The 90691-nt window shown below is 60.8% G+C and carries 84 protein-coding genes, 1 tRNA gene and 9 pseudogenes; 48 read left to right on the top strand and 46 right to left on the bottom strand.

What is annotated here, in order from left to right; translation table 11 throughout:
* Positions 1-17: 17 nt before the first annotated feature.
* The 6 genes and pseudogenes from M2360_RS24700 to M2360_RS24725 all read left to right on the top strand — a co-directional run.
* Positions 18-94 (top strand) — tRNA-Met (locus tag M2360_RS24700).
* A gap of 171 nt (positions 95-265) precedes the next feature.
* Positions 266-1149 (top strand): annotated as a pseudogene (locus M2360_RS24705) (IS3 family transposase); the annotation flags it as partial.
* Positions 1150-1229: 80 nt separating this feature from the next.
* Positions 1230-1685 carry a transposase gene (locus M2360_RS24710; RefSeq protein ID WP_280778055.1) on the top strand — a complete coding sequence of 152 codons (456 nt, stop codon included), beginning with the start codon at positions 1230-1232 and terminating at the stop codon, positions 1683-1685.
* Between the two features lie 42 nt (positions 1686-1727).
* Positions 1728-2171 carry a transposase gene (locus M2360_RS24715; protein WP_280778134.1) on the top strand — a complete coding sequence of 148 codons (444 nt, stop codon included), beginning with the start codon at positions 1728-1730 and terminating at the stop codon, positions 2169-2171.
* Positions 2172-2195: 24 nt separating this feature from the next.
* Positions 2196-2462, top strand: a pseudogene (locus M2360_RS24720) (IS3 family transposase); the annotation flags it as partial.
* Positions 2463-2490: 28 nt separating this feature from the next.
* Positions 2491-2962 (top strand): annotated as a pseudogene (locus M2360_RS24725) (DDE-type integrase/transposase/recombinase); the annotation flags it as partial.
* 212 nt (positions 2963-3174) lie between these two features.
* On the opposite strand, the gene M2360_RS24730 reads toward M2360_RS24725, so the two are convergent.
* Entirely contained in the window at positions 3175-4074 is a 900-nt protein-coding gene (locus tag M2360_RS24730; protein WP_280778056.1) for a LysR family transcriptional regulator, read from the bottom strand.
* 281 nt (positions 4075-4355) lie between these two features.
* Between M2360_RS24730 and M2360_RS24735 the strand changes: the two genes are divergently transcribed.
* From M2360_RS24735 to M2360_RS24800, 14 genes and pseudogenes are all read left to right on the top strand, one after another.
* Positions 4356-5132, top strand: coding sequence for a 5-oxoprolinase subunit PxpA (locus M2360_RS24735; RefSeq protein WP_280778057.1), 777 nt, complete (start codon positions 4356-4358; stop codon positions 5130-5132).
* A gap of 12 nt (positions 5133-5144) precedes the next feature.
* Entirely contained in the window at positions 5145-5387 is a 243-nt protein-coding gene (locus M2360_RS24740) for an acetyl-CoA carboxylase (RefSeq protein WP_280778058.1), read from the top strand.
* Positions 5384-6766, top strand: coding sequence for an acetyl-CoA carboxylase biotin carboxylase subunit (locus M2360_RS24745; protein ID WP_280778059.1), 1383 nt, complete (start codon positions 5384-5386; stop codon positions 6764-6766). The genes M2360_RS24740 and M2360_RS24745 overlap by 4 nt, the downstream gene beginning before the upstream one ends.
* Positions 6766-7641: a carboxyltransferase domain-containing protein gene (locus M2360_RS24750; protein ID WP_280778060.1), complete on the top strand. Its 876-nt coding sequence runs from the start codon at positions 6766-6768 to the stop codon at positions 7639-7641. Before M2360_RS24745 ends, M2360_RS24750 begins: the two co-directional genes overlap by 1 nt.
* Positions 7631-8599: a biotin-dependent carboxyltransferase family protein gene (locus M2360_RS24755; RefSeq protein ID WP_280778061.1), complete on the top strand. Its 969-nt coding sequence runs from the start codon at positions 7631-7633 to the stop codon at positions 8597-8599. The genes M2360_RS24750 and M2360_RS24755 overlap by 11 nt, the downstream gene beginning before the upstream one ends.
* 28 nt (positions 8600-8627) lie before the next feature.
* Positions 8628-9701, top strand: coding sequence for a TMAO reductase system periplasmic protein TorT (torT, locus tag M2360_RS24760; RefSeq protein ID WP_280778062.1), 1074 nt, complete (start codon positions 8628-8630; stop codon positions 9699-9701).
* A gap of 74 nt (positions 9702-9775) precedes the next feature.
* Complete coding sequence (locus M2360_RS24765; protein WP_280778063.1) at positions 9776-11290, top strand: sugar ABC transporter ATP-binding protein; 1515 nt, start codon at positions 9776-9778, stop codon at positions 11288-11290.
* Positions 11287-12321, top strand: coding sequence for an ABC transporter permease (locus M2360_RS24770; RefSeq protein WP_280778064.1), 1035 nt, complete (start codon positions 11287-11289; stop codon positions 12319-12321). The genes M2360_RS24765 and M2360_RS24770 overlap by 4 nt, the downstream gene beginning before the upstream one ends.
* A 94-nt stretch (positions 12322-12415) precedes the next feature.
* Positions 12416-12802, top strand: a complete 387-nt coding sequence (locus tag M2360_RS24775) for a transposase (RefSeq protein WP_280778065.1) — start codon at positions 12416-12418, stop codon at positions 12800-12802.
* Between the two features lie 2 nt (positions 12803-12804).
* Complete coding sequence (locus M2360_RS24780) at positions 12805-13227, top strand: transposase (protein ID WP_280778066.1); 423 nt, start codon at positions 12805-12807, stop codon at positions 13225-13227.
* Positions 13228-13550: 323 nt separating this feature from the next.
* Positions 13551-14096: pseudogene (locus tag M2360_RS24785) on the top strand (energy-coupling factor ABC transporter permease); the annotation flags it as partial.
* A 2-nt stretch (positions 14097-14098) separates the two neighbouring features.
* Positions 14099-14389, top strand: a complete 291-nt coding sequence (locus M2360_RS24790) for an energy-coupling factor ABC transporter substrate-binding protein (protein ID WP_348529576.1) — start codon at positions 14099-14101, stop codon at positions 14387-14389.
* 3 nt (positions 14390-14392) lie between these two features.
* Positions 14393-15139, top strand: coding sequence for a CbiQ family ECF transporter T component (locus tag M2360_RS24795; RefSeq protein WP_280778067.1), 747 nt, complete (start codon positions 14393-14395; stop codon positions 15137-15139).
* Complete coding sequence (locus M2360_RS24800; RefSeq protein ID WP_280778068.1) at positions 15136-15975, top strand: ATP-binding cassette domain-containing protein; 840 nt, start codon at positions 15136-15138, stop codon at positions 15973-15975. The genes M2360_RS24795 and M2360_RS24800 overlap by 4 nt, the downstream gene beginning before the upstream one ends.
* 138 nt (positions 15976-16113) lie before the next feature.
* Here M2360_RS24800 and M2360_RS24805 read toward each other — a convergent pair whose 3' ends face one another.
* The 24 genes and pseudogenes from M2360_RS24805 to M2360_RS24920 form a co-directional block, all read right to left on the bottom strand.
* Complete coding sequence (locus tag M2360_RS24805; protein WP_280778069.1) at positions 16114-16740, bottom strand: ATP-binding cassette domain-containing protein; 627 nt, start codon at positions 16738-16740, stop codon at positions 16114-16116.
* Positions 16737-17642 carry an ABC transporter ATP-binding protein gene (locus M2360_RS24810; RefSeq protein ID WP_280778070.1) on the bottom strand — a complete coding sequence of 302 codons (906 nt, stop codon included), beginning with the start codon at positions 17640-17642 and terminating at the stop codon, positions 16737-16739. The genes M2360_RS24805 and M2360_RS24810 overlap by 4 nt, the downstream gene beginning before the upstream one ends.
* Positions 17639-18427, bottom strand: a complete 789-nt coding sequence (locus M2360_RS24815) for an ABC transporter permease (protein WP_280778071.1) — start codon at positions 18425-18427, stop codon at positions 17639-17641. The genes M2360_RS24810 and M2360_RS24815 overlap by 4 nt, the downstream gene beginning before the upstream one ends.
* A complete protein-coding gene (locus tag M2360_RS24820) occupies positions 18424-19362 on the bottom strand; it encodes an ABC transporter permease (protein WP_280778072.1) in 939 nt (312 codons plus the stop codon). The genes M2360_RS24815 and M2360_RS24820 overlap by 4 nt, the downstream gene beginning before the upstream one ends.
* Before the next feature lie 2 nt (positions 19363-19364).
* Positions 19365-20906, bottom strand: a complete 1542-nt coding sequence (locus M2360_RS24825; RefSeq protein ID WP_280778073.1) for an ABC transporter substrate-binding protein — start codon at positions 20904-20906, stop codon at positions 19365-19367.
* Positions 20903-21478, bottom strand: a complete 576-nt coding sequence (locus M2360_RS24830; protein ID WP_280778074.1) for a DUF1636 family protein — start codon at positions 21476-21478, stop codon at positions 20903-20905. Before M2360_RS24830 ends, M2360_RS24825 begins: the two co-directional genes overlap by 4 nt.
* Positions 21479-21559: 81 nt before the next feature.
* Positions 21560-21934 (bottom strand): hypothetical protein, encoded by a 375-nt coding sequence (locus tag M2360_RS24835; RefSeq protein ID WP_280778075.1) that lies wholly within the window; start codon positions 21932-21934, stop codon positions 21560-21562.
* A 318-nt stretch (positions 21935-22252) separates the two neighbouring features.
* Positions 22253-22807 (bottom strand): annotated as a pseudogene (locus tag M2360_RS24840) (AMP-binding protein); the annotation flags it as partial.
* Between the two features lie 85 nt (positions 22808-22892).
* On the bottom strand, positions 22893-23705 hold the full coding sequence (locus M2360_RS24845; RefSeq protein WP_280778076.1) for an FAD binding domain-containing protein: 813 nt from the start codon (positions 23703-23705) through the stop codon (positions 22893-22895).
* A 9-nt stretch (positions 23706-23714) separates the two neighbouring features.
* Positions 23715-24206 carry a 2Fe-2S iron-sulfur cluster-binding protein gene (locus M2360_RS24850; RefSeq protein ID WP_280778077.1) on the bottom strand — a complete coding sequence of 164 codons (492 nt, stop codon included), beginning with the start codon at positions 24204-24206 and terminating at the stop codon, positions 23715-23717.
* 23 nt (positions 24207-24229) lie between these two features.
* Positions 24230-24670 (bottom strand): carbon monoxide dehydrogenase subunit G, encoded by a 441-nt coding sequence (locus tag M2360_RS24855; RefSeq protein WP_280778078.1) that lies wholly within the window; start codon positions 24668-24670, stop codon positions 24230-24232.
* A gap of 13 nt (positions 24671-24683) precedes the next feature.
* Positions 24684-27014, bottom strand: coding sequence for a xanthine dehydrogenase family protein molybdopterin-binding subunit (locus M2360_RS24860; protein ID WP_280778079.1), 2331 nt, complete (start codon positions 27012-27014; stop codon positions 24684-24686).
* 26 nt (positions 27015-27040) lie between these two features.
* Entirely contained in the window at positions 27041-27817 is a 777-nt protein-coding gene (locus M2360_RS24865) for an alpha/beta fold hydrolase (RefSeq protein ID WP_280778080.1), read from the bottom strand.
* Between the two features lies 1 nt (position 27818).
* Positions 27819-28943, bottom strand: coding sequence for an FAD-dependent monooxygenase (locus M2360_RS24870; RefSeq protein ID WP_280778081.1), 1125 nt, complete (start codon positions 28941-28943; stop codon positions 27819-27821).
* Positions 28944-29789, bottom strand: coding sequence for a 2,3-dihydroxyphenylpropionate 1,2-dioxygenase (locus tag M2360_RS24875; protein WP_280778082.1), 846 nt, complete (start codon positions 29787-29789; stop codon positions 28944-28946).
* The gene (locus tag M2360_RS24880; protein ID WP_280778083.1) at positions 29777-30088 is read right to left on the bottom strand and encodes a subunit of meta cleavage enzyme; all 312 of its coding nucleotides are present in this window, start codon (positions 30086-30088) and stop codon (positions 29777-29779) included. Before M2360_RS24880 ends, M2360_RS24875 begins: the two co-directional genes overlap by 13 nt.
* A 16-nt stretch (positions 30089-30104) precedes the next feature.
* Positions 30105-31241 (bottom strand): alpha/beta fold hydrolase, encoded by a 1137-nt coding sequence (locus M2360_RS24885; protein ID WP_280778084.1) that lies wholly within the window; start codon positions 31239-31241, stop codon positions 30105-30107.
* Positions 31242-31258: 17 nt separating this feature from the next.
* The gene (locus M2360_RS24890) at positions 31259-32125 is read right to left on the bottom strand and encodes a 3-keto-5-aminohexanoate cleavage protein (RefSeq protein ID WP_280778085.1); all 867 of its coding nucleotides are present in this window, start codon (positions 32123-32125) and stop codon (positions 31259-31261) included.
* Positions 32122-32880: an SDR family oxidoreductase gene (locus M2360_RS24895; protein WP_280778086.1), complete on the bottom strand. Its 759-nt coding sequence runs from the start codon at positions 32878-32880 to the stop codon at positions 32122-32124. The genes M2360_RS24890 and M2360_RS24895 overlap by 4 nt, the downstream gene beginning before the upstream one ends.
* A 9-nt stretch (positions 32881-32889) precedes the next feature.
* Positions 32890-33882 (bottom strand): branched-chain amino acid ABC transporter permease, encoded by a 993-nt coding sequence (locus M2360_RS24900; protein WP_280778087.1) that lies wholly within the window; start codon positions 33880-33882, stop codon positions 32890-32892.
* Positions 33879-34745 (bottom strand): branched-chain amino acid ABC transporter permease, encoded by an 867-nt coding sequence (locus tag M2360_RS24905; protein WP_280778088.1) that lies wholly within the window; start codon positions 34743-34745, stop codon positions 33879-33881. The genes M2360_RS24900 and M2360_RS24905 overlap by 4 nt, the downstream gene beginning before the upstream one ends.
* On the bottom strand, positions 34742-35455 hold the full coding sequence (locus tag M2360_RS24910; protein WP_280778089.1) for an ABC transporter ATP-binding protein: 714 nt from the start codon (positions 35453-35455) through the stop codon (positions 34742-34744). The genes M2360_RS24905 and M2360_RS24910 overlap by 4 nt, the downstream gene beginning before the upstream one ends.
* Positions 35442-36188 (bottom strand): ATP-binding cassette domain-containing protein, encoded by a 747-nt coding sequence (locus M2360_RS24915; RefSeq protein WP_280778090.1) that lies wholly within the window; start codon positions 36186-36188, stop codon positions 35442-35444. The genes M2360_RS24910 and M2360_RS24915 overlap by 14 nt, the downstream gene beginning before the upstream one ends.
* 4 nt (positions 36189-36192) lie before the next feature.
* Positions 36193-37452 (bottom strand): ABC transporter substrate-binding protein, encoded by a 1260-nt coding sequence (locus M2360_RS24920; protein WP_280778091.1) that lies wholly within the window; start codon positions 37450-37452, stop codon positions 36193-36195.
* A gap of 373 nt (positions 37453-37825) precedes the next feature.
* On the opposite strand from M2360_RS24920, the pseudogene M2360_RS24925 reads away from it, so the two are divergent.
* Together M2360_RS24925 and M2360_RS24930 are read left to right on the top strand one after the other, a co-directional pair.
* Positions 37826-38005, top strand: a pseudogene (locus M2360_RS24925) (IS5/IS1182 family transposase); the annotation flags it as partial.
* A 321-nt stretch (positions 38006-38326) separates the two neighbouring features.
* Positions 38327-38977: a TetR/AcrR family transcriptional regulator gene (locus M2360_RS24930; RefSeq protein ID WP_280778092.1), complete on the top strand. Its 651-nt coding sequence runs from the start codon at positions 38327-38329 to the stop codon at positions 38975-38977.
* Between the two features lie 184 nt (positions 38978-39161).
* Here M2360_RS24930 and M2360_RS24935 read toward each other — a convergent pair.
* The 6 genes and pseudogenes from M2360_RS24935 to M2360_RS24960 all read right to left on the bottom strand — a co-directional run.
* Positions 39162-39344, bottom strand: a pseudogene (locus tag M2360_RS24935) (transposase); the annotation flags it as partial.
* Positions 39345-39498: 154 nt separating this feature from the next.
* On the bottom strand, positions 39499-40311 hold the full coding sequence (locus tag M2360_RS24940) for an ABC transporter permease (RefSeq protein WP_280778093.1): 813 nt from the start codon (positions 40309-40311) through the stop codon (positions 39499-39501).
* Between the two features lie 7 nt (positions 40312-40318).
* Positions 40319-41203 carry an ABC transporter permease gene (locus M2360_RS24945; protein ID WP_280778094.1) on the bottom strand — a complete coding sequence of 295 codons (885 nt, stop codon included), beginning with the start codon at positions 41201-41203 and terminating at the stop codon, positions 40319-40321.
* On the bottom strand, positions 41200-42294 hold the full coding sequence (locus M2360_RS24950) for an ABC transporter ATP-binding protein (protein WP_280778095.1): 1095 nt from the start codon (positions 42292-42294) through the stop codon (positions 41200-41202). Before M2360_RS24950 ends, M2360_RS24945 begins: the two co-directional genes overlap by 4 nt.
* Before the next feature lie 95 nt (positions 42295-42389).
* Positions 42390-43520: an extracellular solute-binding protein gene (locus tag M2360_RS24955; RefSeq protein WP_280778096.1), complete on the bottom strand. Its 1131-nt coding sequence runs from the start codon at positions 43518-43520 to the stop codon at positions 42390-42392.
* Between the two features lie 77 nt (positions 43521-43597).
* Positions 43598-44608 (bottom strand): agmatinase, encoded by a 1011-nt coding sequence (locus M2360_RS24960; RefSeq protein ID WP_280778097.1) that lies wholly within the window; start codon positions 44606-44608, stop codon positions 43598-43600.
* A gap of 407 nt (positions 44609-45015) precedes the next feature.
* Between M2360_RS24960 and M2360_RS24965 the strand changes: the two genes are divergently transcribed.
* Positions 45016-45756, top strand: a complete 741-nt coding sequence (locus M2360_RS24965; RefSeq protein WP_280778098.1) for a TSUP family transporter — start codon at positions 45016-45018, stop codon at positions 45754-45756.
* 20 nt (positions 45757-45776) lie between these two features.
* Positions 45777-46532: an SDR family NAD(P)-dependent oxidoreductase gene (locus tag M2360_RS24970; RefSeq protein WP_280778099.1), complete on the top strand. Its 756-nt coding sequence runs from the start codon at positions 45777-45779 to the stop codon at positions 46530-46532.
* 95 nt (positions 46533-46627) lie between these two features.
* On the opposite strand, the gene M2360_RS24975 is transcribed toward M2360_RS24970, so the two are convergent.
* Positions 46628-48010 carry an aminotransferase class III-fold pyridoxal phosphate-dependent enzyme gene (locus M2360_RS24975; protein WP_280778100.1) on the bottom strand — a complete coding sequence of 461 codons (1383 nt, stop codon included), beginning with the start codon at positions 48008-48010 and terminating at the stop codon, positions 46628-46630.
* A 109-nt stretch (positions 48011-48119) separates the two neighbouring features.
* Positions 48120-49682: a PLP-dependent aminotransferase family protein gene (locus M2360_RS24980; RefSeq protein ID WP_280778101.1), complete on the bottom strand. Its 1563-nt coding sequence runs from the start codon at positions 49680-49682 to the stop codon at positions 48120-48122.
* 133 nt (positions 49683-49815) lie between these two features.
* On the opposite strand from M2360_RS24980, the pseudogene M2360_RS24985 reads away from it, so the two are divergent.
* From M2360_RS24985 to M2360_RS25065, 17 genes and pseudogenes are all read left to right on the top strand, one after another.
* Positions 49816-49995 (top strand): annotated as a pseudogene (locus M2360_RS24985) (IS5/IS1182 family transposase); the annotation flags it as partial.
* A 440-nt stretch (positions 49996-50435) separates the two neighbouring features.
* On the top strand, positions 50436-51131 hold the full coding sequence (locus M2360_RS24990; RefSeq protein ID WP_280778102.1) for a helix-turn-helix transcriptional regulator: 696 nt from the start codon (positions 50436-50438) through the stop codon (positions 51129-51131).
* A 93-nt stretch (positions 51132-51224) separates the two neighbouring features.
* Positions 51225-52049, top strand: a complete 825-nt coding sequence (locus M2360_RS24995) for a molybdenum cofactor biosynthesis F family protein (RefSeq protein WP_280778103.1) — start codon at positions 51225-51227, stop codon at positions 52047-52049.
* Between the two features lie 286 nt (positions 52050-52335).
* Positions 52336-53784, top strand: a complete 1449-nt coding sequence (locus M2360_RS25000) for an APC family permease (protein WP_280778104.1) — start codon at positions 52336-52338, stop codon at positions 53782-53784.
* A 317-nt stretch (positions 53785-54101) separates the two neighbouring features.
* Complete coding sequence (locus tag M2360_RS25005; RefSeq protein ID WP_280778105.1) at positions 54102-54608, top strand: RNA polymerase sigma factor; 507 nt, start codon at positions 54102-54104, stop codon at positions 54606-54608.
* Between the two features lie 84 nt (positions 54609-54692).
* Positions 54693-55727 carry a FecR family protein gene (locus M2360_RS25010; protein ID WP_280778106.1) on the top strand — a complete coding sequence of 345 codons (1035 nt, stop codon included), beginning with the start codon at positions 54693-54695 and terminating at the stop codon, positions 55725-55727.
* A gap of 150 nt (positions 55728-55877) precedes the next feature.
* Entirely contained in the window at positions 55878-58382 is a 2505-nt protein-coding gene (locus M2360_RS25015; RefSeq protein WP_280778107.1) for a TonB-dependent siderophore receptor, read from the top strand.
* A gap of 2 nt (positions 58383-58384) precedes the next feature.
* On the top strand, positions 58385-59362 hold the full coding sequence (locus tag M2360_RS25020; protein ID WP_280778108.1) for an ABC transporter substrate-binding protein: 978 nt from the start codon (positions 58385-58387) through the stop codon (positions 59360-59362).
* Between the two features lie 2 nt (positions 59363-59364).
* Positions 59365-60207, top strand: coding sequence for a siderophore-interacting protein (locus tag M2360_RS25025; RefSeq protein ID WP_280778109.1), 843 nt, complete (start codon positions 59365-59367; stop codon positions 60205-60207).
* Positions 60204-61271 (top strand): iron chelate uptake ABC transporter family permease subunit, encoded by a 1068-nt coding sequence (locus M2360_RS25030; protein ID WP_280778110.1) that lies wholly within the window; start codon positions 60204-60206, stop codon positions 61269-61271. Before M2360_RS25025 ends, M2360_RS25030 begins: the two co-directional genes overlap by 4 nt.
* Entirely contained in the window at positions 61268-62344 is a 1077-nt protein-coding gene (locus M2360_RS25035; RefSeq protein ID WP_280778111.1) for an iron chelate uptake ABC transporter family permease subunit, read from the top strand. The genes M2360_RS25030 and M2360_RS25035 overlap by 4 nt, the downstream gene beginning before the upstream one ends.
* Positions 62341-63282: an ABC transporter ATP-binding protein gene (locus M2360_RS25040; protein ID WP_280778112.1), complete on the top strand. Its 942-nt coding sequence runs from the start codon at positions 62341-62343 to the stop codon at positions 63280-63282. The genes M2360_RS25035 and M2360_RS25040 overlap by 4 nt, the downstream gene beginning before the upstream one ends.
* Positions 63275-65056 carry an ABC transporter ATP-binding protein gene (locus M2360_RS25045; RefSeq protein WP_280778113.1) on the top strand — a complete coding sequence of 594 codons (1782 nt, stop codon included), beginning with the start codon at positions 63275-63277 and terminating at the stop codon, positions 65054-65056. Before M2360_RS25040 ends, M2360_RS25045 begins: the two co-directional genes overlap by 8 nt.
* A gap of 16 nt (positions 65057-65072) precedes the next feature.
* Positions 65073-65672 (top strand): Rrf2 family transcriptional regulator, encoded by a 600-nt coding sequence (locus tag M2360_RS25050; RefSeq protein WP_280778114.1) that lies wholly within the window; start codon positions 65073-65075, stop codon positions 65670-65672.
* Entirely contained in the window at positions 65593-66876 is a 1284-nt protein-coding gene (gene exbB, locus M2360_RS25055; protein ID WP_348529577.1) for a tonB-system energizer ExbB, read from the top strand. The genes M2360_RS25050 and exbB overlap by 80 nt, the downstream gene beginning before the upstream one ends.
* Before the next feature lie 6 nt (positions 66877-66882).
* Positions 66883-67392, top strand: coding sequence for a TonB system transport protein ExbD (gene exbD / locus M2360_RS25060; protein ID WP_280778115.1), 510 nt, complete (start codon positions 66883-66885; stop codon positions 67390-67392).
* Positions 67393-67538: 146 nt separating this feature from the next.
* Positions 67539-68345 (top strand): energy transducer TonB, encoded by an 807-nt coding sequence (locus M2360_RS25065; protein ID WP_280778116.1) that lies wholly within the window; start codon positions 67539-67541, stop codon positions 68343-68345.
* Between the two features lie 623 nt (positions 68346-68968).
* Here the strand turns inward: M2360_RS25065 and M2360_RS25070 are convergent.
* Entirely contained in the window at positions 68969-70294 is a 1326-nt protein-coding gene (locus M2360_RS25070) for an FAD-binding oxidoreductase (RefSeq protein WP_280778117.1), read from the bottom strand.
* Positions 70295-70521: 227 nt separating this feature from the next.
* On the opposite strand from M2360_RS25070, the gene M2360_RS25075 reads away from it, so the two are divergent.
* Positions 70522-70998, top strand: coding sequence for an Lrp/AsnC family transcriptional regulator (locus M2360_RS25075; RefSeq protein ID WP_280778138.1), 477 nt, complete (start codon positions 70522-70524; stop codon positions 70996-70998).
* Positions 70999-71153: 155 nt separating this feature from the next.
* Here M2360_RS25075 and M2360_RS25080 read toward each other — a convergent pair whose 3' ends face one another.
* The 6 genes from M2360_RS25080 to M2360_RS25105 form a co-directional block, all read right to left on the bottom strand.
* Entirely contained in the window at positions 71154-72809 is a 1656-nt protein-coding gene (locus M2360_RS25080) for an ABC transporter ATP-binding protein (RefSeq protein WP_280778118.1), read from the bottom strand.
* 1 nt (position 72810) lies between these two features.
* Positions 72811-73665 (bottom strand): ABC transporter permease, encoded by an 855-nt coding sequence (locus tag M2360_RS25085; RefSeq protein ID WP_280778119.1) that lies wholly within the window; start codon positions 73663-73665, stop codon positions 72811-72813.
* Complete coding sequence (locus M2360_RS25090; RefSeq protein ID WP_280778120.1) at positions 73665-74615, bottom strand: ABC transporter permease; 951 nt, start codon at positions 74613-74615, stop codon at positions 73665-73667. The genes M2360_RS25085 and M2360_RS25090 overlap by 1 nt, the downstream gene beginning before the upstream one ends.
* A 184-nt stretch (positions 74616-74799) precedes the next feature.
* Entirely contained in the window at positions 74800-76401 is a 1602-nt protein-coding gene (locus M2360_RS25095) for an ABC transporter substrate-binding protein (protein WP_280778121.1), read from the bottom strand.
* Between the two features lie 224 nt (positions 76402-76625).
* The gene (locus M2360_RS25100; RefSeq protein WP_280778122.1) at positions 76626-77999 is read right to left on the bottom strand and encodes an aspartate aminotransferase family protein; all 1374 of its coding nucleotides are present in this window, start codon (positions 77997-77999) and stop codon (positions 76626-76628) included.
* Positions 78000-78036: 37 nt separating this feature from the next.
* Positions 78037-78876 carry a GNAT family N-acetyltransferase gene (locus tag M2360_RS25105; protein ID WP_280778123.1) on the bottom strand — a complete coding sequence of 280 codons (840 nt, stop codon included), beginning with the start codon at positions 78874-78876 and terminating at the stop codon, positions 78037-78039.
* Positions 78877-79184: 308 nt separating this feature from the next.
* On the opposite strand from M2360_RS25105, the gene M2360_RS25110 reads away from it, so the two are divergent.
* From M2360_RS25110 to M2360_RS25125, 4 genes are read left to right on the top strand one after another with little or no spacing between them, the layout of a single operon-like run.
* A complete protein-coding gene (locus M2360_RS25110; RefSeq protein ID WP_280778124.1) occupies positions 79185-79850 on the top strand; it encodes a haloacid dehalogenase type II in 666 nt (221 codons plus the stop codon).
* Positions 79851-79893: 43 nt separating this feature from the next.
* On the top strand, positions 79894-81168 hold the full coding sequence (locus M2360_RS25115; protein ID WP_280778125.1) for an FAD-binding oxidoreductase: 1275 nt from the start codon (positions 79894-79896) through the stop codon (positions 81166-81168).
* 51 nt (positions 81169-81219) lie between these two features.
* Complete coding sequence (locus tag M2360_RS25120; RefSeq protein ID WP_280778126.1) at positions 81220-81426, top strand: hypothetical protein; 207 nt, start codon at positions 81220-81222, stop codon at positions 81424-81426.
* Positions 81427-81429: 3 nt separating this feature from the next.
* A complete protein-coding gene (locus M2360_RS25125; RefSeq protein ID WP_280778127.1) occupies positions 81430-82044 on the top strand; it encodes a hypothetical protein in 615 nt (204 codons plus the stop codon).
* A gap of 18 nt (positions 82045-82062) precedes the next feature.
* Here the strand turns inward: M2360_RS25125 and M2360_RS25130 are convergent, their stop codons facing one another.
* The 6 genes from M2360_RS25130 to argE all read right to left on the bottom strand — a co-directional run bounded on the left by M2360_RS25130 (position 82063) and on the right by argE (position 88660).
* Positions 82063-83520, bottom strand: coding sequence for an NAD-dependent succinate-semialdehyde dehydrogenase (locus tag M2360_RS25130; RefSeq protein WP_280778128.1), 1458 nt, complete (start codon positions 83518-83520; stop codon positions 82063-82065).
* A 10-nt stretch (positions 83521-83530) separates the two neighbouring features.
* On the bottom strand, positions 83531-84580 hold the full coding sequence (locus tag M2360_RS25135; RefSeq protein ID WP_280778129.1) for a tartrate dehydrogenase: 1050 nt from the start codon (positions 84578-84580) through the stop codon (positions 83531-83533).
* 10 nt (positions 84581-84590) lie between these two features.
* Complete coding sequence (locus M2360_RS25140) at positions 84591-86054, bottom strand: aldehyde dehydrogenase family protein (RefSeq protein WP_280778130.1); 1464 nt, start codon at positions 86052-86054, stop codon at positions 84591-84593.
* A 166-nt stretch (positions 86055-86220) separates the two neighbouring features.
* Entirely contained in the window at positions 86221-86574 is a 354-nt protein-coding gene (locus M2360_RS25145; protein WP_280778131.1) for a cupin domain-containing protein, read from the bottom strand.
* A gap of 26 nt (positions 86575-86600) precedes the next feature.
* A complete protein-coding gene (locus tag M2360_RS25150) occupies positions 86601-87524 on the bottom strand; it encodes a glyoxylate/hydroxypyruvate reductase A (RefSeq protein WP_280778132.1) in 924 nt (307 codons plus the stop codon).
* Positions 87525-87535: 11 nt separating this feature from the next.
* Positions 87536-88660 (bottom strand): acetylornithine deacetylase, encoded by a 1125-nt coding sequence (argE, locus tag M2360_RS25155; RefSeq protein ID WP_280778133.1) that lies wholly within the window; start codon positions 88658-88660, stop codon positions 87536-87538.
* Between the two features lie 223 nt (positions 88661-88883).
* Here argE and M2360_RS25160 point away from each other — a divergent pair, with 223 nt between their 5' ends.
* Positions 88884-89786, top strand: coding sequence for a GNAT family N-acetyltransferase (locus M2360_RS25160; RefSeq protein ID WP_348529578.1), 903 nt, complete (start codon positions 88884-88886; stop codon positions 89784-89786).
* A 295-nt stretch (positions 89787-90081) separates the two neighbouring features.
* Positions 90082-90584, top strand: a pseudogene (locus M2360_RS25165) (IS5/IS1182 family transposase); the annotation flags it as partial.
* Positions 90585-90691 lie beyond the last annotated feature (107 nt).

Consider the following 90691-nt stretch of genomic DNA (forward strand, 5'->3'; position numbering starts at 1 on the left):
CGGCAAAAATCTGGTAACGCGGGGTGGAGCAGCCCGGTAGCTCGTCAGGCTCATAACCTGAAGGCCGCAGGTTCAAATCCTGCCCCCGCAACCAAGAGCAATTCATAAACGCCCAGTGATAAAATCGCTGGGCGTTTTTGCGTTCCGGAAAATGCCGGCCCCAGCAGTGTAACGGAAATGGCAGCCGCCGTTTGGGCGCATCTGGCCTGCTGCCGGTTTCGTGGACATCGAGTTAAGGTGTTCCTCCTGAAACCGGAGAGCCTGCATGCAAAGACGAATATTCAGCCGCGAGTATAAGCTTGAAGCGGTGAAGCTGGTCAGGGAACGTGGAGTCACTGTTGCCCAGGCGGCCCGTGACCTTGATGTCCACGAGAATGTGTTACGCAAATGGGTTCGGGAATACGGCGACGATCCCAGCCAGTCCTTTCCTGGAAAAGGCCAGATGAAGCCGGAGCAGCTTGAGATCGAGCGGCTCCGTCGTGAAGTCGCCAAGCTGAAGGCGGAGCGCGATATCCTAAAAAAGGCTGCAGCCTACTTTGCCAGGGACGCGATATGAAGTTCGCGTTCATTGCAAAGCACCCTTCGATCTGGCCGGTGGCATGGCTCTGCGAAGCGCTGGGAGTTTCTCGTTCAGGTTTCCATGCCTGGCTCAATCGTTCTCGGAGCGAACACGCCCGCTATGATGAGGTTCTGCTGGACAAGATCACGCAGAGCTTCAAATCCAGCGACCGCACCTATGGTGCTCGCCGCGTATGGCACGACGTGTTGGAAGAAGGGTTATCCTGTGGCCTCCATCGTATTGAGCGGCTGATGCGTTTGAATGCGCTCAGGGCCAGGCCAAGACGGCGTGGCTTGCCAAAGGATGCCGGTGACCGCGCCGTCATCATGCCGAACGTGCTGGACCGTCAGTTCATGGCAGAGCGGCCGAACCAGAAATGGGTGGCCGACTTCACCTATATTTGGACCGCAGAAGGCTGGCTGTATGACGCTGCCGTCATTGACCTGTTCTCGCGCCGTGTCGTCGGCTGGTCGATGAATGCCAACATGACGGCCCAGCGCGTCACAGATGCGCTGATCATGGCGCTCTGGCGTCGAGGAAAATCAGATGCTCTCCTGCATCATTCCGATCAGGGCAGCCAATATACTACAGCACATCGCGCCCAGACTGATTCAAGATAGCGCAATGTCGCAAATCATGATTCTCTGTTTGCACAACGGAGATACAGATCATGGCCCGCCCTCATCCCATTGAGTTGCGTCAGCGCGTTGTTTGCTTTGTCGAACTTGGTCACAGTCATCGTGAAGCGGCGCGGATTTTTCAGGTTTCGGTGCGGTTCGTCAACGACATGGTTCTTCTTAAGGCCAGGACAGGCGATCTCTTGGCCTCACCGCAAGGTGGCTGGCGCGGCAGCAAGCTGGCTGACCATGAAAGCTTTGTGCTGGCGCGGATCGACGAGAACGGTGATCTGACCCTTGATGATCTCCGCAAGGAGCTTGCAGAGCGTGGGTTGATCATTCACCGCTCATCAATCGGGAGATTGCTGGCCCGCCATAAACGCAGCTGTAAAAAAAACGGTAGTCGCCAGCGAGCAGTTGCGGGCGGATGTCAGCCACCGCCGCGACTTCTGGATCGCCAAACGTCTTCCGGCGATTGGTCGCGAACTGCATCGCGTTGTCTTCATTGACGAAACTTCGACCAACACCTGCATGACGAAGACTATGGGTTGGTGCCAGTGGGAGAGCGCTATTGCGGCTATGCGCCGCTGGGCCATCACCTCACCCAGACATTTATCGCCGGCCTGCGCAGCTTTGCCATGGTCGCGCCGTGGCTGGTCGATGCGCCGATGAACAAAACCCGGTTCGAATTCTATCTCGAGCATGAACTGGCGCCCACCCTGAAGAAGGCTGACGTTGTCATTCTCGACAACCTGCCGGTTCACAAGAGCCCTCGCGCCGAAGAAATCATCCGCGACCGGGGTGCCTGGATGCTGTTTCTGCCGCCCTATTCTCCCGATCTCAACCCGATCGAAATGGCCTTTTGCCAAGCTCAAGGCCCATCTCAGAAAGGCCGCAGCACGATCTATCGATGCTATCTGCGACAGCCTCACGGATATTTGCAATATGTTCGATCCCATCGAATGCAGAAACTACTTTCGGGCCGCAGGATATGAATTCATTTGAAGGCGACACGCTGTAGCGAACAGTTCCAGCGCCTCATGGGAGACCACAACATCACCTGCTCGATGAGCCGCTCTGGAAATGTCTGGGACAATGCGGCGATGGAGAGCTTCTTCTCATCACTGAAAACGGAGAGAACAGCACGAAAGGTTTATCGCACGAGGAATGACGCAAAATCGGATGTCTTCGATTACATAGAGCGCTTCTACAATCCGAAGCGCCGCCACTCGACACTGGGCTATCTCAGCCCCAATGACTTTGAAACCAAGGTGGGATTAGCTTAACCTCGCGTCCGATAAACCGGCAGCAGATCAGGGCTTCGTTTATGTGGCCTTCGTCATCGATGCCTTCGCCCGCCGCATCGTCGGCTGGCGGGCGAGCCGGACGGTGCATGCGGGTTTTGTCCTAGACGCTCTGGACCAGGCACTTCATGACCGGCGGCCCGTCCATCGCGGCGGGCTCATTCACCATTCCGGCAGGGGCGTCCAATATCTCGATCAAGTATTCCGAGCGGCTGGCGGCGGCAGGCATAGAGCCGTCGGTCGGCAGCGTTGGCAATTCCTATGACAACGCTCTCGCCGAAACGATCAACGGCCTTTACAAGGCAGAGGTCATCCATCGACGAGGACCATGGCGCAACTTCGAAGCTGTAGAGTTCGCCCCACTCGAATGGGTGGACTGGTTCAACAACCGCCGACTTCTGGAGCCCATCGGAAACATTCCGCCCGCCGAGGCCGAACAACGCTACTACGCCATGCTGGACGTGCCAGCCATGGCGGCATAACTTAAACCAAACGGTCTCCGGCAAACCCGGGGCGGTTCAGACCGCTACATCGATGGCTTCTACAATCCCGTCCGGCGGCACTCGGCGCTTGACTACCTAAGCCCCGCACAGTTTGAGAGACTGGCCGCTTGATCTGAAAATGCCTCTCCACTTTTCCGATGCAAGTCCATCCGAGCTCGGGTTGGTATGGAACACACCTGTCACTCCTGCAGTCATTCAGGTACGTTGAACGAGCGACGGAAATAGGCTCGCACAGCTTCCATGGCGGGGCTGAATTCGGCGCTCCGCTTCCAAGCCAAGCCGACATCCATAGAGGGGATCGGATCGGTAAGTGAGATCGTTTCGATCCGTCTGCCTTCAAGGGACCACGGACGGTGCACCATATCCGAGAGGATTGCGACACCCTGTCCATTCGCCACGAGCGAGCGTACGGCCTCTACCGATGACGTACGAAGCGTGATTTTTGGGAGATAGGGCGTCTGGCTCCAGTATTTCATCGAGCTGTGCGAGGCCTCATCCACGGTCAGCATGATATAGTCTTCCTCAGCGACGTCCTTGAGGCCGATCTTGCTTTCGCTCAGCAATCGGTGGCGCGCCGGCACCCAGAGGCGTCGCTGTGAACTCAGGAGTTTTTCGGCAACGAGTTCCGGGTTGAGGATGTTGGAGGTCAGCATCACCGCAATATCGTAGCGATTGGCCAGCAGTCCTTCCTCGACCGATTCCCGGTTCATCTCGAAGAGCTGGATCGAAAGGCCGGGGAACTGGCGTTTCATCCGCTCGATATGAAAGGGCAGGAAATAGCCGATGACGGTATAGGTCGCCGCGATGCTGAGCGTGCCGGTGACCTCTTCCGAAACGAGGCTGAGCTGTGTCGCCTCCTCGACCTTCTGCAGGATCTCATAGGCTTGGGACAGAAACCGCCGACCGGCGCCGGTCAGGTCCATGCCATGCGGCGTGCGCTCAAAAAGAGCAGCGCCAATCGTCTCTTCCAGATCCTTGATCGCGGTTGTCACCGCCGATTGGGAAATTGCCAGGTTGATGGCGGCCTGGGACACCTGGCCTGCTTCTGCCGTTGCGACGAAGTAGCGAATTTGGCGAAGGCTGAGCGACATCACTGTTCCAATCTGTTTCGTGGATATCCGATATTGGAAAATCAGATGAATATTCCAAAAAATTGAATTTCATCACCGCGCAACCAAGAAGAACTATCGCCAAATGCTTAATTTCAGGGGGGATTCGGCTTTAGAGATCGATCGCGTTGTCTTCTGAATTTCCGATATTGTCCTTCTGAAAATAGAATTTTTCAAATGAATTGATTCTTCCTACCATTTTATGACCAAAACAAAAGCGCCTCCAGAAGATGCGCAATAAATAGGCAACACAGGAACGAAACGTGGCACTCGAAGTCGTGGACATCAATTGCGATATGGGCGAAGCCTTTGGTCGCTGGCGCGTCGGGGATACGGACGACGATGTGCTGATGGGTTTGATCAGCTCCGCCAATATTGCGACCGGTTTTCATGCCGGCGACCCCAATCTGATGGACCATACGGTGCGCACTGCGGTTCAGCATGGCGTCGGGATCGGCGCCCATCCCGGCTATGACGATCTGCAGGGTTTCGGTCGTCGCAAGATCAATGGCACGGCCCGCGAACTGGTCAACGACATGGTCTATCAGGTCGGCGCCCTGCGCGAATTTGCACGACGCCACGGTGCCAGCCTCCAGCATGTGAAGCCACATGGTGCGCTCTACATGGAGATGGCGATCAATCCCGAACTGGCGCAGATCTTCGTCCAGTATATGCGCACAGTCGCACCCAATGCCTATGTGCTGTGCATGGCAGGGTCTGCAACAGAAAGGGCAGCGATCGAGGCCGGCCAGCCCGTCGTGCGCGAATTCTATGCCGACCGGGATTATGACGAGAACGGATCGATTGTCTTTACCCGCGATGTCGGTCGCCCGGATGCTGCCGTGATCGCCCGCAAGGTGGTGCGCGCCTGCACACATGGCACCGTAACGACCGTGACTGGCAAGGACATCGACATCCCCTTTGAAAGCGTCTGTTTCCATTCCGACACGCTCGGCGCACTCGATATCGTCCGCCAGATGCGTGAGGCGCTGGTCGCGGAAGGCATTCGCATCGCGCCCCTGTCCGAAATCATCAAGTAACCGGAGACAAAGATGAGCAAGCTTGAGATCAGATCGCCACTTCCCGGCACCTTCTACCGTAAGCCGTCTCCGGATGCCGCTGAGTTCAAGGCCGATGGCGAAGCCGTCGCCGTTGGCGATGTGATCGGCCTCATCGAGGTGATGAAGACGTTTCACGAGATCCGCGCCGATATCGCCGGTGCAGCCGTCGTCTTCATCGCCGAAGACAACGAACCGATCATGGCGGGCCAGGTGATTGCCGAGGTCGAGGCATGACCATCCGCTCGATCCTTGTCGCCAACAGGGGTGAAATCGCCGTCAGGATCATCCGGGCCGCCAAGGCCCTCGGCATCCGCAGCGTGCAGGTCTACTCCGCCGCCGACCGGGACATGCTGGCGGTGAAGATGGCCGATGCCTCGGTCGAGATCGGGCCGCCGTCTGCCGCCAAGTCCTATCTCAACATAGCAGCCGTGATGAAGGCGGCTATAGAGACAGGCGTCGATGCGGTTCATCCGGGCTATGGCTTCCTCTCGGAAAACGCAGCTTTCGCGCAAGCGGTGGTGGATGCGGGCCTCATTTTCATCGGGCCGAGTGCGGACGCCATCCGGCTGCTCGGTGATAAGGTCGAGGCCCGCAAGGTCGCCAAGAAGGCCGGTGTGCCCACAGTGCCGGGATCGGAGGGTCGCATCGACGATCTCGATGCCGCCCGCGCTGTTGTCGTCGGGATCGGTTTCCCGGTGATGATCAAGGCGGCAGCCGGTGGTGGTGGTCGCGGTATCCGCATTGCCGAGACCATGGAGGATTTCGAACGCCATTTCCCCCAGGCCTCCGCAGAGGCGCTCGCAGCCTTTGGTGACGGCGGACTTTATGTCGAAAAGGTCATTACGCGCGCCAGGCATGTCGAGGTTCAGGTACTCGGTGACGGCACCGATGCGGTTCACTGCTTCGAACGCGAGTGCTCGCTGCAGCGTCGCCGGCAGAAGGTCTGGGAAGAGGCGCCCGCCTTCCGCCTGCCGGATGCCGTGCGCGCAAAACTCTGCGCCAGTGCGGTCGCGCTTGCCCGCGAGGTCCAATATCGGGGCGCCGGCACTGTCGAATATCTCTATGACGAGGCGAGCGGCGAATTCTATTTCATCGAGGTCAATACCCGTATCCAGGTCGAGCATCCGGTAACCGAAATGGTGACGGGCATCGATCTCGTGCAGGAAATGATCCGCATTGCAGGCGGCGCTCGGCTTTCTGTCCGTCAGGACGAGATCAAGGTCCAGGGACATGCCATCGAATGCCGCATCAATGCCGAGGATCCGGCGCGCGGCTTCCTGCCGGCGCCCGGCACGATCGAGGCGCTGACGGTTCCGGAAGGCGAGGGCATCCGCTTCGACACCATGCTCTATGCCGGCTATCAGGTGCCGCCCTTCTATGACTCGCTGCTCGGCAAGCTGATTGTCTGGGGCGAGACCCGCGAAAGCTGCATCGCCCGCCTGAGCGAGGCGCTTCAGACCCTGGAGATCAAGGGGCTCGCCACGACCATCCCGTTGCACCAGGCGCTGGCCGCTGACCCCGCCGTCGCCTCTGGCGATGTCCACACCCGGTTCCTCGAACCCTGGCTGGACACCGCGTTCCAGACGGCTGTTCCACCAAAGGAGGTTGCGTGATGCCCATGCGATATACATTCGGCGGCGACGAACACCTGTTCGTCGAATGCTCGGACGAAATGTCCCTCGATGCCTTCTTCAATTCGATGTCGATGACCAGCGGCATCCGGCAGGCCGGCATCAAGGGCATTACCGAAATCTGCCCGGCCAATGCCTCCTTCCAGATCAAGTTTGATCCCGACGTCATTCATCCCAACGACATTTTGAAGGAAGTGCAGGCGATCGAGCTTGCGGCGGCGAAGGCTGAGCCTGTGATCTCCACCCGCATCGTCGAAATCCCGGTCTTCTACAACGATCCCTGGACCCATGAGACATTGATGCGTTTTCGCGAGCGCCACCAGGACCCGGCTGGAACCGATCTCGACTATGCAGCCAGGATCAACAATTACGGCTCGGTCGATGATTTCATCAAGGCCCATGCCGGTTCGCCCTGGTTCGTCTCGATGGTCGGATTCGTGTCCGGCCTGCCTTTCATGTACCAGATGGTCGAGCGCCAGCGGCAGATCGAAGTGCCGAAATACCTGCGCCCGCGCACCGATACGCCGCGCCTGACCATCGGCCATGGCGGCTGCTTCGGCTGCATTTATTCGGTGCGTGGTGCTGGCGGCTACCAGATGTTCGGCATCACGCCGATGCCGATCTACGACCCGACCCAGACGACGTCCTATCTGAAGGACTTCATGGTCTTCTTCCGCCCCGGCGACATCGTCAAGTTCAAGCCGGTGGATCGCGATGGATACGACCAGGCGGTGGAAGACGTCGACAAGGGCCGTTTCTCCCCGCCGATCCGCGAGGTGAAGTTCGACCTTACCGAATTCGGCAAGGACATCGACGGCTACAACGCAAAGCTGGAGGGCATTCTCCATGGCTATTAAGGTTCTCCATCCGGGTCTTGCCACCTCCATCCAGGACCTCGGTCGCCCGGGTTATTTCCACCTCGGCATCCCGCTCGGCGGCGCCATGGATCGGCTGGCGCTGAAGGCTGCCAATCTGCTTGTCGGCAATGACGAGGGGGCTGCCGGCCTCGAAGCCGTCTTCATCGGACCGAAGCTCGAGTTTGAAACGGATGCCATGGTCGCCGTCACCGGCGCCGAAATGCCGATCAAGGTCGATGGCGAGGAAAAGCCCGGCTGGACGGCCTTCAAGGTCAAGGCAGGCCAGGTGCTGACCTTCGATTACCTGAAGACCGGCGCTCGCATCTATATCGCTATATCAGGCGGTATCGACGTGCCGCTCGCACTCGGTTCCCGCTCGACCTATGCCATCGGCGCGCTCGGCGGCCTGAACGGTCGACCGCTCGCGGCAGGCGATGATCTGCCCGTGGGGCAAGCGCGGAACGCTGTCGAAGGAAAGTCCATTCCGGAAGTCCTGCGTCGCAGGCCCGGAATGCCGGCCGAACTGCGCGTCCTGCCGGGTCTCTACTGGCATCGCATCACCGAGGAAGCGGGCCGGAACTTCTTCGAGGACACCTGGAAGGTGGCGCCAGAGGCCGATCGGATGGGCTACCGCTTCCGGGGTGGTCGCAAGCTCGATTTCGTCGATCGCACGCCGCCCTTCGGCGCAGGCTCCGATCCCTCGAACATCGTCGACAGCTGCTATCCCTATGGCTCGATCCAGGTGCCGGGCGGAACCGAGCCCATCATTCTGCACCGCGATGCCGTCTCCGGCGGCGGCTATTTCATGCTCGGCACGGTGATTTCCGCTGACATGGATCTGATCGGCCAATTGCAGCCGCATACACCCACTCGCTTCGTCAAGGTCGACATGGAAACCGCCCTGACGGCGCGCAAGGACCGCACCGCGCTGATCGACCAGATCCGCGCACTCTTCTGATCATCAATAACCAATAAGGGGAACGATCATGACGCATAAAATCGTATTGACACTGGCAAGCTCGCTGCTTGCGCTGTCCATCGCCAGCCCGACGCTTGCCGATAGCTGGTATCCCTATCCCGCCCAGGCCATGGAGCCGCCCTTTGCCGCCGATGCCAAGCCCGTCGACGTCGAATACACGCCGCTGGAAAAGGCTGAGAAGCCCTGGAACATTTGCGTTTCCTTCCCGCATATGAAGGATGCCTACTGGCTCGGCGTCGATTATGGTGTCGTTGAACAGGCCAAGGACCTCGGCGTCAAGATGAACCTCGTCGAGGCCGGCGGCTATACCGAACTCAACAAGCAGATCAGCCAGATCGAAGACTGCGTCGCCGGTGGCGCTGAGGCCGTGGTGATCGGCGCCATCTCGTTTGACGGATTGAACAACCTCGTCGGCGAGATCAAGGAGAAGAACATCCCTGTCATCGACGTGATCAACGGCATGTCCTCGCCGGATCTCACGGCAAAGTCGCTCGTTTCCTTCTACACCATGGGTTACGAGACCGGCGCCTATCTCGCCAAGAAGCACCCGGCGGGTTCGGAAGAGGTGAAGGTCGGCTGGTTTCCGGGGCCGGCCGGCGCCGGCTGGGTCGAGGCTGCCAATACCGGCTTCCTTGAAGCCATCAAGGGCTCCGCGGTCAAGGCACTGGAGCCGAAATATGGTGATACCGGCAAGGAAGTGCAGCTGAAGCTCGTCGAAGACATGCTGCAGGCCGAGCCGGATGTACGCTATGTCGCCGGCACTGCTGTCACGGCGGAAGCGGCCCAGGGCCTCATCCGCGAACGTGGCCTGCAGGGCAAGGTCGATCTGCTCGCCTTCTACATGACGCCCGGCGTCTATGAAGGCATCAAGCGCGGCTTCATCCTCGCAGCCCCTGCCGATTCCATGGTCATTCAGGGCCGGATCGCCATCGACCAGGCGGTTCGTGCGCTCGAAGGCAAGGAACTGGTCAAGCATGTCGGTCCGAAGATCTTCGTCGTCGATCCAGACAACATTGCAACCGTGCCGCAGACCAACATCCTGCCGCCGGATGGCTTTGCACCGGTCTTCTCGGTCAACTGATACCTCCCCCGAGGCAACCCCCGGCGCGCGAATGCGCCGTGGGCATTTCTTTGAGTGTTCAGGAACCAGTGCGGATGACCGTGACCGAAACTCTTGTGCAAATGTCGGGCATCGCCAAGGTCTATCCGGGCGTGCGTGCGCTCGACGGCGTCGACTTCGATCTGAAATCCGGTGAGGTGCATGTCCTGTTCGGGGAAAACGGCGCCGGCAAGTCAACGCTGATCTCGATCCTCGCCGGGGTCACACCCCAAAGCGAAGGCCGGCTGGTCATCGATGGCAAGGAACGGCATTTCCAGTCTGTCACAGATGCGCGCCGGGCCGGCATCGGCGCCGTGTTCCAGGAATTTTCGCTGGTCCCGACGATGAGCGTGTCCGAGAACATCTTTCTCGGCCAGGAGCCCCGCCGCTTTGGCCTCGTTGATCGCAGCCGGATGAACCGCGAGGCGAAGGCGCTCTTTGTCCGGCTGGGCTTTGACATCGACATTCGCCGGTCGGTCATCTCCCTGTCGCGCGCCGAGCAGCAGATGGTCGAGATCGCCAAGGCACTGCACCAGGACGCAAGGATCCTGATCCTCGACGAACCGACCGCCTCCCTGACGGAGCGCGAGACGGAAAAACTCTTCGAATTCATCGGCAATGCCAAGGCGGCAGGCGTCGGTATTGTCTACATTTCGCACCGGATCCAGGAATTCAAGGCGATCGCCGACCGCATCACCGTGCTTCGGGACGGACGCTTGATCGGCACCATCGCCGGGCACGAACTGACGGAAACCCGGCTGGTCGAGATGATGACCGGGCGCCGTATGGAGGAGATCTATCCGCAGATCATCCGCAATCCTGACCTGCAGCCGATCATGACGGTGAGGGGCCTCAGAGCCTGGGGCGTCGCGGGCGTCGATATCGATGTCCGCCGTGGCGAAGTGCTGGGCGTTGCCGGGCTCGTCGGATCGGGCAAATCGCGCAGCTTCCGCGCGCTGATGGGCCTCCTGCCCGTTGAGGCAGGTTCGGTCACCCTGAATGGAGTGAATTGCACCGGCGCCGCCACCCGCCACATGATGCAGTATGGCGTCTTCTTCCTGCCCTCAGACCGCAAGGAGGAGGGACTGGTCCTCGGCGCCAGTGCCCGCGCCAATATCGCGCTCTCGGTCATCGACCACACGGACAGCCGCTCCGGGCTTGGTTTCCTGTCGACACGCGCCATGAACAGGCAGACCAGCGAAATCGGCGCCAAGGTTGACCTGACCGAGGCCTTTCTCGAGCGCGGAACCGCAAAGCTGTCCGGCGGCAATCAGCAGAAGATCCTGTTCGGCAAGAGCTTCGGCCAGGACTTCGACATCTACATCTTCGATGAACCGACGGTTGGCGTCGATGTTGGCACGCGCGCGGCGCTCTACCGGATCATCAAGTCCATCGCCGAGGCCGGAAAGGCGGTTGTTGTCATCTCCTCCGATCTGCCGGAGGTCATGCATCTCGCTCATCGCCTCATTGTTTTCAGCCATGGCCGCATCGCCGCTGAATTCGAAGGCGAGGGCATACAGGAACAGGCGGTCCTTGCGGCCTTCTTTGATCAGGAAAGACAACGGGCATGACCAGCGTAGACACTTCACCCGCAGCACAGGCATCTCAGGGCAGGGCATTCGGCGCCGTCATCAAGATGCTCTTTATCAAGCTCGGCGTGCTGCCGTTTTTCCTGCTGGCCGCGCTCATTGTTTTCACCCTGACCTCCAAACAGTTTCTCACGCTCGACAACATCACCAATGTTGCGCGCCAGTCGGTTTATCTGGTGCTGGTCTCGCTCGGGCAGATGCTGGTTCTGGTGACCGGTGGCTTTGATCTCGCCGTTGGTACCGCGATTGCGCTCACATCAGTGGTATCAGCCCTTGCCATGGTCTATTTCGCAGCGCAGTTCCCCGACATGGCCTGGCTGGTCATACTGCTCGGCATGTCCGCGGGATTTCTAGCCGCACTGGCGCTCGGTGCCCTCAACGGTCTCGGTATTGCCCAGTTCGGCGTCTCGCCCTTCATCATGACGCTGGGCGTGCAATCGGTCGGGGCGGGCTTTGCACTCTTCCTGACCGGCGGCGTCCCGATTGGCAACCTGCCCTATGAATTCGGCAATATCTTCGGCTTTGGACGCCTGTTCGGCGTACCGGTTCCGGTGCTGATCGCGATTGTTGCCATTGTCGCCATGTGGATCCTGATGAACAGGACGCGCACCGGTGCTCGCATCTATGCCGTCGGCGGCAACATCAAGGCGGCCAATCTGTCGGGCATCGACACCAAGAAGACCCTGTTCATCGCCTATCTCATCTGTGCCTTCCTGGCCTCGGTCGCCGGCATCCTGCTGACTGCACGCGTGGAAAGCGGCGAAACCAATCTCGGCGGCTCGATTGCGCTTGAATCGATTGCCGCCTGCGTCATCGCCGGCGTGTCGCTGCGCGGCGGGATCGGTCGCGTTGAAAGCGTCGTACTCGGCGCCTTCTTCATCGCGCTGGTCCAAAACGGCATGAACCTGATGCAGATCGGCTCCTACATGCAGATGGTCCTGCTTGGCTCGCTTCTCATTCTGGCCGTGGTTATTGACCAGTTCCGCTATCGTTTGCTGGTGGGTGGGCGTTGACGGGCTTTGTCGCAATGATCCCGACCTGCGACCGTGTTGCACGGATGGAGTTGGGAAGGTATTGCCGAACTTTACCAAGCTGTGAACCGGTCCGATGCCCTACAAATTTCACGATAGCCGTCGTGGCAAATTCCGGAAGGGGCGATACCGGGTTACGAACTGGCCGGCGTATAACGAGAGCCTTCGCCGTCGAGGCGATCTGACGATCTCAGTTTCGGAGGATGTGGCTCTGGAATGGACGGCGGGACCGCGCAAGACGCGTGGTGGGCGGCGCAAGTATTCAGATCTTGCGATCGAACTCTGTCTGACCTTGCGCGTTGCGTTCCGCTTGGCGCTGCGCCAGACCCAAGGCTTTATGCGGTCACTTGCGAAGCTGATGGAGTTAGCCCTGCCAGTGCCGGATTTCTCGACCCTTTCACGGCGTGGTAAGCGCCTGAAGGTGGCACAAAAGAGCCGTGGTCCGACAAGCCGATCACTCTAATTGTGGACAGCACAGGACTGAAGGTTCACAGCGAGGTTGGCTGGAACGGTCACAAGCATGGCGCCAAAGGCGCTCGTAAGAGTTGGCGAAAGCTGCACCTTGCCCTCGATCCTGACTGCGGAGACATTCTCGCATCCGAACTAACGACCGAGCACGTTGGCGACAAGACCACGCTGCCAAGTCTCCTCGATCGTGTCGACGCACAAGTCGGTCGGTTTCTGGCAGACGGCGCCTATGATGGCTCTGGCGTTTCGGATTGCCTGGCTGGCGCTTTCGGAAACGAGGTCGATGTCGTCGTCCCGCCTCCCAAGAACGCTGTTCCCGGCGGCAATTGTCAACGGAACCAGCATATCGAGCATATCGCCAAACATGGCCGGATGGCTTGGCAGGCTGCGGCCGGCTACAATCAGAGATCACGGATCTAAGCTCAGATAGGGCGCTTTAAAGCGGTCATCGGCGACCGGCTGCACGCCAGGAGCATCGAAAATCAGATCACCGAAACGAACATCGACGCCAGCGCGCAGAACCGCATGTCCGCCTTGGGACGGGCAAACTACGAGCGTGTCAGCTGATCATTTGCTGAATGGCCAAATGCTGATTACGACACGATCGTTTAGGGTGTATTATGCATATCATGGAAGGCTATCTGCCGGCTGCGCATGCGGCTGGCTGGGGCGTGGTTTCTGAACCATTCGTTTTTTGTGGAGCCCGGCGCATCGTGACGCTGGTTCGGTAGAAGCCGGAGGTCAAGCTGCTGATCGCGGCGTCTGGCGCTTACGTGTTTGTTCTATCCGCACTGAAAATCCCCTCTGTGACAGGAAGCTGCTCGCATCCGACCGGAACGGGCCTTGCGGCGTCATTGTTTGGTCCAACGGTGACGACGGTGCTTGGCGCGATCGTTCTTTTGTTTCAGGCGCTGCTTCTCGCGCATGGCGGATTGACGACGCTTGGCGCGAATATTTTTTCGATGGCCATCGTCGGCCCGTTCGTCGCCTACGGGTTGTTTAAAGGCATTACGAGCGCAGGCCTCAGCGGCGCGGTTGCGATCTTTGTAGCTGCAACGCTTGGCGATCTGGCGACCTATGTCACAACGTCCCTGCAACTGGCATTGGCCTTTCCGGACCCTATCTCGGGGGTAACCGGCGCTGCCGCCAAATTTCTTGGAATCTTTGCTGCGACACAGGCGCCGCTTGCCATCAGCGAGGGTCTTTTGACCGTGATCGTGTTTAATCTCTTGCAACGCTATAGCCGCGGCGAGCTGAACGCTCTCAACATTTTTTCTGCGAAGGCCTGATCATGCTGAAACGTAATCTCTTAATGCTGTTCGCTGTTATCGCTCTGGCCATCTTGCCGCTCGTCATCCACCACGGCGGAGACGCGGAATTCGCCGGCGCCGATGGCGAAGCTGAAGCGGTGATCACGGAAATCCGGCCCGACTACAAACCTTGGGCGTCACCGCTTTGGGAGCCGCCGAGTGGTGAGATCGAAAGCCTGTTGTTTGCTCTGCAGGCGGCAATCGGCGCCGGACTTGTCGGCTTTTACTTCGGTCGCAGAACCTCGCCTGCCAAACGTCCGGAAGTTCATTGACCGATGCGCGCTATTGATCGCTGTGCGCAGACCAACCGGTGGCGGCGCCACGCCGCCGGTGAAAAACTCTTGTGGGCCCTTGGCGTTTTGGCCGTTTCGCTCACCACGGCGGGATGGGTGGGGCAAATCGCGATCCTCTCGTCCATGCTGGCGCTGTTGAGCATTGGCGCCAGGATCCCATGGCGCGATATCGCCAAAGCCGCGCGCATTCCTTTTCTGTTCATCGCAACGGGCACAGCTGCCCAACTTGTTTCTGTCGCGCTGGTGGATCATGCGCCAACGTTTTCACTGGTTTCGGGACAAGAGATGGAGAAGGCATGCTTCGTAGCCCTTAGAAGCAGCGCCTGCATTTGCGCCTTGCTGTTTCTGGCGTTGACGACGCCGCTTTCGAGCATTCTGCAATTGTTGCAACGCATGGGTCTCAACGCGGAAATATCCGATATCGCGATGGTGATGTTTCGGATAATCTGGCTGCTGTTGGATTGTCTGGAGGCGGGTCAGCAGTCGCTTTGCTCGCGGTTGGGCTATACCAGCAACTCACGCATGCTGCGGTCCAATGGCCTTCTGCTTGCATCCCTTCTACCGCGTGTTTTTGCGCGGGCGCGGCGAATGGAAACGGGCCTGGCCGCACGCGGATATACCGGTCGACTGTCCTTCATCTCTGTGGAAAGGCCTGCGTCTGGCGTCCGGTTGCTGATAATCGGCAGCGGGCTGGCTGGAGCCCTTGTCTTCACCTGGTGGCTTGGATGATGCTGGAAGCCCGGGACGTAGAGTACAGATACGAAGACGAAAGCCAGGCGCTCCAACGCGCGTCGTTGGCAATCCGCGCTCGGGAGAAGCTAGCAATTCTGGGGCCGAACGGGGCCAGGAAATCGACTTTGTTGTCGTTGCTCAACGGATCTTTCAAGCCATTTGCGGGTGAGGTGTTGCTGCATGGCGCGCCGGTGACCTATAGCCGCAAAGGCCTGACCGTCTTGAGATCTGCGGTCGGGCTCGTGTTGCAGGACCCAGATGACCAGCTGTTTGCGGCAACCGTTTTTGAAGACGTCTCCTTCGGGCCTCTCAATCTCGGCCTGTCCACCGCTGATGCGCGAATGCGGGTAACGCATGCGCTCGAGGTGATGGGGATCGAAGAGCTATCGCATCGCCCGACGCATCTGCTGAGCTTTGGCCAGCGCAAGCGAGTTGCGATCGCTGGCGTTCTTGCCATGTCTCCGTCCGTTCTCCTTCTTGATGAGCCGACCGCGGGCCTCGATCCGCAGGGCGTCGAGGAACTTGCCGCAACGCTGCATACCTTGGCTGGGCAGGGCGTTGCCGTGGTGGTCGCTACGCATGATATCGATATGGCCTATGCGTGGGCTGAAAGAGTGGCGGTGTTTGGCGGTGGTAAAATACCAATGGATGGGACCCCGGACGAGGTGTTCAGCCACGAAGGGTTCAGTGCGTGTGGCGGGTTGCGCATGCCGACGATCCACCAGGTGTCGAAAGGTCTGATGGAGCTTGGCCTGATGTCTGCCCAGGATGGTTTGCCGCGGAGCGTCGCTGATTTGCTGAGATGTGTTCGTACTGTCCGTGATCGCGGATAGTGCGCCGGATCTGACGGAGCCATGCTTTTGCCACGACAGTTGAGACTTGCAAAGCCGCGCCAATTTCCGCAACATTTGTGAATGCCCATCTTGCCCCGAAGGGGACGGTAAAGGCTCATTAGGAAAGCCAGCCAGCGGCTAGAACTCGCCCATCGTGACAATCCGGTCGCAAAAGGACTGCAACAGGCTCAGATTGTGCGATACGACCAGCACGGCGGTTCCCATGCGGCTGGCCTGATGCAGCATCCGCACGATAGCGGCGGCATTGGTCGGATCGAGCGCCGATGTTGGTTCATCGGCAATGAGGACCTTGGGGCAGGGCGCAAGGGCGCGGGCGAGCGCCACGCGCTGGGCCTGGCCAACCGAGAGCGTTGACACTCTTGTATGCCTGGCAAGATGGCCCAGGCGCACCGCCGCCAGCGCCTGATCTGTCGCCACCTCGACATTGCTGTGACCGGCCGCGCGCAGTGGCTCGGCAATGCAGGCGCCGATGGTCCAGAGTGGATCGAGCGCGCCGACCGGGTCCTGCCAGACCATGCCGATCAGGCCCGGCGGCGGCGTATCGCGTCCGGGTGTCCAGTCCGCGATCCGCGCCTGTCCGCTTATGGGGCGCAGTTCGCCGGTCAGGCAGCGCAGCAGGGTTGATTTGCCCGAACCGGAAGGTCCGACCAGGCCGACGCATTCGCCGGCGGCAATTGTCAGGCTGGCGTCCGTGATGATTGTCCGGCTCCGATAGCCGGCCGTCAGATTTGCAACAGAGATCATGACCTCACCGGATTGCGGCAAGCGACACCGTCAGCAAGCTGCGGGATCTGCTGGCAGGACGCGGTCACACGGGCGCATCGGGGCGCAAAAGCGCAGCCCAGATCCGGATGTCGCGGGGATGGCGGATCGCCATCCAGCCCTTCGGGCAGTTGACCCGGTTTGGGCAAGGCGGCGAGCAAAGCTCGAGAATAGGGATGGCGTGGCTGGCGGAAGAAATCCTCGGCCGAGGCGTTTTCGACGATGCGCCCGGCGTAAAGCACAATGACCCGGTCAAACAGGCCGTCGACCAGATCCAGATCATGGGTCACGGCAATCAGCGCATCGGCGCGGTCCGCCAGCAAGCGCAGCATCTGCCGGGCGAGGGGCTGGTCGACGGCGCTGGTCGGCTCATCGGCCAGAACCAGCGACGGGCGTAGCGCGGTCGCCGCCACGATCAGCACGCGCTGTAGCATGCCGCCGCTCCAATACGCCGGGCGTCGCCCCAGCAGCTCGATTGCTGAGCCAATGCCGACATCCTCCAGCATTGTCGCCAGCGTCGTCATGCTGATCGTTTTACCATGCGCCGTCCAGGCCTCGGCGAGCTGCGTTCCGACAGACGCCAGCGGATTGAGGGCCGCCAACGGGTTCTGCGGCACGAAGCCGATCTTTTGGCCACGAATTGCCCGCCAGTCCCTGGGGCTGGCGTCGCTCAACTCCTTGCCCAGAAGCTGCAGGCGGCCCTGCACCCGTGCGCCATCTTTCAGCAGGCCGAGAATGCTGCGCACCAGCGTGGTCTTGCCGCAGCCGCTTTCGCCGACAATGGCAATCCGTTCGCCAGCCTTAACGTGGAGATCGAGGCCGCGCAGCACCCAGGCATCGCTTGGAAACCGCACCTGAAGATCCTTGATGCCAAGAATGCTCATGCGCGGCGCTCCTGCAGCTTGGCGTCGCTGGACAGAAGCAAGGCGACACTGACGACAAGGCCGATCGCCACGCAAGGGCCCGCCAGCAGCCAGGGCGCTACTGTGAAAAACATCTGCGCATCCCGCAGCATCATGCCCCATTCGGCAGCCGGAGCCTGGGCGCCGAGCCCGAGATAGGAGAAACCTGCAAGCGCCCCCAGCGTATAGCCGAGATCCAGCGCCGCCGCCGTGGCCAGCCTCTGGGCCAGATGCGGCAGGACATGGCCGAGAATGATCGAAAGCCTGGACACGCCGGCCAGCCGTGCGGCCAGAATGTCGGCGCCGGTCAGCCGCTCGACGGCGATGCCGCGCACCAGCCGCGCATACCAGGGCCAGCCAACGGCGGTAAAGGCCAGTATCAGATTGACAATTCCGGCTCCCAGCGCGCCGACAATCGCCAAGGCAATGATCATGGAGGGCAGCGCAAGGGTCGTGTCCACAAGCTGGGTCAGGCCATAGGCGAGCCAGGAACGGCCCGCAGCCAGGACGCCGACGGGAATGCCGATTGCAAGGCTCCCAGCCACAATTGCAAGCGCCGACAGAACCGAGACCCGCCCGCCATCCATCAGCCGCGCCAGCATATCGCGGCCATATTGATCGGCGCCGAGCGGATGGCGCAAACTCGGGGGCTGGACAATCGCCATCAGATTCTGGTCGGTGGGACTGATGGTCCACAGAAATGGCCCCAGCCAGATGAAGGCCATCATGGCGCCAAACAGAACAAGACCGCTGCTTCGCCGTGTCATGATTGCGCTCCTCCCTGGTCGGCGCGCGGCGATAGCAGCCAGAACATCAGGTCCGCAGCCGCCGTTGTGGCGATGTAGAAGGTGACGGCCAGCATGGCGAAAGCCTGCACCACCGGCAGATCGCGCCGCTTGATGGCGTCCACAATGAAGGCGCCGAGGCCCGGCCAGGAAAACACGTTCTCGATCATGATCGTTCCGGTCAGTGCGCCGGCAAGGCCGATGCCGAGAAATGGCAGAAAGCCGACCAGCGCATTGGGAATGGCGTGCCGCCACAACAGCCGCGTCTCGCCAATGCCGCGCGCCCGCGCCGCCAAGGCCCAGTCGGACGCCAACGCCGCGCCGACCAGACTGCTGAACGGCCGCCCCCAATAGCTGGCAAGACCAAGCCCGCCTACGGCTGCAGGCGGCAGAACCGTGCGCGGGGTTCCGTCGCCAATCACCGAGGCCCAGCCAAGGCCATTGGCGAAAATCCGGATGGCAATCAGCCCGAGCACAAAGCCCGGCAGGGCCGTGCCGATCAAGGCCTGCGCAGATAGCAGCCGGTCAGCCACGCCTCTTGGCTTGAGCGCCGCAAGCCCGCCCAGCACAAATGTCAGCAGGCAGCCTGACAGAAACAGGAAGACGCCGAGCAGCGCCGTTGCGCCGATCCGCTGGCCCATAAGGTCCATGACCGATGCGCCCGTCAGCCAGGAACGACCAAAATCTCCGTGCAGCGCATTGGCCAGCCAGTGCAGGTAGCGCAGCGGTAAGGGTTGATCCAGCCCCAGTTGCTCGCGGATGAGCGCCAGGGTTTCAGGCGACGCACGCGTCGAGGCCCGGCTGGCCAGAAAGGCAGCAGGATCGCCCGGCAGCACAGCGAGGATCAGATAAATGACCATGCTGGCCACACCGAGTGTGGCCAGCATGCCGGCAAGACGGGCAAGGACGACCCGCATCTTCAGGCCTTCGGCGCGGTTTTCTCGTTGACCAGCAGATAGAAGGGTGTGAGTTCCACATCCTTGAACCGGTCAGACAGGATGAATCGCGACTTGTCGTCAATGGTCGGCAGCCAGTAATATTGTTCGGCATTGATCTGAAGCGCCTTCAGCATCGCAGCCTTGATCTGCGCCTCGTCGCTGATGCTCATGACCGGATCAAGCGCGTCCTTGATGTCGGTGAATGCCTGGCCTGCATAGTCGGTCGAGGCAAACACCGCGTAAAGCGTGCCGAGCGGATTGGCGTTCAATCCCAGGCTTTCGGTGTAGACCGTATAGAGACCACCGTCGACCGAATGAACTGCCGGAATTTCGGTATAGCTCTCAAACCGCCGCACCGTCGCGGCAAAGCCGATCTTGCTCAGCATGTCGGCCGAGGCGGTGGAAATGCCTTCGCCAATCGCCGTGTAGCAATAGAAGCGGGCCTCCAGCGGCTTGCCATCCTTCGAGCGAAGACCATCGGCGCCCTTCACCCAGCCGGCCTCATCCAGCAGCTTTTCTGCCTCAGTCACATCATGCTTGATGAAATCGAGCGCCAGCGGATGGTTCGACGGGAACCAGCCTTTCATCGCCGTGCCGATATTCATGCCGACGCCGGCAGCCAGCGCATCATTGTCGACGGCCAGCGAGACTGCCTTGCGCACCCGGACATCGTCAAACGGCGCGATGTCATTGTTGGGCAGAAGGCCGATGAAACCGACGCCTTCGGTGACCTCGTAATGCACATTCGGCAAGGCTTTCGCGGCCAGGACCAGCGACAAGGCCGGATAGGCCAGGACATCGGCTTCGCCTGCGGCAATGGCCTGAAGTCCTGCCTGTTCGTCTGGAACCTGGCGGATCTCAACCGATTCCAATTTGGGCATGCCGCCCCAGTAGAGGTCATTGCGGGCATAGGTGATCTTGCCCGCTTCGATCGATTTCCATTTGAACGGCCCGGTGAAAATACCCTTGTCGACCAGGCTGGCATAGTCGCCTTTGGCAGCAGCCACCATTGCCGCATCGAAAATCGGGAAGGCATAGTGAGCGCAGCCAAACGGCAGCATCGGATAGGGCTTGGCCAGCACCAGATCGACCGAGAGATCGCCCGACACATCAATCGATACGGGCGCTCCCAGCAGCGTTGCGCCCGGATTGCCCTGGTTGGCCTTGTCGGACTTGTAATAGTCGATGCAGGCCTTCAGGGCTTTTGCGTCGAGCGCATTGCCATTCTGGAACTTGATGCCCGGCTTCAGGGTGATGCGCCAGCGGGTCGGCTCCATTTCGCTCACGCTTTCGGCAAGCCAGGGCTTTGGGCCGTTCCAGGTCGGCCGCAGCAGGAACTCGGAATTGCCGTAGAGATTTTCGGTCTGGACATCATAGCTGCCGGGGGCCGGGGCCGCCTTCAGCACGTAATCGGCGACAAACACAATGGAATTGCCGCCATTGCTGGCAAAGGCAAGACGCGGTGCGAAGGCTGTAAGGGCGGCGGCGCCGAGAAAATTGCGGCGCGAGAGTGGAAGCGTCATTCGGATTTTCCTGATTTTGGCAGCGACAGCGAAACGGCCGAAATGGCCTGGTTAGGACGCTGGTCGATGGCGGTGTTGAGACAATTGCGGTGATGATCCGGCGGTGGAACGCGGCCGATGATCTTGTTTTTGAGGCTGGGCGGCCGCTCGGCCTTGACGATTTCGCCAAAAGGCCGGGCAAGCCAGGCGCCGATATAGTCGCACAGCGGACGTGGATCGGTGCGGTCATCAAGGCCGCCAAACACCACGCCCCAGCGCCCCTCCGAGGCAATTGAAACCCGCCCGCGCCGCTGGCATGACCCCAGGCATTCAAAATCCAGCAGCGTGCAATCGGCAGCAAAGCTGCGCGTTTCGATTTCAGACCGTATGGCCTCCAGCAAATCCCTGCCGCCCCCCTGCTTCAGCCGCCGACGTTCAATGTCGGGGTCGGCGCAGGTGGTGCAGACATGCACTTCAAAGCGGGGGCCAGTCATGGGGTTTCCCCCTGCCGGATGGCGTAACGATCGCCTGAATCCGGCGAAGAGAAAGCCAGATTGAGGCAGCAGAAAGAGTGGCTGGAAAACATCGGTCAACAACGGGTGCGCAGCGGCAACGGCCGGTGAGGCAGTCACGGGTGCAGGGTCACGGAATCGCGCTTGCGGGCGACGGCGTTGCTAGATCGTGATGCTGATTGGCGGGCCGCGCGGACCAAAATTGGGAGAACAAGCATGGTAATGCCGCGACGCTATCGTCTGGATGCGCAGGATGGCGTCTGCAACCATCCTCCGTTCGCCAATCGCGTCCTGCTGATGGGGCATATCGAAGGAGGCGCTGATCCGGCAGGCGCTGCAATCGGGAACATGCCCGTGCTGTTGCGATTTGCCATCGCTGTTGTTCCCGGTCAAGCAGAACGCGGGAACCTTGCCATCCGGCAGCACATATTGCGCGATTTCCACCGCACTCAGTTCCGGAGTAACCGCGTCGATTGGTTTGTGGGCAAAGGACAACAATAGGAGCGCCAACACGCACAAAGCGCGTATCGCCACCATCGCATTTCCCGTCCGCAAGTTCATGCCGAAGCCCCCATGAACCATGGGTTAGCACCTCTGCCTTTCTGCGGCAATGTGGCTGATTGGTTGTATATTCGCTTGCAATACGGACCCTTGGGGGCGAGTCCAATCGCAACCCCTTCTGATAATAAGAGTGGGCTCGGTCTGCCTGAACAGTTCCGGGTGCTGCTTTAAGTGGATATTTGCCTCGATTATGCCGGCGCCATCATTGACGTCAGCGCGTTTAAGTAAGGATGGGCTTGTTGCAAACTTTCGGCAGAGTCAGAATGGCCCCTATTTCGCCGGCTTTATGCTTTGTTGAAGCTTTCCGCCATACCAATAGGCATCGCAGGTTAAGAAGAGCCTCGGTTCGATCTGGCCGAAGCGGTCGACGACTTCCTGGACTCCGAAGTCGGGCGAACACGATGCCCAAACGGCTCCGATCGAACTGGCCGCAAGCATGCACGCGACTGTTTCCGGCATATTCGGCAACATGGCCGCGACCCGGTCGCTGGGAGCGATCCCCATGGCGAGGAACGCCTGCTGCAATCTTGAGACCTCTTCCCTCAACCGATCCCAGCTCCATCGGTAGGCGACCTTGTCCTCTCCTTGGAAGATGATCGCGTCTTCGGGCCCGATGCAGGACAAGAGGTTGCGGGCAAAGTTCAGCCGCGCGTCTGGGAAAAAGCGCGCACGGAGGATGTCCGACCCGTCGACAGGGGGCCTGTCTCCCGGAGCTCCCTTGACCTGGCAAAAATCCCATACGCCGCGCCAGAAATCGGAAGGTTCGTCTACAGACCACTTGTGCAGGCTCGCGTGGTCGGGAAGTTCGATCCGGAAAGAATAGGCGCACAACCAGCTGAAGGCGCTCATTGCGCTGCTTCCCGCGCGTTCCGGAGACGGGGACCATAGAGGCGCGGTTAGCGTTAGCGCCATGAAATCATCCTATGGACTGTCACTAGGCGGCATTCTTGCCTGCGATTTCAGAGATCGCGCGCCGGGCCATCACCCGCACGAGGTTCTCCCGGTACGCCCGGGAACCGTTGCGGTCCTCGAAGAAGTCAAACGACGACAGGTCGACCCGGTCGGCCGTTTCGGCACTGAAGTCCTCTTCAAGCAGAGCCTCGAGTTCGGTGAGCCGAAACGCGCCTTCCGATCCGGCCCCCGTCACAGCCACCCGTACTGAAGAACCCGTTCGGCAGATAAACACTCCGGCCAGAGCATATCCGGATGCCGGATGGGGGAACTTCGCATAAGCCGCCTGTTCGGGGGTCTCGAATTCGAAGGACGTGATGAGCTCGTGCTCTTCGAGCGCGGTTTCGAAGATGCCGAGGAAGAAATCCTCCGCCGCCATCTCGCGCTTGTCGGTACGTATCGTCGCGCCCAGAGCCAGGATGGCGGCCGGATAGTCCGCAGCCGGATCGTTGTTGGCGACTGACCCGCCGATCGTGCCGCGATTGCGGACGTGACGATCGCCGATCTTGCCAGCCAGCCGTCCAAGGGCAGGGCACAAGTTTCCGACCGTCGAGTCACGTGCGACGGCGGCGTGGGTGGCTGCCGCTCCGATCGTGACCGTGCGGTCTTTGCTCGAGATTTCCGCGATGCCAGGAAGAGCGGTGAAATCGATTAGGTCCGTCGGTGCGATCAGGCCGAGTTTCATCGACGGCAGCAGCGTCATGCCGCCAGCGAGAAATTTCGGATCGGTCGCCCCCGCAAGCGTCGACTGGATGCTGTCGATTGCGGTCGGCCTATGAAGGTTGAAGGGTAACATTCGCCGCTCCTATGCCAGTTTTGCGATGGTTGACGCGGAGTACTTGTCCGCAGCGTCGAGGATTGCGGCCACGATGTTCTGATATCCCGTGCACCGACACAGATTGCCCTTGAGCTCCTGCCGAACGGTATCTTCGTCGAGAGGACGATCTGCCTTCTCGATAATGTCGATCGCCGTCAGGATAAGGCCGGGCGTGCAATAGCCGCATTGAAGGGCATGGTGCCGATGAAACGCCTCCTGGACGGGATGAAGCCTGTCGTCGTCGGCCACGCCTTCGACTGTCGTGATCGAACACCCGTGCGCGTGGGCCGCGAGGAAAGTGCAGGACTTCACTGTATCGCCATTGACGTTCACCACGCATGCGCCGCATTGCGTCGTGTCGCATCCGACATGGGTCCCCGTCAGGCCGAGGTCCTCGCGAAGGAAGCTCACGAGGAGACGGTGGTCTTCGACGTTCTTCGTCACTTTCCTGCCGTTGACGACGGCTTCAACTCTGGACATTGGGTTCCTCCCTTGGGTGACGCTCAGGCGTTCCTGGCAATTTCGGCGATGCGCTCGAAGAACTGGCCGGACAGTTTCTTGGACGTGGACTCGATCAACCTGCTGCCGAGCTGAGCCAGCTTGCCGCCGATGGCGGCGTCGACCGCGTAATGGATGGTCGTGCCGCCTTGCGTTTCTTCCAGGCGCACATTCGCTCCACCCTTTGCGAAGCCAGCGATGCCGCCGCTACCTTCGCCGGAAATGCGATAGCTCTCGGGGGCGATGATATCCTGCAGCTGAACCCGGCCGTTGAACTTCGCCTTCACCGGGCCGATCGCTATCGCAACGGTCGCGGAATATCCGTCGTCAACCGCTTCGAGGGACTGGCATCCGGGGATCGCCTCACGAAGCACGTCGGGATCGTTTATCAACGCCCACACCGTCGGCCTTGGTTTATCGACGAAAAAGCTTCCTTCGAGATTCATGATCTTATCCTATTCAATGCGAGTGTTGGCGCGCGGCATGGAGCGCGTCCCAGAGTTTGCCCGGAGTGACGGGCATATCGATATCCAGGACTCCGGCTGGCCGCACGGCGTCGAGGACGGCGTTGACGATGGCGGCCGGGGTTCCGATCGTGCCGGATTCACCGATGCCCTTCACGCCCAGAGGATTGCTCAGGCTCGGGATTTCGATGAGTTTCGATCGGATGGTTGGCATATGCTCGGCGCGAGGCAGGCAGTAGTCCATGAAAGACCCGCTGATCAGCTGGCCGTCGTCGTCGTAGACGACTTCCTCGCAGAGAGCCTGGCCAAGACCCTGGGCGCATCCGCCGTGAATCTGGCCTTCGCAGATCTTCGGGTTTAGCGCCTTGCCGACATCGTCGACCGAATAGAACCGGTCAATGGTGACGACGCCCGTATCCGGATCAACCTCTAACTCGACGACCTGACAGCCATTGGGAAAGTTCGGTTGCGCGCCGGGTTTCCCCGCGGACGTGCCCTCGCCATAGAGGCCGAGAGAAAACCTCATCACCGGACCAGCAGGAAGGTAAAAGAACTTCGCGACATTCTGGATGGGCATGCTCTCGTTGGAGTTACGGACCTTGAAGAGGCCGTCCTCGAAGAATACGTCCGCTTCGTCGGCCTTGAGCAACAGCGCGGCCATCTTCGACGCTTTGCCGATCACGTCGTCAACAGCGCGTTTCAGGGCGGTGCCGCCGAGCATGGAGCTGCGTGCCGCGAAAGTACCTCGTCCTATGAGCACCTTGTCCGTGTCGCCTTGGACGAACCGGATGTCCTTTTGATCGATGGACAGCCAGTCGGACACCATCTGAGTGAAAACGGTGGCGTGACCTTGGCCATGCGAATGCGTCCCGGCCAGGATGGTCAGCGTGCCCGAAGGGTCGAAGCGCACTTCCATCCGCTCGTTCATGACCCCCGCGATCTCGATATACGACGTGATCGAACGACCTCTCAGCCGACCTCTCTTACGGCTTTCCGCCTGTCGGGTCTCGTATCCTTCCCAGTCCGAGAGCTGGACGCATTCGTCGGCAAGTCGTTCGAACTCACCGCTGTCGTAGGTCAATCCGGCGGGATTGGAATAGGGCATCTGGTCTGGTTTGACGTAGTTCCGGCGTCGGAATTCCAGCGGATCCATTCCGAGCTCGTACGCGGCTTCGTCCATCAAACGTTCGATCGCGTATGCCGCCTCAGGCCGTCCCGCTCCGCGATAGACCGACATCGGGCAGATGTTGGTAAAGACGGCCCGTGTTTGAAGATCGACCGTCGGCACGTCGTAGGTGCCCGGAATAAGCTGCATCGAGAAGAATAGAGGAGGCGTGGCCGTGCCCCAGAAATAGGCTCCGAGATTGTGGAAGCCGCGGGCGCGGATACCTAGGATTTTCCCCTCCGCGCTGAGCGCCATGTCCGCGTAGACGATCTGGCCGCGGCCCTGGGTGTCGGTTTGCATTGACTCCGAGCGCGTCGCAATCCATTTCACCGGTCGACGGACCCTTTTCGAAGCCCAAAGGACGATGGCGTCCTCCGGATGGACGTGTGCCTTGAGACCGAAACCGCCGCCGACGTCCGGAGAGATCACCCGCAGCGTCGACTCGGGAATTTTCAGGATCACCGATGCAAGTACACGCCGGAAACCGTGCGGGTCCTGGGAGCTGGTGTGGAGAGTGAAGGTGTCCGTTCCGGCATCGTAGTCGCCGAGGCATCCCCTGGGTTCCAAGGATGCTGGCGTAACCCGGCCACTGGCCAGTCGACGGGAGACGATGAGGCTTGCGCCGTCAAAGGCAGCGGAAGTCTTTGCCTCGTCGCCGAACTTGAGATGAACCGAAAGATTTCCGGTCGGATTTTCATCCCAGACAACCGGAGCGCCCTCTGCCAGGGCCGCTTCGGCGTCGACGATCGCGGGAAGGGGAGCGTAGTCGACGTAGACCTGGTCGGCAGCGGCCTTGGCCTCGTCAACCGTCTCGGCGATGACCACGGCGACCCGCTCTCCCACGCAGCGTACGCGGTCCGCTACGAGGATCGGCCTCAGCGTTGCGAAGCCCTTGGGGCCGCCCCACACTTCCGGCATGAAGAACGGCGGTACGGAACCGAGATCGTCTGTGGCGACATCCGCTCCCGTAAGCACGGCGATAACGCCGGGCATTTCCGACGCCGCGGAGATGTCTATCGAAACGATATCGGCGTGCGCGTGTGGAGACAGCACCAACGCGGCGTGACATTGACGCTGAAGCGAGAAATCGTCGACATATCTCCCTTCTCCAGTCAAGAAGCGGCGGTCCTCGATCCGTAATGCGGGCTTGCCTATGGTCATTGGTTCCTCCAGTCCTCCTGAGACGATCAGCCGTTCGCCAATGCCGCGGCGAGCAGATCGTTGACTTGCGGTGCTGCTTCGAACAGCGGGATGTGAGCTGCACCTTTGATGGTCTTGACTTCGACGCCGCCCAGTACCGCCGCCAGCGCTTCTGAGGCTGCCCGCGGCGTGGCTTCGTCGAACTCGCCGAGCGCGATGGTTACGGGCATGCCGAGCCTGGAAGCGGTCGCCCTGCAGTCCGCGTCCGCCAGCGCGTCGCATCCCGCAGCATAGCCTTCGTCAGGTGTCCTCGACAGCATCGTCGCGAGGGCCCGACCCTCAACCGTTTTTCGGTAGCCGGGTGTCATCCACCGCGAAAGCACCCCTTCGGCAATGCTGGCGAGACCGTCCGCGCGGCACTTCTTGGCTCGGTCACGCCACATCGGCGGGTTCAGGCTGGCGAGGTTCGAATCCAAAAGCGTGAGCGTTTTGACGCGAGCGGGTTGTTTTCCCGCGAAAGCCTGCGCGACGAGGCCCCCGATCGAGATACCGCAAAGGTGATAGCTCTCCAGCCCAAGAGATGTGACGAGGGCATCGACGTCATCCGCAAGCGACTGGATCGAAACAGCCGTCTTCGAGACCTCGCTCAGGCCGTGCCCTCTGAGATCGGGGCAGACGATGTAGAAATCGCGACGCAACGCCTCGACCTGCCTCGCCCAAACGCTGGCGGATGTCCCCAAAGAGTGGAGCAGCACCAAGGCTGGCTTCGCCTGGTCTCCGTGGGTTTCGGCGTGCAGCACGTGACCGTCAAATTCGATGAACATATCAGAACTCCTGATTGAGGTGGACGAGAGCCTTCTCGACCACGGCGGTTTGGGCTTCAGGAGCCGCGCGCTCGCGTTCCAGACGGCTGATCTCCAGGGAGGAGTCCACGACGAGCTTGCAGCGCCCATAGCGGCGGTCCATGAAGGACTGGAGCGCCGCGGGAATGTCGCCCGCCTTGAAGACCTCCTGGGCAAGGACGATACCGTCTTCGATGCCCATGCCCGCACCCGACGCAAGCTGTGGCGTGGTAGCGTGGGCCGCGTCGCCGATCAGAACGACGTTGCCATTGCTCCAGGCGCCGTCCACGAATACCGTTTCCAGAGGCCTGCAGATGATGTTCGATGTCGCCGATAGCCCGTCGCGGACTTCGGCCAGGACGCCGCCGTAGCCCTCCATGAGCTCGTGCAGGACCAGGTGCTGTCCGGCTTCCTCACGACGCAGCGGTACGGGCTGGGCCTCAAGGTAGAACATGTACATCTGGTCTTTCGAGACGGGGTTGAGTCCGACCTTGGCAAGGCCGCCTAGAAAGAAGGTCCGGCGTTCAATCGACGGGTGCCGATCGGTCATCAGGCGCCAGCAGAGCTGTCCTGCGTACCGCGGCGCGGGCGTCTGCGGAAACAACCGCGTCCTTGTGTCGGAGTAAATCCCGTCGGCACCGACTATCAGATCGTATTCCGCGACCGACCCGTTCTCGAACCGGACCCTGCTTTTGCTCGCTCCGGCTTCGATGTCTTCGACGCCGACTCCAAGGATTGGAGAGACGCCGAGCGTTTGCAGGCGACGCTGCATGATCCGATGAAGGACGGGACGCAGAACTCCCCCGGCGCTCGGTATTCCCCCGAGCGCATCGTTCTTGGTGTCGACGGTGAAGAGGTGCTTTCCCTGTGCCGAGCAGATGTCGATTCCGTCGGCGGCGTAGCCCTCTTCGAGCACGTCGTCGAGTATCCCGAGTCGTCCCATTGCACGGAGGGTCGGCCCGGTGATCGTGATGCCCGCGCCATAGACCTTCCATTGCGGATCGCGCTCGCAGAGGTCGACGGCTATTCCGCCGTTGCGGAGGGCTATCGCCGCCGCCATACCCGCGATCCCGCCTCCGACGATCAGGACCTTGATGTCTCTAAGCATTTAGGCCGCCTTCTCGTCTTCGCCAACGAAGTGACCGATCCCGATCCCGGTGTACCAGTCGTTGACGGCCTTGTAGTAGGCGCGCTTGAATTGCATGCCTGAGACTTCCGCAGCTCCCATCGCCGCCATCCACATACGGATTTCCTCGGCGCCGTTCCCTGCGGTGTGAACGAAGTCGGTCGCGTAGGCGATGACCTCGTCGGGGTCTCCGGCCTCGAGACGCTGGAGGAGGTTCTCGTCGAATTCGCGATTGACCATCCCCATCCGCGGCGTCGCGATGTCATGGCTGATGCCGCCTGTCGCCAGGATGGCGACGCGTTCGACACCTTCGTATTCGCGGATTGCCTTGCCGAGGAAGCGGCCGAAATTGTAGCAGCGGCGCATCGTCGGCATCGGCGGCTGGACGCAATTGAAGAGCACCGGGACAATTGGCAGATCGGGCTCCAGCCCCGCCAGTTCTAGCGGGGTCAGCGAGCCGTGGTCGAGGACCATGTCCATGGAAAAGGAAGGATCGAACTCGGCCTGTAGCGCGGCTTGCAAAAGGTAAGACCCGAATGCCTGGTCACCCTGGAAGGTCCTGCGCTTTGCCTTGAGCCAGTGCTCGATCGGGCTATCGTAACTTTCGGCGGTTCCGATGCAGAGGGCGGGAAAGTTGTCGAGAAAGAAATTGTGCAGGTGGTCGTTCGACAGGACGATCAGGGCGTCGGGCTTACCGGATTCGAAATCCCTGCCCATCGCTTCATACGCACCGAAGATTTCATCCTTCAGCTCGACCGGGATGCGGTCGGGGAAGTTGAGCATCACAGGCGTGTGGCTCGCAGTATAGATTCCGGTTATTTCAGCCATTTGTCGTCTCCTTCTTTCATGAGGCTACGAAGCGCAGCCAAGGACACGTCCTCGGGGATTCTTACACCGATGCAGTGCGCGCGCAGGAGGTAGGGATTGACGCCGGCCTCGTAGAGTCCGGCAACGTCGTTGCCGCTGATCTTCGCCTTCATTTCGGGCGTAAGCTTGTAGCGTGACAGATACTGATCCTTGTCCTGGTTGTAGGCTGCCAGGTCGTCGGGCTTGTGATGCAGTTCGTAGAGGACCTTGTCCAAAAGGTAGGCCTCCGTCGTCGGCATCATCAGTCGCCAGTTGCTCATCTCGTTTCCTTTCGTGTCATTTCAGGCGTTGTTCGATCCAGCGCACGATGGTGGGAATCGTATGCGGCCCGAAACCCATGTGGCCGCCGGGGAAAAGCCGCACCGTCTTGGGGCTGCCGTGTTCGAGGAGAAGATAGATGTCCGCGATGGGGCACTGCTTGTCGTCCTTGCCGTTGACGAGAAGCAGGGGAGCCGAGGGACGGTCTAGGATGCCCTGATCCAGCAAGGAAAGAACCCGGAACCCTTCCGCGTATTCCTCATCATCGGACACTCCGAGCATGCGACTGCGGGTCTCGACGAGTTCCATCAGGTAGCTGTCGGGATACCGGGACTGTTCGACCCAGTCGCGCTGGAACATGTAATGCACGCCGCCGCCCCAGTTCACCGCGCCACGTAGCGCGTCGGGAATAAGATGTGCGAGCTTGGTCGCCCAGTGACCGCCAAACGACCGACCGATAAGGACGATGCGAGTTCCGTCGAGCTCGGCATTGTTCCGAGCCCAGTCGATCACCGGGAGAAACTGCCTCTCGCCATCCGGCTTGGCCTTGATGGGAGATTCTCCTGTCCCGACATTGTCCACGGCGATGGAGGCAATACCTGCCGCCGCCAACTGTGATGAAAGCTCGGTCATCTCCTCCTTCCATGCATCGACACCGCCCCACATGATCACCACAGGGGGCTTGGAAGCACCTTCGGGCTTGCGGAGATAGAAGCGCACGCGGTCGCCATGCGTCCCGCCTTTGAACGGGACGGTGACGGCTTCGATCGGCGGAGACGCCAACCGGCCGAAATTGCCGTAAGCCTCAAGCTCCAGCTCGTAGCTTTCTAGCTTGTCGGGGTGGTTGGGGCAGGGGAAGCGGCCCAGGAAGAAAAATCCGTAGGCCTGGTAGTAGTCGTCGCGAGCGGCTTTCAGGTCTCCCCGGGCCTCAGCATCGCGCCCCCGTTGAACGAACGCCTTACCCGATGCGACCCATGATCTGGCCCACTTCTCGCCGTCGAGTCCCTCCAGGCGATCGATCGCCGCTATCGTCTCTGCGGGGTCGGTCAGGCCGAGAGGATGCACCCGCTTGCTCAGGCGATCCTTCATCCATTCCTTGGCGTTCTCGAGGCTTCTCGGTCCGTCGGCATGGGCTGTTACATTGTGTGCGTTCATTCAGTTGCACTCCGAATTCATTGTAGTCTGGAAAGGGTTTCCCTGAGTCCGTCAGCGGTCTCCAAGGGTATGCTCAGCGATCCGAGGGCACTCGCGACAACGGCAACGGAAGCCGCATTCGATGGGGCGATTTCGCCACTCGGAAGAAGTAGGTTGTTCTCGAAGCCGATCCTGGCGTTGCCACCCAGAAGGCTTGCGGCAACGACGCATTCCGCTTCGCGGGGGCCGAAAGCGCAGACGCTCCAATGCGGCGGCCTTTTGGCATCGAGGAAAGATGTCAGGTCGGCGGGATCGGATGTCTGGTTTGCCGTATATCGTCCGAGGACATACAGAAGCGGTATGCGATCGGAGACGAGGCCGCGGTCCTGCAATGCCTTGAGCACTTGTTGTTCCACCTGATCGTAGAGAATGATCTGCGGCGCTACGCCTTCGCTCGACATCCACCGCATGAACCCGGCGAAGTGGCGCTCGTCAGCCTCGTTGCGCACTATCTCGCGCAGCGCGATCGAGGCAGCCTCCGGCCTGACTTCCTGGACCGCGGCGATCATGTCGGACGGCGAGAACCTACCGAGCGATTCTGTGGTGATCTGCACAACCAAGTCGTTGCCCACCTCACGACGAATGGCACGCGTCACCGCTTTGTAAGCATCCGCGTCCAGCGAGTGGCTCCCCTCGGCGTCCCGGACATGCACGTGGATGAGGCTGGCTCCTGCATCCCGGCATTCGGCGGCGCAGCGCGCCAGCTCGGTTGCCGAAATTGGCAGCGCCGGGTGGTCCGCCTTGGTTTTCCGTCCGCCGTTCGGAGCAACGGAAACCATCACGCGGCGACGCTCCGAAGAGCCAGCCCCATCCCGCGTCGACATGTCTTGGGAGGACATGGTCATGAAGAAAATCCGCCGTCGACCATGATGGCCGATCCGTTCGTGTAACGGCTGCGGTCGGAAGCCAGGAAGCACACCGCCTCGGCCACTTCCTCGGGCATGGCGTGGCGGCCCAGAGGTATCTGCTCGTCGAAGAACGCTCCCGCGTCGCGTCCGAGAACCGCAGACATCGTCTTCTCGGCCGTGCGCATGAATTCGTTATCGACAGGGCCAGGATTGACCGTATTCACACGAATGCCGCGATGGCCGAGCTCTTTAGACAACCCGCGCATGAGACCCGTCAGGGCATGCTTGGCCATGACATAGGAGCAGTTTCCCGGAACGCCCTTGAGGCCGACGATGCTGGATGTGATGACGATACTTCCGCCGTCGCGCATGTGGGGCACGGCATATTTGCAAGTGTAGAACCCGCCGTAGACGTGCGTCTTGATGATCTTGTCGAAAAGGTCCTCGGGATAATGCTCGATCGGACTGAGCGGCCCGTCATTGCCCGCATTGCTGAACAACAGGTCGATCGGACCAAAGGCCTCGACGGTCTGCTGGACAAAACTGCGGACCTGCTCGGGGTCGGTGATGTCGGCCACGCAGGATCGGGTCGTTGCCGGATCGAACTCGCCGACGACCTCGGCGAGCCGGGCGGCGTTGAAGTCTACGAGCATCACTTTGGCGCCTTCGCTGGCCAAAAGCTTGGCTGTAGCCAGGCCCAGGCTCCCGGCCGCGCCCGTGATGATGCAGGTTTTGTTGTCTACAAGTCCCATTATAAGCTCCTACTGGGCATTCTTCTCGGCGATCAGGCGCTTAGGCTCAGGCTGCCCAATCGGAATTTTCGAAAGCAAACTGTCATGGAATGTTGGCCACAGGCCCTTGGGAGCCAGAAGTATCGTGGCGATCGCGATGAGGCCCATCGCCGTCAGGTGCCAGCTTCCTGACAATCCAAAGCCGACCATCATCAGCTGCCTGAGCCCGTAGTAGAGAAGGGTTCCGACCACGGGGCCTCCGATGGTCCCGATCCCGCCGACGATTACGATGAAGATCATCGTCACCACCCAGTTCACGTCGAACCCGCTGGAGACCGTCACGAACATCGCGCCGGAGTAGCTGATCGCGCCCGCCAGGCCGCAGACGGCTCCCGTCGCGACCAATGCAAGGAGACGATTGCGCCTGACATCGACCCCGATGCTCACCGCGGCGAGTTCGTTGTCTCGGACACCCTTCATCGCCAGACCGGTCGGCGACCTCATCAGAAGACCCATGCCGAAGACCGTGGCGATCGCGAGGCCCGAACTCAGCCAGAAGATCGCCTTGAGAAAGACGTCGAAGTCGAGGTCCCTGGTCGCTTCGAGCGTGAGGCCCGTGACGTTCCCGAGGTTCGGCGCGATGAAAACCAGCATGGCGACGACCTCGGCGATGACCCAGGTGCTGATTGAGAAGTAGGCGTCGCGAAGCCGGAGCAGAAGAAACGAGGTGACGACGGCGAGGGCGATTCCGGCGACCGGTCCGGCGAACAACGCGGAGTAGGGCGAGATGCCGAGTGCGTTCGAAGCGTAGATCGCAGCATATGCGCCAAGCCCGACATATGCCTGGAGACCCAGCGAGACGAGCCCCACATACCCGGCCATCAGGTTCCAGGCGCTTGCCATGGCCAACATGAGACAGGCTTCGCCGACGACGGCGGTGATGCCTTCGTCCGCAAGAAGTGGCATCACGGCAGCCGCGCAGACGGTGAAGACGAATACCGCGATTTCGGAAAATCGTGTCATGCCCGTGCTCCAAACAGGCCGTTCGGCCTCACCAGCATGAATGCGAGGAAAAGCAGATGCGCATAGAGGAAACCAGCGTTCGGGTTGAGTTTGAGCCCGACGAGCTGGGCGATCCCGAGAGCGATCCCGCCCAGCATCGCGCCCCAGAACGAGCCAAGTCCGCCCAGCACCACGACTTCGAACGAGATCAGCAGACGTTCGACACCGGAGAACGGCGTAAAGGTCGTCCTCATGGCAAGCAGGACACCTGCGACACCCGCGAGGGCAAACGAAACACCCGTTACGATGCTGTAGACGCGGTCCGGCGTAATCCCCATGACCCTGGCGATCTCGGGGTTATCGGCGGTAGCCCGTACCATCCGCCCGAACTTCGTCTTCTTGAGAATGATTTCAAGAGCGAGGAAGAGACCAATCGCTATCAAAAGGGTGACCACCGGAAGGACCCCGATCTTCATTCCGAAGAGTTCGAAACTCTGCTGGGCAAAGTCCCCCTGTTTGATCATCCGGGGGCTCACTCCGAACCCTTCCGCCATCATGTTGCGCGCGACGACGGAGATGCCGAATGTCAGCAGCAGCGGGGCGACCATATTGTTGAGCTTTAGCGCCCGGTTGATGAGAGCCGCCTGGAGAGCGTAGCCCAACAGGAACGAAACGGCGGTGACCGGGACGATCAGCAGGAGAGGATGGAGGAACGGCAGAAGGGCGGACGCGCCCAGCCCGATGAACGCCGCAAGTGCGATGAACTCGCCGTGTGCGATGTTGACGATGCGCGTAACGCCGAAGACGAGTGCAAGACCCACGCCGAACAGGCCGTAAAGACCGCCGAGAAGCGAGCCGTTTATAATAGTCGAAACCCAGGTCAATGCGTCGTCTCCCCCAATCCGAAATAGGCGCGTGTCAACTGCTCGTCGGTCAGGTCGGCGCTATCGCCATGAAGCGTTACCCGCCCTTCGAGCAGGCAATAGAGCCGTCGCGCAAACGATCGTGCGCGGCGTACATCCTGTTCGACCAGGACAATGGAAGTCCCTTGCCGGGATATCGCTTCAAAGGATCGGTAGATCGCCTCGACGGCGATCGGGGCGAGACCGAGCGAAATCTCGTCGCAGAGCAAGACCTTGGGGTTCGACATGAGTGCCCGACCGATGGCCACCAAACCTTGTTGGCCGCCTGAAAGGGTGTTGGGCCGCTGCGACCGCCGCTCCTCGAGCAATGGAAACAGCTCGAACACCGTTTTGAGATTCCAGTGTCCCGGTCGGCCCGAAAATGCACCGATCTTGAGATTCTCCTCTACGTCGAGCGATGGGAAGAGAGCGCGACCCTCGGGAACGAGCGCAATCCCGGAACGTGCGATCTGCTCGGCCTTTCGACGGCCGATGTCGTTACCTTCGTAGATCACGCGGCCGTCAATCCTTGCGACTAGGCCAGCGATGGCGCGCAGCAGGGTGGACTTTCCAGCCCCGTTCGCGCCGACGATAGCTACGCATTCGCCAGCTTCGAGCGACATGGACAGGCCGTGCAAAGCCCGTAGGTCGCCATAAAAGGCGTGCAGCTGTTCGACTTCAAGCAGCTTCATCGGCAGGAATTCCCATGTAGATTTCGCGGACGAGCGCGCTGTTCATGACTTCGTCGGGCGCGCCCTCCATGACCTTCCGCCCGAAGTTGAGAACCATGACGCGGTCCGCGACGGCCTTGAGAGCGTGGGGGATGTGCTCGATCCAGATGATCGAGTGCATGGTCTTGAGTTCCTGGATCAGCGCGATGAGAGACTCCGTCTCGGCATCGGTCAGTCCCCCAGCTATCTCGTCGAGCAGCAGCAGCCGGGCGTTCGACGCGAGGGCTTTCGCCAGTTCGAGACGCTTTCGGTCGAGAAGCCGCAGCTTTCCCGCTGGAATATCGGCGGCGCCGGATAGACCAGTCCGCCTCAGGGCATTGTGTGCCAGCTCCCTTGCCCGCGCTCCCCGCAGCCGAGCTGCGGCATATGAAGCAAGAAGAACATTTTCGTAAACTGACAAGCTCTCGAAACACTGCGGTATCTGGAAGGCCCGGACGACGCCCAGCGAGGGGCGTCGATGAGGAGGCTGCGCGCAAAGGTCCACGCCATCGAGCATCAGGGAGCCGCTATCCTGGCGCACCACCCCGGTGAGAAGATGGAAAAGCGTGCTCTTTCCGGCCCCGTTCGGCCCGATCACGCCCAGGCAGCCTCTGTCGGGAAGCTCAAGATCGATGTCGTCAGCAACGACGATCGATCCGTATCGCTTCTTGAGACCGGATATGCGCAGGAGCGGAGCGCTCTTGGCCATTTCCATTCTCTCAGCTCCGAATCTGCGAGAGCGGAACAAGCTCGGCTGTCGGGGTCACGCCGCTCGTCCCGGCGTGCACGACGACGAGTTCGAACGGGAATTTGCCGTCCTTGGTCTTTCGCCATTGGCCGCCGACCAGCTTCTGGATCGCGACGTTCTTGACCGGCGAACCTGCGAAATCCAAGGGGCCGACAACGGTGTCCACCTTGAGAGAGGCGATGGAGTCGCGGATAGACTTGTTGTCCTTGGGATCGGCCGCGCCCTTGAGCGCCGCAAAGCCGACTTCCCAAAGCGAATGGGAGATGCCCAGCGGCTGGGTCCACTGCGTTCCAGTATTCTGCTCGTATTCGTCCGCCAACTGCCGCGCCGTCTGGCCGGTCATCGAGGATGTGTAGGGCAGGGCGGGATTCCAGAGGACTTCAGTCGACATGCCGTCGCCGAGGTCCCCGAGGCCTTCAAGGGCGCTTGGAAACAGGAACGGTCCTGCGACTGTGACTGCCTCTGGCTGGAATCCGTTTTGTGCGGCCTGGTTCCAGAAAGTGGCAAAGTGGTTCGGATAGCAACTGCCGGAAAGAATGCCGACTTCGCCGCCGACCAGAGAGGCTATCTGGTTCGTGAAGTCATCGTTGCTAAGCTGGAAGAAGCCCGTGTTGACTTCGGTGTAACCGTTCTTCTGCAGGAGAACCGGAAGCCCGTGCGCGGGGTCCGCGAAGCCTCGCGCGGCCGCAGAATCCATGTAGATCGTTCCAACTTTCTTGTTGGTCTTGAGGCTGTTCCACATGTCGGTATAGAGCTTGAAAACGTCTCCTGCGCCGATGCAGTAGTGGAACGTGAACGGGAAACCCTTATCGGGGGCGCCGTGACGGCCGAACACCCATGCCTCCCACGGCGATAAGGTGGAGATCATGGGAACACCGCGGGCGTCCGCAAGTTCGGCGGCCGCGCCGGAGGAATTGTCGCCGTCGTCCGTGAGGATCAGATCGCACTTCTCGCGAAGGATCAGGTCGCGTGCTGCCACGGCGGTTTGATTGGGATCGGACTGGTTATCCTTGACGATGATTTCGACCGGATAATTGGTGCCCTCGATATCAATGCCATTTGCGACTGTCTTTTGAACGCGCTCAACAATCCAGGTGTCTACGGCTCCGAAATCCGATCTCAGTCCCGAAATGCTCGCGAGCAATCCGATCTTGAGAGACCGGGTTTCCGCACGGGCTACAAGCGGGGTGGGGAACTGCGCCAGCGCGCCTGCGGCGACGGCGCCGCCCATGCGGGCGAGTGCGCCTCGCCGAGTGAGCTGTGCGGTGAATCCTTCGCGTTCCGTCATGATTTTGATCCTCCCAGACCATAGTTGATGGCGCTCGATCAGGCGCGTCGATCCGGCAATGGAAAACCCTTCACGCGGACGACGGTCCGCGCGGCGAATTTCTGTCAAATCGAGCTTCTGACGCCTCCTGCTTCGTGCCCGTCGACCTCCTCAAGCCGAAAATAAATGAGCACGCTCATTTTTCTGCTGCAGCAAGAACCAATTGTCAATACTGATCATGATCAATTTTTTTGAAGGGATGGAATTGGTGCAAGGATCACATTTCAACATCTTGCATCTCTGCGGCCGGGATCGGACATAGGTAGATTGATCCCGGATGCCGCACAAACATAACGCCTCCCGCCGCCATCACATCGGTAAAGTGAAGTTCAAGGTGACGAACTGGGCGGAGTATGAGGCGGGCCTTCGGCGCCGTGTCAGCAAGAACCTTTGGATAACTCCGGATGCGCTGGCGGGCTGGGCTGCCCCACGTTGCAGGACGTATGGTGGCCAGCCCCATCTATACGGGCGCAACCAAATAATCGGCCCATCAAAGACCAAATTCCGCACATCTGCTGATTCCCGCACCGACGCCCTGACGAGGCTTATTGAACGGCGGGGGAAACCGTTTCGGACAGCTGCGCGCGCAGATAGCCTCCAACTCCACCCCATGCAACACGGTCGCTGGAATCCAGCCGAAAAGGACAACGACAAAGCGGAAACGCGTGGACATTTTCACCGGCCACCGACGACGATTCCTTTTGAACGCGTTCAAAAACCTTGATAGGAAACCAGCTTTGCATCTATTTGTGTACTGTCTGATGCATTGGAGGTCGTCTTGGACGCAGCACTCGAAAAGGCGCGGAAGATCGGAACCCGCGAGCGGAACAAGAACGACAAGCTCAGGAGGATTAAGTCATCTGCTCTCGAGCTGTTCGTCTCGAAGGGCTTCGACGACACCACGACCCGAGAGATCGCGAGCGCGGCGGGTGTGGGTCTTGGCACCGTGTTCGTCTACGCCGAGACCAAGCGCGACCTGCTCTTTCTCATCGTCAACGATGACCTCGAGGATTGCGTCGACCGCTCCGTACAGGCGTGCTCCAGCAACCAATCGCTTCTCGGCAACGTTATGTCGATCCTTCGCATCCACTACGAGTATTTCTCGAGACTTCCAGTACTTTCCAGGCAGGCGTTGAGGGAAATGTACTTTTATCAATCGGGCAAGCAAGCCGAACGCTTCATGCGAACTCGTGAGCGACTGAGCGCATTGCTCGAGCGGCTGATCGAGGAAGCGAGCGCGGCCCGCGTCATTCATTCCGACGAATCGACGCAAGCGATCGCGCAAACCATCTTCGCGATCTACCAGGTAGACCTGCGTCGTTGGCTGTCGACGGACGACCTGAACCTCGATTCCGCGATGGACCACCTCAGCCATCAGCTCAAGGTCCTCATCAAGGGTCTGTCGCCTCGGCCCGAAGCTCTGGCCTGAGCGAGTTCACGCACAGCATCTTCAAAAGCCATTCCCTCCGGCGTTGGCGCGGGGATCAGCAGATGTGCGGAATTTGGTCTTTGATGGGCCGATTGACAGGTTGCTCCCGTCGAGGCTTGGAAACGAACGGATATCGGGCGTCCGCAGGCAAGCATTCGGTTCAGGATGGCCACGCCAATCGCAGCACCATGCCAAGCATCAAAGTAGTTTCTATCGCCAGATCCGAATAGAGAGGCTGGCCACCACGCGTCCTGCGACGAGGCGCTGCCCAGCCCGCCAGAGCATCCGGCGTTGTCCAAAGAGTCAAACTGCCACGGCGGCGAAGGCCCGCCTCATACTCCGCCCAGTTCGTCACTTTGAACCTCACTTTTCCGATGTGATGGCGGCGGGAGGCGTTATGTTTATGTGGCGTGCGGGATCAATCAAGCTGGTTTCGACCGCAATCGGATAAGCAGAAATCGTTGAATTATAATTCAAGCACCAACGCTAAGCCCGACCCAACCATTGCCCGGATCAGGCAGTTAGACGGCATGCCCGGAAAGCTCCGCCAGTCGCCTCTCGGCCTGGCGCCGGCGAATCTCCACCGCAAGCACCCCCAGAAGCGTGGCGGCGATCAGGATCACGGCCAAGGCATTGATGGTCGGGGTGATGCCGCTGCGCACCTTGGAGAACACATAGACCGTCATCGTGTCATAGGGGCCGCGGGTAAACAGCGTCACGTTGAAATTCTCGATCGACTGGAAGAAGGCGATTGCGGCCCCCGCGCCGATCGCCGGGTAGAGATGCGGCAGCAGGATGCGCCGCATCACCATGGCATGGCTGGCGCCGAGATCAAGCGCGGCTTCCTCGAAGGACCGGTCGAAGCTCTGCAGCCGCGCCAGCACCAAGAGCATCACGAAGGCGGCGATATAGGAGACCTGGCCGAGCACCGACAGATGCAGGCCGGCCGGCACCGACAGCGTGTTCCAGAACAGCAGCGTCGAGATGCCGATCACCGCCCCCGGCGTCAGGATCGGCGCCACCATCAGCCCGTAGAGCGCGTTGCGGGCAGTGCCCGCCAGGCTGTTGATCAGGATGGCGGCGGCGGTGCCAATCGGCACCGACAGCGCGACGACGGCCAGCGCCACGATCAGCGTGTTGCCGAACGAATTCAGCAGCCGCGTGTCGTTCCACAGTTCCACGAACCAGGTCCAGGTGAAGCCTGCCCAGGGATAGACGGAGGGAAAGCGCGAATCGTTGAAGGCAGCGCCGCCCATGACGATCAGCGGCGCCAGGAGATAGGCGAGGAAGAGATAGAGGTAGACCCGGAAGAGCCAGTCTGACTTGCGATTCATGGTCACCTCACTTGGCGATGTCGGAGAGCTTGACGCGGAACAGCCGCATCACGAGCGTCACGAATACGGTGCACAGGATCAGCAGCAGGAAGGCATAGGCAGAGCCGGTGTTCCAGTCGAGCGATTCAAACATCCATTGCTGGATGATCTCGGTGAACCAGCGCGAATTGGTCGACGCCAGCAGGGTGGGCACAAGGATCGAGCCGGCCGACAGCATGAACACCATCACCGACCCCGAAGCGATGCCGGGTTTGGCATGCGGCAGGATCACCCGCCAATGCGTCCGCCACCAGGGTGCGCCGAGATCCTCGGCTGCCTCGATCTGGTTGGTGTCAAGAGACTGGATGGCGTTGTAGACCGGAAACAGCATGAACAGCACATAGGTATAGACCAGGCCGATGATGATGCTGCGAAACCCGCTCATCCAGCGGATCGGCTTCTCGATCAGGTCGAGATTGATCAGCAGGTAGTTGAGCGGTCCCTTGAGCGACAGGATGATGAACCATGCAAACGAGCGCATGATCTCGCTGACCCACAGCGGCACCGTCAGCAGCAGGAAGATGGTCGGCAGGCTCCTGGGCGATGCCTTCTTCGAGAGGAAGAAGGCCAGCGGATAGGCGATCAGGAAACACAGCACCGTGACAAAGGACGAGTAAAGCACCGTCGACACGAACACGGTGATGTGGATCGGACTTTGGAAGAAGGTCAGGTAGTTCTTCAGCGTGTAGACATCCTTCGGCCCGCCCATCTCCTGGACGGGCAGGTAGAGACGGAAGGAATTCTCGAACAAGTAGAAATTTGGCAGGATGACCAGCGCCAGCAGCCAGAACGTGGTCAGCAGGCAGATCAGCACCGTCAGCGCCATGCCATAGCGGTTGACCAGGTCCTTCATGTCGCTTGCCCCAGGCTAGCCGGAATTTCATCCGACAGAATCACCGCCCGATCGGCATCGAACGCGGCAAACAGCTTGGCGCCGCGCTCGATTTCCAGTCCCTGGCCCTCGTTGCGCATTTCCGAGACGATGGTGCGGCCGGAGCCATCGCGGGTGAGGATGGAGATGAAATTGCCTTCGAAGGCGATGTCGGTAACCTCGACGGAGACCGCATTGGCTTCAGCCGGCGCGTTGGTCAGGGTGACATGCTCGGGCCGGACATAGAGCTTGGCGCTGGCATCGAGATTGGGCCCGAGCCGCGCTGTGAAGATGCCAGTGTCTGTCTTGAAGTTACCTTGGCCGGCATTGACCGTCACCAGCTCGCCCTTGAAGATGTTGCTTTCGCCGACGAAGGAGGCCACGAAACCGTTGGCCGGACGATCGTAGATCTCGCGCGGCCTGGCCACCTGCTGCAGCTTGCCATGCGACATGACGCCGACGCGGTCCGACATCGCCAGCGCCTCGCCCTGGTCATGGGTGATGTAGATGAAGGTGACATTGGTGCGCTTCTGGATGGCGCGCAGTTCGGCGCGCATGTGCTGGCGCAGTTTCAGGTCGAGCGCCGACAGCGGTTCATCGAGCAGCATCACCGAGGGCTCGACGGCCAGTGCCCGGGCAATGGCGACGCGCTGTTTCTGGCCGCCCGACAGGTGGCTGACGGCCTTGTCGGCGGCATTGGGCAGATCGACCAGTGCCAGCAGTTCCTCGGCACGGCTCCGGCGGATCTTCTTGTCGACACCGCGCGCCTCCAGTCCGAAAGCGATATTTTCCCAGACCGGCATCAGCGGAAACAGCGCCAGGTTCTGGAAGATCAGCGCCGTCGGCCGCTGGTTGGGCCGCTGGTCTTTCATGTCCTTGCCGCCGATGCGGATCACGCCGCTGCTTGGAGACACGAAGCCGGAGACCATGCGCAGGATCGTCGTCTTGCCGCAGCCGGAGGGGCCGAGAAACGAGAAAAATTCACCCGCCTCAATTTTGAGCGATACGTTGTCCACGGCGCGGAAATTACCGAAATCCGCACATACATCCTGTAATTCGACACTGGCGCTCATTGCCGGAGTTTTTCCCCTGTGACCTCAGCGGGTCATTTCTTTTGATTGTGGTCGGAACGGTCGCCGGGAAGATCCCGGCGACCGGCAGCAGTGTTTTAGGCTGCCTTGTACTTGTCGGCATATTCGCCGCGCTTGGAGAGGAACCAGGCGGCCTGGTCGGGCCACCAGTAAAGCTTGCTGATCGCATCGCCCGGGAAGCTTGCCTTATAGAATTCCAGCACCGCCGGATCCATCAGATCGATTCCGCTCTTGCCGACCGGGTTAGAGGAAAACGCCGTTGCCCACAGGGCAGAGCCTTCGGCGGTCGACACCCATTTGGCAAATTCATGCGCCTGCTCGACATTCCTGGCGCTCTTCAGCAGCACCAGGCCCTGGTTCCAGGCAAACGCGCCTTCCTTGGGTGCGACATAGGCATAGCCTTCCTTCACCAGGTTGAAGCCGGTGGAATCCCAGCACAGGCCGAGGACGGCGCCGTTGCTGCGGAAGGCCGCCTGGGCTTCGTTCTCACCGCTCCAGAACTGCACGACATTGGTCTTGGCCTTGATCGCCTCGGCCAGCGCGATGTCCCACAGCTCGACCATGGTCTTCTCGTCCTTGTAGCCGTCGATCCACGGCTTGGGCAGCTTGCCCTGGCTGTCGAGGAAGCGGCCCATGGCGGCGATCGCCGAATGGCCGCGCACGGTCACCTGGTTCTTCGGGTCGAACAGGTCGCCGAGGCTGGCCTTGCCGTATTCGGTCGGGAAGCCTTCCTTGTTGTAGACCAGCGCTTCGGTGCCCCAGACCGAGGGGACGAACAGCTTCTTGCCTTCGATCGTGGCGCGCTCGCCGGCCGAACCGTCGGCCAGGCCCGGCGCATAGTTGTCGATCGCCAGCTTGCTGACGTCCCAGCCTTGCAGCAGGCCGTTGGAGGCCCAGGCGGAGACGCGGTCCAGCGTCGGCTCGACGACATCGGAGGCACCGGTTTCCAGCGAGATCTTGGCCTGGGCAAACATCGTGTCCTGGTCAGGTTGCTCGGTGAAGTTGACCTTGATGCCAGTGGCCTTGGTGAAGGCCGGGAAGACCTTCTCGGCCATGCCGGGATAGCCGGCCCAGCCGGTGAAGTTGACTTCGCCGGACGAAGCCAGCGCGCCGGAGGAAAGGAAGGCGGGGGCGGCAAGCGCGCCTGCGCCGATGGCCGTGCTTTTGAGGATCGTGCGGCGCGTCAGCGCCTTGTCGAGAATGGTCATGGTAGTCTCCCGGTTAGAGATGAAGTTTGTGTGATGTTCCCGCCGGTGTCCCCGGTCTTGCTGTTGTGATCTGAATGTTACGAATTGGATTGGCGTCCGCTTGCCGTCATGCCCACGGCTTGCTTGCCGCCGGAGACGCATTCCGCCAGCACGCAGAGCAGCTCGAACAGCACGGTGGCGCCGAGAAAGGCGGTGGCGCCTGCCGGATCGAGCGGTGGCGACACTTCCACGACATCGGCGCCGACCAGGTTCAGCCCGCGCAGGCCGCGCACGACCTGCAGCGCCTGGTAGCTGTTGGGGCCGCCGACTTCGGGCGTACCGGTGCCGGGCGCGAAAGCCGGGTCGATGAAATCGATGTCATAGCTGCAATAGGTCTCGCCGGTGCCGGCGATGGCGCGGGCCTCTTCCATCAAATCGTCGACGCCGCGCTTATGGAACTCTTCGATCGGGATCACCCTGATGCCGACCGCATCGGCAAAGTCGCGATCCTCGAAATCATAGGCAGGGCCCCTTATGCCGATCATGCAGACGCGCTTTGGATCGAGCAGGCCTTCCTCGACCGCCCGCCGGAACGGCGTGCCGTGGGTGTATTTGAAGCCGCCGAAATAGGAGTGGAAGAGATCGGTGTGGCTGTCGAAATGCACCATGCCCAGCGGCCGCTCGCTGGCCAGCGCTCTGAGGATCGGCAAGCTGCAGAGATGGTCGCCGCCGGCCGTCAGCGGCACGATGCCGGAGGCCCGCACCTGCTGGTAGAAGTCGGTGATCCGGCGCATGGAATCGGCCACGTCGGCGGGATTGGGGCCGACATCGCCGAGATCGGCGCAGCGGGCCAGGTCATAGGGGCGCACTCTTGTCGCCCCGTTCTGGAAGCGGACCATCGTCGATTGGTCGCGCAACTGGCGCGGTGCATGGCGCGGGCCGGGGCGGTTGGTGGTTCCGCCATCCCATGGCACTCCGATCATGCCGATCTCCACTTCTGACAGGCGCGGATTGTCGAGCGCGATATGCGGTAGGCGCATGAATGTCGCTATGCCGGCAAATCGTGGCAGATCCACCCCTGAAATCGGGTGAAAATCGTTGTTGGCCATTCCGTTCCCCTCGCGGATTTTCCCGCTGTTGTTACAGGCAAGCTAGCCATGAACGGAAGGACTGACAACGATATATTTGGAAAAATGCCTCGACGCTAAGATTAGAATTTAGTTAGATTGCCAACTTTCGGATTATTGCTTATATAGAAGTCTTGCTGTGCATCTTTATTAGTCGTATTGCCGAAAAATATATCACGTATTTGCTGCAGAGAATCTGCGCGCCGCAATAAAAACGCCCGGTAAATGGCCAGAAATCAACGGCCGGCAAGGGGCGAAGGGCGCCATAGGCAGGATAGCTGACCGCTGGATGCTCTGGACCCCCGTTCGCCGGATTCTGGACCTGTCTGACACGACGGCGCCTGACTATGAGTGGAGTGCCCGTCGACCGGCATATCGGAGAAAATCGGATGGACGCCGTCATCATCGCTCTTGTCACCACAGGCGCTGCCGCCTTTCGCGGCATGACCGGCTTTGGTTATGCGCTGGTGGCAGCACTCGGCTTTGCCGGCAGCTTCTCGCCCACGGCCATGGTGCCGTTCATCTTGATCAACGACCTGATGCTGACAGGGTTCACGGTCGCCGACAGAGGCCGCAGTCCAATCGATTGGCCGGTGACGCGGCGGCTGCTGCTGGCCGGATTGTGCGGCGCCCTGTGCGGCAGTTTCCTGGTACCGTATCTGGCGGACGATCTGGCGCGGCTGCTGGTGTCGGCCACCATCGTGCTGGCGGCCTGCACCGCGTTGGTCCATCAACCGCCTGCCTGGCTGGCCAACTGGATGCTGGGCCTTGTCATCGGTTTCGTGGTCGGCGTGCTGCTGTCGGCCTTTGCTGTCGGCGGGCCATTGATCGCTGCATGGCTGCTGGCCGGCGGCACGCGGCGCGAAATGATGCGCGGCACGCTGGCGGTTTTCTTCGGCGTCATCGACCTGTTCACGCTGGCAAGCCGCGCCTATCTCGGCGGTCTCGGCGGTGACCTGCCGCATCTGCTGCTGCTCTATAGTCCGCTGACGCTGGCGGGCTTCGGGCTCGGCTATTTCCTGTCGCACCGGCTGCCACCGGAGGTCTGGACCCGCGTCTCGGCTATCGGACTGGTGATCATCGCCGCTGTCGGTTTCATCCAGTCGCTCTATACCCTTGTTTTCGTCTAGTTCTTCGGAGAGGTTCCACCATGTCCAAAATCGCGATCGTTACCGGCGCCACGTCAGGCTTTGGCAAGGCCATTGCCCAGCGTCTAGTCGCCGAAGGCTGGAATGTCGTACTGACCGGACGTCGCAAGGAGCGGCTGGATGCGCTGGTGGCCGAACTCGGCGGCCCTGACCGCGCCTTCCCACTGTGCTTCGACATCCGTGATGAACAGGCCGCGCGCTCCGCACTCGTCGAACTGCCGGAGCGCTTTGCCGCCATCGACCTGCTCGTCAACAATGCCGGCCTGGCGCTCGGCAATGGCCCTGCCCAGGACTGCGACCTGGCGCAATGGCGAACGATGATCGACACCAACATCACCGGCCTGGTGACGATCACGAGGTTGCTGCTCGAGACGCTGATCGCCCGGCGTGGCCTGGTGGTCAACCTCGCCTCGATCGCCTCCAGCTGGCCCTATCCGGGGGGCAATGTCTATGCCGGCACCAAGGCCTTTGTCCGGCAATTCTCGCTCGGACTAAGGAGCGATCTGTCCGGCAAGGGCGTGCGCGTCACCTCCATCGAGCCGGGCCTGTCGGAAAGCGAATTCACCCTGGTGCGCACCGGCGGCGACCAGGCTGCATATGACAGGCTCTATGCCGGCGCTCATCCGCTGCAACCCGAAGACATCGCCGAGACGGTGCATTGGGTGGCGTCGCTACCGGCCCATGTCAACATCAACAGCATCGAGATCATGCCGGTCAGCCAGTCCTGGGCGCCGTTCCAGATTTATCGCGAGGGGTGAGGACCAGGCCGGAGATCGTGCCCTCCCGACATCGCCTCCCCCTCTGTCGCGAAGCTGACAGAGGGGGGCCTGGGGACAATGCAGATATGATAGCGCTACCCGAACACCTTGGTCAGCGCCTTGTCGATCGCATCGGTAATCGCGTCGATATCCGCCTCCCGGGCGATCAGCGCCGGGCTGAGGCAGAGCGTGTTGTTGAAGCCGGGCAGCGAGCGGTTGGTGGCGCCGATGATCACCCCCTGCGCATAGCAATCGGCAATCACCGCCTGCACCAGCTTTTCCGGCGCCGGTTCCTTGCTCGTCCGGTCGGCGACCAGTTCGGCGCCGCAGAACAGGCCGGCGCCACGCACGTCGCCGATAACCTTGTGGCGCTCCATCAAGGCGTTGAGGTTGGCAACCAGCCGCTTTCCCATGACAAGCGTGTTGTCGAGAAGGTTCTCGTCCTCGATGATGCGCATGTTCTCGAGCGCCGCGGCCGGGCCGGCCACGCAGCCGCCGAAGGTGGAGATGTCGCGGAAATAGGACATCGGATCGTTGGCGTCGTCCTTGAATTGCTCGAAGATCGCCTCCGTCGTCACCGTGCACGAGATCGCCGCATAGCCGGAAGCCACGCCCTTGGCCATGGTGACGAAATCCGGCTGCACGCCGAAGTTCTGATACCCGAACCACTGGCCGGTGCGGCCGACGCCGCAGACGACCTCGTCGATATGCAGTAGGATATTGTAGCGCTTGCAGATCTCCTGCACCTTCTCCCAATAGCCCGGTGGCGGCACGATGACGCCGCCACCGGCGGTGATCGGCTCCAGGCACAGCAGGCCGATCGTGTCGGGGCCTTCGCGCAGGATCACCTCCTCGATGGCCTGTGCGGCACGCTCGCCGTAATTGTCGATGGCGCCGTACTGGCTGCGATATTCCAGGCAGTGCGGCACTTCGACGAAACCCTCGGGCAGGGGGCCATACTGTTCGCGGCGCTGCGGCTGGCCGGCCGCCGCCAGCGTCCCGAGCGTTGTGCCGTGATAGTCGCGGTCGCGGTAGAGGATCTTGTATTTCTTGCCGGCATGGTGGCGATAGGAGATCTGCCGCACCATCTTGAAGACCTTCTCATTGGCCTCCGAACCGGAATTGGAATAGTAGACGCGGCTCAGGCCAGGCATTTTCGAGATCAGCTTTTCCGCGAATTTCGCTCCGGCAATCGAGCCGGCCGAATTGGCGAAGTAGTTGAGCTTGACCAGTTGGTCGCGCACCGCATCGGCAATGCTTTCGCGACCGAAGCCGACATTGACGGTCCAGACGCCGCCTGACAGCGCGTCGAGATACTCCTTGCCGGCGGCATCCCAGACACGCATGCCGCGGCCTTCCACGAAGATGCGCGGATCGACGGTCTCATAGCCCTTGTGCTGGCTGAGATGATGCCAAACATGGGCGCGGTCGGCCTCGATGACGTCGCGGATGTCGTTGGGTTGGGCGGCGATGTTCATGGCAGGTCTCCGTGTGTCTGGATGTGCGCTCACCCTAGCATGACGGGCGTGTTGCGGGAGGCGCCTCGCTGCCTGGATCCGTGGAAAATCCCGTCTGGTCCTGCACCTGTCAGGCTCCCGACGGCGGCGGGCTTTCAGCCGGCTCGGCCAATGGGCGAAAGACCCGCCCGCGGCGGCAGCAATCCTCGACGACGGCGCCGAGCAGCAACAGCCCGGGCTCGATGCGATGGGTAGCGATCGAGCTGAATCCCAGGCGGAAGAAGCGCCGTCCCATCGCCGGGTTGGAAAAGAAGATGTCGCCGGCCTCGATCAGGATGCCCTGCGCCCGCGCCATCTCCACCAGCAGCCGGCTGTCGAGTTCCGGCGGCCCCTCGATCCACAGGCTCGTCGACCCGGCGCCGCGCGAAAACCGGCAGGACGGCATCGCCACTGGCAACAGCCTTTCGATCAGTTGGGCCCGCTCGAGCATCGCCTTTCCGGCCCGGGCCAGATGTTGGCGATGGTGGCCAAGTGCGATGAAGGTGGCGAGCGTCCGCTGATTGTTGGTCGGCGGGTGCCGCAGCATCAGCCGGCGCAACACCCGCAATTCGTCGATCACCGGTTTGGGGGCGACCACGTAGCCGATCCGCAGGCCGGGCGCCAGCACCTTGGAAAAGCTGCCGACATAGATCACGCGGCTGGCAGAATCGAGGCTCTTCAGCGACGCGATGGCGCTGTCGGCCTCGATCGAGAGATCGGCATCGTAGTCGTCTTCGACGATCAGCACGTCGTGCAGCATCGCCGCCTCGAGCAGCGCTTGCCGCCGCTCCAACGGCATGACCGTGGTGGTCGGGCATTGATGCCCTGCCGTCAGGAAGGCCACCCTGCTGCGGGCGAACCGCTCGTCCGGCAGCACGCCCTGGTGGTCGCTGGCCAGGAACACCGGTTTGCGTGTCGCCAGCTGCACCATGTTGCGCAGATCCGGATAACCGGGATCCTCGAGCCCGACCGGTGTGTCGCGGCCGACCAGCAATTGCACCAGCATCGACAGCGCCTGCTGCGAGCCGATGGTGACGATGATCTCGCCGGGGGCCGCGATGATGCCGCGACGCGGCAGCACCTGCAGGCGCAACTGTTCCGACAGGTCGGGATCATCGTCGTCGATCATGTCGCTGGCCCAGACCTGGATCTCCTGGACGCTCGAGGTTGCTCGCACCGCCTCGCGCCAGTCATTGGTGGGAAACAGACCCGGATCATACTGGCCGAACAGGAAGGGATAGGGATGGGCGCGCCAGTCTCGCGGCTTGCAGATCTGCGGCAGCCGCGATGGTTGCATGGCAAAGCGCGATGACCAGTCCGGGGCGGATTCGGCAGACGCCGCCGGGGCGGGCGCCAGCCGGTCGGCCGATGCGGCAGCAAAGATACCGCTGCGCTCGCGCGACACCAGCACGCCCTCGTAGATCAGCTGCTGATAGGCCGCCGTCACCGTGTTGCGGCCGATGCCGAGATCGGCAGCCAGCTGCCGGCTGGATGGCAGCCGGGCATGGGCGCCCAGCACGCCAGTCTCCACCGCCCGCACGATCATGCGGCGCACCTGAAGAGTCAACGCCTGCCCTTCGTGATCGATCCCGCCAAACAGCCGCCGCCAGGTCAGGTCCGGCTGCAGCCGGAGATTTTGCTTGGAGAGTCTCATGGACCCGGCGAAGCAAGAAGCGGGCCAGACTGAGGCGAGCACCGTGCGCTTTTGATAAGCGTTGGCGCATGAATTATAATTCAACGATTTCCGCTTATCCGATTGCGGTCGAAACCAGCTTGAGTGATCCCGCATGCCACATAAACATAACACCGACCGCCGCCGCCACATCGGCAAAGTGAGGTTCAAACTGGCGAACTGGGCGGAGTATGAGGCGGGCCTTCGCCGCCGTGGCAGCTTGACCCTTTGGATAACGCCGGATGCGCTGGCGGGCTGGGCTGCCCAACATCGCAGGACGCGTGGTGGCCAGCCTTGCTCCCAGTCAAATTTGCCGACAAACCTTAGAGAACGCCAACTAAAGTAGCTTTTTGCTATCGTACGGAAATGTTCGATAAAGTATCCATATTGACGTCGAGCGAAGCACTTTCTAGCCTTTCTTAGTAGGGGCTGCTGCGGCAACCGAACGTCGAAAGTTTCGCGCCAAGGCATCGCGACATCAAAAGCACTCCAATCCCGCTTCTTGTGATGGCGTCATTACGACAAAGCCTTTTATAGTGTTTTGAGGCGCCGTACTTGATAGCACTTGGCGTGCCGGCGCCCTGATGGCTGTCATTTTTCGCCAGTCGGTGGCCTGCTCTGGCATAAATATTGCTTCTCCAAGCAAGGGCGCGCCGACAGCGATGACGATTTTTGGTCCGCAAGTTCCCCCTCGCCGGACAAGGTTTGTCTGTGCACGATTCCTGGAGAACTGGAATGGGTATGATGCAGAGGGATAGCGCAGTTTTCATCGACCAGACGATGAATTACCTGGGATCATTGCTGAACTCCGATCGAATAGCGTTCTATCAGGTTGTTGACGATCAACGGATGATCGATTTCGCACTCAAGAACATCGATTCCAGTTTTCACCACGGTTATCTCGATGAAATGCATGTCTTTGATCCACTTCATGTTTCGAGGCTGAACCGGGGCGACGCGCCTCAGAAGCTTTACCATCTTTGGCGACAGGAACGCGATTGCCTTCCCGAGACCACCGTAAAATATCGATCCTTTCTGAATTGCTTCGAGGTTTCCGATGTCCTTGAGCTTTTGTTCAGATTCGAGGGGCATGTCGTTGCTGGAGCGAGTATCCTCTACAGGGATCTACAGCCCGCCGGATGCGAGCCGGCGCACCTGCAGGCAGCACACGCTTATATTGAGTTCAATCTCGAACAATATATTCGGCAATCTGGTCAATATCTACGCATGGCGCTGAGCACTCGGTTCGGCCTTTCGTCGCGCGAGATTGATGTGATCGAACTAATCTGCTGCGGCCGAACCAATTCAGAGATTGCAGAATTGCTGCAAATCGGCATGGCGACTGTTAAGACACATCTCATCAGGATCTATCAGAAGCTGGGCGTCGAAAATCGTGCCAGTGTCGTGGCGTTCATTGCCCATCTCGGTTAGGCCTCCACCGTTCGGTTGATTGTCAATCAGTGGGTTTTTGCGAAAGTCTCGATCTTCACCGGGGAAGCCGGAAAGAGACGGAGCAAGCAGAATATGAGCGATATCAATCCCGCATGGATCATGGTTGGCGATCTGGAAAAAGGGTTCTCCACCGACAACAACAAGTTGGCACGTACCGATGACCTTGTTGGAAAGGTCATTCGGTTGACAGGTCCCCAAGATACGGAAACAGAAATCACGTTCGAAACGGCCGACACGCTGACCTGGCGGCAGACAGATGACGCGCGACGTGGCGCCGAACAATATTCGGCAACATCGCTGCGGGATTCCATATTCTTCATCGACTATATCTCAGCCGGAACTAGCGTCAGCATCGTTCTGGATCTTGCGCGGAATCTGTTCACATCCGTCACAGTACGCATGCCAGCGGAAGAGCAGATCGAGAAGAGCCTTTTCAAACGCGCGGCCGAGGGGCAGGAACTGACGTCAGTGGAGCCAACAATCGTCTCTGGCCGTCTGTCGGGATTAGATCCTCACGGGTCCGAAATCCACCATCCGACCACGGAACTGGTTGGAAAGCGTGTGATGTACACCTACAGCAAAACCGAATGCTACGAGCATATCTATCTGAACTCCAGCTTCTACACCTGGCATTGCCTTGAAGGCGTCGAGAAGGGGTTGGGCGACACCGACCGCTGCCATTACATCAAAATCGATCAGAATCTTTACCTGTTCGTCTGGCGCGAAAAGATTGTTCCGACGCTGGGCGTGGTGATGATCGATCTCGACCGCAAAAAGACCACCGGAAAGATCCTGGGCTACGAAGGCCAGAATGTCGGTGCCTTGTCCAACTTTCCCGTTGGAGCCCATGCGCGCGTGTTGAACGTCACCAGCTATGCGGACGATCCGTCAAACTGAATTCGACAAGGCGCCTTGAACGTTCAAGGCGCCAATGCACAGGCGACGGCTGTGAGATTGGAAATCTTTTCCCGCCTGTCGGGCGTCCACCATAACGGCGGTTCTCTCCGTGAGTCTGCTGGCTAGCCCGCCGCATGCGCCCCAGACGGAAGAATATGATCGATCGTAGCAACGGACAGACACAAACCCGGAGCGTGCCGAAAAGCCGGTTTCGCAGTCGGCGTCGGACCAGACAAACTTAAAATAACGAAACCGAAGCCATCAAGGGCAATATCGGAGGGGTAACATGACAGAGCTTTCTTATGCGGGCAACTCGCAAGGGCTGCGCCGGAATTCACTGGGGGTCGGGGCGATCACATTTCTGGTGGTGTCTGCCGCGGCTCCGCTGACGGCGGTCGCTGGCGGGGTGCCGCTCGCGATGCTGCTCGGCAACGGCGCTGGCGTTCCGCTGGCATTTCTGCTCGTCACCGGGATCCTGTTTCTGTTCGCGATCGGCTATGTCGCGATGGCAAGGCATATCCACAGTGCTGGCGCATTTTATGCCTATACCGCGCAGGGCCTTGGGGGCATGATGGGCGGTGCGGCCGCCCTTATCGCAATCCTCGCCTACAACGCCATGCAGATCGGGGTTTTCGGCTTGTTCGGGGCGGCGACGGCTAGCCTTTTTGCAGGTCTGGGCCTTGATCTGCCCTGGTGGATCTGGACCTATGTCGGCATCGCAGCGGTCGCTGTTTTCGGCTATCGCCGGGTCGATCTGTCCGCTATGGTTCTGACCGTCCTGGTGATCCTCGAATATCTCGTGGTTTTCATCATCGATGCCGCCATTCTTGTAAAAGGCGGAGACAGCGGCCTGTCATCTGCTCCTTTCACCCCTTCCGCCATGTTGAACGGCGCGCCCGCCATCGGGGTTCTATTCTGCTTTGCCTCTTTCATCGGCTTTGAAGCCACTTCGATCTACAGCGAGGAGGCGCGCGAACCACACAAGACAATTCCCCGCGCGACCTATATTTCCGTCTTCATCATCGGCCTGTTCTACATGGTGACATCATGGCTTATGGTGGTTGGCGCAGGCGTCGACAAGCTCGTGCCGGAACTTCAGGGCCTAGCCGACCCGACGACCTTCCTGTTCAATCTGGCCGAACGCTATGTCGGTCATGGCATCGTCGTCGTCATGAACATTCTGTTCGTCACCAGCCTGTTTGCCGGCGTGCTGGCCTTCCACAATGGGGTTGCCCGCTACATGTATGTTGCAGGACGGGAGGGCCTGCTGCCGAAACGGGTCGGCGTCACGCATTCCGTTTTCCAAAGTCCCCATATCGGTTCAATCATCCAGACAGTCATTGCCGTCCTCGTCACTTCGCTCTTCGTCATGACCGGTCAGGATCCCGTGCTCGCCATGTTCTCCTGGCTGACCAATGTCGCCACATTGGCCATCATCCTGCTGATGGCGTCGACGTCCTTCGCTATCGTTGCCTTCTTCCGTCGCAATCCGGGTCTGGAAAACAATGTCCTTGTCACCAGAGTGCTGCCGATCATCACCGGCGTGACCCTACTGGCCCTGGTTGTCTATATCACCATCAATTTCGGCGGCATTGCTGGGGCGAGCGGCTTCGTCGCCATACTCCTGCCGGGCCTCGTAGTGGTGGCTGGCGTGGTGGGCTTGGCTGCGGCAGCACGGCTGAGAGCGGCCGACGCCGTCGCTTTCGCGCAGCTTGGAGCTGGCCAGGAAGCCTGACTGCCGATACCATCAAAAACGAGCAATACGGTTTCCGGTTCGCGAAGGAACGAGCCTGAAACCGTGTAACTGGCACCAGGTCCGGATCTCCGTCGATCAACCCTCAAGGGGTTGAACTGATGGGGTGGATACCCACGGTTCTCTCGCGTCGCGCCTGTCGGAAGCCGATAAAAAAGAACAACACCGCTGAAAACGTCGCTGCTTGGTTGTGACGGAATTTGACAGGCCCTTGGTTGATCTGCCTGATTGCGATAGACGGTAAAACCGGATAAATACCGTCATGAATTCGACAAACGGCAAAGCGCTGACAAAAAGACGTGACGGACAAGACGCTGAAGGGGCTGTTCTTTGCGCATCAGCGTGAACTGCATGCCTATCTCACCGAAAAATTGAAGGATGCCGATATCGCTGCGGACCTGACGCAAGAGGCATTCCTGCGTTATGCCGAGCAAAATCGGGCTGGGCGCGCCGTTGTGCTGAACGAGCGATCCTATCTCTATCGAACCGCGCACAATCTTGCCGTGGATTACGTTCGCCAGAAGGCGCGTCAAAAAACGGATGCCGCCGCGCATGATGAAATGGCGAGCCACCCCGATGATCGCCCGTCGCAGGAAGATGAGGCGGATGCGCGGCAAAAGCTGGATCGGCTACGCTCGATCGTGGCGGAACTGCCGGAGCGGACACGGCGGATATTTGTATTGAACCGGGTCGAGGGATTGAGTTACGCCGAAACCGCTGAACGCCTTGGCATATCGGAAAGCTCCGTGCAGAAACATCTGGCCAAGGCGCTGTTGCACGTCACCAAACGGCTGCGGCCGCAATAGCGAAAATAAGCTGCGGAACGTTACCGGATAGAGACGCCTTGAACGTCTCATTAAGGACAGCGTCTGACGTGGCGGTGCAAGAACATGGACCGAAGTGTGGGACACCGAGACGACAAAGAACAGATCGAAGCGGAAGCTGCCGAATGGGTCATCCGGCTCGGCGGCGATTCGCCTGACGTGCAGGCGCGCGCCTCGTTTCAGCGCTGGCGCTCTCAAAGCGTCTATCATGCCGAGGCTTTTGAATTCGCACAAAACACCTGGGGCGATCTTGCGGGACTGCGTGAGGCTCCCGGCTTGCTTTCCTTCGATCGTGTCTCCTCAAAACCGGACACGGAGCGGCTGCTCGCCCATATGAGCATGCCGCGTGCGCCCCGAAGGTCGCTCTGGTCCAGGGCGGGCATTGCCGCGATCTGTCTTGCCGCCGTGATCGGCGTGTCGAGTTTCTGGTATGGCAGCCCCATGACCATGATGATTGCGGATTACCGGACGTTGCCTGGCGAACAGCGCAGCGTGACCTTGCCGGACGGCAGTGTCGTGGACCTGTCTTCCGCAAGCGCGATAGCCTTGCACTTTTCCGATCGCGAGCGGCGCGTCGAACTGCTGGAGGGAGCCGCCTACTTCACAGCCGCGCCCAAGGCAGGGGGCGAAAACCGCCCGTTTGTCGTCGAGGGCGCGGAGGGGACGGCGACGGCGCTTGGCACGCAGTTTGTGGTGGACCGTCTGCCGGACGCGGTTGAGGTGACGGTGGTCGAACACGAAGTTCGTGTGAACCTGACCGATCCGGACCATCAAACCGCCAGCGCCATTCTGGCCCCCGGCCAATCCGTCCGCTATTCAGCACGGAGCGGTCTGGGCAAGGTTCAGGAGAAGGATGTCGAACTGGCGGCTGCGTGGCGACAGGGAAAGCTGGTTTTCGACCGGGTGCCGCTGGCCGATGTCGTGGCCGAACTCAACCGCTATCGCCGGGGCCGCATCGTCATTGCTAACCCCACACTGGCAAACCGCACGGTCAGCGGCGTGTTCGAGACGCGGGATCTCGGCCGGGCGCTGGCCACCATCACGCATGAACTCGGCATCGTGTCTGCCTCCGTTCCGCCGCTCGTGACGCTGCTGTACTGACCCGGCGAAGGGTCAGTTTCTACAGACACAAAAAAAGTCAAAAAAACCTTACCGGAAAACATGAGCGGATTCGTCTTATTTGCGAACCGGCGGAAGCAGCCTTCCGCCTGCGTAAGCGAGTGACGAAAGGGTTTTGTAATGGGGGTAAAGGTGGGACACAGCAGCCGGGGCCATGATGTTCGCCAGCGGCTCGGATCGACGGTCAGCGTGGTTGCGCTGGCAATCGGCCTGTCGCTTGCCGGTTCGACGGTCCTTGCGCAGCAGAGCGCCTCAAAAAACACGGCCCAGCCGCAATCCATCACCTTCAATATTCCCGCGCAGAACCTCAACAGCGCGATCCTGTCCTTTGCCAACAAGGCGGGCATCCAGGTCTTCTACGATGTTTCTCGCGTTGAAGGGCTGCGCAGCACCGCCGTTCGCGGCGCCTATTCCCCCGAACAGGCGCTGGCTCAACTGCTTGCGGGCACGGGCGTCTCCTATCGCTTCTCCGGAAACAGCGTCTCCTTGAAAAAACCGGAGGCTGCCGCAGATTCACCGATTGGCGCCGACGGGTCGACCGTTCTGGAGACGATCACTGTGCAAGGGCAGGGCGGCGGCGCCACGGAAGGAACAGGGTCATACACGACCAGTCAGATGAATACGGCGACCGGCCTGCCGCTTTCCATCCGAGAGACACCGCAATCGGTGACGGTGGTGACACGCCAGCGAATGGAGGATCAGGCCAGCAATTCGTTGCAGGATGTCCTCGAAACAGCTGGCGGCATTTCTATTCAGAAGTATGACAGCGATCGGACCGAATATCTGGCGCGCGGCTTCACGATTGGAGAGTTCCAGTATGATGGCGTGGTGATCCAGAACGAAGGAGTCTACGATTTCGGTCTCACCAATCCCGACACGACAATCTATGACAGGGTGGAGATCGTGAAGGGCGCCAACGGCCTTCTGCAAGGCTCGGGAAGTCCAGGCGCCGCCGTCAATCTCGTGCGCAAGCGGCCGACAGACACGTTCCAGGCCTCCGTTACGGGAACTGCGGGATCCTGGAATGCCTACCGCACGGAGGCCGACGTATCGGGGCCTATCAACCCCGACGGATCCTTGCGTGGTCGCCTCGTCGGCTCATTCGAGGATACCGAATCCTACCTCGATCATTACCAAAAGAAGTCCTTTAGTCTCTATGGCATTCTGGAGGCTGATGTTACCGACAACACGACATTGTCGCTCGGCGCCGACTATCAGCAGAGCAGGCCGCGGGGCACGAGTTGGACCGGACTGCCGATGTTCTTCAGCGACGGCAGCAGGACCGATTTCGACGTCTCGACCAATCCGGCGACCGACTGGAGCCGGCGCGATACCTTCACCAACAATTACTTCGTCACGCTCGATCATGAATTCGACAATGGTTGGCAAGCCGACCTTACTTACAATCATCGCCGGAACGGACATGACAGTGTGTTAGGCTCCGCAGGCAGCGGCTATCCAGACCCGGTTACCGGGGCGGGAGTCTATCAGTATGTTGGCAAGTATTCCGGTCGTTTGACCCAGGATACTGTCGATGCCAAGCTATCCGGTCCCGTCGAACTATTCGGTCGCGAACACGATCTTATGTTCGGCGCAACGGCGTCGCACAAAACGACCAAGGGGCCGCTCTATGGCTATGGGGGCGTCAACTACGATCCATCCGTACCGGACTTCTTCGCCTGGGACGGCGGCGCCGATGAGCCCGATTTCGATCTGACGGGGCGCTACGAGAACAGCCTGACGCAGTATGGCGCCTATGCAGCGACCAGACTTCGCCCGACAGACGATCTGTCTGTCATCCTGGGCAGCCGCATCAGCTGGTATGATTATGACGACCAGGGATCTTACGACAATGCTACGGCGAGCTGGAGCGGCGCGAGCCAGTATTCGACGAATGGCAAGATTACCCCATACATGGGGGTGGTTTACGACCTGACCCAAGACTGGTCGGTCTATGCGAGCTATACTGGCATCTTCAAGCCGCAGGGAAACCAGGACGTAAACGGCGCTTATCTCGATCCTGAAGAAGGCCACAGCTATGAAGCTGGCGTGAAGGCCGAGTTGTTTGATGGCAGGTTGAATACGAGCGCCGCCGTCTTCATGATCAAGCAGGACAATCTTGCCGAGACGGCTGGATATGATGCGGATCTCGGGCGGTATTATTACACGGCTGCCGACGGCGTGACGACGAAGGGCTTCGAGATCGAGGCTTCCGGCGAGATCATGCCCGACTGGAACGTTTATGCGAGCTACACCTATTCCCACGCTCGCAAGGCGGATGGCGAGAGGGTTTTTTCCTTCATCCAGACTACCGCGCCCGAGAATGTCGTCAAGCTCTATACGACCCACACGCTTCCAGGCGCATGGGACAAGCTGACCATCGGCGGCGGCGTGCGTTGGCAGGACAAGATCTATGGTTATGTGTGGAGCCCTGCGAACGTCTATGAGGACATCACCCAGAAGAACGTGTTCCTGGTTGATCTGATGGCGAAGTACGCGCTGAACGAAAAGGTGGCCATCAACTTCAATGTGAAGAACCTCCTGGACGAAAAATACTACGTCGGGCTTGGCAATTTCGACACCGGGTATTACGGCGAGCCGCGCAGTTTCAGCGTTTCCACCAAGTTCAAGTTCTGACCGTGTTCGCCCTGACGCGACGCGTCCTGAACAAGAGTGCGGCGGCATTGCTTGTGTCGCCCTCCTTCGCCAGGGCTGAGGTCGGGATCTATCCGCGGGTTATCGAGCATTCCTTCGGGCGCACCGAGGTGCGCTGGACGCCGCGCCGGCTCGTCACCATCGGCTATGGCGACGAAGCGCCATTCCTCGCGCTTGGGCACAAACCGGTTGGCATCGTCTATTCCGGTATGTTTCCCAGCGGCATGACCCCCTGGTGCGAGCAGAAATTCGGAGCACAAAAACCGGAGCTGCTTGATGGCGGCATGATCGATTTCGAAGATATTGCGCGTCTGAAACCGGACTTGATCGTTGGCGTATTCTCGCAACTCGACGCGGTTTCCTACGGGCGGCTGAGTCAGATCGCTCCAACCATTGCTTATCGCAGCGGGCCGTGGCGAGCTGAGTGGCGCGAGCAGACGGAAATTGCTGGCGCGATCCTTGGACTGGATGATCGGGCAAGACAGCTCATAGACGAGACCGAACGCCTTTTGCGAAGCTATGGCGACGCCTATCCTGCCCTGAAAGGCAAGAGCTTCACCTTCGGCTCCTATTTTGCCGGAAGCAGCAGAATAGTCGTCTATCTTCCGGGCGAGACGCGGGTCGATTGGATGATCGAAATCGGCATGCGACCCTCCCGCGGCGTTCGGCGGCTTGCCGAGGCAGGCGGCGGCCATGTTTCATCCGATGCCAGCCTCGAAGACCTCGAAAGCGTAGCCGCCGATCTTTTGGTCATGTGGTACGAACCAGGTGCTCGTTCGGCGCTCGAAAGCCAAAGCCTATTCCAGATGTTCTCGCCCGTGCGGCAAGGCCGATACGTCGCGCTCGATGACCCGACGGAGATCTGGGCGGCTTCCTGGCCGAGCGTTCTGGCCATTCCCTACGCATTTCCGGGGTTCCTCCCGCGACTGGCGGACGCAGCCAAGAATTCAGAGAGACAATGACAATGCACGCAAACGCACACGCTCTTTCGGGCGCGCTCGACCATGATCACGAGGCCTATGTGGAGGATAATTTCCTGGCCTTTGTGGTGTCGATTGGGCGCCTGACGCCATCCATGATGCGGGTGGTGTTGAAGCTTGATGGTGGGGAGCGGTTGCTGGGCAGCGGGCATCCGGATGAGTGGGTGCGTCTGGCGGTGCCGGCGGATGAGGCGACGCCGGTAGTGCTGCCGGTGCTCAAGGAGAATGGCCGGTGGGAGATGCCGGAGGGATCGGACTATGCGCCGAACCGGCCCTATACGGTGCGCCGCTGGAATGCGGAAAGCTCAGAGATGGTGCTCGACATGGTGGTGCATGAGGGCGGCGTGGCGGCAGGCTGGGCGATCAAGGCCAAGGTGGGCGACGTTGTCGGGATCTGTAATCCGGAAGGCCGCTTCTGGTTGCCGAAGGGCAGCCGGTGGCTGTTGATGCTGACGGATATCACCGGCTTGCCGGCGGTCGGCCGTGTGCTGGAGGAACTGCCTGATGGGTTCCCGGCGGTGGTGCATGTGGAGATCCCGTCGGATGCCGATCGTCAGGAGATCGGGGAGATGATCGAGACGGTGGCCGATGTGGAGGTGAGCTGGCACGCCTGCCACGGACTGCGCCCGGAGCGGCCCGGCTATACGGAACTGCCGCGCATCGCACGCGAGATCACCACGCTGCCGGAAGGGCCGGGCTATATCTATATCGCCGGGGAAGCCAAGGCCGCAGCCGAGTGCCGCAAGCATTTCCGGGATGCGCTTGGCTTCGACAAGCGCTGCATCGATGCGGTCGGCTACTGGATTGAAGGGCAGGCTCGGGTGTGAGCGCGGCGGTTCTCATCAAGGCTGGCGAGAAGGCGCGCGCCGCGAGGCCCGGACATGCGGCGCAGATGGCCGTGGTCCTCTTTGGTCTTGGCCTTCTGGCGGCCCTGTCGATCACCAGCCTCTCGCTCGGAGTGCGGCCTGTCGCTCTCTCGACCGTGCTGGAGGCGCTGTCGGCTTATGATGGCGGCTCAGTCGATCATATCGTGATTGTCGATTACCGCCTGCCGCGCACTCTTCTGGCTTTGTTGTGCGGAGCGGGTTTCGGCGTGGCGGGGGCGCTGATCCAGGCGGCGACGCGCAATCCGCTCGCCGATCCGGGCATCTTGGGTGTCAATGCCGGGGCGGCCTTCTTCGTGACACTGGCGGTCGGGCTGTTCGGCTTTCCGTCGATCCATGCCTATCTTTGGTTTGCTCTTCTCGGCGCCGTGCTGGTGACGCTGGCCGTCTACGGGCTGGGCATGGCGGGCGGCGGGATGGCTGGACGGGGTGGCGCAAGCCCGGTGCGTCTGGTGCTGGCGGGTGTGGCGCTGTCGGCGGTGCTGGGCGGCATTAGCTCCTCGATCACGCTTTTGAACCCGCAGGCCTTCGATGCCATGCGGCAATGGGCGATCGGCTCGGTGGCGGGGCGCGACATGGATGTCGTTGTCGCCATCACCCCCTTTATCGGTATCGGCCTTGTGATAGCGCTGTCGAGCGCAGGTTCCCTGAACGTCGTGGCGCTCGGCGAGGATCTCGCCCGCGCGCTCGGGGCCGGTCTTGTCCGCACCCGGATTTTGACGCTCGTTGCCGTAACCCTGCTCGCCGGGGCGTCGACTGCAGCCTGCGGACCGATCGGCTTCATCGGCCTGATGGCGCCGCATGTGGTGCGCTGGTTCACCGGGCCGGACCAGCGCCTGATCATACCCATGACCATGATCTATGCGCCGGTGCTGATGCTGTGCGCCGATATTGCCGGTCGCCTGGTGCTTCATCCGGGGGAGTTGGAGGCCGGCGTCGTCACCGCCTTCCTCGGCGCGCCGGTGCTGATTGCGCTGTCGCGGCGCAGACAGGCGGGTGGATTATGACAAGGCCATCTCGTCGTCCGCCCCATCCTGCAAGGCTGGAGTTCGGCCGCGTCGTTTTCGCCATTCGCCTCTTATCTGGCGGCCTGTCGTTCCGGCTCGATAGCCGTACGCTCACTTTGGCACTGGTTCTGCTTGTTCTCACCGCGTCACTCGCGGTCCTGTCGCTTCTGAGCGGCAGATATCCCGTTCCGTTGGCCGAAGTGCTCTGGGCTTTGGGGGGCCAGGGCGAGGACATGGTGCGGACGGTCGTGGTGGAATGGCGCTTGCCGCGCGTGGCGCTTGCCGTTCTGCTCGGCGCGGCATTGGGCGCGAGCGGCGCTATCTTCCAGAGCCTGACGCGCAATCCGTTGGGAAGTCCCGATGTCATCGGCTTCTCCGCCGGCTCCTATACCGGCGCGCTCATGATGATCCTGCTGTTCTCCGGCGGGTACTATCAGACGGCGCTCGGCGCGCTGGCGGGCGGTATAGTGACGGCAACCGCCGTCTACCTGTTGGCCTGGCGGCAGGGCGCGCAGGGCTTTCGGCTCATCATTGTCGGCATCGGCGTTGCCGCCATGCTGTCGGCCTTCAATGCCTGGATGATCCGCGAGGCGGAGCTTCAGGTGGCGATGGCCGCCGCGATCTGGGGAGCAGGCTCGCTGAACGGGCTTGGCGTGGAGCAGCTTTTGCCAGTGGCGCTGGTGCTCTGCGTCCTGTTGCCGCTGGCGCTTTTCCTGTCGCGCCCGATGCGCCAGCTGGAACTGGGCGAGGATGTCGCGCGCGCCTCTGGTGTCGATGCAGGTCGCACGCGGCTTTTGCTGATGGTGCTCGGCGTGACGCTGACGGCGCTTGTCACGGCCACGGCGGGGCCGATTTCCTTCATCGCGCTTTGCGCGCCGCAGATCGCCCGGCGGATGACCCGCTCGGCGGGCGTCGCGTTCCTTCCGTCGGCGCTGACCGGCGGGCTGCTGCTGCTTGCCGCAGACTGGGCCGCCCAGCATGCGCTGGGTCCGCAGCTTCCCGTCGGGGTCATGACCGTCAGCATCGGCGGGGTCTATTTCCTATTCCTTCTTCTGCGCGAGGGTCGCAAATGACCAGGACACCTGCCCATCCCACGCCCGCGCGCCTCTATGCCGATACCGTGACGCTGCGTTACGCCGAGCGCACGATCTCGCGCAATCTGTCGGTCGCCATTCCCGATGGGTCCTTCACCGTCATCGTCGGGCCGAATGCCTGCGGCAAGTCTACGCTCCTGCGCGCCTTGTCGCGGCTGCTTGCGCCATCGGTGGGTCAAGTGATCCTCGATGGGCGCAGACTGCGCGATATCCCGACCAGAGAGGTTGCCCTCCGCCTCGGCCTCCTGCCGCAGTCCTCCACCGCGCCCGACAGCATCACGGTTGCGGATCTCGTGGCGCGCGGGCGCTATCCGCACCAGTCCTTGCTGCGCCAATGGTCGAAGGCCGATGCGGAAGCCGTCATCGCCGCAATGGAGGCGACCCGTGTGACGGACCTCTCCGGGCGGCTGGTGGATGAGCTGTCTGGCGGCCAGCGGCAGCGTGTCTGGATCGCCATGGTGCTGGCGCAGGAGACGCCGCTGCTGCTGCTCGACGAGCCGACCACCTTCCTCGACATCGCCCACCAGATCGAGCTGATGGATCTGCTGGCCGATCTCAACGCTGAAGGCCGCACGATCGTTGCCGTGCTGCACGATCTCAACCATGCCTGCCGCTATGCCACGCATCTGATCGCCATGAAGGATGGCGCAATCCTTGCTGACGGCAGTCCGTCTGCCATCGTCAGCGAAGGACTGGTCGAAGACGTCTTCGGTCTGCCCTCCGTCATCATCCCCGACCCCGTCACGGGCTCGCCGCTGATCGTGCCGAAGGCGCGAGGCAAAACGGGCATGAACGCGCTGGCGAATGTCGATCAGCCAAAAACAGAGGATCTGACGCGAGAAAGTTTTACCGAAAGCGGCCCTCTCTTTCGTCATAGCTCTTGCAGCAACCGAACGGAAGGAGGGCACGGTGGGTGACCTGTTGAAGCGCTTCGTAGCCTATTATCGTCCCCATCGCGGCCTGTTTGCGCTCGATTTCTCCAGCGCGGTCGTGGCCGGGCTGTTGGAACTGGCCTTTCCCGTGGCGGTGACGCTGTTCATCGACAGGCTGCTGCCGACAAACCAGCTCGGCATGATCGCGCTGGCCTCTCTTGGCCTGTTCCTCATCTATCTGGTCAACGCGGGCCTGCAGGTCATCGTCACCTATTGGGGGCATATGCTCGGCCTCAAGATCGAGACCGAGATGCGCCGAAAGGCTTTCGACCATCTGCAAAAGCTCTCCTTTGGCTTTTTCGACAACCACAAGACCGGTCATCTGGTGGCGCGGCTGACCAAGGATCTCGAGGAGATCGGCGAAGTGGCCCATCACGGTCCCGAGGATCTGTTCATCGCCATCATGACGCTGATCGGCGCGCTTGCCCTGATGCTGTGGGTGCATGTGCCACTGGCGCTTTTGACGGCGATCATCGTGCCGGTCACTGCCATCCTCACCACCGTCTATGGTCAACGGATGACGGCGACCTGGCACGCACTCTATGGCCGGGTGGGCGAGTTCAACGCGCGCATCGAGGAAAATGTCGGTGGTATCCGCGTCGTCCAGGCCTTCGCCAACGAGGATCACGAGCGGGCGCTGTTTGCCGAGAATAACGGCAATTATCTCGCCACCAAGCTTGAGGCCTATAAGGTGATGGCAGCGTCCATGTCGCTGTCGTATCTCTCCATGCGCTTCGTGCAGGTGGTGGTGATGCTGGCCGGCGCATGGTTCGTCGTGCGGGGTGAATTGACCGCCGGCGGCTTCATTGGATTCCTGCTGCTGGTCAACGTGTTCTTCCGGCCGATCGACAAGATCAACTCGATCATCGAGACCTATCCGAAGGGTCTCGCCGGCTTCCAGCGCTATTGCCAGTTTCTCGACACGCGGCCCGATATTGCCGACCGGGGCGATGCCAAAACCGTCGCGAAGCTGAAGGGGGATATTGAATACCGCGATGTGTATTTCGGCTATGGCCCGCAAAGGCTAGTCTTTGAGGGGTTGAGCCTGTCGATCAGGGCCGGCGAGACGGTCGCTTTCGTCGGCCCATCGGGTGCGGGCAAAACCACGATCTGCTCGCTTCTGCCGCGCTTTTACGAGGTGACGGCTGGTGCGATTGCAATCGACGGCACCGATATCAGGGATATGACGCTGAAGTCGCTGCGCTCCCATATCGGTATTGTCGCCCAGGACGTGTTCCTGTTTGCCGGCACGATCAGGGATAACATCGCCTATGGCCGTCTGGGCGCCACGGAGCGTGAGATCTTGGATGCGGCGCGCCGCGCTAGGCTGGACGATGTGATTGCAGCCCTCCCGGCCGGCCTCGACACCATCATCGGCGAGCGCGGCGTCAAGCTCTCGGGCGGGCAGAAGCAGCGGCTGGCCATTGCCCGAATCTTTCTCAAGAACCCGCCGATCCTGATCCTCGACGAGGCGACCTCGGCGCTGGACACCGAGACCGAGCGCGCGATCCAGCAATCGCTGGCGGAGCTGGCGCAAGGCCGCACCACACTTGTCATCGCCCACCGGCTCGCCACCATCGCCAATGCCGACCGCATCCTCGTGGTCGACGACGGCCGCATCGGCGAACAGGGACGCCATGCGGACCTGATTGCCTGGAAGCACGGGCGCTATAGCCAGCTTCACGCCGCGCAAGCCGCCGTTTCCATGATTGCCGCCAACGCCCCGAGCACACCCGCTGCATCGCTTGCTGGCGAATAACAAGAGAGGAAGACGAATGCGCCTGACCCGGCATTCCGAAATCGCCATCGCTATTCTGACCGCCTGCGCCGGAGCGCCGGGCAAAACCATTCGCACGACGAAGGCGGCGGGAGCGGCCAAAACAACGAAGGATTATGCCGCGCATGTCGTGAACGATCTCGTCCACAAGGGCTTCCTGAAGACGACGCGAGGCTGCCAGGGAGGTATTAAACTTGCGGTTCCGCCACTGGATATCCTGCTCGGCGACGTGTTGAGGCGCATGCAGCCTGATCTGGCGCGTAACGCGAATGTTGGCGTGAGCGTTGAGCCATCGACCGCCAACGCCGCCTTCGCTGCAATTGTGGGCGCAGCAGAAGCCACCTTTCTGACCTTCATGGACCGTTTCTCAATCGCCGATCTGGTTAGCGAGATTGCGGGCAAACGGGTCGACTGCCTCGACTGTGAACTGCTCAACCCCGCGCGCCGAAAACGGGACAGGGCCGCCGCATTCACGAGCATACTTTATCGCCAGGAACAATCCGCCTCTCGTTTGCAGGATGAAGCCGACATCGGCCTCATCGTCGCGGAGTGCGCAAGAAGGGAAAGAAACCATCATCATGCCAACGCCTCCAGGTGACCGCAACCAATGCCGCCAGTATTCCGCCTGTAACCTACGCGCCGTCCTTTCTATCCCGGCCCTCGCGGTGGCGGCGATGATGGCGTTCGTTCCCGCATATGCGCAGGAAACCAATGGCAGTGCGCAAAAACAGTCCGTCAGCGGTGCGATCAAGCCCGCCGAAAGCGCCCAGGAGCACACGCCGGAAAACGCCATAGCGACCGGAGAAGCCGTACCTACCAAGAGCCGCCAACCTGTTGCAGGAGCATTGGACCGGCAGGCGATCGGCAATACCGCAACGACGCCAGCCGTGGCGGAAAGCGTTTCGTCGGATACGGCGGGCGAACTGCCCGCCGCTGCCCAGGAGACAGCAATCGGCAGAAAACCCGTCGCAGGAAACGCCACTAGGTCGCAAGCAATCGGAGAAACGGCCCCGGCGCTTCTCGAAGATCCTGCAGGCGCGATCTCGTATATGATGGCGTCATCCGAACGTCGCGCCGATCTGCCGCATGACCTTTCTCCGATCGGCATGTTCCTCGCCGCCGATTGGGTGGTCAAGGGTGTCATGATCGGCCTTGCCTTTGCATCACTTATCACCTGGACGGTATGGTTTGCCAAAACCATCGAGCTGACCGGGGCGAAAGCGCGGGCCGGTCGAACGCTCAAGACTATCCGCACCTCCAGAACGCTTGCCGAAGCCGTTGGCGGCAATGGAAGGCAGCGTGGCCCTGCAGCCCTCATGCTGCGTGCGGCGCAGGAAGAGGTGGGCCTTTCGGAAGACGCTATCGATCACGCAGGCGGCGACGGCTTGAAAGAGCGCGTTTCATCGGCGCTTGGCCGGATCGAAGCGTTCGCGGGCAGGAAGATGTCCAAGGGAACCGGCCTTCTCGCCACCATCGGCTCGGTCTCACCCTTCGTCGGCCTGTTCGGGACCGTGTGGGGGATCATGAATTCCTTCATCGGAATTTCCGAATCCCAGACCACTAACCTTGCCGTCGTCGCGCCCGGCATTGCAGAAGCCTTGCTGGCCACTGCCATGGGCCTCGTCGCCGCCATTCCCGCCGTGGTGATCTACAATATCTTTGCCCGCTCCGTGGCCGGTTACCGGCAGTTGCTGGCAGACGCGGCGTCCGGCGTTGAGCGGCTGGTGAGCCGCGATCTCGATTTCCGTAAAGCATACGGAGCGAAGACGCCTGACGTCGTGCTTGCGGCTGCGGCGGAGTGATATGTCATGGCTGGCGGTATCAGGGACAATAGTGGCGGCGACGATCTTACGGAAAATCACGAGATCAATGTCACGCCCTTCATCGACGTGATGCTTGTTCTGCTCATCATTTTCATGGTGGCGGCGCCCTTGGCGACGGTTGACGTTGCGGTCGATCTGCCCGCATCCACGGCAACACCGAGCCAAAAGCCCGACGAGCCACTCTACCTCACGCTGAAAGCCGACCTGTCGCTTGCGCTCGGCAACGATCCGGTGGCGCGCGAGGCGCTTGCGTCTCTCCTGGATAGAGAGACGCAAGCCAACAAGGATACCCGAATCTTCCTGCGCGCCGACAAGGGCGTAGACTACGGGGAGTTCATGAATGTCATGAACCTGCTGCGCGATGCCGGCTATCTCAAGATCGCGCTTGTCGGGCTGGAAACCCTGCCGCAGCCAGTTTTGTCGCCGGACAATGGGCAAGCAGGCGAACAACCTGCAAGCGACGGTCGCCAGCCCACTGCCGGAGCCAGACCATGAGCGGGGGCAGAGTCGCAAAAGCCTCGTGGGCAGACGAGTTCCAGGGCAGGATGAGCGCTGGCCGGGCGATGTTATGGACAAGCGCTGGAATCATCGCGCTTGCCGGTCATGCCGGCGCCGTCGCATGGGCCTTGCGCGAACCGCCCATGGAGATGGCCGATAGCGCCCCGCCACCGGCGATCATGATAGAACTCGCCGCCGAACCGCAGGCGATCAATACCGAGATGAATGAAATCTCCGAGCAGATGGAGCATTCACAGGAGGTGAAGAGCGATACGGCCGAACCGGTCGAACAGCCGCAGGAGATTGTCGAGCCGCCGACCCCGCAGGATGATATCCCGTTGAAACAACCTGTCGAGGACGTCGCCGAAGCCAAGCAGGAGCCGATGAAGCCGCTGGAGCCTGAACCCGAACCGGAGATCGATCCGATCGAGGAGCGGGTTTTGACAAAGCTTGAGAAGGTCGAGGTTCCGATCCCAGTCTTCCGGCCGCAACAACTCGCGGAAAAGCCGGTCGAAAAGCCGAAGCGGAAAAAGCACGACCTGGCGAAGAAACAGGAGCGAAAGAGACCTAGCCCAGCGTCGAAGACGTCCACGAAGGCGGCCGCGCAGGTTAAACAGTCCAATCGCAATGCGGCCAACCAGAGAACGGCAGGCATGGGCTTCAACTCCGTCTCTCCCGCCAAATGGCAATCGCGACTCATGGCCCATCTCGAGCGGCGCAAGCGCTATCCGTCCGGCGCGCGTTCGCGCGGCGAGCAGGGCACTGCCTATGTGCGTTTCCGCATAGACGATGCCGGCAACGTGCTCTCCGCCAGCCTTGCCCGTTCGTCCGGTTTTCCCGATCTCGACAACGCGGTGGTCGAGATGGTCAGGCGTGCATCGCCGGTTCCGACACCGCCGCCAGGTGTCAACAAGACCATCACAGCCCCGGTGCGCTTTACCGTAAGATGAGCGCCCAGTCGGTCCAAACCTGTGATCTTGACCAACCAACGGAACGGACAGTGATCGTACCCTCAAATAGATTCTGACGGAGCGGGGTGACAACACATCCATCTGCGCAACGATGAAATGGCGCTGGGCACATGAGGGAGCTGAACAATCGAGGTCTATCAACTCCAAACGACCTGTCGATAGCGGGCCTCAACAATACACGGCACTCTAGACCGACCGAACGAGCAGCAAAAAAGGTGGTCGCGCGAATCTTTAAGGAATGTAAAGCAGGCTTATAAGCTGACCTAAAAGCATAATATAAGTCTCGATCACAAGCAAATATCTCGCTACAGCGACATGTGAAATTCATAAAATATTGTAAATCGGTGCGCTTTTGAGTACGGGTGAGCCTCGGGATTCTTAATAATCTCTGTCGCGGCAGAAATATTCCACTGCTATTTACCGGACTTCACCAAGAACATTATTTACGTGTACCGCTGTTCGATTCTGTTCAAGGTGAAACGATTACTCCTTTCGTTCATCTTTGAAATGGGTATCTCAAGTTAAATATTCGAAAGTGGGAACCAAATTCCTCTACAATTAGGTGAAAGTGGGTGCATCGCGCGGAACTAGCCGACCTGCCTTCAGAACTCCGCCACCTTACCCCAGGCCGAGGCCATGAAGCGGGAAGGGTGGTAGGGCTTGGGATCGACGATGGGTTCGGCCCCAGTAACGATATCGGCGATGAGATGGCCGGCGCCGGGGCCGATGCCGAAGCCATGGCCGGAAAAGCCGGCAGCGAGGATGAAGCCCGGCAGGGTTTCGACTTCACCGATGCCCGGCACGCCATCCGGTGTGGAATCGATATAGCCGGCCCAGCTTGCGGTGATCTTCGTCTTCTTCAGTTCGGGCAGAAGCGCCAGCGCCCGTTCATGCGTCAGGCGGATAGTCGCCTGATCCGGGGTGGGATCGAGAATGCGCATCTTCTCCATCGGCGTCGGCCGGTCGAGTCGCCAGCGGGAAAGCGTTTCATAGCCGCTCTTCATGCCCTCAAGGCCGCCTGGCGCCAGGCTCTTCCAGCGCTTGAGGAACATCGGCAGGAATTGCGGCGAAAAGCATAATTGCTGCGGCGTGACGTCAACGCGCCCGCGCCCGCTGATCGCCAGAGTGTGGCCGCCATCACCGCGTGCGGTGAGCGAGATTTCGGCCGTGTGCAGCGCCGGCGGAATGCCCTCCGCGCTGCCCGAAACGGAGAGGATGGAGGATCGGATCGAGGCCTGCGGAAAGCGGATTCTCAGTTGCCGGCAGAAGGATGAGGCCCAGGCGCCGCCGGCCAGGATTGCCGTCCTGGTGCGGATCGTGCCCATTTCGGTGACGACGGCGCTGAGGCGCCCGCCTTCCGTCTCGACGCCGCGCGCCGCACAATTCTGGATAACCGCGCCGCCGAACTTGACGATGGCGCGGGCAACGGCGGGCGCTGCACTGGCCGGATCGGCAATCCCGTCGGTTGGCGAGAAGACGCCGCCCTTCCACGGACGGCCCGTCGCGCGGCCCTTTTCCGCCGCTTCCGATGCAGAGAGCATATGCGTCGTTACGCCGACGGTCCTGGCGAAATCGCGCCAGCGCGCCCAGCCGGCAATCTCGGCTTCGTTGTTACTGAGATAGAGGAGGCCGCAGCGGCGGAAGCCGGTATTCTCGCCTGTCTCGGCAGCGAAGCGTTCCCATAGATCGAGGCTCTTCGTGGAAATCGGCAATTCGCGCGCATCGCGGTTCTGCTGGCGACACCAGCCCCAGTTACGGCTCGATTGTTCCGCGCCGATGCGACCCTTCTCGATCAGCACGGTCTTCAGGCCGCGCTGCGTCAGGTAATAGGCCGCGAATACGCCGACAATGCCGCCGCCGATCACGACGACGTCGGCGGTCTTCGGCAGATCGGAGGGTGTGTCGATGAGGGCAAGCGGGGCGGGCATGGCAATCTCCAATTCTGCCCCTACACTATGTGCAGGCCATCCGCATGCGAAACCGGAGTGCCTGTCGCAACGGCAGAAAATGCTGGTCGTCACCCGCGCATCGAAATCTTCTGCGTCATGTCCTATTTCGCGGCTTGATGGACAAGGGATCACTCTATGCTAACGTTGCTTCAAACATGCGGCAGAATTTTATGCTGCACAATAAAGGGGAAGGCGGCGGACCGATGATGAAACTCGACCGGACGGATATCAAGATCCTCTACGAACTGCAAAAGAACGGCCGCATCACCAATGTGGAACTGGCCGATCTCGTGCATCTGTCGCCGAGCCCGTGCCTGATGCGTGTAAAGCGTTTGCAGGCGGAAGGCTATATCGAGGGCTATTCGGCCCAGATCAATCTGGCCAAGCTCGGCCAGACGCTGACCGTTTTTACCGAAATCACGCTGAAGAACCACCGCCAGGTCGATTTTGCGCGCTTTCTGGCAGTCGTCGCCAAGATCGACCAGGTAATCGAATGCCACCTGGTCTCGGGCGGCTATGATTATCTCCTGAAATTCATCACGGCCGGCATAGGCGAATACCAGACGATTATGGAGCGGCTGACCGATATGGACATAGGTATCGATAAGTATTTCAGCTTCGTCGTGCTAAAATCGCCGATTGTGAAGTCGCATCTGCCGCTGACAAGCTTGTTTCCAGTATGATATCGATCCGGTGGATGCGGCGCCCTCTTCTCCCCTTGGTGAGAATTGCCGAACGCAGTGAGGCGATGAGTGGCTCCCAGCTCGCTCAGTGGCAGAAATAACCCCATCCGGCCCTTCGGGCCACATTCTCCCCAAAAGGAGAAGGGGAACAGCCGTCAAGCCCCGCCATACTGCCGGACCAGTTCCGGCTCCAGCACGAGATTATCGAGCCAGGTCGGGTCGAGTTTCGGCACGGAGGAGAAGAGCAGTTTGGAATAGGGGTGCGTCGGGGATTTCACGTCCTCGCGGGTCAGGTGCTCGACCTTCTCGCCGCGGTACATGACCATTATCTCGTCGCAGATCGCTTCGACCACGGAGAGGTCGTGGCTGATGAAGATGTAGGAGAGGTTAAGCTCGCGCTGCAATTCCTTGAGCAGTTCGATGATGGCTGCGGCAACGACCGTGTCGAGCGCCGAGGTGATCTCGTCGCAGATGATGAGCTTGGGATTGGCGGCCAGCGCGCGGGCGAAGTTGATGCGCTGCTTCTGGCCGCCGGAGAGTTCCGACGGGTGGCGGTAGCGCACCGCCTTGGACAGGCGCACCATGTCGAGAAGTTCATCGACCCGGGCGTCGCGCGCTTTGCCCTTGAGGCCATGATAGAAGCTGAGGGGCCGTCCGAGAATGTCCTCAATGGGCTTGGCGGGGTTCAGCGCCGTATCAGCATATTGGAAGACGATCTGCATTTCACGCAGCGCTTTTCGCGAGCGTCGGCGCGCGTTGGGATCGAGTTCCTTGCCGTCGAAGATGATATTGCCGGCACTTGCCGGCAGGATGCCGGCGATGCAGCGCGCGAGTGTCGACTTCCCGCAGCCGGATTCGCCGATAATGCCGAGATTACGGCCCTTTTCGACCGAGAGGCTCACCGAGCGGACAGCCTGCATGAAGGGCAGGCCGTCGGCTTGGATCGGGCCATAGCCGGCGATGACGTTTTCGATTTGAAGCAGCGGACGCGCCTTGTCCTCGCGCCTGCCGGCAAATTGCGTTTCCTTCGGCTCGAAGGCGGACAACAGTTCCCGCGTGTAAGGATGGGAAGGCGCCGAAAGAATCGTCTCCGTCGCGCCCTCCTCCTGCACCTCGCCGCCCTTCAATACGACGATGCGGTCGGCGATCTGGGCAACGACGGCGAGATCATGAGACACATAGACGCCGGCAATGCCGCCGGCTTTCATCACTGACTTGAAGGCCTTTAGCACGTCGATCTGGGTCGTCACGTCGAGCGCGGTGGTCGGTTCATCGAAGATGACAAGTTTCGGTCCGCCGATCAGCGCCATGGCGGCGGCAAGCCGCTGTAACTGGCCGCCGGAGACCTGATGTGGATAGCGCCCGCCTATGGTTTCGGGCGAGGGAAGCGACAAGGCCCTGAATAGCTCAATGGCGCTGGCGCGGGCCTGGTCAGCCGTCATAAGGCCATGGATGCGGGTCACTTCGATGACCTGATCCATAATTGTCTGCGACGGGTTGAAGGCTGCGGCGGCGCTTTGCGGCACATAGGCGACTTCGGTGCCGCGAATGCCGGCCCGCTCGCGCTCGGAAAGCTTGGCCATGTCCTTGCCGTCGACCAGCAACGCGCCATCGGAAATGCGGCATCCGGGGCGGGTATAGCCCATAAGCGTCAGGGCGATCGTCGTCTTGCCGGAGCCGCTTTCGCCGATCAGGGCTACGATCTCACCCTTGGCGATCGAGATATCGACGCCCTTGATGATTTCGTTGCGGCGTCCGGCATCGGTGGTCGCCTCGACACGCAGGTTCCTGATTTCGACGAGCTTGTTCATCTCAGGCGCTCCTGTCGCGGATCTTGCGGGGAAGGTTGTCGATCAGCAGGTTGACGCTGATCGTCAGGCTGGCGATCGCGATCGAGGGTGCGATGATCGCTGCGGAGCCGAAGGACAGGCCCTGAATGTTTTCGTGGACCAGCGCGCCCCAGTCGGCGAGCGGCGGCTGCACGCCGAGGCCCAGGAAGGAGAGGCCGGAGAGCAGCAGCACGATGAAGACGAAGCGGATGCCGAAATCGGCCAGAACCGGCCGGATGATATTCGGCAGGATTTCCGAAACGGCGAGATAGAGCGTGTTTTCGCCGCGAATGCGGGCCACCGTGATGAAATCCATCGTGTTGACGTTCACAGCCAGGGCGCGGGCAAAGCGGTAGGAGCCTGGTGTGTAGATGAAGGCCAGGGTGAGGATGAGCGCCGGCAGCGAAGAGCCGACGGCCGCCACGACGACGAGGCCGAACAGCTTGCTCGGAATTGAGATCATCGCATCCATGAAACGGCTGAGTGCTGCATCAAACCAGCCGCCGATGACAGCGGCAGCCATACCGAGGATCACGCCTGAGGAGGAGGCTATCAGCACGCCGGCCAGCGCAATGCCGAGCGTGTAACGCGCACCGTAGATGATGCGGGACAGCATGTCGCGCCCCAGATAGTCGGATCCCAGCCAAAACTTGGAACTCATCGGGCCGAAATAGTCGATATCGACGATCTTGCCGACCGGATAGGGCGCGATCTGCGGGGCGAAGAGGGCGACCACGGCCCAGAACAGGATCACGGCGAAGGCGAGAACGCCGACAAGGCTGAACGTGTAGCCGAAGACGCCGGGAGAGGCGGAGGTCGTTGGGGCGCTTTGCGTCATCAGCGGAGCCTCGGATTTGAGATGATGGCGATGATGTCGGCAATCGTGATCAGGATCATATAACCGGCGCAGAAGATCACCGCGCAGGTCTGGATCAGCGGCAGGTCGCGGGTGGCGACCGCATCGACCATGAGCTTGGCGATGCCGGGATAGTTGAAGATCGTCTCGATGATGATAACGCCGCCGATGAGGTAGGAGAGCGAGAGCGCCAGTGCATTGACGATGGGACCGAGCGCATTGGGCAGCGCGTGGCGCAGAACGATGCGGCTGCGCGAGGCGCCTTTGAGGAGCGCCATTTCGACGTAAGGCGTCGCCAGCGTCTCGATCACGGCGGCGCGGGTCATGCGGATGATCTGCGCGGACACGACGAAGGTCAGCGTCAGGACCGGCATGGCATACATGCGCAGAAGGTCGTAGAACGAATGCACCTCGTTGACGAAGGAAATGGCCGGAAGCCATTTGAGATAGACCGCGAAAATCAGCACTGCGGTCGAGGCGACCATGAATTCCGGCACGGATATGATGCCGATGGTCAGCACCGTGACGAGGCGGTCGTAAAGCGAGCCCCGCATGACAGCCGAGGTGATGCCGAGCGTCAGCGCGAAAGGGACGGAAATGAGCGCCGTGATCCCGGCAAGCTGCATCGTGTGGACAAAGCGCCCGGCGATCAGCTTCGCAATCGGCATGTTGTTGGCATAGGACGTGCCGAGATCGCCGGTCAGGACGCCCAGCATCCAACGCAGGAAGCGCAGGATAGCGGGATCGTCGAGATGCATGGCATGACGCAGGCCGGCCACGGCTTCGGGCGTCGCGGCCTGACCAAGCAGGATCGTCGCAGTGTCTCCAGGCAGCATATTCGTGGCGAAGAAGACAGCGAAGGAAACGATCAGCAGCGTGATTACTGCGACGACGATCCGCTTGGCGATCATGCTTGCGATATCAGCGTTCATGGAAAACCTCCAGCCGCGCTGCCCTAAGCAGGCAGCAACCCCACTTTTTCATCAATGGCGGTTTGAAAAAAGAGCCGATCGTCGCCCGGATGCATTTGGCGCGATTGCCGGTGCATTCCAGGAGATATCAAGACCGCGCATGCTCCGGGAAATCCAGTTTCCCGGAGCATGCGCGGTGATGCGATCAGGCTTCGAGCCAGATGTATTCGGCCATGGCGTAGCCCATCATGCCGCCAAGCGGGTTGGCCGTCAGGCCCTTGACCTTGCTCGAAATGGCGTCGGCGTTGGTGATATAGGCCGGAATGATGGTGCCAGCTTCCTCCGCGATCATCGTCTGCATCTCAGAATAGATGTCGCGGCGCTTGGCCTGGTCCAGCATGCCGCGCGCTTCAACGAGCATGGCGTCGAATTTCGTCGACTTGTACTGGCTCTCGTTCCACGGCGCGTCGGACGAGTAGAGCAATGAGAAATAGATATCCGGCGTCGGACGCGGGTTGATATTGCCGAAATGGATTGGCGCTTGCAGCCAGTATTTATCCCAGTAACCGTCAGACGGCACGCGCTGGACGTCGAGGTTGAGGCCGATTTCGGCTCCAGCTGCCTGCATGATCATCGCCATGTCGATGGAGTTGTTGGCTGCATCCGAAGCGATCATAGGGATCGCTTGGCCAAGGACGCCAGCCTTTTCGAAATAGTGCTTCGCCTTGTCAGGGTCGAAGGCTTTCGGCTTCAGATCCGGATTGTGGAAGAAATTGGCCTTGGAAATCGGTTGGTCGTTACCGACTTCGCCAAAGCCGCGCAGCGCCGCTGTGACGATCTGCTCGCGGTCTACGAGATATTTCATGCCCATCACGAAATCGGGCTTGTTCATATCGAGCCGGATGTTCAGATTGGTGTAGTTGCCGCCGGTCGACTTGGAGAGTTGAAAGCCGGTCTGGCCCTCGACGAGCTTGGCCGAGCGAGGATTGATAGCTGCGGCAAGCTGGATGTCGCCGGCCAGCAGGGCGTTGACGCGGGCGTTGTCATCGCCGATGGCGAAGAATTCGAAAGAATCGAGATAGGGCGCGCCCGACTTCCAATAGTTCTTGTTCTTCTTGACGATTGAACGGACGCCGGGCTCGAAGGTTTCGAGGGTGAAGGCGCCGGTGCCGATTCCCTTGGAAAAATCCGTCGTGCCGTCTTGCACGATCATGAAGTGGTGCAGGCCCAGGATGAAGGGAAGGTCGGCGTTAGCAGCAGCAAGGACGATCTCGACCGTAATGGTGTCTATCGCCTTGATTTCCGACATCTGAGCGGCGATTTTGGCGACCTTGGAGCCGACAGCCGGGTCAAGATGGCGCTTCAGGGTGAAAACAACGTCGGCTGCAGTCAGCGCTTTTCCGTCATGGAAGGCAACACCCTTGCGCAGGGTTACGGTCCAGGTCTTGGCATCCTTGGTCTCAAGCTTTTCGGCGAGCTCCATCTGCGGCACGCCATTGGCGTCGATAAAGGTCAGACGATTGTAAAGAGAGCAGCAACGCACATAATCGGTGCCCAGCGAAGCCTTGGCTGGATCGAGCGTATCGGCGTTGGAGGACGAAAGGCCGGCAGCCTTGAAATGTCCGCCCGAGACAGGCGTTGCGGCGACTGCCTGTTCAGCGCGGCCGAAAACAGCGCCGCCAGCGGAGAGCGCCACGCCGCCTGCCAGCATCATTTTCAGGAGATCGCGACGCGAAGCGCCTCGACGGATGGCCTCTTCGACGCGGGCGTCGTCGGATTTCGTCCAGTTGGAAATTTTGTCAGTCATGTCATTCCCCTTCTTTGCTTTGTTTCGGGCTTGTATCCGTCTTGCGCGGACTTTCCGGCCCGGTGTGTGATTTCACGCGCGGCGTTTTGCCTTTTTCTGAAGATCAGTCTTGCATGTCCGCCGGGGCTTATCGTTCGATTTGGCCGAACGCGGCAGCATAATATTGCGAACTTGCTTCCCCCGGCGACATTTCGGCGAAATGCCGCCGGCCTTGCTTGCGGCCGTCAGGCCATGGCCTTGCGGATATCCGGGTCCTGCAGTGTCTCATCGAGCGTCTTGCGGGTGCGTTCAACGATGGCGTCGATATCGGCATCGGTGCAGCAGAGCGGCGGGGCATAGCCCAGCACGCCCTGCGGGAAGGCGCGGATGACGAGACCGTTGTCCCAAGCGCGGTCGAATATGCGCCGTGCCGGCTGGGCTGTTGCCGGAAGAGCCGTTTTCTTCGCCTTGTCGGTGACCAGTTCGACGCCATAGAGCATGCCACGGCCGCGAATGTCGCCCACCAGCGGGTGGTCGCGGAGGCTTTCCAGGCCTGCCAGCAGACGCGCCCCGGCCCTCACGCCGTTTTCGAGAAGCCCGCCTTCGTAGAGTTTCAACACTTCGAGGCCGATAGCGGCGCTGACGGGATGGGCCGAATAGGTGAAGCCGTGCCCCACGGCCGCATCGCCCGCGCCATCGGCGATCACATCATAGACGCCATTCGCCATCAGAACCGCGCCCATGGGCGCATAGCCGGAGGTCAGCCCCTTGGCGACCGTCATCATGTCCGGCACGATGTTTTCGTCGGCGCAGGCAAAGAGGGGGCCGGTGCGGCCGAAGCCGGTGATGACCTCGTCGGCGATGAAGAGAATGCCATATTCCTGACAGAGATCACGCATCGCCTTGATCCAGCCCTTGGGCGGCACGATGACGCCACCGGACCCCTGGATCGGTTCGGCATAAAATGCTGCCACGCGATCCGCGCCGATCTCCTCGATCTTGGCCTTCAGCGCAGCCAGCGACGCCGCGATGATTGATGCATCGTCTTCGCCGATCGGGTTGCGATAGGGATAGGGCGAAGGGATCTTGTGCTGCCAGTCGAAGGGCAGGCCGAAACCAGTATGGAAGGCCGGCAGTGCCGTCAACCCGGCGCCAACCGTGGTCGAGCCGTGATAGCCCTGCTGGATCGAGATGAACTGATCGCGCTGCGGCTGGCTCTTGGCATTCCAGTAATAGCGGACGAAACGGATGGTGGAATCCACCGCATCCGAGCCGCCAAGCGTGAAAAAGACGCGGTTGAGATCGCCCGGCGCGCGTTCGGCGAGTTCCGCGGCAAGCCGAATCGCCGGCTCCGAGCCCAGATCGAAATAGCCGGTGGCATAGGGAAGCTCACGCAATTGCTTGGTGGCCGCCTCAATGATGCTCTCATGGCCGTAGCCGGCATTGACGCACCACAGACCTGCAAATCCATCGACCAGTTGATGGCCATTAGCCTCGGTGACCGTTGCGCCGGAGGCGGATTTGAGCACCCGCACGCCCTCGCGCTCATGCCCGCGATAGGAGGAGACGGGGTGGATCAGGTGCGCGCGATCGAGTTCGATCAAGGAATTGGCGAGCATTTCAGTCTCCAAAGTGCTGTTTTCAGCAGGTTTGAGTTCAGCCGAGCGCCTGATTGGCGAGCGCATAGACTTTCCGGCGCGCCTGTTCGGCATCTTCCTTGGCAGGGCGGCGCATGGCGACGCCGCCGCCGACATGGGCAAGGCCGATATCGGCGAGCCAGAGCGCAATGCCCGTTTCGCTGCCCGTATCGACGCGCAGGAAGGTCCCAGGGCGGGAGGATGCGTGCCAGGCAATGAGCGCGCAGGCGGTCTTGGCGTCAGGCGCAATGACCGGTCCGATAACCTCGCCGCGGCCGAAGGGGCGGATCGCCGCCCAGGCCTCGATCGTCTCGCCCTTGCGAACGACCGCGATCTCCCCGCGCTCGACCAGCGCATTGATCAGTGCCGAGCGGTCCGCTCCATAGGCTTCCCTGTCGAGCGCTTTCAGCGCTTCAAGGTCGCCGGCCTGCATCTTTTCGATGCCCTCTGGGCGGTCGAGCGGACGAACCTCGCCCTGATGCTGGCGGATGAGGCCGGTCGTAACGAAGCCGAGCTTTTCATAAAGCGGCAGGCCCTCCTTGGTGGCAACGAGGCGGAGCGGTCGGCCATCGGCAAGGGCAACGGCCCGTTCCATCAGCGTGCGGCCGAGTCCAAGCCCACGCATCGTCTTGTCGACAATGACCATGTTGATCGTAGCGCAATCCGCAGCATAGGGCGTTACCAGCGTCGTGCCCGTGACGCGGCCGTCTGCATCTAGTGCGACAACGCCTGCGCTCAACGCCTGCGCCAGCATCCAGTCCTCGCGGCGATGCGGCCAGCTTTCGGCGCGTGACAGGGCAACTGCGCCATCAATATGCTCAGGCCCGAAGGCGACGAGGTCGATTTGGCTATTCTGCATGGCATTTCCTTTCCTGACATGAAGTCTCGTGCAGGATGCGGAAGCTATTCATCTGAATGGGGAGGCTGGCGCGCTATCTTGCGCCGAAGCGTCGGGCCAGCGCCGCATCTTATGCTGCGGGGCCTGCGAAACAGGGGGCAACGAGGCAAGGCGGCCGCCTAGGGGAGGTCTTTCGTGCAATTGTGTGCCAAACGGAACGGTAGATTAAAAACTTTGTGCTTCCCGGACGCGTCAATTCGGCCCGCGAGCGTTGGCAGGGATGTCTTATGATCAGGTCAACGAAACTTTAATGCCTGAGGAAGAACTTTATGGCCATTCGCCCGAAATATGTGTCCTTCGACTGCTACGGCACGCTGATCAATTTCGACATGGCGGGAGCCGCCCGCGATCTCTATGGCGACCGTCTCGACGCACAGGCCATGGACAAATTCATCCGCAACTTCTCCGCCTACCGGTTCGACGAGATCATGGGCGCGTGGAAGCCCTATGCGGAAGTCGTTCATAATTCGCTGTCGCGCACCTGCAAGGCCAATGGCGTGACCTTCAAGGACGAAGACGCGCAGATGGTCTATGAGCGCGTTCCGACCTGGGGTCCGCATGCCGATGCGCCGGCGGGCCTTGCCAAAGTGGCGAAGGAAATTCCGCTGGTCATCCTGTCCAACGCCATGAACTCGCAGATCATGTCGAATGTCGAAAAGCTCGGTGCGCCATTCCACAAGGTCTATACCGCCGAACAGGCACAGGCCTATAAGCCTCGCTTCAAGGCGTTTGAATACATGCTCGACATGCTCGGCTGCGGCCCGGAAGACATCCTGCACGTCTCCTCGTCCTTCCGCTATGATCTGATGTCGGCCCATGATCTCGGCATCAAGAACAAGGTCTGGGTAAACCGCGGCCACGAGCCGGCCAACCCCTATTACGGCTATACCGAAATCGCCGATATTTCCGGCCTGCCGGGCGTCGTGGGTCTCTGACCCGACACCCGCCGCAGATGACAAACCAGCAAAGGCATGGTCGATGAAATTCGTCTCCTATTGGCATGACACTGCGCCGGCCTTTGCCGGGGGGGCAGAAGGCCCTGTCAGCGGGCATTTCGATGTCGCCGTCATTGGCGCCGGCTTTACAGGGCTCGCGGCAGCGCGGCAGCTTGCACGGGCGGGGGTGAAGGTCGTCATTCTGGAGGCGGAGTGCGTTGGCTTTGGGGCGTCCGGCCGCAATGGCGGTCATCTGAACAATGGTCTGGCGCATAGCTATCTCGGCGCGAAGGCTGAGCTTGGCAAGGAGCGCGCGATTGCGCTCTATCACGCGCTGGACGATTCCATCGATACGATCGAGAAGTTGATCGCCGAAGAGGGCATCGACTGCTATTTCCGCCGTTCCGGCAAGCTGAAGCTGGCCTCGAAGCCCAAGCATTTCGAGGCCATCGTCCGCAATTTCGAGGCGTTGAACAAGGAATGCGATCCGGATACGGCGCTGCTGTCGCCGGAAGATCTAAGCCAAGAGGTCGTCTCCTCCTTCCATGGCGCGATGCTATCGAAGAAGAGCGCGATGATGCATATGGGCCGCTATGTCGTCGGGCTGGCCGAGGCCGCCGTGCGCCATGGCGCGACGATCTTTGAAGGCGCGGCCGTCACCGAGCATCATGAGACGAACGGCGTTCACACGCTGCAAACCACGCGCGGTTCGCTGACCGCCGCCAATGTGATCGTGGCGACCGGGGCCTATACCACAAAGAATTTCGCCTGGTTTCGCCGCCGCATCATCGCGGTCGGCAGCTTCCTGATTGCCACGCGCGCGCTCAACGAGGCGGAAGTTCAGGCGGTCATGCCCGGCAACCGCACCTGCGTCAACACGATGAACATCGGCAACTACTGGAGGCTTTCACCCGACAATCGCCTGATATTCGGCGGCCGCGCCCGCTTCTCGGCCACATCCGACCAGCGCTCGGACGAAAAGAGCGGCGCGATCCTGCGCGAGAGCCTGGAGCGCATCTTTCCGCAATTGAAGGGCATCGAGATCGACTATTGTTGGGGCGGCCTTGTCGACATGACGGCCGACCGTTATCCGCGCGCCGGCTTCCAGGACGGGCTCTGGTACGCCATGGGCTATTCCGGCCACGGCGCCCAGTTGTCTACGCATCTCGGCATGATGGTTGCCGACGCCATTCTCGGCCGCGCCGACCGCAACCCCATGCAAAACTACCCCTGGCCCGCCGTGCCCGGCCATTTCGGTAAACCCTGGTTCCTGCCGCTGGTGGGAATGTTCTACAAGGCTAAGGACATGCTGGAGTAGGCGCGTGCAATTTCGTTGCCGTCTCCGGCAAGCAATGATAATCTTGCGGCCATGACGAAAACCGAAAAACAAAGTGTGGTCAAAGCCAAGACGGGCTCGAAATCGCGCCGCGTCGTCGTGACTCTTCCTGACGGCGTAGAAGTGCTTCGCCCTGCGGTCAAGCCCACGCATTTTACAGAACGGGAAATCCGCAAGACGATCGAAAAGGTATTGCGCGAAAACTCTGAATCGACCGCGAATCTTTTGCGGCAGGTCTGATGGATGGCGGATGTCGACAGGCACGTTTTCGTTAACTGCCCGTTTGATGATGATTACCGCCCCCTGTTTGAAGCCATAGTCTTCACAATCATTCGCTCAGGCTGGAAACCGCGTTGCGCTCTGGAAACAGAAAACGCGGCCGAAAATCGTCTGGACAAAATCAGTCGCATTATCGCCGAATGCCAATATAGCGTGCATGATATTTCGCGCACCGAAAGCGATGGCACGCCGCCCTTGCCGCGTTTCAACATGCCGCTTGAACTGGGCCTCTTTCTCGGCGCGCGGAAATTCGGTGGTCGGAAACACAAGGGTAAGGTCTGTATTGTTTTCGATCGCGAGAAATATCGCTATCAGAAATTTATTTCCGATATTGCCGGTCAGGATATTCAATCTCACGAAGGCTCGGTGAACAGCCTGATTGAGAAACTGGCGGCTTGGTTGCGCCTGCAAACCCGAGATTCCAAAATTCCAGGTGGGAGCGAAATCGCCAAAGAATTTGCCTCGTTCAATGCAATTCTTCCAGCTTTCTTGAAAGCTGAGAAACTGTCTCGTGAAGAAATGGGCTTTGGCGATTACTGCCACATGGTTACGCAGTATCTGGATTCGGTATTCGGCTAACGGATAAAAGTGGCCGGCTTAAGCCAACCCGCCCATGTGGAAGCTTTTCGTTTCCAGATATTCTTCAATGCCCATCTGCGCGCCCTCGCGGCCGAGACCGGATTGCTTGACGCCGCCGAAGGGGGCGACTTCCATGGAGATGAGGCCAGTGTTGAGCGCCACCATGCCGAATTCCAGGGCTTCGCCGACGCGCCAGGCGCGCTTCATGTTCTCTGTGTAGAAATAGGAAGCGAGGCCGAAGGGCGTGCCGTTGGCTATGACGATGGCCTCTTCCTCCGTCTCGAAACGGAAGAGAGGGGCGACAGGGCCGAAGGTCTCTTCGGTCGCAAGTTCCATCTCGGTCGTGGCGCCCGTTAGCACGACCGGGGCCGTATATTGATGACCGTTCGGCATCGCGGGCGTTTCGGTAATGATCTTGGCGCCCTTGGACAGGGCGTCCGCAATGTGGCGTTCGATTTTGTCGATGGCGGCGGCGTTGATCATCGGGCCGATGGATACGCCAGCCTCGGTTCCAGGACCAACCTTCATCGCATCGACCCGGGCTTTCAGTTTGGCGGCGAAGGCGTCGTAGACGCCAGACTGCACGAGGATGCGGTTGGCGCAGACGCAGGTCTGGCCGCCATTGCGGAATTTCGAGGCGAGCGCGCCTTCGATGGCCAGATCGAGATCCGCATCATCGAAGACGATGAACGGCGCATTGCCGCCGAGTTCGAGGCTCAGCCGCTTGACGCTGTCGGCAGCCCCGCGCATCAGCAACGAGCCGACGCGGGTCGAGCCGGTGAAGGAGATTTTGCGCACGGTTTCGTTGGCCATGAGTTCGTTGCCGATCTCGGTTGGCATGCCGGTGACGATGTTGATGACGCCTGCCGGAATGCCGGCGCGTTCGGCGAGAACCCCGAGCGCCAACGCCGAATAGGGCGTGAATTCGGAGGGCTTGATGACGACCGTACAGCCGGAAGCAAGCGCGGGCGCGACCTTGCGGGTAATCATCGCATTCGGGAAGTTCCACGGCGTGATGATGCCGCAGACGCCGACCGGTTCCTTCAAGACAAGGATGCGGCGGTCGCGCGAAGGCGCGGGGATCGTGTGGCCATTGATGCGGCGGGCTTCTTCGGCAAACCATTTCACAAAGGAAGCGCCATAGCGGATTTCCCCACGTGCCTCGTCCAGCGGCTTGCCCTGTTCTGACGTCAGGATCAGCGCGAAATCTTCGAGGTTTTCGATGATCAGATCGAACCACTTTTCGATGATCAGGGCGCGCTCGGCATTGGTCTTCGCTTTCCAGGTCCTGAAGGCGGCGTCTGCCGCGACAATGGCTGCCCGGGTTTCTTCTCCGCCCATGTCCGGAACTGCGCCGATGGCTTTCTGCGTTGCCGGATTGATCACATCGACGGTCTTGCCGGAGCGAGCGGCCATCCATTCGCCATTGATGAGGCCGGTCTGACGGAGAAGGCTCTGGTCCTTGAGGTTAAGCATGGGGTTGTCCTTATTCAGAAGTGAGCGTGGCGATGACCGCAGCGGTGATCGTGTCGGTCGAGTCTTTGCCTTGAACCGTGCCGATGCCCTTCGCCGTGACGGCGCAAAGCGCGGCCATGACGCGGGCGGCGGCGTCCTTTTCACCGAGGTGATCGAGCATCATCGCGCCGGACCAAATGGTGGCCATGGGGTTCGCTATACCCTTCCCGGCAATGTCCGGGGCCGAGCCGTGGACGGGCTCAAACATGGAAGGTGTGGAGCGGTCGGGGTTGATGTTGGCGGAGGCCGCAAAGCCGAGCCCGCCCTGTATGGCGGCGCCGAGATCGGTCAGGATATCGCCGAACAGGTTGGAGGCGACGATGACGTCGAGGCTTTCCGGCGCCATGACCATGCGAGCGGCGAGCGCATCGACGTGATAGCTCGTGACCTCGACATCGGGATACTCGGCCGCGAGCTTTCTGGTGATCTCGTCCCAGAAGACCATGGAATATTTCTGCGCATTGGACTTGGTGACGGAGGCGAGCTTGCCGCGCCGCGTGCGGGCCTGTTCGAAGCCGAAGCGGATGATGCGCTCGACACCCTTGCGGGTGAAGATCGAGGTCTCGACGGCCACTTCATTGTCGAGCCCTTGATGGACACGCCCGCCGGCCCCTGAATATTCGCCTTCCGTATTCTCGCGGATGCAGAGAATGTCGAAGCCTTCCGCCTTTAGCGGACCTTGCACGCCTGGCAGGAGTCGGTGCGGGCGGATATTGGCATATTGCACGAAGGCCTTGCGGATGGGCAGCAGCAGGCCGTGTAGCGAGACCGAATCCGGCACCTCCGCCGGCCAGCCGACCGCGCCGAGAAGAATGGCGTCGAAGGCTCTAAGCGTCTCGATCCCGTCTTCCGGCATCATCCGGCCGGTCTCCTTGCAAAAGGCGCATGACCAGGGGAATTCCGTGCCTTGCAGCCCGAAGCCGGAGTTCTGGGCAATGGTTTGCAGCACGCGCCAGGCGGCGTCGATGACGTCGCGGCCGATGCCGTCGCCGGGGATCAAGGCTATATTGTGTGTTTTCAACTGTTCATCCTCAAAGACTGATGAGCACGCTCTTGCTCTTGCGGTTGGTCTCATAGGCCTCGCGACCGAGATCCTTGCCGATGCCGGAGCGCTTGTAGCCGCCGGTCGGCAGGATATGGTCACGCGAGCGGCTATAGCGGTTGACCCAGACCGTGCCGGCTTCCAGCGCGCGGGCAAATCGCAGCGTGCGGGACAGGTCTGACGTGAAGAGGCCGGAGGCAAGGCCGTAGACCGGGTGGGCGGAGAGGGCGAGTGCTTCCTCTTCCCCCTCGAAGGTCTGGACGGTCAGCACCGGTCCGAAGATTTCTTCAATAATGGCCGGATTGTCCTGAGTTGCCCCGGAAATCAGCGTCGGAGCGTAGAAATAGCCGGCGCCCTCCATGGCGTAGCCGCCCGTCAGGCACTCGCCGCCGGCAGCCTTTGCGGCCTCGACGATGCTGGCGATGCGGCTGCGTTGGCGCTCGGAAATAATGGGGGAATATTGCGTGGCCGCGTCCCAGGTCGGTCCCGGGCGAGCGGTTTGCATCTGTGCGATGATCGCGGCGATGAGTTCGTCTGCAACGGATTTTTCGACGATCAGCCGTGTGCCGGCGACACAGGCCTGGCCGGCATTGAAGGTGACGCTGCTGGCGATGGCTGCGGCGGCCTTGTTGAGATCGGCATCGGCAAAGACGAGCTGCGGGCTCTTGCCGCCCAATTCCAGCGTCATCGGCTTGACGCCGGTGCGGGCGATGTTTTCCATGATCGCCGAGCCTGCGCGGGTCGAGCCGGTAAAGCTCACCCTGGCGATATCGGCGTGGCCGGTCAGCGCATTCCCAGTTGTCGGACCATCGCCGAGCACGACATTGATCAGGCCCGCCGGGATGCCGGCCCTGACAGCCAGTTGCGCCATGTAGACGGTCGAAAAGGGCGTCATCTCCGAGGGCTTGATGACGACGGCATTGCCGGCGGCCAGCGCCGGGCCGAGCTTCCAGCCGGCCATGGATATGGGGAAGTTCCACGGCGTGATAGCGCCGACCACGCCATAGGGCTCGCTGATCGTCATGCCGAAGGTCTGGTCGTCGGTCGGCACGACATTGCTGCCTTCTTTGTCGGCAAATTCCGCGAAGAAGCGGATCTGCTCTGCCGTCACAGCAATATCGCCGGCCACAAGCTGGCCGACGGGCCGGGTGGAGGAAAGCGCCTCGATCTTTGCCAGCGTCCCGGCTTCCGCCTCGATGAGATCGGCCCAGGCCTGCAGCGACTTGGTGCGTTCGCGTGGGCGGACGCCGCCCCAGTTGCTGGACTTGAGCGCCGCCTTGGCATTCTCGACGGCGTGGTTCACTCTTTCTGTGTCGGCGACCGGGCACTGCGCATGGGCCGCACCGTCAGAGGGACGATGCATGTCGAGCCCGTCGTACGCTTCGATCAGCTTCCCGCCGATGAAATGGCCGATCGGCAAGGGCAGGGTCTCGGGATTAAAGCTCAGGCTCATCCAGCAGGTTCCTTTTCAGTCTCTTCAGGAGCCTAGCCGGACTTTGCGAGCACGAACGGTTGCTTGAGCCTCGCTCATCCGTCGTTTCTTGCGTTTTGAGGGCGGGCGGCAGACAAATCTTTTGCCGCACCGCCACGTCATGGCGTTGACCGGAATGCAGGCAGCGTCAGTTGACGACGACGTAGATCTTGCGCACGGTTTCGATCGTCTTCCAGACGCCGGTAAAGCCCGGCTTCATTACAAAGCTGTCGCCGGCCTTGTAGATCACGGGCTTGCCGCCATCGGGCGTGATTTCGACGACGCCGGACAGGATGTGGCAGAATTCAAAGACTTCGCCCTTGATCGACTTGGTTTCACCGGGTGTGGCTTCCCACACGCCGGAGAGCACCTTGCCGTCCTTGGCTTCATCCATCGCCCAGGTCTTGAAGGCGGGCGAGCCGACAATCAACCGCTCGGGCAAGGGGCCGGATTCTTTAGGGGCAAAGGTCGGGTTCGGGTCGAGGGTTTTCAGGAGAGACATGGACATCCTTTCGAGGGTTGTGCGTTTCAATAGCCGCGTGCCCGATCGACAAGACCGATCGGGTCGTGGCCGGACAGATGCAACCGGATACTGTCGATGACGGCGCGGGCCGCCGTTTCCGGCTGGGTGACGCTGGCGACATGCGGTGTCAGAATGATCTTCGGATGCCGCCAGAGCGGATGGTCGGCGGACAGGGGTTCCGGATCAGTGACGTCGATCATGGCTGATGAGAGGTGGCCGCTGTCGAGAGCCGCCAGCAGCGCGGTCTGATCGAGCTGCGGGCCGCGCCCGACATGGATCAGCGCCGCGCCTTGCGGAAGCCGAGCGAAGAGGGCGGCATTCAGAAACCCGCGCGTTTCCGGCGTCAGCGGCAACAGGCAGACGAGAATATTGGTCTCGGCCAACATGGCCTCCAGCCCCGCCGCGCCGTGATAACAGGTCACGCCATCAAGAGCGCGTGGGCTGCGGCTCCAGCCTGAGAGCTGGAAGCCGAACGGCTTCAGCCGTTCTAGCACCGCCTGCGCCAGCATACCAAGGCCGAGAATGCCGATACGGCGATCCTGCGCCGGCGTCTGTGCGATGGGCGACCACACGCCCTGCCGCTGCCGGTCGAGATAGGCGGGCAGGTTGCGATGTAGGGCAAGCGCGGCGAGCAGCACATATTCCTGCATCATCCGCACGATCCCGTCCTCGACCATGCGCACGACCTTCACAGGCTGAGGGATCGCCGCCAGATTGAACTGATCGACGCCCGCGCCGATCGAGAAGAGGATTTCGAGATTGCGATAGCGCGGCAAATCGGCGGGCACGGTCCAGGTGATCAGATAGCGCACCGCATCGGGGTCGACGCTCGCTGCATCCATGCTGAAGGGGATGCCGGGCAGGGCCTGCGCAAAAGCATCGGCAAAAATTGCGCCGCGCTTGGCGTCCGAATTGAAGAGAAAGGTCATCGGTTTTTGTCCTATGCCGCGCAGCGCTGCCCGAGCGCTTCGATGAAGCGCTGGCAGGCGGCAAGCTCGCTTTCGAAAATGAACTCGTCCGGCTTGTGCGCCCGGCCGATATCGCCAGGGCCGCAGATCAATGCATCGATGCCGGCGGCCTGGTATAGCCCGGCCTCCGTGCCGTAACTGACGGCGCTGAGCGGCGTCTCCGATGTCAGTTCCTGCATGAGATGGGCAAGCGGGCTGCGCGCAGCAAGCGCCAGCGCCGGATAGGCGCTCATCTCGTCCCACTCGACCGCGAAACCGTTATCGCGCAAAGCGTCCGCGGCCTTGCGGATGGGGCCAAGCAGATCTCTGGGATTGACGCCCGAGATGGCCCGCGCCTCCAGTTCCAGCATGGCAAGGTCCGGTATGATGTTGATCGCCTTGCCGCCCGCGATCACACCGGCCTGCAATGACGAATATGGCGGCTCGAAAGCCGTATCGAAGGGCCCTTGGGAAAGGCGCGCGGTCTGATCGATTGCGGCGTTGAGGACGGCTGCCAACGCGTGGATGGCGTTGAGCCCCAGATCCGGCCGCGAGGAATGCCCGGCCCGGCCCCGGATCGTGACCCGAGCGGCGGCCTTACCCTTGTGCGCGAGCACGGCGCGCATGTTGCTCGGTTCGCCAATGATAGCGCCGAGCGGCGGCGCGCACAGCGTCGGCAACTGGGCGATGAGATGCGGCGCACCCCGGCAGCCGGCCTCCTCGTCATAGGAAAAGGCGAGGTGGATCGGTCGCTTGAGGCCCGCCGTGACGAGTTGCGGCACAGCGGCTAGCGCTGCGGCAAGAAAGCCCTTCATGTCGGTCGTGCCGCGCCCGAAAAGCATGTCGCCCTCGCGACGCAGGCGGAACGGAGAAGAACTCCATTCATCCACTTCTGCCGGTACGACATCCATGTGGCCTGACAGAATATAGCCGGGCATATCCACCCGTCCGATGGTGGCGAACAGATTGCTGCGGTCGCCTTCCGGCCCTGCCAGGACCTTCGCGCTTATTCCATGGGAGGCGAGGTAATCGTTGATCCATGACACGATCGCGCCATTGGGGGCGCCGACGACGCTGTCGAAGGACACGAGCTTTTCCAGAATTTCAGTCGCGTTCATGAATTCCCCGGTGCAGCCTGTGGTCGATTGTGACATGTTTCGGCAGATCATCAGAATGGACGTTTTCGGCGAGATTCCATGCCGAACCTGTGGCCCATTCGGTTGATTGTTTTGCGATGAGGAAATTTTCGAGCAAAATGTGCGGTAACGTAGGTGTATCATTGTTCTGCTGCGTTTGATCAGCGGAGCAGCGTGGTCGGAAAAACATTGCGAGGACAGATCTGTGGCCGAGACAGCGATGCCGGGCGAAAGAGTCCAGATTGACGCCTTTGCCATGCAGATCGGCAATGTCGCCGATGCCGAACTCGAGGCGCTTCATGCGCTGTCGATTTCCGTCGGCTGGCCGCATCGCGGCGCCGACTGGCAATTCCTGCGCGAGGTCGGTAAGGGCGTCGTCGCGACCGACGACATCGGCCGCATCATGAGTTCGGCCATGTGGTTCCGCCAGTCGCCGGAACTTGCAACCATCGGCATGGTCATTACCTCGCCGCGACTGCAGACGCAGGGTTCTGGTCTCTGGCTGATGGAATATGCGTTGAAGGATCTGGAGGGCGTCGACCTGCGCCTCAATGCGACGCGCGCCGCCCAACGTCTCTATCACTCGCTGGGTTTCAAACCGGAAAAGACAGTCTATCAATGTCAGGGGATTGTTACACATTCCCCCGCAGGGGAGACTGTATGGGGAGACCTGCGCGCGCTCACCGATAGCGATCTAGACGCTGCGATTGCGCTGGACGGCGCAGCTTTCGGCGCCGCGCGGGCCGGCACCATCGGCAAGCTGTTCCAGCATTCGCGCGGCTATGGCCTTTTCCGCGACGGACGTCTGGTTGCCTTCGGGCTTTGCCGCCGCTTCGGACGCGGCCATGTTGTGGGACCCATTGTCGCCGCGACCGATGAAGATGCCATCGCGGTGCTCTCACCGCATATCCGGGAGCACGAGGGTGGCTTCCTCCGCCTCGACACACATTTCGAAACCAGCGACTTCGCTGCTATTGTCATGCGCTGCGGGCTCTCGGTTTTCGATACCGTACTGACCATGTCACTCGGCAGGACGCTTATGGATTTCTCCTCGGAAGAGGCGGATGCGCCCGTCACCTATGCACTGGTCAGCCAGACACTCGGCTAGGTTGAAACGCGACCTGTTGTCCGGACTGTTTTGGTGAAGGAGAGCAGCGGTGCAAAAGTCGACCACGATAAAGGCGAAATAACCCAGCCTCAGGCGCAGAAAATCCGGCCGCCTATTTCTTTTCAGCAACAAGTCCTGGCAGAATTGCATGACGAAAAATACCGCCGAACGCTCGCTCAACCCGTCTCAGGATGTCTAAACGAGCATTGTACGGCCGCGATGGGCGTTGGTGCGCGGATCGTGAATGGCGTTGTCGTAGGTGGTCGGCAATCGCAATAGCCGGTCCGCTGCAACGATACCATTCAAACACAATGCCTCCCGTCGCCATCGTATCGGCAAGATAGAGTTCAAGGTCACGAACTGGGCGGAATACGAAGCAGGCCTTCGTCGGGGAGGCAGCCTGACGCTTTGGATGACGCCGGAGGCGGTGTCATCCTGGCAGGAGCCGAAGCGAACGACCCTGAGCCGTCGGGCCAGTAAGCCGAGAGTTCCAGACAACCGGCCAGGTGATCATATCCCTGAGGCAGGGCCTGTCCACGTCCTGATCGATAAATACAAGGTTGCAGATCTAGGGCGCGGGCCAATGGCTGGAGCAAAGGCATGGCGAACGCGATTTGACAGAAATCGGGGCTTTTAGAAGTGTCCAACTGGCGCAAACTGCACCTAGCGCGCGATGCCGACAGCGGCGATATCATCGCGCACGTCATGACGGACCAGGATGCCGGCGACGCTTCGCTGGTGGAGCCACGGCTTGATCCGATTGACATGCCGATCGGGCAGTTCATTGCCGATGGAGCCTAAGACGGCAACTTAGAGTATCCGTTTTGGTCAAGCCATCTTTGGGACCCATTTCTGGTTTTTTCGCAGCAGTGCGTTTGCGAGCACGATGAGCTTTCGCATGATGG

The sequence above is a fragment of the Rhizobium sp. SG_E_25_P2 genome (genome assembly GCF_029892285.1).
In the GTDB taxonomy this organism is placed as follows: domain Bacteria; phylum Pseudomonadota; class Alphaproteobacteria; order Rhizobiales; family Rhizobiaceae; genus Rhizobium_E.

Excerpts from the sequence above, each read along its gene's own strand:
- M2360_RS25025 (WP_280778109.1), top strand. The coding sequence starts at position 59,365 with ATGCACGCAAACGCACACGCTCTTTCGGGCGCGCTCGACCATGATCAC.
- M2360_RS25105 (WP_280778123.1), bottom strand. The coding sequence starts at position 78,876 with ATGCAGAATAGCCAAATCGACCTCGTCGCCTTCGGGCCTGAGCATATT.
- M2360_RS25080 (WP_280778118.1), bottom strand. The coding sequence starts at position 72,809 with ATGAACAAGCTCGTCGAAATCAGGAACCTGCGTGTCGAGGCGACCACC.
- M2360_RS24775 (WP_280778065.1), top strand. The coding sequence starts at position 12,416 with ATGCCCTACAAATTTCACGATAGCCGTCGTGGCAAATTCCGGAAGGGG.
- M2360_RS25040 (WP_280778112.1), top strand. The coding sequence starts at position 62,341 with ATGACCAGGACACCTGCCCATCCCACGCCCGCGCGCCTCTATGCCGAT.
- M2360_RS25075 (WP_280778138.1), top strand. The coding sequence starts at position 70,522 with ATGAAACTCGACCGGACGGATATCAAGATCCTCTACGAACTGCAAAAG.
- M2360_RS25000 (WP_280778104.1), top strand. The coding sequence starts at position 52,336 with ATGACAGAGCTTTCTTATGCGGGCAACTCGCAAGGGCTGCGCCGGAAT.
- torT (WP_280778062.1), top strand. The coding sequence starts at position 8,628 with ATGACGCATAAAATCGTATTGACACTGGCAAGCTCGCTGCTTGCGCTG.
- M2360_RS24755 (WP_280778061.1), top strand. The coding sequence starts at position 7,631 with ATGGCTATTAAGGTTCTCCATCCGGGTCTTGCCACCTCCATCCAGGAC.
- M2360_RS24915 (WP_280778090.1), bottom strand. The coding sequence starts at position 36,188 with ATGGAAATGGCCAAGAGCGCTCCGCTCCTGCGCATATCCGGTCTCAAG.
- M2360_RS24740 (WP_280778058.1), top strand. The coding sequence starts at position 5,145 with ATGAGCAAGCTTGAGATCAGATCGCCACTTCCCGGCACCTTCTACCGT.
- M2360_RS24885 (WP_280778084.1), bottom strand. The coding sequence starts at position 31,241 with ATGAACGCACACAATGTAACAGCCCATGCCGACGGACCGAGAAGCCTC.
- M2360_RS24975 (WP_280778100.1), bottom strand. The coding sequence starts at position 48,010 with ATGAACATCGCCGCCCAACCCAACGACATCCGCGACGTCATCGAGGCC.
- M2360_RS25125 (WP_280778127.1), top strand. The coding sequence starts at position 81,430 with ATGGCGGATGTCGACAGGCACGTTTTCGTTAACTGCCCGTTTGATGAT.
- M2360_RS24710 (WP_280778055.1), top strand. The coding sequence starts at position 1,230 with ATGGCCCGCCCTCATCCCATTGAGTTGCGTCAGCGCGTTGTTTGCTTT.
- M2360_RS24875 (WP_280778082.1), bottom strand. The coding sequence starts at position 29,789 with ATGGCTGAAATAACCGGAATCTATACTGCGAGCCACACGCCTGTGATG.
- M2360_RS24890 (WP_280778085.1), bottom strand. The coding sequence starts at position 32,125 with ATGACCATGTCCTCCCAAGACATGTCGACGCGGGATGGGGCTGGCTCT.
- M2360_RS24790 (WP_348529576.1), top strand. The coding sequence starts at position 14,099 with ATGCTGAAACGTAATCTCTTAATGCTGTTCGCTGTTATCGCTCTGGCC.
- M2360_RS24910 (WP_280778089.1), bottom strand. The coding sequence starts at position 35,455 with ATGAAGCTGCTTGAAGTCGAACAGCTGCACGCCTTTTATGGCGACCTA.
- M2360_RS25100 (WP_280778122.1), bottom strand. The coding sequence starts at position 77,999 with ATGCTCGCCAATTCCTTGATCGAACTCGATCGCGCGCACCTGATCCAC.
- M2360_RS25145 (WP_280778131.1), bottom strand. The coding sequence starts at position 86,574 with ATGTCTCTCCTGAAAACCCTCGACCCGAACCCGACCTTTGCCCCTAAA.
- M2360_RS24950 (WP_280778095.1), bottom strand. The coding sequence starts at position 42,294 with ATGAGCGCCAGTGTCGAATTACAGGATGTATGTGCGGATTTCGGTAAT.
- M2360_RS24970 (WP_280778099.1), top strand. The coding sequence starts at position 45,777 with ATGTCCAAAATCGCGATCGTTACCGGCGCCACGTCAGGCTTTGGCAAG.
- M2360_RS25085 (WP_280778119.1), bottom strand. The coding sequence starts at position 73,665 with ATGACGCAAAGCGCCCCAACGACCTCCGCCTCTCCCGGCGTCTTCGGC.
- M2360_RS25110 (WP_280778124.1), top strand. The coding sequence starts at position 79,185 with ATGGCCATTCGCCCGAAATATGTGTCCTTCGACTGCTACGGCACGCTG.
- M2360_RS24945 (WP_280778094.1), bottom strand. The coding sequence starts at position 41,203 with ATGAAGGACCTGGTCAACCGCTATGGCATGGCGCTGACGGTGCTGATC.
- M2360_RS24810 (WP_280778070.1), bottom strand. The coding sequence starts at position 17,642 with ATGAGCATTCTTGGCATCAAGGATCTTCAGGTGCGGTTTCCAAGCGAT.
- M2360_RS24770 (WP_280778064.1), top strand. The coding sequence starts at position 11,287 with ATGACCAGCGTAGACACTTCACCCGCAGCACAGGCATCTCAGGGCAGG.
- M2360_RS24730 (WP_280778056.1), bottom strand. The coding sequence starts at position 4,074 with ATGTCGCTCAGCCTTCGCCAAATTCGCTACTTCGTCGCAACGGCAGAA.
- M2360_RS24870 (WP_280778081.1), bottom strand. The coding sequence starts at position 28,943 with ATGCTTAGAGACATCAAGGTCCTGATCGTCGGAGGCGGGATCGCGGGT.
- M2360_RS24805 (WP_280778069.1), bottom strand. The coding sequence starts at position 16,740 with ATGATCTCTGTTGCAAATCTGACGGCCGGCTATCGGAGCCGGACAATC.
- M2360_RS24965 (WP_280778098.1), top strand. The coding sequence starts at position 45,016 with ATGGACGCCGTCATCATCGCTCTTGTCACCACAGGCGCTGCCGCCTTT.
- M2360_RS25095 (WP_280778121.1), bottom strand. The coding sequence starts at position 76,401 with ATGACTGACAAAATTTCCAACTGGACGAAATCCGACGACGCCCGCGTC.
- M2360_RS24800 (WP_280778068.1), top strand. The coding sequence starts at position 15,136 with ATGATGCTGGAAGCCCGGGACGTAGAGTACAGATACGAAGACGAAAGC.
- M2360_RS24895 (WP_280778086.1), bottom strand. The coding sequence starts at position 32,880 with ATGGGACTTGTAGACAACAAAACCTGCATCATCACGGGCGCGGCCGGG.
- M2360_RS24990 (WP_280778102.1), top strand. The coding sequence starts at position 50,436 with ATGGGTATGATGCAGAGGGATAGCGCAGTTTTCATCGACCAGACGATG.
- M2360_RS24795 (WP_280778067.1), top strand. The coding sequence starts at position 14,393 with ATGCGCGCTATTGATCGCTGTGCGCAGACCAACCGGTGGCGGCGCCAC.
- M2360_RS25050 (WP_280778114.1), top strand. The coding sequence starts at position 65,073 with ATGCGCCTGACCCGGCATTCCGAAATCGCCATCGCTATTCTGACCGCC.
- M2360_RS25065 (WP_280778116.1), top strand. The coding sequence starts at position 67,539 with ATGGAGATGGCCGATAGCGCCCCGCCACCGGCGATCATGATAGAACTC.
- M2360_RS25090 (WP_280778120.1), bottom strand. The coding sequence starts at position 74,615 with ATGAACGCTGATATCGCAAGCATGATCGCCAAGCGGATCGTCGTCGCA.
- M2360_RS24865 (WP_280778080.1), bottom strand. The coding sequence starts at position 27,817 with ATGTTCATCGAATTTGACGGTCACGTGCTGCACGCCGAAACCCACGGA.
- M2360_RS24955 (WP_280778096.1), bottom strand. The coding sequence starts at position 43,520 with ATGACCATTCTCGACAAGGCGCTGACGCGCCGCACGATCCTCAAAAGC.
- M2360_RS24995 (WP_280778103.1), top strand. The coding sequence starts at position 51,225 with ATGAGCGATATCAATCCCGCATGGATCATGGTTGGCGATCTGGAAAAA.
- M2360_RS24920 (WP_280778091.1), bottom strand. The coding sequence starts at position 37,452 with ATGGGCGGCGCCGTCGCCGCAGGCGCGCTGGCGCAGTTCCCCACCCCG.
- M2360_RS25130 (WP_280778128.1), bottom strand. The coding sequence starts at position 83,520 with ATGCTTAACCTCAAGGACCAGAGCCTTCTCCGTCAGACCGGCCTCATC.
- M2360_RS25010 (WP_280778106.1), top strand. The coding sequence starts at position 54,693 with ATGGACCGAAGTGTGGGACACCGAGACGACAAAGAACAGATCGAAGCG.
- M2360_RS24815 (WP_280778071.1), bottom strand. The coding sequence starts at position 18,427 with ATGACACGGCGAAGCAGCGGTCTTGTTCTGTTTGGCGCCATGATGGCC.
- M2360_RS24880 (WP_280778083.1), bottom strand. The coding sequence starts at position 30,088 with ATGAGCAACTGGCGACTGATGATGCCGACGACGGAGGCCTACCTTTTG.
- M2360_RS25120 (WP_280778126.1), top strand. The coding sequence starts at position 81,220 with ATGACGAAAACCGAAAAACAAAGTGTGGTCAAAGCCAAGACGGGCTCG.
- M2360_RS25150 (WP_280778132.1), bottom strand. The coding sequence starts at position 87,524 with ATGACCTTTCTCTTCAATTCGGACGCCAAGCGCGGCGCAATTTTTGCC.
- M2360_RS24980 (WP_280778101.1), bottom strand. The coding sequence starts at position 49,682 with ATGAGACTCTCCAAGCAAAATCTCCGGCTGCAGCCGGACCTGACCTGG.
- M2360_RS24845 (WP_280778076.1), bottom strand. The coding sequence starts at position 23,705 with ATGTTACCCTTCAACCTTCATAGGCCGACCGCAATCGACAGCATCCAG.
- M2360_RS25140 (WP_280778130.1), bottom strand. The coding sequence starts at position 86,054 with ATGAGCCTGAGCTTTAATCCCGAGACCCTGCCCTTGCCGATCGGCCAT.
- M2360_RS25070 (WP_280778117.1), bottom strand. The coding sequence starts at position 70,294 with ATGCCCGCCCCGCTTGCCCTCATCGACACACCCTCCGATCTGCCGAAG.
- M2360_RS24960 (WP_280778097.1), bottom strand. The coding sequence starts at position 44,608 with ATGGCCAACAACGATTTTCACCCGATTTCAGGGGTGGATCTGCCACGA.
- M2360_RS24765 (WP_280778063.1), top strand. The coding sequence starts at position 9,776 with ATGACCGTGACCGAAACTCTTGTGCAAATGTCGGGCATCGCCAAGGTC.
- M2360_RS24860 (WP_280778079.1), bottom strand. The coding sequence starts at position 27,014 with ATGACCATAGGCAAGCCCGCATTACGGATCGAGGACCGCCGCTTCTTG.
- M2360_RS24940 (WP_280778093.1), bottom strand. The coding sequence starts at position 40,311 with ATGAATCGCAAGTCAGACTGGCTCTTCCGGGTCTACCTCTATCTCTTC.
- M2360_RS24745 (WP_280778059.1), top strand. The coding sequence starts at position 5,384 with ATGACCATCCGCTCGATCCTTGTCGCCAACAGGGGTGAAATCGCCGTC.
- M2360_RS25115 (WP_280778125.1), top strand. The coding sequence starts at position 79,894 with ATGAAATTCGTCTCCTATTGGCATGACACTGCGCCGGCCTTTGCCGGG.
- argE (WP_280778133.1), bottom strand. The coding sequence starts at position 88,660 with ATGAACGCGACTGAAATTCTGGAAAAGCTCGTGTCCTTCGACAGCGTC.
- M2360_RS24825 (WP_280778073.1), bottom strand. The coding sequence starts at position 20,906 with ATGACGCTTCCACTCTCGCGCCGCAATTTTCTCGGCGCCGCCGCCCTT.
- exbB (WP_348529577.1), top strand. The coding sequence starts at position 65,593 with ATGAAGCCGACATCGGCCTCATCGTCGCGGAGTGCGCAAGAAGGGAAA.
- M2360_RS25035 (WP_280778111.1), top strand. The coding sequence starts at position 61,268 with ATGACAAGGCCATCTCGTCGTCCGCCCCATCCTGCAAGGCTGGAGTTC.
- M2360_RS24750 (WP_280778060.1), top strand. The coding sequence starts at position 6,766 with ATGCCCATGCGATATACATTCGGCGGCGACGAACACCTGTTCGTCGAA.
- M2360_RS24820 (WP_280778072.1), bottom strand. The coding sequence starts at position 19,362 with ATGCGGGTCGTCCTTGCCCGTCTTGCCGGCATGCTGGCCACACTCGGT.
- M2360_RS24900 (WP_280778087.1), bottom strand. The coding sequence starts at position 33,882 with ATGACACGATTTTCCGAAATCGCGGTATTCGTCTTCACCGTCTGCGCG.
- M2360_RS24850 (WP_280778077.1), bottom strand. The coding sequence starts at position 24,206 with ATGTCCAGAGTTGAAGCCGTCGTCAACGGCAGGAAAGTGACGAAGAAC.
- M2360_RS24855 (WP_280778078.1), bottom strand. The coding sequence starts at position 24,670 with ATGAATCTCGAAGGAAGCTTTTTCGTCGATAAACCAAGGCCGACGGTG.
- exbD (WP_280778115.1), top strand. The coding sequence starts at position 66,883 with ATGGCTGGCGGTATCAGGGACAATAGTGGCGGCGACGATCTTACGGAA.
- M2360_RS24835 (WP_280778075.1), bottom strand. The coding sequence starts at position 21,934 with ATGGTGGCGATACGCGCTTTGTGCGTGTTGGCGCTCCTATTGTTGTCC.